This is a genomic window from Streptomyces sp. NPDC048370, assembly GCF_043200825.1.
GTDB lineage: Bacteria > Actinomycetota > Actinomycetes > Streptomycetales > Streptomycetaceae > Streptomyces.
In genome coordinates this window covers 1-114,081 of record NZ_JBICYI010000012.1, presented here as the reverse complement: position 1 = coordinate 114,081, position 114,081 = coordinate 1, and the positions used below count along the sequence as shown (strand labels likewise).

General features: G+C 71.4%; 104 protein-coding genes and 2 riboswitches (1 of these 106 only partly in view). Of the genes, 35 read left to right on the top strand and 69 right to left on the bottom strand.

Features of this window, described 5'->3' with window-relative positions:
- The 6 genes from ACGFYP_RS24825 to ACGFYP_RS24800 all read right to left on the bottom strand — a co-directional run.
- Positions 1–475, bottom strand: partial view of a dienelactone hydrolase family protein gene (locus ACGFYP_RS24825; protein ID WP_393497484.1) — the 5' portion only. Its footprint begins 104 nt before the window's first position; the window shows 475 of its 579 coding nt (coding positions 1–475); it begins with the start codon at positions 473–475; its stop codon lies beyond the left edge, outside the window.
- A 37-nt stretch (positions 476–512) separates the two neighbouring features.
- Positions 513–2,099: a Na+/H+ antiporter gene (locus ACGFYP_RS24820; protein ID WP_393497481.1), complete on the bottom strand. Its 1,587-nt coding sequence runs from the start codon at positions 2,097–2,099 to the stop codon at positions 513–515.
- 121 nt (positions 2,100–2,220) lie between these two features.
- Positions 2,221–2,688, bottom strand: a complete 468-nt coding sequence (locus ACGFYP_RS24815) for a GNAT family N-acetyltransferase (protein WP_393497478.1) — start codon at positions 2,686–2,688, stop codon at positions 2,221–2,223.
- Positions 2,685–3,626 (bottom strand): RluA family pseudouridine synthase, encoded by a 942-nt coding sequence (locus ACGFYP_RS24810; protein WP_361961603.1) that lies wholly within the window; start codon positions 3,624–3,626, stop codon positions 2,685–2,687. The genes ACGFYP_RS24815 and ACGFYP_RS24810 overlap by 4 nt, the downstream gene beginning before the upstream one ends.
- 17 nt (positions 3,627–3,643) lie before the next feature.
- Positions 3,644–4,258 (bottom strand): signal peptidase II, encoded by a 615-nt coding sequence (gene lspA / locus ACGFYP_RS24805; RefSeq protein WP_393497473.1) that lies wholly within the window; start codon positions 4,256–4,258, stop codon positions 3,644–3,646.
- Between the two features lie 62 nt (positions 4,259–4,320).
- The gene (locus tag ACGFYP_RS24800) at positions 4,321–5,217 is read right to left on the bottom strand and encodes a TraR/DksA family transcriptional regulator (protein ID WP_393497470.1); all 897 of its coding nucleotides are present in this window, start codon (positions 5,215–5,217) and stop codon (positions 4,321–4,323) included.
- 556 nt (positions 5,218–5,773) lie between these two features.
- On the opposite strand from ACGFYP_RS24800, the gene ileS reads away from it, so the two are divergent.
- Positions 5,774–8,905, top strand: coding sequence for an isoleucine--tRNA ligase (ileS, locus tag ACGFYP_RS24795; RefSeq protein ID WP_393497467.1), 3,132 nt, complete (start codon positions 5,774–5,776; stop codon positions 8,903–8,905).
- 209 nt (positions 8,906–9,114) lie between these two features.
- Here ileS and ACGFYP_RS24790 read toward each other — a convergent pair whose 3' ends face one another.
- The 16 genes from ACGFYP_RS24790 to rsmH all read right to left on the bottom strand — a co-directional run bounded on the left by ACGFYP_RS24790 (position 9,115) and on the right by rsmH (position 26,894).
- Positions 9,115–10,215, bottom strand: coding sequence for a DivIVA domain-containing protein (locus ACGFYP_RS24790; protein WP_361961610.1), 1,101 nt, complete (start codon positions 10,213–10,215; stop codon positions 9,115–9,117).
- A gap of 55 nt (positions 10,216–10,270) precedes the next feature.
- A complete protein-coding gene (locus ACGFYP_RS24785) occupies positions 10,271–10,561 on the bottom strand; it encodes a YggT family protein (protein WP_361961612.1) in 291 nt (96 codons plus the stop codon).
- A gap of 70 nt (positions 10,562–10,631) precedes the next feature.
- Positions 10,632–11,252: a cell division protein SepF gene (locus ACGFYP_RS24780; protein ID WP_393497462.1), complete on the bottom strand. Its 621-nt coding sequence runs from the start codon at positions 11,250–11,252 to the stop codon at positions 10,632–10,634.
- A 126-nt stretch (positions 11,253–11,378) separates the two neighbouring features.
- Entirely contained in the window at positions 11,379–12,098 is a 720-nt protein-coding gene (locus ACGFYP_RS24775) for a YggS family pyridoxal phosphate-dependent enzyme (protein ID WP_393497459.1), read from the bottom strand.
- The gene (gene pgeF / locus ACGFYP_RS24770) at positions 12,085–12,807 is read right to left on the bottom strand and encodes a peptidoglycan editing factor PgeF (RefSeq protein ID WP_393497455.1); all 723 of its coding nucleotides are present in this window, start codon (positions 12,805–12,807) and stop codon (positions 12,085–12,087) included. Before pgeF ends, ACGFYP_RS24775 begins: the two co-directional genes overlap by 14 nt.
- A gap of 17 nt (positions 12,808–12,824) precedes the next feature.
- On the bottom strand, positions 12,825–14,036 hold the full coding sequence (ftsZ, locus tag ACGFYP_RS24765) for a cell division protein FtsZ (RefSeq protein ID WP_393497453.1): 1,212 nt from the start codon (positions 14,034–14,036) through the stop codon (positions 12,825–12,827).
- Positions 14,037–14,315: 279 nt separating this feature from the next.
- Positions 14,316–15,119, bottom strand: a complete 804-nt coding sequence (locus tag ACGFYP_RS24760; protein ID WP_393497449.1) for a cell division protein FtsQ/DivIB — start codon at positions 15,117–15,119, stop codon at positions 14,316–14,318.
- A 39-nt stretch (positions 15,120–15,158) separates the two neighbouring features.
- Positions 15,159–16,250, bottom strand: coding sequence for an undecaprenyldiphospho-muramoylpentapeptide beta-N-acetylglucosaminyltransferase (murG, locus tag ACGFYP_RS24755; RefSeq protein ID WP_393497446.1), 1,092 nt, complete (start codon positions 16,248–16,250; stop codon positions 15,159–15,161).
- A gap of 6 nt (positions 16,251–16,256) precedes the next feature.
- Entirely contained in the window at positions 16,257–17,597 is a 1,341-nt protein-coding gene (ftsW, locus tag ACGFYP_RS24750) for a putative lipid II flippase FtsW (RefSeq protein WP_393497442.1), read from the bottom strand.
- Between the two features lie 55 nt (positions 17,598–17,652).
- Complete coding sequence (murD, locus tag ACGFYP_RS24745; RefSeq protein ID WP_393497438.1) at positions 17,653–19,080, bottom strand: UDP-N-acetylmuramoyl-L-alanine--D-glutamate ligase; 1,428 nt, start codon at positions 19,078–19,080, stop codon at positions 17,653–17,655.
- Positions 19,062–20,132, bottom strand: coding sequence for a phospho-N-acetylmuramoyl-pentapeptide-transferase (gene mraY / locus ACGFYP_RS24740; protein ID WP_393497435.1), 1,071 nt, complete (start codon positions 20,130–20,132; stop codon positions 19,062–19,064). The genes murD and mraY overlap by 19 nt, the downstream gene beginning before the upstream one ends.
- Positions 20,129–21,553: a UDP-N-acetylmuramoyl-tripeptide--D-alanyl-D-alanine ligase gene (murF, locus tag ACGFYP_RS24735; protein WP_393497432.1), complete on the bottom strand. Its 1,425-nt coding sequence runs from the start codon at positions 21,551–21,553 to the stop codon at positions 20,129–20,131. The genes mraY and murF overlap by 4 nt, the downstream gene beginning before the upstream one ends.
- Positions 21,554–21,556: 3 nt before the next feature.
- Positions 21,557–23,206, bottom strand: a complete 1,650-nt coding sequence (locus ACGFYP_RS24730) for a UDP-N-acetylmuramoyl-L-alanyl-D-glutamate--2,6-diaminopimelate ligase (protein WP_393497429.1) — start codon at positions 23,204–23,206, stop codon at positions 21,557–21,559.
- A gap of 16 nt (positions 23,207–23,222) precedes the next feature.
- Complete coding sequence (locus ACGFYP_RS24725) at positions 23,223–25,208, bottom strand: penicillin-binding protein 2 (protein ID WP_361961634.1); 1,986 nt, start codon at positions 25,206–25,208, stop codon at positions 23,223–23,225.
- Positions 25,209–25,213: 5 nt separating this feature from the next.
- Complete coding sequence (locus tag ACGFYP_RS24720; protein WP_393497425.1) at positions 25,214–25,813, bottom strand: septum formation initiator family protein; 600 nt, start codon at positions 25,811–25,813, stop codon at positions 25,214–25,216.
- Positions 25,814–25,940: 127 nt separating this feature from the next.
- Positions 25,941–26,894 (bottom strand): 16S rRNA (cytosine(1402)-N(4))-methyltransferase RsmH, encoded by a 954-nt coding sequence (gene rsmH / locus ACGFYP_RS24715; RefSeq protein WP_361961640.1) that lies wholly within the window; start codon positions 26,892–26,894, stop codon positions 25,941–25,943.
- Positions 26,895–27,205: 311 nt separating this feature from the next.
- On the opposite strand from rsmH, the gene ACGFYP_RS24710 reads away from it, so the two are divergent.
- From ACGFYP_RS24710 to ACGFYP_RS24695, 4 genes are all read left to right on the top strand, one after another.
- Positions 27,206–27,763 carry a beta-class carbonic anhydrase gene (locus tag ACGFYP_RS24710; RefSeq protein WP_393497421.1) on the top strand — a complete coding sequence of 186 codons (558 nt, stop codon included), beginning with the start codon at positions 27,206–27,208 and terminating at the stop codon, positions 27,761–27,763.
- Positions 27,764–27,965: 202 nt separating this feature from the next.
- Positions 27,966–28,985, top strand: a complete 1,020-nt coding sequence (locus ACGFYP_RS24705) for an AAA family ATPase (protein WP_393497419.1) — start codon at positions 27,966–27,968, stop codon at positions 28,983–28,985.
- Complete coding sequence (locus ACGFYP_RS24700) at positions 28,985–30,361, top strand: DUF58 domain-containing protein (protein ID WP_393497416.1); 1,377 nt, start codon at positions 28,985–28,987, stop codon at positions 30,359–30,361. The genes ACGFYP_RS24705 and ACGFYP_RS24700 overlap by 1 nt, the downstream gene beginning before the upstream one ends.
- On the top strand, positions 30,358–32,781 hold the full coding sequence (locus ACGFYP_RS24695) for a DUF3488 and DUF4129 domain-containing transglutaminase family protein (RefSeq protein WP_393497413.1): 2,424 nt from the start codon (positions 30,358–30,360) through the stop codon (positions 32,779–32,781). The genes ACGFYP_RS24700 and ACGFYP_RS24695 overlap by 4 nt, the downstream gene beginning before the upstream one ends.
- Positions 32,782–32,938: 157 nt before the next feature.
- Here ACGFYP_RS24695 and ACGFYP_RS24690 read toward each other — a convergent pair whose 3' ends face one another.
- The 3 genes from ACGFYP_RS24690 to ACGFYP_RS24680 form a co-directional block, all read right to left on the bottom strand.
- Positions 32,939–33,343, bottom strand: coding sequence for a DUF3040 domain-containing protein (locus ACGFYP_RS24690; RefSeq protein ID WP_361961649.1), 405 nt, complete (start codon positions 33,341–33,343; stop codon positions 32,939–32,941).
- 271 nt (positions 33,344–33,614) lie between these two features.
- Positions 33,615–34,403 (bottom strand): class I SAM-dependent methyltransferase, encoded by a 789-nt coding sequence (locus ACGFYP_RS24685; RefSeq protein ID WP_393497409.1) that lies wholly within the window; start codon positions 34,401–34,403, stop codon positions 33,615–33,617.
- A 68-nt stretch (positions 34,404–34,471) separates the two neighbouring features.
- Complete coding sequence (locus tag ACGFYP_RS24680; protein WP_393497406.1) at positions 34,472–35,020, bottom strand: SAV_6107 family HEPN domain-containing protein; 549 nt, start codon at positions 35,018–35,020, stop codon at positions 34,472–34,474.
- A 166-nt stretch (positions 35,021–35,186) separates the two neighbouring features.
- On the opposite strand from ACGFYP_RS24680, the gene ACGFYP_RS24675 reads away from it, so the two are divergent.
- The 5 genes from ACGFYP_RS24675 (at position 35,187) to ACGFYP_RS24655 (ending at position 41,464) form a co-directional block, all read left to right on the top strand.
- Positions 35,187–36,119 carry an ATP-binding cassette domain-containing protein gene (locus ACGFYP_RS24675; RefSeq protein WP_393497403.1) on the top strand — a complete coding sequence of 311 codons (933 nt, stop codon included), beginning with the start codon at positions 35,187–35,189 and terminating at the stop codon, positions 36,117–36,119.
- Positions 36,091–38,178 carry a YhgE/Pip family protein gene (locus ACGFYP_RS24670; RefSeq protein WP_393497399.1) on the top strand — a complete coding sequence of 696 codons (2,088 nt, stop codon included), beginning with the start codon at positions 36,091–36,093 and terminating at the stop codon, positions 38,176–38,178. Before ACGFYP_RS24675 ends, ACGFYP_RS24670 begins: the two co-directional genes overlap by 29 nt.
- A gap of 29 nt (positions 38,179–38,207) precedes the next feature.
- Positions 38,208–38,816: a helix-turn-helix domain-containing protein gene (locus ACGFYP_RS24665; protein ID WP_361961659.1), complete on the top strand. Its 609-nt coding sequence runs from the start codon at positions 38,208–38,210 to the stop codon at positions 38,814–38,816.
- Positions 38,817–39,291: 475 nt separating this feature from the next.
- Positions 39,292–39,918: a DUF4126 domain-containing protein gene (locus ACGFYP_RS24660; protein ID WP_361961661.1), complete on the top strand. Its 627-nt coding sequence runs from the start codon at positions 39,292–39,294 to the stop codon at positions 39,916–39,918.
- A gap of 82 nt (positions 39,919–40,000) precedes the next feature.
- On the top strand, positions 40,001–41,464 hold the full coding sequence (locus tag ACGFYP_RS24655) for a phytoene desaturase family protein (RefSeq protein WP_393497394.1): 1,464 nt from the start codon (positions 40,001–40,003) through the stop codon (positions 41,462–41,464).
- Positions 41,465–41,491: 27 nt separating this feature from the next.
- Here ACGFYP_RS24655 and ACGFYP_RS24650 read toward each other — a convergent pair whose 3' ends face one another.
- The 6 genes from ACGFYP_RS24650 to ACGFYP_RS24625 form a co-directional block, all read right to left on the bottom strand.
- Entirely contained in the window at positions 41,492–42,316 is an 825-nt protein-coding gene (locus tag ACGFYP_RS24650) for a hypothetical protein (protein WP_393497392.1), read from the bottom strand.
- Positions 42,317–42,367: 51 nt separating this feature from the next.
- Complete coding sequence (metF, locus tag ACGFYP_RS24645; RefSeq protein ID WP_361961667.1) at positions 42,368–43,285, bottom strand: methylenetetrahydrofolate reductase [NAD(P)H]; 918 nt, start codon at positions 43,283–43,285, stop codon at positions 42,368–42,370.
- Between the two features lie 180 nt (positions 43,286–43,465).
- A complete protein-coding gene (gene thiE / locus ACGFYP_RS24640) occupies positions 43,466–44,116 on the bottom strand; it encodes a thiamine phosphate synthase (protein ID WP_393497387.1) in 651 nt (216 codons plus the stop codon).
- Between the two features lie 86 nt (positions 44,117–44,202).
- A complete protein-coding gene (locus tag ACGFYP_RS24635; RefSeq protein WP_361961671.1) occupies positions 44,203–44,568 on the bottom strand; it encodes an Rv2175c family DNA-binding protein in 366 nt (121 codons plus the stop codon).
- 36 nt (positions 44,569–44,604) lie between these two features.
- Positions 44,605–45,774, bottom strand: coding sequence for an NAD(P)/FAD-dependent oxidoreductase (locus ACGFYP_RS24630; RefSeq protein WP_393497866.1), 1,170 nt, complete (start codon positions 45,772–45,774; stop codon positions 44,605–44,607).
- Positions 45,775–45,853: 79 nt separating this feature from the next.
- Positions 45,854–46,195, bottom strand: a complete 342-nt coding sequence (locus ACGFYP_RS24625) for a hypothetical protein (RefSeq protein WP_393497383.1) — start codon at positions 46,193–46,195, stop codon at positions 45,854–45,856.
- Positions 46,196–46,249: 54 nt separating this feature from the next.
- A riboswitch (TPP riboswitch) is annotated at positions 46,250–46,362 on the top strand.
- On the opposite strand from ACGFYP_RS24625, the gene thiO reads away from it, so the two are divergent.
- From thiO to ACGFYP_RS24595, 6 genes are all read left to right on the top strand, one after another.
- Entirely contained in the window at positions 46,360–47,526 is a 1,167-nt protein-coding gene (gene thiO / locus ACGFYP_RS24620) for a glycine oxidase ThiO (RefSeq protein WP_393497379.1), read from the top strand. Its footprint overlaps the riboswitch before it by 3 nt.
- Positions 47,523–47,738 carry a sulfur carrier protein ThiS gene (thiS, locus tag ACGFYP_RS24615; RefSeq protein ID WP_361961678.1) on the top strand — a complete coding sequence of 72 codons (216 nt, stop codon included), beginning with the start codon at positions 47,523–47,525 and terminating at the stop codon, positions 47,736–47,738. The genes thiO and thiS overlap by 4 nt, the downstream gene beginning before the upstream one ends.
- Positions 47,739–47,743: 5 nt before the next feature.
- The gene (locus ACGFYP_RS24610) at positions 47,744–48,538 is read left to right on the top strand and encodes a thiazole synthase (protein ID WP_393497375.1); all 795 of its coding nucleotides are present in this window, start codon (positions 47,744–47,746) and stop codon (positions 48,536–48,538) included.
- A gap of 143 nt (positions 48,539–48,681) precedes the next feature.
- Entirely contained in the window at positions 48,682–50,619 is a 1,938-nt protein-coding gene (gene pknB / locus ACGFYP_RS24605; protein WP_393497372.1) for a Stk1 family PASTA domain-containing Ser/Thr kinase, read from the top strand.
- A 6-nt stretch (positions 50,620–50,625) separates the two neighbouring features.
- Positions 50,626–51,477 carry a deoxyribonuclease IV gene (locus ACGFYP_RS24600; protein WP_393497369.1) on the top strand — a complete coding sequence of 284 codons (852 nt, stop codon included), beginning with the start codon at positions 50,626–50,628 and terminating at the stop codon, positions 51,475–51,477.
- Positions 51,478–51,560: 83 nt separating this feature from the next.
- Positions 51,561–52,133 (top strand): DUF4396 domain-containing protein, encoded by a 573-nt coding sequence (locus ACGFYP_RS24595; protein WP_393497366.1) that lies wholly within the window; start codon positions 51,561–51,563, stop codon positions 52,131–52,133.
- 73 nt (positions 52,134–52,206) lie between these two features.
- Here the strand turns inward: ACGFYP_RS24595 and ACGFYP_RS24590 are convergent, their stop codons facing one another.
- The gene (locus tag ACGFYP_RS24590; RefSeq protein WP_393497363.1) at positions 52,207–52,839 is read right to left on the bottom strand and encodes a sulfite oxidase-like oxidoreductase; all 633 of its coding nucleotides are present in this window, start codon (positions 52,837–52,839) and stop codon (positions 52,207–52,209) included.
- Between the two features lie 176 nt (positions 52,840–53,015).
- Between ACGFYP_RS24590 and bfr the strand changes: the two genes are divergently transcribed.
- The gene (bfr, locus tag ACGFYP_RS24585) at positions 53,016–53,492 is read left to right on the top strand and encodes a bacterioferritin (RefSeq protein ID WP_393497361.1); all 477 of its coding nucleotides are present in this window, start codon (positions 53,016–53,018) and stop codon (positions 53,490–53,492) included.
- A gap of 32 nt (positions 53,493–53,524) precedes the next feature.
- Here the strand turns inward: bfr and ACGFYP_RS24580 are convergent, their stop codons facing one another.
- Both ACGFYP_RS24580 and ACGFYP_RS24575 read right to left on the bottom strand, forming a co-directional pair.
- A complete protein-coding gene (locus ACGFYP_RS24580) occupies positions 53,525–53,770 on the bottom strand; it encodes a (2Fe-2S)-binding protein (RefSeq protein ID WP_361961692.1) in 246 nt (81 codons plus the stop codon).
- 130 nt (positions 53,771–53,900) lie between these two features.
- Entirely contained in the window at positions 53,901–55,253 is a 1,353-nt protein-coding gene (locus tag ACGFYP_RS24575) for a class II 3-deoxy-7-phosphoheptulonate synthase (protein ID WP_361961694.1), read from the bottom strand.
- Between the two features lie 157 nt (positions 55,254–55,410).
- On the opposite strand from ACGFYP_RS24575, the gene ACGFYP_RS24570 reads away from it, so the two are divergent.
- Together ACGFYP_RS24570 and ACGFYP_RS24565 are read left to right on the top strand one after the other, a co-directional pair.
- Positions 55,411–58,191, top strand: coding sequence for an N-acetylmuramoyl-L-alanine amidase (locus ACGFYP_RS24570; RefSeq protein WP_393497356.1), 2,781 nt, complete (start codon positions 55,411–55,413; stop codon positions 58,189–58,191).
- 258 nt (positions 58,192–58,449) lie between these two features.
- The gene (locus ACGFYP_RS24565; protein WP_393497353.1) at positions 58,450–60,318 is read left to right on the top strand and encodes an anthranilate synthase family protein; all 1,869 of its coding nucleotides are present in this window, start codon (positions 58,450–58,452) and stop codon (positions 60,316–60,318) included.
- Positions 60,319–60,333: 15 nt separating this feature from the next.
- Here ACGFYP_RS24565 and ACGFYP_RS24560 read toward each other — a convergent pair whose 3' ends face one another.
- The 5 genes from ACGFYP_RS24560 to ACGFYP_RS24540 form a co-directional block, all read right to left on the bottom strand.
- Positions 60,334–61,332: a 2-hydroxyacid dehydrogenase gene (locus ACGFYP_RS24560; protein ID WP_393497350.1), complete on the bottom strand. Its 999-nt coding sequence runs from the start codon at positions 61,330–61,332 to the stop codon at positions 60,334–60,336.
- A 99-nt stretch (positions 61,333–61,431) separates the two neighbouring features.
- Entirely contained in the window at positions 61,432–62,460 is a 1,029-nt protein-coding gene (locus ACGFYP_RS24555) for a 6-phosphofructokinase (protein ID WP_393497347.1), read from the bottom strand.
- Positions 62,461–62,580: 120 nt separating this feature from the next.
- Positions 62,581–63,288, bottom strand: coding sequence for a response regulator (locus tag ACGFYP_RS24550; RefSeq protein WP_393497344.1), 708 nt, complete (start codon positions 63,286–63,288; stop codon positions 62,581–62,583).
- Positions 63,285–64,496 (bottom strand): MacS family sensor histidine kinase, encoded by a 1,212-nt coding sequence (gene macS, locus ACGFYP_RS24545; protein ID WP_361961705.1) that lies wholly within the window; start codon positions 64,494–64,496, stop codon positions 63,285–63,287. The genes ACGFYP_RS24550 and macS overlap by 4 nt, the downstream gene beginning before the upstream one ends.
- Before the next feature lie 33 nt (positions 64,497–64,529).
- A complete protein-coding gene (locus tag ACGFYP_RS24540) occupies positions 64,530–65,261 on the bottom strand; it encodes a lysophospholipid acyltransferase family protein (RefSeq protein WP_393497863.1) in 732 nt (243 codons plus the stop codon).
- A gap of 226 nt (positions 65,262–65,487) precedes the next feature.
- Here ACGFYP_RS24540 and ACGFYP_RS24535 point away from each other — a divergent pair, with 226 nt between their 5' ends.
- Both ACGFYP_RS24535 and ACGFYP_RS24530 read left to right on the top strand, forming a co-directional pair.
- Complete coding sequence (locus tag ACGFYP_RS24535; protein ID WP_393497340.1) at positions 65,488–66,270, top strand: alpha/beta hydrolase; 783 nt, start codon at positions 65,488–65,490, stop codon at positions 66,268–66,270.
- Positions 66,263–66,943: a hypothetical protein gene (locus ACGFYP_RS24530; protein ID WP_393497337.1), complete on the top strand. Its 681-nt coding sequence runs from the start codon at positions 66,263–66,265 to the stop codon at positions 66,941–66,943. The genes ACGFYP_RS24535 and ACGFYP_RS24530 overlap by 8 nt, the downstream gene beginning before the upstream one ends.
- A gap of 82 nt (positions 66,944–67,025) precedes the next feature.
- Here ACGFYP_RS24530 and ACGFYP_RS24525 read toward each other — a convergent pair whose 3' ends face one another.
- From ACGFYP_RS24525 to ACGFYP_RS24500, 6 genes are all read right to left on the bottom strand, one after another.
- Positions 67,026–67,769, bottom strand: a complete 744-nt coding sequence (locus tag ACGFYP_RS24525; RefSeq protein WP_393497334.1) for an endonuclease/exonuclease/phosphatase family protein — start codon at positions 67,767–67,769, stop codon at positions 67,026–67,028.
- Between the two features lie 73 nt (positions 67,770–67,842).
- Complete coding sequence (locus ACGFYP_RS24520) at positions 67,843–68,784, bottom strand: ROK family glucokinase (protein WP_361961715.1); 942 nt, start codon at positions 68,782–68,784, stop codon at positions 67,843–67,845.
- Positions 68,785–68,850: 66 nt separating this feature from the next.
- Entirely contained in the window at positions 68,851–69,333 is a 483-nt protein-coding gene (locus ACGFYP_RS24515) for a DUF5304 domain-containing protein (RefSeq protein WP_393497331.1), read from the bottom strand.
- A 41-nt stretch (positions 69,334–69,374) separates the two neighbouring features.
- A complete protein-coding gene (locus tag ACGFYP_RS24510) occupies positions 69,375–70,493 on the bottom strand; it encodes an ArsA family ATPase (RefSeq protein ID WP_393497328.1) in 1,119 nt (372 codons plus the stop codon).
- A gap of 67 nt (positions 70,494–70,560) precedes the next feature.
- A complete protein-coding gene (locus tag ACGFYP_RS24505; RefSeq protein ID WP_361961721.1) occupies positions 70,561–71,004 on the bottom strand; it encodes an SRPBCC family protein in 444 nt (147 codons plus the stop codon).
- Positions 71,005–71,094: 90 nt separating this feature from the next.
- Positions 71,095–71,862 (bottom strand): metallophosphoesterase, encoded by a 768-nt coding sequence (locus ACGFYP_RS24500; RefSeq protein WP_393497323.1) that lies wholly within the window; start codon positions 71,860–71,862, stop codon positions 71,095–71,097.
- A 254-nt stretch (positions 71,863–72,116) separates the two neighbouring features.
- Between ACGFYP_RS24500 and ACGFYP_RS24495 the strand changes: the two genes are divergently transcribed.
- Positions 72,117–73,913 carry an AMP-dependent synthetase/ligase gene (locus ACGFYP_RS24495; RefSeq protein ID WP_393497320.1) on the top strand — a complete coding sequence of 599 codons (1,797 nt, stop codon included), beginning with the start codon at positions 72,117–72,119 and terminating at the stop codon, positions 73,911–73,913.
- An 81-nt stretch (positions 73,914–73,994) separates the two neighbouring features.
- On the opposite strand, the gene ACGFYP_RS24490 is transcribed toward ACGFYP_RS24495, so the two are convergent.
- Positions 73,995–75,137: a glycosyltransferase family 4 protein gene (locus ACGFYP_RS24490; RefSeq protein ID WP_393497317.1), complete on the bottom strand. Its 1,143-nt coding sequence runs from the start codon at positions 75,135–75,137 to the stop codon at positions 73,995–73,997.
- Positions 75,138–75,235: 98 nt separating this feature from the next.
- On the opposite strand from ACGFYP_RS24490, the gene ACGFYP_RS24485 reads away from it, so the two are divergent.
- A complete protein-coding gene (locus ACGFYP_RS24485; RefSeq protein ID WP_393497314.1) occupies positions 75,236–76,525 on the top strand; it encodes a glycosyltransferase 87 family protein in 1,290 nt (429 codons plus the stop codon).
- On the opposite strand, the gene ACGFYP_RS24480 is transcribed toward ACGFYP_RS24485, so the two are convergent.
- From ACGFYP_RS24480 to ACGFYP_RS24460, 5 genes are all read right to left on the bottom strand, one after another.
- Entirely contained in the window at positions 76,482–77,696 is a 1,215-nt protein-coding gene (locus ACGFYP_RS24480; RefSeq protein WP_393497311.1) for a hypothetical protein, read from the bottom strand. The two genes, ACGFYP_RS24485 and ACGFYP_RS24480, sit on opposite strands and share 44 nt — an antisense overlap.
- A 40-nt stretch (positions 77,697–77,736) precedes the next feature.
- Positions 77,737–78,756, bottom strand: coding sequence for an NlpC/P60 family protein (locus tag ACGFYP_RS24475; protein ID WP_393497308.1), 1,020 nt, complete (start codon positions 78,754–78,756; stop codon positions 77,737–77,739).
- A 195-nt stretch (positions 78,757–78,951) separates the two neighbouring features.
- A complete protein-coding gene (locus ACGFYP_RS24470; protein WP_361961735.1) occupies positions 78,952–79,980 on the bottom strand; it encodes an NlpC/P60 family protein in 1,029 nt (342 codons plus the stop codon).
- Between the two features lie 256 nt (positions 79,981–80,236).
- The gene (locus ACGFYP_RS24465) at positions 80,237–81,601 is read right to left on the bottom strand and encodes an NYN domain-containing protein (RefSeq protein WP_393497304.1); all 1,365 of its coding nucleotides are present in this window, start codon (positions 81,599–81,601) and stop codon (positions 80,237–80,239) included.
- Between the two features lie 35 nt (positions 81,602–81,636).
- Complete coding sequence (locus ACGFYP_RS24460; RefSeq protein ID WP_361961739.1) at positions 81,637–81,879, bottom strand: hypothetical protein; 243 nt, start codon at positions 81,877–81,879, stop codon at positions 81,637–81,639.
- Between the two features lie 157 nt (positions 81,880–82,036).
- Between ACGFYP_RS24460 and ACGFYP_RS24455 the strand changes: the two genes are divergently transcribed.
- Both ACGFYP_RS24455 and ACGFYP_RS24450 read left to right on the top strand, forming a co-directional pair.
- Positions 82,037–82,789 (top strand): rhomboid family intramembrane serine protease, encoded by a 753-nt coding sequence (locus tag ACGFYP_RS24455; RefSeq protein WP_393497299.1) that lies wholly within the window; start codon positions 82,037–82,039, stop codon positions 82,787–82,789.
- The gene (locus ACGFYP_RS24450; RefSeq protein WP_017238849.1) at positions 82,786–83,067 is read left to right on the top strand and encodes an Lrp/AsnC family transcriptional regulator; all 282 of its coding nucleotides are present in this window, start codon (positions 82,786–82,788) and stop codon (positions 83,065–83,067) included. Before ACGFYP_RS24455 ends, ACGFYP_RS24450 begins: the two co-directional genes overlap by 4 nt.
- Positions 83,068–83,115: 48 nt before the next feature.
- Here the strand turns inward: ACGFYP_RS24450 and ACGFYP_RS24445 are convergent, their stop codons facing one another.
- The 6 genes from ACGFYP_RS24445 to ACGFYP_RS24420 all read right to left on the bottom strand — a co-directional run bounded on the left by ACGFYP_RS24445 (position 83,116) and on the right by ACGFYP_RS24420 (position 90,289).
- A complete protein-coding gene (locus ACGFYP_RS24445) occupies positions 83,116–84,528 on the bottom strand; it encodes an aminotransferase class V-fold PLP-dependent enzyme (protein ID WP_393497294.1) in 1,413 nt (470 codons plus the stop codon).
- A 191-nt stretch (positions 84,529–84,719) separates the two neighbouring features.
- A riboswitch (SAM riboswitch) is annotated at positions 84,720–84,836 on the bottom strand.
- A 78-nt stretch (positions 84,837–84,914) separates the two neighbouring features.
- Complete coding sequence (gene trpD / locus ACGFYP_RS24440) at positions 84,915–85,979, bottom strand: anthranilate phosphoribosyltransferase (RefSeq protein ID WP_393497291.1); 1,065 nt, start codon at positions 85,977–85,979, stop codon at positions 84,915–84,917.
- A gap of 141 nt (positions 85,980–86,120) precedes the next feature.
- On the bottom strand, positions 86,121–87,746 hold the full coding sequence (locus tag ACGFYP_RS24435) for a cytochrome bc complex cytochrome b subunit (RefSeq protein WP_361961756.1): 1,626 nt from the start codon (positions 87,744–87,746) through the stop codon (positions 86,121–86,123).
- On the bottom strand, positions 87,743–88,795 hold the full coding sequence (locus tag ACGFYP_RS24430; RefSeq protein ID WP_361961758.1) for a Rieske 2Fe-2S domain-containing protein: 1,053 nt from the start codon (positions 88,793–88,795) through the stop codon (positions 87,743–87,745). Before ACGFYP_RS24430 ends, ACGFYP_RS24435 begins: the two co-directional genes overlap by 4 nt.
- Positions 88,792–89,601 (bottom strand): c-type cytochrome, encoded by an 810-nt coding sequence (locus tag ACGFYP_RS24425; RefSeq protein ID WP_361961760.1) that lies wholly within the window; start codon positions 89,599–89,601, stop codon positions 88,792–88,794. The genes ACGFYP_RS24430 and ACGFYP_RS24425 overlap by 4 nt, the downstream gene beginning before the upstream one ends.
- A gap of 67 nt (positions 89,602–89,668) precedes the next feature.
- Positions 89,669–90,289 carry a heme-copper oxidase subunit III gene (locus ACGFYP_RS24420; RefSeq protein WP_352189322.1) on the bottom strand — a complete coding sequence of 207 codons (621 nt, stop codon included), beginning with the start codon at positions 90,287–90,289 and terminating at the stop codon, positions 89,669–89,671.
- Positions 90,290–90,466: 177 nt separating this feature from the next.
- Between ACGFYP_RS24420 and ACGFYP_RS24415 the strand changes: the two genes are divergently transcribed.
- Positions 90,467–90,868, top strand: a complete 402-nt coding sequence (locus ACGFYP_RS24415) for a hypothetical protein (RefSeq protein ID WP_393497284.1) — start codon at positions 90,467–90,469, stop codon at positions 90,866–90,868.
- Positions 90,869–90,871: 3 nt separating this feature from the next.
- On the opposite strand, the gene ACGFYP_RS24410 is transcribed toward ACGFYP_RS24415, so the two are convergent.
- The 4 genes from ACGFYP_RS24410 to coxB form a co-directional block, all read right to left on the bottom strand.
- Positions 90,872–92,125: an Ig-like domain-containing protein gene (locus tag ACGFYP_RS24410; RefSeq protein ID WP_361961764.1), complete on the bottom strand. Its 1,254-nt coding sequence runs from the start codon at positions 92,123–92,125 to the stop codon at positions 90,872–90,874.
- 122 nt (positions 92,126–92,247) lie between these two features.
- A complete protein-coding gene (locus ACGFYP_RS24405) occupies positions 92,248–92,646 on the bottom strand; it encodes a cytochrome c oxidase subunit 4 (RefSeq protein ID WP_393497280.1) in 399 nt (132 codons plus the stop codon).
- On the bottom strand, positions 92,643–94,379 hold the full coding sequence (ctaD, locus tag ACGFYP_RS24400) for a cytochrome c oxidase subunit I (RefSeq protein WP_361961768.1): 1,737 nt from the start codon (positions 94,377–94,379) through the stop codon (positions 92,643–92,645). Before ctaD ends, ACGFYP_RS24405 begins: the two co-directional genes overlap by 4 nt.
- Positions 94,376–95,371, bottom strand: coding sequence for a cytochrome c oxidase subunit II (gene coxB / locus ACGFYP_RS24395; protein ID WP_393497277.1), 996 nt, complete (start codon positions 95,369–95,371; stop codon positions 94,376–94,378). The genes ctaD and coxB overlap by 4 nt, the downstream gene beginning before the upstream one ends.
- 289 nt (positions 95,372–95,660) lie before the next feature.
- Here coxB and ACGFYP_RS24390 point away from each other — a divergent pair, with 289 nt between their 5' ends.
- Positions 95,661–97,043, top strand: a complete 1,383-nt coding sequence (locus tag ACGFYP_RS24390; protein WP_393497275.1) for a cysteine desulfurase/sulfurtransferase TusA family protein — start codon at positions 95,661–95,663, stop codon at positions 97,041–97,043.
- A gap of 64 nt (positions 97,044–97,107) precedes the next feature.
- Here ACGFYP_RS24390 and ACGFYP_RS24385 read toward each other — a convergent pair whose 3' ends face one another.
- Positions 97,108–98,082 (bottom strand): carbohydrate kinase family protein, encoded by a 975-nt coding sequence (locus ACGFYP_RS24385; protein WP_393497272.1) that lies wholly within the window; start codon positions 98,080–98,082, stop codon positions 97,108–97,110.
- A gap of 132 nt (positions 98,083–98,214) precedes the next feature.
- Between ACGFYP_RS24385 and ACGFYP_RS24380 the strand changes: the two genes are divergently transcribed.
- Positions 98,215–98,421: a hypothetical protein gene (locus tag ACGFYP_RS24380; protein ID WP_393497269.1), complete on the top strand. Its 207-nt coding sequence runs from the start codon at positions 98,215–98,217 to the stop codon at positions 98,419–98,421.
- An 85-nt stretch (positions 98,422–98,506) separates the two neighbouring features.
- Complete coding sequence (locus tag ACGFYP_RS24375; RefSeq protein ID WP_393497266.1) at positions 98,507–99,970, top strand: hypothetical protein; 1,464 nt, start codon at positions 98,507–98,509, stop codon at positions 99,968–99,970.
- Positions 99,971–100,056: 86 nt separating this feature from the next.
- Here ACGFYP_RS24375 and ACGFYP_RS24370 read toward each other — a convergent pair whose 3' ends face one another.
- Positions 100,057–100,413, bottom strand: coding sequence for an iron-sulfur cluster assembly accessory protein (locus ACGFYP_RS24370; protein WP_018848827.1), 357 nt, complete (start codon positions 100,411–100,413; stop codon positions 100,057–100,059).
- A gap of 304 nt (positions 100,414–100,717) precedes the next feature.
- Between ACGFYP_RS24370 and nadA the strand changes: the two genes are divergently transcribed.
- Complete coding sequence (gene nadA / locus ACGFYP_RS24365; protein WP_393497261.1) at positions 100,718–101,899, top strand: quinolinate synthase NadA; 1,182 nt, start codon at positions 100,718–100,720, stop codon at positions 101,897–101,899.
- A gap of 68 nt (positions 101,900–101,967) precedes the next feature.
- On the opposite strand, the gene ACGFYP_RS24360 is transcribed toward nadA, so the two are convergent.
- The 5 genes from ACGFYP_RS24360 to ACGFYP_RS24340 all read right to left on the bottom strand — a co-directional run bounded on the left by ACGFYP_RS24360 (position 101,968) and on the right by ACGFYP_RS24340 (position 108,413).
- Positions 101,968–105,135: an efflux RND transporter permease subunit gene (locus ACGFYP_RS24360; RefSeq protein ID WP_393497258.1), complete on the bottom strand. Its 3,168-nt coding sequence runs from the start codon at positions 105,133–105,135 to the stop codon at positions 101,968–101,970.
- 148 nt (positions 105,136–105,283) lie between these two features.
- Entirely contained in the window at positions 105,284–105,976 is a 693-nt protein-coding gene (locus ACGFYP_RS24355) for a response regulator (protein WP_393497255.1), read from the bottom strand.
- The gene (locus ACGFYP_RS24350) at positions 105,973–107,199 is read right to left on the bottom strand and encodes a sensor histidine kinase (protein ID WP_393497251.1); all 1,227 of its coding nucleotides are present in this window, start codon (positions 107,197–107,199) and stop codon (positions 105,973–105,975) included. Before ACGFYP_RS24350 ends, ACGFYP_RS24355 begins: the two co-directional genes overlap by 4 nt.
- Positions 107,200–107,288: 89 nt before the next feature.
- Positions 107,289–107,567, bottom strand: coding sequence for a hypothetical protein (locus tag ACGFYP_RS24345; RefSeq protein WP_361961787.1), 279 nt, complete (start codon positions 107,565–107,567; stop codon positions 107,289–107,291).
- A gap of 48 nt (positions 107,568–107,615) precedes the next feature.
- Positions 107,616–108,413 carry a PspA/IM30 family protein gene (locus tag ACGFYP_RS24340; RefSeq protein ID WP_361961789.1) on the bottom strand — a complete coding sequence of 266 codons (798 nt, stop codon included), beginning with the start codon at positions 108,411–108,413 and terminating at the stop codon, positions 107,616–107,618.
- Positions 108,414–108,682: 269 nt separating this feature from the next.
- On the opposite strand from ACGFYP_RS24340, the gene ACGFYP_RS24335 reads away from it, so the two are divergent.
- The 3 genes from ACGFYP_RS24335 (at position 108,683) to ACGFYP_RS24325 (ending at position 111,276) form a co-directional block, all read left to right on the top strand.
- Positions 108,683–109,279 carry a DUF3043 domain-containing protein gene (locus ACGFYP_RS24335; RefSeq protein ID WP_393497247.1) on the top strand — a complete coding sequence of 199 codons (597 nt, stop codon included), beginning with the start codon at positions 108,683–108,685 and terminating at the stop codon, positions 109,277–109,279.
- Positions 109,280–109,359: 80 nt separating this feature from the next.
- Positions 109,360–110,097 carry a class I SAM-dependent methyltransferase gene (locus ACGFYP_RS24330; protein WP_393497860.1) on the top strand — a complete coding sequence of 246 codons (738 nt, stop codon included), beginning with the start codon at positions 109,360–109,362 and terminating at the stop codon, positions 110,095–110,097.
- Positions 110,098–110,217: 120 nt separating this feature from the next.
- Positions 110,218–111,276: a S1C family serine protease gene (locus ACGFYP_RS24325; protein WP_393497243.1), complete on the top strand. Its 1,059-nt coding sequence runs from the start codon at positions 110,218–110,220 to the stop codon at positions 111,274–111,276.
- Positions 111,277–111,354: 78 nt separating this feature from the next.
- Here the strand turns inward: ACGFYP_RS24325 and ACGFYP_RS24320 are convergent, their stop codons facing one another.
- Positions 111,355–111,564, bottom strand: a complete 210-nt coding sequence (locus ACGFYP_RS24320; RefSeq protein WP_361961795.1) for a hypothetical protein — start codon at positions 111,562–111,564, stop codon at positions 111,355–111,357.
- Positions 111,565–111,655: 91 nt separating this feature from the next.
- On the opposite strand from ACGFYP_RS24320, the gene ACGFYP_RS24315 reads away from it, so the two are divergent.
- Positions 111,656–112,858 carry a bifunctional adenosylcobinamide kinase/adenosylcobinamide-phosphate guanylyltransferase gene (locus ACGFYP_RS24315; RefSeq protein WP_393497239.1) on the top strand — a complete coding sequence of 401 codons (1,203 nt, stop codon included), beginning with the start codon at positions 111,656–111,658 and terminating at the stop codon, positions 112,856–112,858.
- A 45-nt stretch (positions 112,859–112,903) separates the two neighbouring features.
- The gene (gene cobT / locus ACGFYP_RS24310) at positions 112,904–113,992 is read left to right on the top strand and encodes a nicotinate-nucleotide--dimethylbenzimidazole phosphoribosyltransferase (RefSeq protein WP_393497235.1); all 1,089 of its coding nucleotides are present in this window, start codon (positions 112,904–112,906) and stop codon (positions 113,990–113,992) included.
- The last annotated feature ends 89 nt before the right edge of the window (positions 113,993–114,081 follow it).

Here is a 114,081-nt window from a genome sequence, read left to right as displayed (position 1 = left end):
CGGCGCCCGGGTAGCGGTAGACCTCGACATCGGCCCCCGCCTTCCCCATCTGCAGGTACCAGGACGTCAGCCAGTCGTGCGACTCGAAGGGGTCCGGGTCGGCGAGGTGCAGCTGTACGGGCAGGTCGTCGGCGGAGGCGCTCTCCGCGATGTCCGAGGTGCCGTGCAGCAGGAGCAGCCCGCGCGCCTTGTCGTCCCCGAGGGCGAGGGTCTGGGCGACCGAGGCGCCGAAGGAGAAGCCCGCGTAGACCAGGCCCCGTTCCGAGTACGGAGCGGCGGCCAGGATCGCCCGCTTCAGGAGCTCGTCCTTGCCGATCTCCTTCTGGAGCGCCATGCCCTCCTCGACGGTGTCGGCGGTCCGGCCCCCGAAGAGGTCGGGCACGTGCACCTGGTGTCCGGCGGCCCGCAGCCGTTCGGCCGCGGCCTCCACCGCCGGACGCAGACCGTAGGTCGAATGGAAGAGCATGATGTCCATGCGGTCCATCCTGCCAGCCGGCCGCGCCGCCCCGCGGTCATCTCAGGCTGCGCACGTCCAGCTGGCGCAGCACCCGGTCCACCACCTCGGGGTCGGCCCCCGGCTCGCTGCGCGCCGCGAGCACCTCGTGCCGGGCGGCGGACATCATCTCGCGCTGGATCCGCTGGACGGCCTTGAGGCGCCCGGCCCGTTCGGCGAAGGCCGCCCGCCGCTCCTCGTCCACCATGTCCGGGCTGATCCGCGCCCCGATGTCGAACGCGCCGCGCTGGAGCCGTTCCTGGACCTCCTCCGGCAGCTCCTCGACCTCCTCGATCTCCTTCAGCCGCCGCTTGGCCGCCTTGGCCGCGCGGCACGCGAGCTCCCGCTCCAGGGCGCGCTCGGCGTCCGTGTCGGCCCGCACACCGAGCCGCTTGACCAGCCAGGGCAGGGTGAGGCCCTGGAGCAGGAGTGTGGTCATGATCACGCAGAACGCGATGAAGACGATCTCGTCCCGGCCTGGGAACGGCGATCCGTCGTCGGTACGCAGCGGGATGGCGAGCGCGAGGGCGACCGAGGCCACCCCGCGCATCCCGGACCACCACATGACGACGGTCTCCCGCCAACTGACGGGGATCTCCTCCTCGTAGTCGCGGCGGGTGTGCAGCCGCTTCGCCAGCCAGGTGGCGGGCAGCAGCCACAGCAGCCGTACGACGATCACGACACCGGACACGGCCGCGCCCCAGCCCAGCATCTCGCCGAACCGGCCGTCGGCGGTGCCGAAGACGTTGTGGAGCTCCAGGCCGATGAGTCCGAAGGCGATGCCGGTGACGAGGGTGTCGACGATCTGCCAGAACGTCTGCCCGGCCAGCCGGCCCATCACGTCGTCGGCGTCGAGGGCGTTCTCGGCCAGGTAGAGGGCTACGACCAGGACGGCGAGGACGCCGGAGCCCTTCAGCTCCTCGGCGAGGACGTAGGCGACGAAGGGGACGAGGAGGGTGAGCCCGGTCTGCAGGGTGGCTTCGCCGAGGAGACCCATGAGCTTGTTGGTGAGCCAGCCCAGGACGAGCCCCACGACGACGGCGACGACGGCGGAGAGGACGAGTTCGAGCCCCGCGCCCTCCCAGCTGAAGCTGCCGCCGACGACCGCGGCGATCGCCACGTGGTAGAGGACGATCGCGGTGACGTCGTTGAAGAGCCCCTCGCCCTCCAGGATGGAGACGAGCCGACGCGGCAGGCCGAGCGAGCCGGCGACGGCCGTCGCGGCGACGGGGTCGGGCGGCGCGACCAGCGCGCCGAGCGCGACGGCCGCGGCCAGCGGGAGCGCAGGGACGAGCGCGTCCACGGTGACGGCGACGGCGGCCGTGGTGACGAAGACCAGGGCGACGGCGAGCAGGAAGATGGGCCGCCGGTTGGCCGCGAACTGACGCCAGGACGTGCGCTGCACGGAGGCGTAGAGCAGCGGCGGGAGGACGAGCGGCAGGATGTAGTCGGGCGGGATGTCGACGTTCGGTACGAAGGGCAGGAAGGCCAGTACGACCCCGATGACGGTCATGAGCACCGGGGCCGGCAGCCCGAGCCGGTCCCCGAGCGGCACGGTCAGCACCGCGCCCAGCAACAGCAGGAACAGCAGGGCCAATTGATCCACGGGGCGCCCTTCCGGCCGCCTGGGGCGGGCACGGTCGATGATCGGGCCTCAACCCTGCCACGCCCGGGGACGAATCCCCTCGAACCACCGTGCGGCGCCGCTCACGCGACGCGCCGGGGCCCTAGAGGGCTCGTCGCATCGCGCGGTGCGGGATGCCCGCGTCCGGGAACTCGGGGCCGTAGACCTCGTAGCCGAGCCGCTCGTAGAAGCCGAGCGCGTGGGTCTGGGCGTGCAGGTCCACGGCGGTCAGGCCGCGCTCGCGGGCCGCGTCCTCGATGACGCGGACGAGCGCCGCGCCGACCCCGAGGCCGCGCGCGGCCTTGGAGACCGCTAGGCGGCCGAGGGAACCGACGGAGGCGTCGCCGCCGGTCTTGCCGACCGCGTCGGCGCCGTGCAGCAGCCGGCCGGTGCCCAGCGGCAGGCCGTCCTCGCGCTGGGCGAGGACGTGCACGGCCGTCGCGTCGTACGCGTCGTACTCCAGCTCCTGCGGCACGTTCTGCTCGACGACGAAGACCTCGCGGCGGACCGCGAAGCAGGCCTCGCGGTCGTCGTCCCCGATCGCCTCGCGCACGACGTACCCGGTGCTCACGCGCTCTCCGACGCGATCCGGTCCAGGGCGTTCTGCAGGTCCGCCGGGTACGTGGACGCGAACTCGACCCAGCGCCCGTCGGAGGGGTGCTCGAAGCCGAGCCGTACGGCGTGCAGCCACTGGCGCGTCAGGCCGAGCCGCTTGGCCATGGTCGGGTCCGCCCCGTAGGTGAGGTCACCGACGCAGGGGTGGCGGTGGGCCGACATGTGCACACGGATCTGGTGCGTACGGCCGGTCTCCAGCTTGATGTCGAGCAGCGAGGCGGCGCGGTAGGCCTCGATCAGGTCGTAGTGCGTCACCGAGGCCTTGCCGTCGGCGGTCACGGCCCACTTGTAGTCGTGGTTCGGGTGGCGCCCGATCGGCGCGTCGATCGTGCCGCTCATGGGGTCCGGGTGGCCCTGGACCAGCGCGTGGTAGCGCTTGTCGACGACCCGCTCCTTGAACTGCGCCTTGAGCAGCGTGTACGCCCGCTCCGACTTGGCGACGACCATCAGCCCCGAGGTGCCGACGTCGAGCCGGTGCACGATCCCCTGGCGCTCGGCGGCGCCGGAGGTGGAGATGCGGTACCCGGCGGCGGCGAGGCCACCGATGACCGTCGTCCCGGTCCAGCCGGGGCTCGGGTGCGCGGCGACGCCTACCGGCTTCATGATCACGACGATGTCGTCGTCGTCGTGGACGATCTCCATGCCCTCGACCGGCTCGGCAACGATCTGCACCGGCGCCGCGGCCCCGGGCATCTCCACCTCCAGCCAGGCGCCGCCGCTGACCCGCTCGGACTTGCCGACGACGGCGCCGTCGACCTGGACCTTGCCGGAGGCGGCCAGCTCCGCCGCCTTCGTACGGGAGAAACCGAACATACGGGCGATGGCGGCGTCGACGCGCTCGCCCTCAAGGCCATCGGGAACGGGCAGCGTGCGGATCTCGGGACTCGTACTCACCCGTCGAGTATGCCTTGTCAGTCCTTGTGGACGGTGCCGTCGGGGTCCAGGCCCCGGAAGGACAGGATCACGATGAGGAAGCCGCCGCAGACGATCGCCGAGTCCGCGAGGTTGAAGACGGCGAAGTTCGCGGGGGCGATGAAGTCGACGACCGCGCCCTCGAAGACGCCCGGGGAGCGGAAGATCCGGTCGGTCAGGTTGCCCAGCGCACCGCCGAGCAGCAGGCCGAGCGCGATCGCCCATGACGTGCTGTAGAGCTTGCGCGCGAGCCGGATGATCACGACGATCACGACGGCCGCGATGCAGGTGAAGATGATCGTGAAGGCCTCGCCCATGCCGAAGGCCGCACCCGGGTTCCGGATCGCCTCGAACCGCAGCAGGTCGCCGATCACCGGGATCGGCTCGTGGCCCTCCAGCTTGGCGACCACGAGCATCTTGCTGCCGAGGTCGAGCAGGTACGCGACGAGCGCGACCACGAGCAGCGCGAGGATCTTCCGCTTGCCCTTCGGCCGCTCGGCCGGCGCCTGTGCGTCGGCCGCGGCCTCTCCGCCCGGGCCGACCGCGCCGTCAACGCCGTCGGCGCCGTCAGCGTCTGAATCCGGCGTACCGATGATGCGCTCCGCCTCTGCCACGTGAGTCCCTCAACCTAGGTGCCTGACTGTGCACGAGGGTACGGCACACCCCTTCGGCCGCGTCAGCCGCGGCGCTCCTGCTTCTGCTTGTCCTCGACGCAGAGCGTGGCCCTCGGGAAGGCCTGCATGCGCGCCTTGCCGATCGGCTTGCCGCACACCTCGCAGAGGCCGTACGTGCCCGCGTCGAGCCGCTCCAGGGCGTGCTCGGACTGCTCCAGCATCTCGCGGGCGTTGGCGGCCAGGGCGAGCTCGTGCTCGCGGGTGATGTTCTTGGTGCCGGTGTCGGCCTGGTCGTCGCCCGCGCCGTCCCCGGAGTCCCGCATGAGGCCGGTCAGCTCCTCCTTGGAGTGCAGCAGCTCGGCCCGCAGCCGGAGGACCTCGCTCTCCAGCTCCGCCCGCGCCTCGGCGACCTCCTCGGGCGTCCAGGGGTCCTCGCCGGGCCGTACGGCCAGCTCACCGGTGCGCGCCTGGGGAACCGCGGCCTCGCTCTCGGCCGTCGTGACGCCACCCGCGGTCTTCTTCGCTGCCACTGTCGCGGCTCCTGTCTGCTCCACCTGCGCCGCGGAAGCGGCCTTCTTCTTGACTGCGGTCTTCTTCGCGGCGGCCTTCTTGGCGGCCGGCGCCTTCTTCGCGGCCGCCTTTTCGGTGGCTGCCTTCTTGGTGGCCGGGGCCTTCTTGCCGGCCGGGGCCTTGGTGGCCGCCTTCCTGGTGGCTGCCTTCTTGGCCGCCGCCGGGGCCTCGGCGGCGGTCTCGGCGGCGGTCTCGGCCGTCTTCTTGGCAGCCGTCTTCCTGGCGACCGCCTTCTTGACGGCTGTCTTCTTGGCAGCCGTCTTCGTGGCCGCCTTCTTCGCGACCGTCGACTTCTTGCCGGTGACGTCCTTGGCCGCCCCGCCCGCGCCTGCGGAACCGGTGGCACCGGCGGTCGAGGTCTTCTTCGCGGCGGTCTTCTTCGCCACCATGTCGCGGCCCCTTCACATTTTGTGATCTTGCTCGCGAATCGTGCTGGGACGATAAATCGGCCCAAGGCCCGCGGCAACGGGGCACGCCGCCGTTCGCACCCGCCCCATGCCGGTGGCAAGGCGAGTCTGCATCCGTTGTGCCCAGCTCCCCGCCCCGTAACCCGCCCCGCGACGACCCGCGAAGTCCGGCCACGCCCGTATGGCCATTCGGGTCACGTCCGACCGCCTCCCGCCCCGCCCGAAATGCGGTCTGCCGAGCGCCCTGCGGGCCCGTACACTGGGCTCAGCGAAAGGCTTGGATGGGGACGAGTAGCGTCGTACGCAGCCATGAGCGACCCGGGGACGGTGAGAGCCCGGGGGCGAGCCCGATGTGAACGATCACCCCGGAGCCGCCGGAAGAAAGCCGTCAGGCGAGTAGAACCGGCTTCGCGACCCCAATGAGGGGGCCATGGGCAGCACACGCCCGGGGCCAAGGAGGGTGGTACCGCGGGAGCCGCGCAGCACGGCGCTCTCGTCCCTCCGGACGGAAACGAAGCAGTCCGCCGGAGGAAGATCGATGACGCAGTACCGCCAGGTGCCCGCCCAGGTCGACCTGCCCGCGCTCGAGCACGCCGTGCTCGATTTCTGGCGCGAGAGCAAGGTCTTCGCCAAGACCCTGGAGCAGTCCGAGGGCCGCCCCGAGTGGGTGTTCTACGAGGGCCCGCCGACCGCCAACGGCATGCCCGGTGCCCACCACATCGAGGCCCGCGTCTTCAAGGACGTCTTCCCCCGCTTCCGGACCATGCGCGGCTACCACGTGGCCCGCAAGGCCGGCTGGGACTGCCACGGCCTGCCGGTCGAGCTCGCCGTCGAGAAGGAGCTCGGCTTCTCCGGCAAGAAGGACATCGAGGAATACGGCATCGCCGCGTTCAACGACAAGTGCCGCGAGTCCGTGACCCGCCACACCGATGCCTTCGCCGAGCTGACGACGCGCATGGGCTACTGGGTCGACCTCGACGACGCGTACCGGACGATGGACCCCGCGTACATCGAGTCGGTCTGGTGGTCGCTGAAGCAGATCTTCGACAAGGACCTCCTCGTCCAGGACCACCGCGTCGCCCCCTGGTGCCCGCGCTGCGGCACCGGCCTCTCCGACCACGAGCTGGCGCAGGGGTACGAGACGGTCGTCGACCCCTCCGTCTTCGTCCGCTTCCCGCTGACCTCCGGCCCGCTGGCCGGCCAGGCCTCGCTGCTCGTCTGGACGACGACCCCGTGGACCCTGGTCTCCAACACGGCCGTCGCCGCGCACCCCGAGGTCACCTACGTCGTCGCGACCGACGGCGAGGAGAAGCTCGTCGTCGCCGCGCCGCTGGTCGAGAAGGCGCTCGGCGAGGGCTGGGTGACCACCGGCGAGTCCTTCACGGGCGCCGAGATGGAGCGCTGGACGTACCAGCGCCCCTTCGAGCTGGTCGAGTTCCCGGCCGAAGCCCACTACGTGGTGAACGCGGAGTACGTGACGACCGAGGACGGTACGGGTCTGGTCCACCAGTCCCCCGCCTTCGGTGAGGACGACCTCAAGGTCTGCCGCGCCTACGGCCTCCCGGTCGTGAACCCGGTCCGCCCCGACGGCACCTTCGAGGAGGACGTGCCGCTGGTCGGCGGCGTCTTCTTCAAGAAGGCCGACGAGCAGCTGACGGCCGACCTGGACGCGCGCGGCCTGCTCTTCCGCCACGTCCCGTACGAGCACAGCTACCCGCACTGCTGGCGCTGCCACACGGCGCTGCTCTACTACGCGCAGCCGTCCTGGTACATCCGTACGACCGCCGTCAAGGACCGTCTCCTCGAGGAGAACGAGAAGACGAACTGGTTCCCGGACTCGGTCAAGCACGGCCGCTTCGGCGACTGGCTCAACAACAACATCGACTGGGCGCTCTCCCGCAGCCGCTACTGGGGCACCCCGCTGCCGCTGTGGCGCTGCGAGGACGGCCACCTGACGTGCGTGGGCTCGCGCGCGGAGCTGTCCGAGCTGACGGGCACGGACCAGTCGGAGCTCGACCCGCACCGCCCGTACATCGACGCGGTGACCTTCCCCTGCCCGAGCTGCTCGAAGACGGCGACGCGCGTGCCGGAGGTCATCGACGCCTGGTACGACTCGGGTTCGATGCCGTTCGCGCAGTGGGGCTACCCGCACAAGAACAAGGAACTCTTCGAGTCCCGGTACCCGGCGCAGTTCATCAGCGAGGCGATCGACCAGACGCGCGGCTGGTTCTACACGCTGATGGCGGTCGGCACGCTGGTCTTCGACAAGTCCTCGTACGAGAACGTGGTCTGCCTGGGCCACATCCTCGCCGAGGACGGCCGCAAGATGTCCAAGCACCTGGGCAACACCCTGGAGCCGATCGCGCTGATGGACCAGCACGGCGCGGACGCCGTCCGCTGGTTCATGGCGGCCGGCGGCTCCCCGTGGGCGGCCCGCCGGGTCGGCCACGGCACGATCCAGGAGGTCGTCCGCAAGACCCTCCTCACCTACTGGAACACGGTGGCCTTCCAGGCGCTGTACGCCCGGACGTCCGGCTGGGCGCCGAGCGCGTCGGACCCGGCGCCGGCGGAGCGCTCGGTCCTGGACAAGTGGCTCCTGTCCGAGCTGAACACGCTGGTGTCCGACGTGACCCAGGCGCTGGAGTCGTACGACACCCAGCGGGCGGGCAAGCTGATCTCCTCCTTCGTGGACGACCTGTCCAACTGGTACGTGCGGCGTTCGCGCCGCCGGTTCTGGCAGGGCGACGCGGCGGCGCTGCGGACGCTCCACGACGTGATCGAGACGGTCACGCGCCTCATGGCGCCCCTGACCCCCTTCATCACGGAGCGGGTGTGGCAGGACCTGGTGGTTCCGGTGACCCCGGAGGCCCCCGAGTCGGTCCACCTGTCCACGTGGCCTGAGCCGGACCTGTCGCTGGTCGACCCGACGCTTTCCACGCAGATGACGCTGGTCCGCCGCCTCGTGGAGCTGGGCCGGGCGACGCGGGCGGAGTCGGGCGTGAAGACCCGTCAGCCGCTGTCCCGCGCGCTCGTCGCGGCGACGGGCTTCGCGGAGCTCTCGCCGGAGCTCCAGGCCCAGATCACGGAAGAGCTGAACGTCACGTCGGTGGCCTCCCTCTCCGAGGTCGGCGGCAGCCTGGTCGACACCACCGCCAAGGCGAACTTCCGGGCTCTGGGCAAGCGCTTCGGCAAGGGCGTCCAGGACGTGGCGAAGGCGGTCGCGGCCGCGGACGCCGCCGCTCTGTCCCTCGCTCTGCGCAGTGGCGAGGCGACGCTGGAGGTCAACGGCGAGACGATCACGGTCGGCCCCGAGGAGATCATCATCACGGAGACTCCTCGGGAGGGCTGGTCGGTCGCGTCGGACGCGGGCGCGACGGTGGCCCTCGACCTGGAGATCACTCCGGAGCTCCGCAAGGCGGGCCTGGCGCGCGACGCGATCCGTCTGATCCAGGAGGCCCGCAAGAACAGCGGCCTGGACGTGGCGGACCGGATCGCCCTGCGCTGGACGTCGGAGTCCCCGGAGACCACGGAGGCCCTGACGGCTCACGCGGCCCTGATCGCGGACGAGGTCCTGGCGACGGACTTCGCCGCGGGCCCCTCGGACGCCACCTACGGCACCCCGTTCACGGACGAGGGCCTCTCCCTGACGTTCCACCTCCGCAAGGCGTAGTCACCCTACGAGGAAGGCCCGGCACCCCTTGGGGGGCGCCGGGCCTTCGTCGTTCCCCGGGGGGGGGGCTGCAGGGCCGGAGCCCTCCGCCCCACCCACGGCACAGAGGCTGCACGCCCCGCCCACGGCAAAGGGCCGGGCCCCGGTTTCCCGGGGCCCGGCCCTTCAGCCTGCCGACGGCTACGCGCTCATCGCGCGAGCTGCCGCCGTCAGTTGTCGTCCTCGTCGATCAGGAAGCCACGCATCGGCGCCGGCGCCTGCTGCATCGGCTGCGGCGCCTGCGGCCGGACCGGAGCCATCGGCTGGGTCATCGCCGGGGACATCTGCTGCTGGCCACCGTAGGACGGGGCACCGCCCATGGACGGCGGGCCGCCCATCGAGCCGTTGCCGCCGTACGACGGGGCGCTCGCGCCCGCCGAAGCCATCGAGGGCGACGGCGGCAGCGAAGCCGTGGCCGGCGTCCGCGGCGGGGCCAGCGAGTCGTCCGCCTGGGTCTCCAGCTGACGCAGCTGCGACTCCAGGTACGACTTCAGACGCGTGCGGTACTCACGCTCGAAGCCCCGCAGGTCCTCGACCTTGCGCTCCAGCGTCGCGCGGGCGGACTCGAGCGAGCCCATCGCCACGCGGTGCTTTTCCTGCGCGTCCCGCTCCAGCGCGTCCGCCTTGGCGCGGGCGTCCCGCTCCAGGCCCTCGGCGCGCGAACGCGCCTCGCCGACGATCTTGTTGGCCTCGGAACGGGCCTCCGCGATCGCCTGGTCGGCCGTCTGCTGGGCCAGCGAGAGAACCCGCGCGGCGCTGTCGCCACCGGGGCCCTGCTGGGGCTGCTGCATCGGCTGCTGCATCTGCTGCTGCGGGTGCCCCATGGGGCCGCCCATCGGCTGGCCCATCGGGCCGCCCTGCATCTGGCCGGGGCCGGGGCCCATCGGACCACCCTGCATCGGACCGGGGCCGTGGCCACCAGGACCGGCGGGAAGCTGCGGCGCACCGGACGGCAGCTGCGGCGGACCCATCTGCGGGGGCTGCTGCTGGACCGGCGGTCCGGATATGGCGGCGGGCACCGGGGCGCCGGGACCGACGGGACGATCCTGCTGCTCCGGGGGCTTGCGCATGCCCTGCTGCTGCTGGTTCTGCGCAGCGGCACGCGTCGCCGCGGCCAGCTTGGCGCGCAGGTCCTCGTTCTCGCGGAGCAGGCGGGTCAGTTCGGCTTCGACCTCGTCGAGGAAGGCATCGACCTCGTCCTCGTCATAGCCTTCTCGAAGGCGGACGGTCGTGAACTGCTTGTTCCGCACGTCCTCGGGGGTCAGCGGCATCTCTTCTTCACCTCTACGTAGTCGTCGGCAGTCGGCAAGACCGTATCGTCCACATTCACCCCGTGAAGCTGCTCACGATGGAGATCAGAATGAAGACGATGATCATAAGAACGAAGAAGGACAGGTCGAGTGCCACGCCCCCGAGACGCAGCGGCGGGATGAACCGCCGCAGAAGCTTGAGCGGTGGATCGGTGACAGTGTAGGTGGCCTCCAGAACGACCACCATCACCTTGCCGGGTTGCCATGAACGCGCGAACTGGAAGACGTAGTCCATGACCAACCGAAAGATCAGCACGATGAGGAAGCACATCAGCGCGATGTAGATCACCTGCAGTGCGACGCCCATCCCGCGCTTCCCTCTCCCCGTGCTCTCGCTTGTCCGGCCTTCCGGCCGGGCCGTTCCGGTCTTCGTTGTCTCAGCTCTGGTTGAAGAATCCGCCCTCTGCGATCCGGGCCTTGTCCTCCGCCGTGACATCGACGTTAGCAGGCGACAACAGGAACACCTTCTGCGTCACGCGCTCAATGCTGCCATGGAGCCCGAAGACGAGTCCGGCGGCAAAGTCGACAAGTCGCTTCGCATCGGTGTCGTCCATCTCCGTGAGGTTCATGATCACCGGGGTGCCCTCGCGGAAGTGTTCCCCGATGGTACGGGCTTCGTTGTAGGTCCGGGGGTGCAGCGTGGTGATGCGGTACGGCTCCCGCTCGGACACGACCTTGGGCATGATCACCGGTGCGTTCTTCTCCAGGCTCGGACGTTCGGGTGTGATGGACGCCACGGGGGCGATTCGTGCCGGACGTCCGCTTTCGGCGGATAGCGGGGCGGCGTGTGCGACCGGCTCACGGGGCGTGGACTGCTGCACCACACGCACCGGCTCCTCCCGCTCCACCTGGCGCGGGGGCTGATGGCGCCGCTCACGCTCGGGTTCCGGTTCCAGCTCGGGTTCGAAGTCGTCGTCGGGGTCGAAACCCCGGCCGTCGTACCCATCGTCCTCCACGAGGCCGAGGTAGACCGCCATCTTGCGCATCGCGCCGGCCATTCTCTGAGTCCTCCGCTCTGTGGTGGATCGGCCTCGTCGCCAAGTGCCCGTGATCCACGCGGTCCGCCCCCGCCGACCGGCGGGAATGACCATATTTTCTGCTGTGGTCCGACTTGCTTCGCGACGTTACCCGAGCCTGGGGCGGACACCCAGTACCGCCGTACCGATGCGCACATGTGTCGCTCCGGCCGCCACGGCGTCCTCAAGGTCCGCACTCATTCCCGCGGACACCATGTTCGCAGCCGGACGGGTCGTGCGCAGGAGAGTCGACAAATCCATCAACCTGTCGAACGCCGCACGTTGGCGCCCCGCATAGGGGCCGGCGAGCGGCGCGACGGTCATCAGTCCGTCCAGCCTGAGTCCGGGCGCCGCGTCCACGGCGGCGGCCAACTCCTCGATGCCGTCCGGCGCCACACCGCCGCGCTCGCCGCGCTCGCCCGACTCGGCGTCGAGCGCGACCTGGACGAGACAGCCCAGCTCGCGTCCGGTCTTCCCGGCCGCGGCCGAGAGAGAGGTGACGAGCTTCAAACGGTCGACAGACTGCACGACATCCGCATAACTCGTCACAGAACGGACCTTGTTGGTCTGCAACTGGCCGACGAAGTGCCAGCGCAGGTCCAGATCCGCGCAGGCGGCCGCCTTGGGGGCGGCGTCCTGGTCGCGGTTCTCCGCCACGTCCCGTACGCCGAGTTCGTGCAGGATGCGCACATCGCTCGCGGGGTAGGTCTTCGTGACCACGATCAGGGTCACTTCCGCCCGCTTGCGACCGGCGGCCGCGCAGGCGGCGGAGATTCGTTCCTCCACCCGCGCCAGGTTCTCGGCGAGCTCCGTCTTACGGTCCGTCATATCCGTCCAACCAGACATATCCCGCGAGTCGCCCTGTGGTGCGATCGCGGCGGTACGAGAAGTGGTCACCCGACTCGCGGGTGCAGACCTCACTGGCCCGCCGGTCCCGGATCCCGAGCCGCTCCAGCTGCGCGTGGACCCCGGCGGTGACGTCGACGGCGGGGGTCCCCCAGCTGGTCTCGGCGAAGGCGGCCGGTTCGACCGCGGCCACCTCGGCCCGCATCGCCTCCGGCACCTCGTAGCAGCGCCCGCAGACGGCGGGTCCTGTACGGGCGGTGATCCGGGCCGGGTCGGCGCCCAGTTCGATCATGGCCCGCACCGCGGCCGGTACGACCCCGGCGACCATCCCCGGCCGCCCCGCGTGGGCCGCGGCGACGACCCCGGCCACGGGGTCCGCCAGAAGCACCGGGGTGCAGTCGGCGGTCAGGACCGCGAGGGCGAGTCCGCGCCGGGTGGTGACGATCGCGTCGACCTCCGGAACCGGTCTGTCGCCCCAGGGTCCCTCGACCACCGTGACATCGGGGCCGTGCACCTGGTTCATCCAGACGACCCGTCCGGGGTCGAGCCCCAGCTCCCCGGCGGCCCGCGCCCGGTTGGCGCGGACTGCCTCGAGGTCGTCCCCCACCGCGCCGCCGAGGTTGAGCTCCTCGTACGGAACGGCGCTCACCCCGCCCCACCTGTCGGTGAAGGCGAAGTGCGCGCCGCTCACGGGTTCGAGCCGGTCTATCACTTCAAGAAGTCCGGGACATCCAGCTCTTCGGCCTGGGTGTCCGCGTACGGGCGGGCCGGCGGGACCACCGGCGGGGTGACCGGCGGCAGCGAGCTCTCGGCCGAGGCGACCGGGGTCGGCTCGACCGGGGCGACCGGCTCGTCGCGCGGGGCGACGGTGCCGAGCCCACCGAGCGGGCGCTCGGTGGCGCGGGGCGACGGGGCCGGCTCCTCGCGCTTGGCCGAGGCCGAGCTGAGGACGTTGTCCCGGCGCGTCGGCGGCTGGCCGCCGTCGAAGCCCGCCGCGATGACCGTGACCCGTACCTCGTCACCGAGGGCGTCGTCGATGACGGCGCCGAAGATGATGTTGGCCTCGGGGTGGGCCGCCTCGCTCACCAGCTGCGCGGCCTCGTTGATCTCGAAGAGACCGAGGTCCGAGCCGCCGGAGATGGAGAGCAGGACACCCCGGGCGCCGTCGATGGAGGCCTCCAGGAGCGGCGAGGAGATCGCCATCTCGGCCGCCGCCACCGCGCGGTCGTCGCCGCGGGCGGAGCCGATGCCCATGAGGGCCGAACCGGCCTCGGACATGACCGACTTGACGTCGGCGAAGTCGAGGTTGATCAGACCGGGGGTGGTGATGAGGTCGGTGATGCCCTGCACACCGCTCAGCAGCACCTGGTCGGCCGACTTGAACGCGTCGAGCACGGAGACCTGACGGTCCGAGATCGAGAGCAGTCGGTCGTTCGGGATGACGATGAGGGTGTCGACCTCTTCGCGGAGCTCGGCGATGCCGTCCTCCGCCTGGTTGGCCCGACGGCGTCCCTCGAAGGTGAACGGCCGGGTGACCACACCGATCGTCAGGGCGCCGAGCGAACGCGCGATGTTGGCCACGACGGGTGCGCCGCCGGTGCCGGTGCCGCCACCTTCGCCGGCGGTGACGAAGACCATGTCGGCCCCCTTGAGGACCTCCTCGATCTCCTCACGGTGGTCCTCTGCCGCCTTGCGACCGACTGCCGGGTTGGCCCCGGCCCCGAGGCCGCGGGTGAGTTCACGGCCGACGTCGAGCTTGACGTCGGCGTCGCTCATCAACAGCGCTTGCGCGTCGGTGTTGATCGCGATGAACTCGACGCCCTTGAGACCGACCTCGATCATTCGGTTGATGGCATTGACACCACCGCCGCCGACACCGATGACCTTGATGACTGCGAGGTAGTTCTGCGGTGCTGCCACGTCGAAGGCCTCTCGCCTCGAGTTACGTGTCGCCGCTTCGCGGTGGTAGTCGCGCTGCGACGACGGATGCCGATGGGACGGTCCGAAACGCCGACCCAAACCCTAACGTTGAAGTTTAGGGTTACCAGTGTCTCTGTTCGCTGGACTCTTCCGAACAGGACACTAAGTCGACAAGTGGCGCACGTTCAACGAACACGCCGAACCTCCCGTTTTTCTTTTCACCCTATGTGATCACCCATGTCGCTGGCCAACCAGGGCGCTGGCCAGCGGGAATGGGCGTCAACTCCCCGACGCGGCGGGGGCGGTGGGGGCGCTTACGTCGAAGTGCCCCGCTTTGGGCATCGCCTTCATCAGAGCGGTGAGGACCCGCGCCTTGACGGCACCGTCCTCGCCGCTGCCCCAGAAGACCGTCCGGCCGCCGCCGAGCTCCAGGGTGATGGAGTCGTACGAGGTGACCTCGACGACACGAGCGTCCCGGGCGATTTTCTCGGGGAGTTCGCCCGTCACGCCCACGGCCTCGCGCAGCAGCCGGTCCTCGTCGAAGCGGTGCAGGCTCGGCGCGGAGTCGGCGCTCAGGAGGAGTTTCGGTACGCCTGCGGGTGCTTTGTCCACGGTGGCGAAACGCGTTCCGACGGAGTCCACTTCAATGAACTTTCCGCCCTTTTCCACCACCAGAACCGGCTTCCGTTCCGTCACTTTCAGACCGATTCCATGCGGCCAGGACCGAACGACCTCGACGGAGTCGATCCGGGGCAGTTTCCGCAGCAGTCGTGCCTCGATGGCGTCGGTGTCGACCGAGACGAGCGGGGACCCGATCGGCACGGCGGCGGCCTTCTCCACCTCACGGGGCGTCAGAACCCGCGTTCCGGTGGCCGACACCTGCTCCACGCGCAGCCAGGTGGAGCCGTAGAGCGCCCAGATTCCGCCGGCGGCGATCAGGACGACGGCGAGCACGATCAGCAGAAGGCGTGGCCCAGGCACCCGGAATCCCTGATTCCGGGTGCCTGGACGGGAGGAGTCCCGCTCCGACGACCCCTTCGGCTCGCGTGTGCCACGCTTCTCCGCTGTCGTCGGTCCCGACACGTCCCCTGCCTCCTGTGCTGTGCGGGCGCGGCCCGCCGCCTACGAGCGCCGCGCGGCGATCGCCTCGTACACCATGCCGACGAGCAGGTCGTCGGCGTCCCGGCGGCCGAACTCGGCGGCGGCGCGGGACATCTCGTACAGGCGGTGCGGGTCGGCCAGTACGGGCAGGACGTTGGCCTGCACCCACTGCGGCGAGAGCTCCGCGTCGTCGACGAGCAGTCCGCCGCCCGCCTTGACCACCGGCTGGGCGTTGAGCCGCTGTTCGCCGTTGCCGATGGGCAGCGGGACGTAGGCGGCGGGCAGCCCGACGGCGGAGAGCTCGGCGACGGTCATCGCGCCCGCGCGGCAGAGCATCATGTCCGCCGCCGCGTACGCGAGGTCCATCCGGTCCACGTACTGTACGGGGATGTACGGCGGCATACCGGGCATGTTGTCGACACGCGGCAGCTCGTTCTTCGGACCGACGATGTGCAGGATCTGGATGCCCGAGCGCTGGAGCACCGGGGCGATCTGCTGGACGACCTCGTTGAGGCGCCGGGCGCCCTGCGAGCCGCCCGTGACGAGCAGCGTCGGCAGGTTCGGGTCGAGACCGAAGGCGGCGCGCGCCTCGGGCCTGACCCGGGCCCGGTCGAGGGTGGCGATCGTGTGCCGCAGCGGGATGCCGATGTAACGGGCGCCCCGGAGCTTGGAGTCCGGGGTGGCGACGCCGACCCCGGCCGCGTACCGCGAGCCGATCTTGTTGGCCAGGCCTGGCCGGGCGTTGGCCTCGTGGACCACGATCGGCACCCCGAGGCGCTTGGCCGCGAGGTAGCCGGGCAGCGCCACGTAGCCGCCGAAGCCGACCACGCAGTCCGCCTTGGTGCGCTCCAGGATCTGCTCGGCCGCCTTGATGGTGCCGCGCAGCCGTCCGGGGACGGTGATCAGCTCAGGGGTGGGCTTGCGCGGCAGCGGCACGGCGGGGATGAGCGCCAGCTCGTAGCCCCGCTCGGGCACGAGCCGGGTCTCCAGACCCTTCTCCGTGCCGAGCGCCGTGATCCCCACGCTCGGGTCCTGCCTGCGCAGGGCGTCCGCGAGGGCGAGCGCGGGCTCGATGTGGCCGGCGGTCCCCCCGCCGGCGAGTACGACATGCACCGAAATTCACCGCTCTCCGGACGGACGCTTCTTGACGCGCCGTCGCATCGACTTCCATCTCACCCCGGCCCGCTTGCCCCAGCCGGGGCGGCGCATGGCCAGGGCCGCTTTCGCGGCGGGATCCTGTCGCGCGAAGGCGATGAGGAGCCCGACGGCGAACATGGTCGGCAGCAGGGCCGACCCCCCGTAGGAGAACAGCGGGAGCGGGACACCGGCGATCGGCAGCAGACCGAGCACCGCACCGATGTTGATCACGGCCTGCGCCGTGATCCAGGTGGTCACGCCTCCCGCGGCGTACCTCACGAAGGGGTCCTCCGTGCGTCCGGCCACGCGGATACCCGCATAGCCTAGAGCCGCGAACAGGGCGAGTACCGACAGCGTCCCCGCAAGACCCAGTTCCTCCCCGGTGACGGCGAAGATGAAGTCGGTGTGCGCTTCGGGTAGTTGGCCCCATTTTTCCACACTGGCGCCAAGACCGGAACCGAACCATCCGCCCGACGCCAGAGCATAGATGCCGTGGGCCGCCTGGAGGCAGGGCGCGCCCTCTCCCCCGGGGTCGGTGGCGCCGATGCAGGCGAAGCGCTTCAGCCGGTTGTCGCTGGTCTTGATCAGCAGGAAGCCGATGGCCCCCGCGACCGTGAGCACCCCGACGAAGAGCCTGGTGGGCGCTCCGGCCGTCCACAGCAGGCCGAAGAGGATCGCGGCGAGCACGATCGCCGTGCCCATGTCCCCGCCGAGCATGATCAGGCCGAGCAGCAGGAACGTTCCGGGCACCAGTGGGACCAGCATGTGCTTCCACTGGGTGAGCAGTTTCATGTCCTGCTTGCGGGCCAACAGATCCGCGCCCCACAGGATGAGCGCCAGTTTGCCGAACTCGCTGGGCTGGAGCATGAACGGCCCGCCCAGCGAGATCCAGTTCTGGTTGCCGCCGACCGCCCGCCCTATCCCCGGGATCTGGACGAGCACCATCAGGAAGACGGCGCCGACCAGGATCGGGTACGCGAGCGCCCGGTGCAGTTTCACCGGCATCCGGGAGGCGACCAGGAGCAGCGCGGCGCCGAGGATCGCGGCGAAGAACTGCTTGCGGAAGAAGTACGAGGGCACCAGGTCGTAGCGGAGCGCCGTGATCATCGAGGCGCTGTAGACCATCACCAGGCCGAGCGTGGTGATGAGCAGCGCGGCGCCGAGGATGACGTAGTACGCGGTGAGGGGCCGGTCCCAGGCCCGCCGCGCCTGCTCGTACATCCGCCGTACGCCGCCGGTGCGGGTGGGCCGCGGCGGCGCGGGAGCGCGGCCTCCGCCGCGGACGGCGGAGGGCCGACGGGTCCCGGCGATTCTGCTCGGCATGGGCGCTGTCCCCTCCAGTCGTGCCCGGCGCGGCCGGACCTCCTTACCGGTCAGGTCAGACGCGCCCGGTGGTGGCGAGGGCGCGGACCGCGTCCGCGAAGGCCTCGCCCCGCTTGTTGTAATTGGCGAACATGTCCATCGAGGCGCAGGCCGGGGCCAGCAGGACCGTGTCGCCCGGCCGGGCGAGCCGCGCAGCCTCCTGGACCGCCTCGGACATCGCCCCAGTGTCGGTCCGGTCGAGGTCCACGACCGGGACCTCCGGGGCGTGTCGCGCCAGGGCTTCGCGGATCAGCTCGCGGTCGGCGCCGATCAGGACGACCCCGCGCAGACGCTTCGCCGACGCGGTGACGAGCTCGTCGAAGGTCGCACCCTTGGCGAGGCCGCCGGCGATCCAGACGATCGGGTCGTAGGCCGCCAACGAGGCTTCCGCGGCGTGGGTGTTGGTGGCCTTGGAGTCGTCGACGTAGACGACGCCCTCGATCTCCTCGACCAGTTCGATGCGGTGCGGGTCGGGCCGGAAGGCCCGCAGTCCGTCCCGTACGGCCCTCGGCTCGACGCCGAAGGCGCGGGCGAGGGCGGCCGCGGCGAGCGCGTTGGCGATGTTGTGCGGGGCCGGCGGCTGGACGTCCGCGACCTCGGCGAGCTCCTGGGCCTGCTTCTGCCGGTTCTCGACGAAGGCCCGGTCGACGAGGATGCCCTCGACGACGCCGAGCTGGGAGGGGCCGGGGGTGCCGAGGGTGAAGCCGATCGCGCGGCAGCCCTCCTCGACGTCGGCCTCGCGGACCAGGTCCTCGGTGGCCTTGTCGGCCACGTTGTAGACGCAGGCGACCGTGTTGCCCTCGTAGATCCGGCCCTTGTCGGCGGCGTACGCCTCCATGGAGCCGTGCCAGTCGAGGTGGTCGGGCGCCAGGTTGAGCACGGCGGCCGAGTGGGCGCGCAGGGAGGGCGCCCAGTGCAGCTGGTAGCTGGAGAGTTCGACGGCGAGGACGTCGTACTTCTCCTCGCCGAGGACGGCGTCGAGAAGCGAGACGCCGATGTTCCCGACGGCGGCGGTCCGCAGCCCGGCGGCCTCAAGGATCGAGGCGAGCATCCGTACGGTCGTGGTCTTGCCGTTGGTGCCGGTCACGGCGAGCCAGGGGGCGGCGTCGGGGCCGCGGAGCCGCCAGGCGAGCTCCACGTCGCCCCAGACCTCCACGCCCGCCTCCGCGGCGGCCGTGAAGAGCGGCTTGTCGGGCCGCCAGCCGGGGGCGGTGACGACCAGTTCGGTGCCGTCGGGCAGGGTGTCGCCGTCGCCGAGGCGGACGGTGATCCCCTCGGCCCGCAGCTCCTCGGCCTGTGCCCGGGAGCGCTCGTCGTCGCCGTCGTTGACGACGGTCACGACGGCGCCGAGGCCGTGCAGGACGCGGGCGGCCGGGATCCCGGAGACCCCGAGACCCGCGACGGTGACCCTCTTGCCGTTCCAGCTCACTTTTCGGATGCCCATCCCGCGTAGAAGAGGCCCAGGCCCACGATCACGCACATGCCCTGGATGATCCAGAACCGGACGACGACCAGGACTTCCGACCACCCCTTGAGTTCGAAGTGGTGCTGGAGCGGGGCCATCCGGAAGACGCGCTTGCCGGTCATCTTGAACGAGCCGACCTGGATGACCACCGACATGGTGATCAGCACGAACAGCCCGCCGAGCAGGGCGAGCAGCAGCTCGGTACGGGAGCAGATGGCGAGACCGGCGAGCGCGCCGCCGAGCGCCAGCGAGCCGGTGTCGCCCATGAAGATCTTGGCCGGCGAGGTGTTCCACCAGAGGAAGCCGAAGCAGGCGCCCATGAGCGCGGAGGCGACGACCGCGAGGTCGAGCGGGTCGCGGACCTCGAAGCAGGCGTTGGGGTTGGTCAGGGTCACCGCGTTGGCGCAGGACTCCTGGAACTGCCACAGGCCGATGAAGGTGTACGCGCCGAAGACCATCACCGACGCGCCGGTGGCCAGGCCGTCCAGACCGTCCGTCAGGTTCACGCCGTTGGACATGGCGAGGATCATGAAGAGCGCCCAGACCACGAAGAGCACCGGGCCGATGGACCAGCCGAAGTCCGTGATGAAGGAGAGCTTCTCGGAGGCGGGGGTCAGCCCGCGCAGGTCCGCGAACTGCAGCGAGAGCACGGCGAAGGCGATGCCGACGATCAGCTGGCCGGCCATCTTCGCCTTGGCCCGCAGGCCCAGCGAACGCTGCTTGACGATCTTGATGTAGTCGTCGAGGAAGCCGACGAGACCCATGCCGGCCATCAGGAAGAGGACGAGCACACCCGAGTACGTCGGGTCCTCACCGGTGATGACCTTGGCGAGCACGTACGCGATGACCGTGGCCAGGATGAAGGAGATGCCGCCCATGGTGGGCGTGCCCTTCTTCCCGGCGTGGCCGCGCGGGCCGTCGTCGCGGATGAACTGCCCGTACCCCTTGCGGGCAAGGAGCTTGATGAGCAGCGGGGTGCCGATCAGGGTCAGGAAGAGCCCGATGGCTCCCGCGAAGAGGATCTGCCTCATCGGCCCGTGACCTCGCTCTCGGAGTCGAGGAGGGCCAGGGCGACCTGCTCCAGACCGACCGACCTGGAAGCCTTCACAAGGACGACATCCCCCGGGCGCAGCTCACTGCGCAACAGGTCGACCGCCGCCTGCGCGTCGGACACGTGCACCGACTCCTCACCCCACGAACCCTCGTTATATGCGCCCAGTTGCAGCCAGGACGCTTCCCTGTCCCCGACCGCGACGAGCTTGCTGACGTTGAGCCGGACGGCGAGCCGTCCGACCGCGTCGTGCTCGGCGAGCGATGCGTCTCCGAGCTCGGCCATCTTGCCGAGCACCGCCCACGTACGGCCCCCCTGGGCCTGTGCGGCCCGGCCCATGGACGCGAGCGCGCGCAGAGCGGCTCGCATGGACTCGGGGTTCGCGTTGTAGGCGTCGTTGACGATCGTCACGCCGTCCGGACGCTCGGTGACCTCCATGCGCCAGCGCGACAGGGTGCCCGCCTCGGAGAGCGCGGTGGCGATCTCCTCCACGGGCATGCCCAGCTCGTGCGCGACGGCGGCCGCGGCGAGCGCGTTCGACACGTGGTGCTCACCGTACAGGCGCAAGGTCACGTCACTGCACCCGGTGGGTGTGTGAAGCCTGAATGACGGCTGTCCTGTTGCTGTGAGGCGGACGTTCTCGGCACGTACGACCGCTTCGTCCGACTCTCCGAACAACGTCACGCGCGCGTGGGTCCGTGTCGCCATGGCGCGCACCAGCGGGTCGTCGGCGTTGAGGACCGCGACGCCGCCCTTGTCGGCCGGTGGCAGCGCCTCGACGAGTTCGCCCTTCGCCTGGGCGATCTGCTCGCGGCCGCCGAACTCGCCGATGTGGGCGGTGCCCACGTTGAGGACGAGTCCGATGCGCGGCGGGGTCAGTCCGGTGAGGTAGCGGATGTGACCGATGCCGCGGGCGCCCATTTCGAGGACCAGGTGCTGGGTGTCGTCGCTCGCGCGCAGCGCCGTCAGCGGCAGCCCGATCTCGTTGTTGAGCGAGCCGGGCGTCCAGACGGTGGGCGCGTGACGCTGCAGGACCTGGGCGATCAGGTCCTTGGTGGAGGTCTTGCCGGCCGAGCCGGTCAGCGCGACGACATCGGTGCCGAGGCGTTCGACGACGGCGCGGGCGAGTGCGCCGAGCGCCGCCTGGACGTCGTCCACGACGATCGCGGGCACTCCGACGGGGCGGGCGGCAAGCACGGCCGCCGCGCCCGCCTCGACGGCGCGGGCCGCGTAGTCGTGGCCGTCGACCTGTTCGCCGGCGAAGGCGGCGAACAGGCTGCCGGTCTTCACCTCACGGGAGTCGATGACGACGGGACCGGTGATCCGGACGGCCGGATCCGGTATGTCGTACGACTGCCCGCCGACGATTTCGGCGATCTCGGCGAGGGAGAGGGCGATCACAACTTATCCCTGACTGTTCTTGAGGCTGCGTTCAATCGCTTCGTGCAGGACCTGGCGGTCGTCGAAGGGGCGGACCACACCGGCGATGTCCTGGCCCTGCTCGTGGCCCTTGCCGGCGACGAGCACGGTGTCGCCGGACCCGGCGCGGGCCACGACCGCCGCGATGGCGGAGGCGCGGTCGGCGTCGACCAGGACGTCGCCGCGCTCGTGGGCGGGCACCTCCGCGGCGCCCGCGAGCATCGCGGCCAGGATCGCGAGGGGGTCCTCGGAACGGGGGTTGTCGGAGGTCAGTACGGCGGTGTCGGCGAGGCGCGCCGCGGCGGCGCCCATCGGGCCGCGCTTGGTGGTGTCCCGGTCGCCTCCGCAGCCCAGGACGATGTGCAGCTTGCCCTCGGTGACCTTGCGCAGCGAGCGCAGGACCGATTCGACGGCGTCCGTCTTGTGCGCGTAGTCGACGACCGCGAGGTACGGCTGGCCCGCGTCGACGCGCTCCAGGCGGCCGGGGACGCCGGGGACGGCGGCGACGCCGTCGGCGGCGGTCTGCGGGTCGAGCCCGGCGACGGCCAGGGTGACGATCGCGGCCAGGGTGTTGGCGACGTTGAACGGGCCGGGCAGCGGGGCGGCGGCGGAGATCCGCTCGCCCTGGGGGCCGACGACCGTGAACGTGGAGCCGTGGGAGCCGATCTCGACGTCCTCGGCGCGCCAGTCGGCGTCCGGGTGGCCCTCGGCGGAGAAGGTGACGACCGGAACGGTCGCCTCCGTGGCGAGCCGGCGGCCGTAGGCGTCGTCGAGGTTCACCACGCCGCGCCTGCTGCGCTCCGGGGTGAAGAGCTGTGCCTTCGCCCCGAAGTAGTCCTCCATGTCGGAGTGGAACTCCATGTGCTCCGGGCTGAGGTTGTTGAAGACGGCGACGTCGAAGACGCAGCCGTCGACCCGGCCGAGCACGAGGGCGTGGCTGGAGACCTCCATGGCGACGGCCTCGACCCCGCGTTCGCGCATGACGGCGAAGAGGGCCTGGAGGTCGGTGGCTTCGGGGGTCGTACGTTCGGACTTGATGCGCTCGTCGCCGATCCGCATCTCGACCGTGCCGATGAGGCCGCTCTTGCGGCCGGCCGCCTTGAGGCCGCCCTCCACCAGGTAGGCGGTGGTGGTCTTGCCGGAGGTTCCGGTGATGCCGATCTGGAGGAGGTCCTCACCCGGCCGGCCGTAGATCTCGGCGGCGAGCTCGCCCATCCGGCCGCGCGGGTTCTCCACCACCAGGACCGGCAGGCCGGTCGCCGCGGCGCGTTCGGCGCCCGCCGGGTCGGTGAGGATCGCGGCGGCGCCGAGACCGGCGGCCTGGTCGGCGAAGTCGGCGCCGTGGACCCGGGCTCCGGGCAGGGCCGCGTAGACGTCGCCGGGGCGTACCGCCCGCGAGTCGTGCGTGATGCCCGAGACGTCGGTGTCGCCGGGCGTCTCGACGCCCAGCCGGGCGGCCAGGTCGCCCAGGGGTGTCGGGCGGGCCTGCTCCGGGCGGGGCGGGGTGGTTCGGTACTGATCAGCGTGTGGCACGGCGGTGAGCGTACCGGGCCCACCCGCCGCGGGGCCAAAAGAGGGCCGGGCGTCGCCGGAGTTCGATTTCCGGTTCCCGGAATCAGGGGTGATCGTGCTCACTGGTGCTCCCGGCGTGTCACTCGCTGTCCTTGAACGTCACCGGCAGTCGGGCGGGCTCGCTGCCGGTCGGGGCCACATGGAGTGTCTTGAGGGCGAACTCCATGACCTTCTTGTAGATGGGGCCGCAGATCTGGCCGCCGAAGTAGCTGCCCTTGGTGGGGTTCTGGATGGCGCAGTAGACCGTGATCTGCGGGTCGTCGGCGGGCGCGAAGCCGGCGAAGGAGGCGGTGTACCCCTTGTAGCCGCCGAGCTCGGGGTCGACGCGGTTGGCGGTACCGGTCTTGCCCGCGACCCGGTAGCCGGGGATCCGGGCCTTGGTGCCGGTGCCCTCCCGGTCGTCGACCACGGACTCCAGCATCCGCGCGAGGGTCTTGGCGGTCTTCTCGCTGACCACCCGGGACTGCTCGGGGGCGGGCGCGGGGGTGAAGCGGCCGTCGGGCCCCTTGGTGCCGCGGACGAGGGTGGGCTCGATCCGTACGCCTCCGTTGGCGATGGTCGAGTAGACCGAGGTGGCCTGCATGGCACTGACCGAGAGGCCCTGGCCGAAGGGGATCGTGTACTGCTGCGAGGTCGACCAGTCCTGCGGCTTGGCGAGGATGCCCGGGGTCTCTCCGGGGTAGCCGAGCCCGGTGGGGCTGCCCATGCCGAACTTCCGCAGGTAGGAGTAGAGGACCTGGTTGGCCTCGGCCTGGGTCTTCCCGAGCTGGCCGGTGGCCAGGATCGTGCCGATGTTGCTCGACTTGGCGAGGACCCCGTTGAGGGTCAGGTACCAGGTCGGGTGGTCGATGTCGTCCTCGAAGAGCCGGTCGCCGCGGTGCAGCCGGTTGGGGACGGTGACGTGCGTGTCGGGGGTGGCCGCGCCCTCCTCCAGGACGGCGGCCATGGACATGACCTTGCTGGTGGAGCCGGGCTCGTAGGCGTCCTGGAGGGCCGCGTTGCCCATCGCGGCGGCGTTGGCCGCGGAGAGGTCGTTGGGGTCGAAGCCGGGGGCGTTGGCCATGGCCAGGACCTCGCCGGTCTTCGTGTTCTGCACTATGACGTAGCCGCGGTCGGCCTTGGACTTCGTCACCTGCTCGGTGATGGCCTGCTGGGCGGCCCACTGGATGTCCCGGTCGATGGTCAGCTCGATGTCGGAGCCGGGCACGGCCGGGGTGCCCTGGGAGCCCGCCGTGGGCACCTGGCGCCCGCCGGACTCGGCGAACCTGATCTTGCCGTCCTGGCCCGCGAGCTCCTTGTCGAGCTGGGACTCCAGGCCACCGGCGCCCCGGCCCTCGGCGTTGACGTAACCCAGTATCCCGGCGGCCAGCGCCCCGTTGGGGTAGACGCGCTTGGTGCTGGGCTCGCTGAGGATGCCGCCGAGCAGGTTGACGCCGTTGCCGCCCTCGGCCGGCTTGGCCTTCTGCCCGTAGACCTTCTTGAGGTCCTTGATCTGGTTCCAGACCTGCGGGGTCTGCTTGCGGGCGAGCAGGGTGTAGCGGGACTTGGGGGTACGGAGCTTCTTCGCGAGGTCCGCGGGCTGCTTGCCCAGGAGCGGCGCGAGGAGCGCGGCGGCCTGCTCGGGGGCGTCCTTGACCTTGCTCTCCTCAGGGGTGAAGAGCTTGGGGTCGGCGGTGATGTCGTACGCGTCGACGCTGGCGGCAAGCGCGATGCCGGAGCGGTCGGTGATCTCGCCCCGGTCGGCGGAGAGCGTGTACTCCTGGAAGCGGTGGGCCTCGGCCTTCGCGGCCAGGGTGCTGGCGTCGACCGCCTGGACCTGGAGCAGCCGGACGACGAACGCCAGCATCACGAGGGTCAGGCCCAGGGAGACGAGCCGCAGCCGTGGCTTGGGGCTGCCGAGCCGGATGGTGCGTGCCTTCGGCCGCGCGGGAGGCCGGGGCGCGGGCCTGCGCGGGCCGCCGGAGCGGGCGGCGGCCGGGCGGGCGGCCGACGGCCTCGGGCGGGCCGGGCGGGCCGGATGCGCGGGGCCGGGCACCCGGCGGCGCGGGGGCTCCTTGGAAGGCACTGAGGTCACCTGCCGGAGGTCGTCGGGACGGGCGCGGTCGTCTTCGCGGGTGGTGCCGTGGTGGGGGTGGGCTTCGTGCTGGGGTTCGCGGGCGGCGAGGCGAGCCCGGAGGGGGTGCCCGTGGGCGTGCCCGTGGGCGTGCCCGTGGGCGTGCCCGTGGGCGTGCCCGTGGGCCGGCCGCCCGGTGTGGTCGTCGCCGTCGAGCTGGGGTCGGGCTTCGGGGTCGGCTCCGGCTTCGGGGCCGTGGCCTTCGAGGGCTGACCTCGGACGGTCCCGTCCGGGTTCAGGAAGGCGGGGCTGCCGCCGGGGACCATGCCGAGCTCCCGGGCCCGCCGCTCCAGCGCGTCGGGCGCGGAGCGGTCGTCCACGTCCCGCTGGAGGGCCTGCTCCTCGTCGGTCAGCTCGGTGGTGCGGTTCTTGAGGTCGCGCAGCTTGAAGGAGCCCTGGTTGAGGGCGGAGTTCAGCAGCAGGAGGGTGATGAGCCCGCCGCCGAGGAGCAGCACGACCAGCAGGACGAAGGGGGTACGGGCGGCGCTGCTGGGTCCCGACGGCATGAGCCGCCCGAGTCGCGCCGCCCGCCCTTTGAGCGGCCCCTTCGTCGTCATGCGTGCCCGTCCTCGCTCTCCCCCTGGGCGACCGCCCGGGAGGTACCCCCAGCTCCGCCCGCGAGGCACGGAGGTGCGGGCATCGTCGTCGGCTGCGGCCCGGTGGCCTCGCGCGCGTCGCTCACGGCTACACGTCCTCCCGAATGCGCTGCGCCCCCCGGAGCCGGGCCGGGGCCGCGCGGCGGTTCTCGGCGATCTCTTCCTCGGTGGGGAGCTCCGCGCCGCGGGTGAGCAGCTTCAGGCGGGGCTGGTACTGCTCCGGGACCACCGGCAGGCCGGGCGGCGCGGTGTTCGCCGCGCCCGCCGCGAAGACCTGCTTGACCAGGCGGTCCTCCAGGGAGTGGTACGACAGGACCGCGATCCGGCCGCCCACCGCGAGCGCCTTCACCGCCGCCGGGATCGCCCGCTCCAGGACCGTCAGTTCGCCGTTGACCTCGATGCGCAGGGCCTGGAAGGTGCGCTTGGCCGGGTTGCCGCCGGTGCGCTTGGCCGCCTGCGGGAGCGCGTCGCGGATCAGCTCGACCAGGCGGGCGCTGTTGGTGAAGGGCTCCTTCTCGCGCTCGCGCACGACCGCGGAGACGATCCGCTTGGCCTGCTTCTCCTCGCCGTACGCCCGCAGGATCCGGACCAGCTCGCCGGCCGGGTAGGTGTTGAGGACCTCCGCCGCGCTGGCCCCGGTCGTCTGGTCCATGCGCATGTCGAGCGGCGCGTCCTGCGCGTACGCGAAGCCGCGGTCGGCCTCGTCGAGCTGCATGGAGGAGACGCCCAGGTCGAAGAGGATGCCCTCGACGCGCGGAATGCCGAGCCGGTCGAGGACCTCGGGCAGCTCGTCGTAGACCGCGTGCACGAGGGTCGCGCGCTCCCCGTAGGGGGCGAGCCGCTCGCCGGAGAGCCGCAGCGCCTCCTTGTCCCGGTCGAGGGCGACCAGGCGCGCCTCGGGGAACCGCTCGAGCAGCGCCTCGCTGTGCCCGCCGAGCCCGAGGGTGCAGTCGACGACGACCGCGCCGGGGCGCTCCAGGGCGGGGGCCAACATGTCCAGGCACCGCTGGAGCATCACCGGGACGTGTCGGTCGTTGCTCAATGCGCCCTCTCAGAATTCGGCTCAGATTCGGCGCGGCCGCTACGCATCCGCCGCACACGCGGGGGAGAAACTGCGGAAATCGCTCAATGTCTCCGTGAACTTCGCGTCACTTTAGTCCACTGATCCCGGCGGTCAATCAACCGGCTGGCGCGTCGCGCGGGCCGTCGAGCGGAGCCGACCATTCCCGCCGACTCACCCGGATGGGCCCGCTCCGCTCATGCGTGTGGGTTAGCTCACAACAAGGCTCATTGACGTTCTTTGTCCACTCTCACAGCGGGCCCCGCACGGGCGTGACCATTACCGTCATAGACATGTCGACCTCTGCGCACCTCTCTGCCGAATCCGCCGACTCCGCCGACGTGATACGCACCAGCGGCACGGTCACCGACCGGCTCGTCGAGGCCAACGAGCGCTACGCCTCCCGGTTCACCGACCCGGGCATGGACGCCCGGCCCGTCCTGAACGTGGCCGTGGTCGCGTGCATGGACGCCCGGCTCGACCTGCACTCCGCGCTCGGCCTCGAGCTCGGCGACTGCCACACCATCCGCAACGCGGGCGGCGTGGTCACCGACGACGTGATCCGCTCCCTCACGATCAGCCAGCGCGCCCTCGGCACCCGCAGCGTGGTCCTCATCCACCACACCGGCTGCGGCCTGGAGTCCCTCACCGAGGACTTCCGGCACGACCTGGAGATGGAGGTCGGCCAGCGGCCGGCCTGGGCCGTGGAGGCCTTCCGCGACGTCGAGCAGGACGTCCGGCAGTCGATGCAGCGCGTGCGGACCTCGCCGTTCCTGCTGCACACCGACGATGTCCGCGGCTTCGTCTTCGACGTCACCACCGGTCTGCTGCGCGAGATCGACCCGGCCTGACCTCGACCTTGTCCCGGCTCGATCCGGGCCTGATCCCGGCCTTTTCCATCGGGCGCAACACAGCAAACCCCGGCATATCGCTCCCACTTGTCCACAGGCAAGTGACACAACCCGCCACGGGCAACAAGAATGCTCGGGTGACACCCCCCGAATCACCGCGGGGGCAGGTGTCGGTGTTTACGGAGGGGCCGAGGAGGGCCGGGTGACGACCTATGACGATCGAGCGAGCCTCACAGATCTGACCACCACAGCGGAGCGTGTCCGCAGGTCGGTGGAGGGTGTGATCGAGGGCAAGCCTGAGGTCGTACGGCTTTCGCTGACCGTGCTGCTCGCCGAGGGACATCTTCTGATCGAGGATGTCCCCGGCGTCGGCAAGACGATGCTGGCCAAGACGCTGGCACGGTCCATCGACTGCTCGGTGCGCCGTATCCAGTTCACGCCCGACCTGCTGCCCTCGGACATCACGGGCGTGTCGATCTTCGACCAGCAGCGGCGGGACTTCGAGTTCAAGCCGGGCGCGATCTTCGCCCAGATCGTGATCGGCGACGAGATCAACCGCGCCTCGCCGAAGACCCAGTCCGCGCTCCTGGAGTCCATGGAGGAGCGGCAGGTCACGGTCGACGGGCAGACCTACGAGCTGCCGAGCCCGTTCATGGTGGTGGCCACGCAGAACCCGGTGGAGATGGAGGGCACGTACCCGCTCCCCGAGGCCCAGCGCGACCGCTTCATGGCCCGGGTCTCGATCGGCTACCCCAGCGCGGAGGCCGAGCTCCAGATGCTCGACATCCACGGGGCGGTCAATCCGCTCGACGACCTGCAGCCGGTCGCGCACGCCCACGACATCGTCAAGCTGATCGACGCGGTGCGGGGCGTCCACGTCGCCGACTCCGTCCGCCGGTACGCCGTGGAGATCGTCGCCGCGACCCGTACCCACCCGGACCTGCGACTCGGCGCATCCCCGCGTGCCACGCTGCACCTGCTGCGCGCCGCCAAGGCGTCCGCCGCGCTGAGCGGCCGCGAGTACGTCCTGCCGGACGACCTCCAGGCCCTCGCCGTGCCCGTCCTCGCGCACCGGCTGCTGCCGACGGCGCAGGCCCAGCTGAACCGGCGCACCTCGGAGCAGGTCGTCCGCGACATCCTGCAGCGCACGCCCGTCCCGGCCGCGGCGCCGCCCGCAGGACCGCACTACGGCCAGCAGCAGCCCGGCGTCCGGCCGCTGTGATGGCCACCTCCGCCGCGCCGGAGGGGCAGCGGGGCGACGAGGACCGGGACGGTCGCCCGGGTGAGGACAAGGCCGGTGTGCGGGCCGCGCTGAGCGGTCTCACCACGCGCGGCCGGTCCTTCCTCGCCGCCGGTGTCGCCGCCGGGATATGCGCCTACGTCCTCGGCCAGGGCGACCTGCTGCGTGTCGGGCTGCTGCTCGCCGCGCTGCCGCTGATCTGCGTCGGCGTGCTCCACCGCACCCGCTACCGGGTCGCGGGCAGCCGGCGGCTCTCCCCGCAGCGGGTGGCGGTCGGCTCCGAGGCCCGGGTCCACCTCCGGATGGACAACGTCTCCAAACTGCCCACCGGCCTGCTCATGCTCCAGGACCACGTCCCGTACATGCTCGGGCCGCGGCCCCGGTTCGTCCTGGACCGGGTCGAGGCGGGCGGGCGGCGCGAGGTGTCGTACCGGGTCCGCTCCGATCTGCGCGGCCGCTTCCCGCTGGGCCCGCTCCAGCTGCGGCTGAACGATCCCTTCGGGATGTGCGAGCTGACCCGCTCCTTCAGCGCGTACGACACCCTGACCGTCGTCCCCAGGACCGAGGCGCTGCCGCCGGTGAAGCTGACCGGCGAGGCGGCGGGGTACGGCGACGGCAGCCTGCGCTCGCTGGCGCTCGCCGGGGACGACGACATCATCCCGCGCGCCTACCGCCACGGCGACGACCTCCGCCGGGTCCACTGGCGGTCCACCGCGCGCTACGGCGAGCTGATGGTGCGCCGTGAGGAGCAGCCGCAGCGGGCCCGTTGCACGGTGCTGCTCGACACCCGCGGGATCGCCTACCAGGGCGCGGGCCCGGACTCGGCCTTCGAATGGGCGGTGTCGGGCGCGGCCTCCGTCCTGGTGCACATGCTGGAGCGGGGCTACGCGGTCCGGCTCCTGACCGACACGGGCACGGCGGTGCCCGGCGAGGGCGCCGAGGGTTTCGCGGGCACCTCGCAGGACTCGGCCGAGGCGGCCGGGCTGATGATGGACGCCCTCGCCGTCGTGGACCACTCCGACGGGGCCGGCCTCTCCCGCGCGCACGACGTGCTGCGCGGAGGGAACGAGGGCCTGCTGGTCGCCTTCGTCGGCGACATCGACGAGGAGCAGGCCGCGCTGGCCGCCCGGCTGCGGCCGCGCGGCGGCGCGGCCGTCGCCTTCGTCCTGGACTCCGGGACGTGGCTGACGGGCGGCGCGGTGGCGGGCCCGATCGACGAGCGGCTCCGGCAGCTGCGCGAGGCCGGGTGGACGGCGCTGGCCGTGCCCCCGGGGGCCCGGCTCGCCGAGCTGTGGCGGCAGGCGGCCGGCGTCCGGGCGGAGAGCGCCTCGGGTGACACGTACGGAGGTTGGACATGAGCGGCCGCGGGCGGCTGACACTGGGCGCCTACGCCGCCACGCTGATGGCGGCGGGGGCGCTCCTTCCGCTGGTGAACCCGTCGACGTGGATCTTCACGGCGGCGATCCTGCTGGCGCTGCAGAGCGGGGTCGGCGCGCTGACCCGGCGCGTGCCGCTGGCGAGGCCGCTGACGATCGCGGCCCAGTTCTTCGTCACCCTTCTCGCGCTGACCCTGGTCTTCGCCCGGGAGCATGCGCTGCTCGGCCTCCTGCCCGGGCCGCAGGCCTTCGGGCGGTTCGCCGCGCTCTTCCAGGCGGGCGCGGAGGACGTCGGCACGTACGCGCCGCCGGCCCCGGACACCGAGGGCATCAGGCTGATGCTGGTCTGCGGTGTGCTCCTGATCGGGCTCCTGGTGGACACCCTCGCGGTGACCTTCCGCAGCGCGGCCCCGGCCGGGCTGCCGCTGCTCGCGCTGTACTCGGTGGCCGCGGGGCTCTCCGAGGGCGGCGCGAGCTGGATGTGGTTCCTGTTCGCTGCCTCCGGCTACCTCCTGCTGCTCCTCGCGGAGAGCCGGGACCGGCTCTCGCAGTGGGGCCGGGTCTTCGGCGGCGCGCCGCGGACGGGGCGACCGGGGACGGACGGGTCCGGGGGCGGCGGGAAGGCGCTGGCCGCCGTGCGGACCGGTCGGCGGATCGGTGTGGTAGCCATGGGCGTCGCCCTTGCGGTGCCCGCGGTGCTGCCCACGCTCTCGGGCGGCCTGTTCGGCAAGCCGGGCGAGGGGGCGGGCGACCGGGGCAAGGGCGGCACGATCTCCGCGGTGAACCCGCTGGTCTCGCTCCAGGACAACCTCCGGCAGCCCGAGGACCGCGAGGTGCTCAGGTACCGGACCAACGCGACCGACACGAGCGGCATGTATCTGCGGCTCGTGGCGCTCGACCAGTTCGACGGCACGTCGTGGAAGTCCTCGGTCCGCCCGATCGAGGACGTGCCCGAGCGGCTGCCCCGGCCGACCGGGCTGAGCGGTCAGGTCCGCACGATCGAGGTGACGAGCAACTTCGTCGCCTCCCCGACGTACGAGCAGAAGTGGCTGCCGATGCCCTTCCCTGCGGACCGGGTGGAGATCGGCGGGCGCTGGCGGTACGAGCCGGCCGGGCGGATGCTCGTCGGTGACGACGGACAGAACACGTCCGGAGCCCGGTACACGGTGACGAGCCTGGACGTACGGCCCACGGCCCAGCAGCTGGCGGCGGCCCCGCCGGCGCCCGAGGCGCTGCGTAGGGAGTACACGAAGGTCCCCGAATCGCTGCCGCTCGACGTGCGGGCGAAGGCGCTGCAGGTCACGAAGGGCGCGCGGAACGACTACGAGCGGGCCGTGAAGCTCCAGGACTGGTTCACGACGGACGGCGGGTTCCGCTACGACGTCGATGTGGAGTCCGGTACGGGAGTCCAGGCGATCTCGCGCTTCCTGGAGCGCCGGGAGGGCTTCTGCGTCCACTTCTCCTTCTCGATGGCGGCGATGGCGCGGTCGATCGGGATCCCGGCGCGGGTGGCGGTCGGCTTCATGCCGGGCGGCCTGCAGTCCGACGGCACGATGTCGGTCGGCATCCGGGACGCCCACGCCTGGCCCGAGCTGTACTTCGAGGGTGCGGGGTGGACCCGGTTCGAGCCGACCCCGTCCCGGGGCTCCACGCCGGAGTACACGCGTGAGCAGTCCCCGACGGGCACGCCGAGCGAGTCGGCGCAGCCGTCGACCAGCACGTCGGCGGCGCCGTCCGCGGCGCCGAGGACCTCGGAGAGCTGCCCGGCGCAGATGCGCCGTCAGGGCGAGTGCGGCCAGGACGAGGCGGCGGGCGCCGCGGCGTCGGACGGCGGCGGCCCGGATCCGCTGACGGTGGTGCTGGTGGTCCTTGGGGTGGCGGTGCTGCTCCTGCTGCCGCTGGCACCGCTGCTGTGGCGGACACGGGTACGGGCCCGGCGGCTCGGCTCCTCGGGCCGTACGGCCGAGGACGGGGTGGCCAGGACGCTGGCGGCGTGGCGGGAGATCAACGACACGGCCTGGGACCACGGGGTGGTCCCCGACGAGTCGATGACGCCTCGGAGGACGGCGGCGCGGATCGTCCGCCTCGGCTCCCTGGAGGGCGAGCCGGCCAACGCGGTGCACCGGGTCGCGCGGGCGGTGGAGCAGGTCCTCTACGCCCCGCAGCCCCGCCCGGGCACGGGTCTCGTGGACGAGGTGTCCCTGGTCCGCTCGGGCTTCGCGGCGGTGTCCTCCCGCAAGGTCAGGCTCCGCGCCCTGCTGGCGCCGCGCTCTGCCGTTCGGGTGGCCTGGAGGGCCTCCTCCTGGTGGTCCGCCACGACGACGTCCTGGCGCACCCGCCGCGAGACCCTGACGGCCCGAGTGACGTCCCGCTTCCACCGCCCGTCCCGCAACGAGGGCTGACACCCCGGGGGGCTGCCTGGCCACAGGCGGCCTCCCGCGGGCGGGCCCTCGGGTGCGGGCCCCCGAAACGCAACGAGCCCCGTGCGCCGGGCACGCTGTCGGCGTGCCGGGCCCACGGGGCTCGGGACTTGTCAGGGGCAGGGCCCTCGGCGCGGCCTCAGTGGCCGCCGCCCTGCTGTTCGTCGCGGCGGCGCTGCCACCGCTCTTCGATCCGGTTCATCATCGAGCGACGCTGCTTGGTCGGACGACCACCGGCCGCCGCCCCGCCACTCGCCTGCTGCTCACCCGGCTTGGGCGCCTTGCGCCAGCCTGTCACGGCCATCACCGCGCAGCCCAGCATGACGAGGAACCCCACCACGCTGATCCACCACTGCTGAGCGACCATTCCAGCCATGAGGAGCGCGATACCCACCAGGAAGCCGGCGACTGCCTGGTAGACCCGTCGCCGGGTGTACGTACGCAGCCCGCTTCCCTCGAGCGCTGTCGCGAACTTGGGATCTTCGGCGTACAGCGCTCGCTCCATCTGCTCGAGCATTCGCTGCTCGTGCTCCGAGAGCGGCACGGAGTCCTCCTAGTCGTCGGTCGCGGGGGCGACCGGGATGCGGCCCTTTCAGGATAGGCAGGGAATCGCCCCCGTGAAACCCGCCCTCAACGCCTATTCGCCAATCCGGGCCGCCATGCGGTTCGGGTTGCTGAAGCGTTGATTCCCCAGCACCTTGCCCGTCATGCCGGACGATGTCCCCCGATCATACGGGGCAAAGCCGCCGACCGGGGGTGCTGTGGCGTACTCCATGTGCGGCTGCGTCGCTGATCAGCGGCGCAGCGCCCCGCCGTCAGGCGCGCTTCTCTCCCAGGAGGTGCAACTGGGTGGCAATGGCATGGAACGAGGGAAGCTCCGCCGCCGCGGCCTCCAGCTTGAGCAGGGCGTCCGCGGCGCCTGGCTCGGTGTCGACCAGGACACCGGGGACGAGGTCGGCGAAGACCCGTACGCCGTGCACCGCGCCGACCTCGAGACCGGCCTCGCCCGCGAGACCGGTGAGCTGGTCGGCGGTGAAGCGCCGGGGCACCGGGTCGCCTTCGCCCCAGCGCCCGTCCGGGTCGCCGAGCGCGTTCCTGGCCTCGGTGAAGTGTCCGGCCAGCGCGCGGGCGAGGACGGCGCCGCCGACGCCCGCCGCGAGCAGGCTGAGCGCGCCGCCGTCCCGCAGCGCGGCGGCCGCGTTCCGTACGCCCTCGGCCGGGTCGTCCACGTACTCCAGGACGCCGTGGCAGAGCACCACGTCGTACCCGTCGCGGCCGACCACGTCGAAGAGGCCGCTGATGTCGCCCTGGACCCCGGTGACCCGCTCGGCGACGCCGGCCTCGGCGGCCCTGCGCTCCAGCGCGAAGAGGGCGTTGGGGCTGGGGTCGACGACCGTGACCCGGTGGCCGAGTCGGGCCACCGGCACGGCGAAGTTGCCTGAGCCGCCGCCCGTGTCGAGGACATCGAGGCTGTCCTTCCCGGTGGCCTTGACCCGGCGGTCGAGGGCGTCCTTGAGGACGTCCCAGACGACGGCCGTACGAAGGGAGGCGCGCGACGGGCGCGACGACGCCTCTCGACCGAAGACAGGGGAAGGGTCCGACACGGCTGTTGACTCCTCGGTGACGGTGTACGAACGCCTCCCACCCTATGGCCTCGCGCGCCGTCCCCGGCTCAACCGCCCCTCGGCCCATGCTGTCCCGCCTCCGCGGCGCCGGGCTGGCGGGGCAGCACGGGCTGGAGGACGAGGAGGCGCTCGACCAGGCGCAGGAACATCGCGGCGTCCCGGACCAGGTCGTCGGCGTCCCGCCTGGTCGCCGCACCCGGTATCCCCGCCTCGGCCCGGGCCCGGCGGGCGGCGCCCGAGGCGAACAGGGCGCTCCACTCGGTGAGCTCGGGCGCTATCTCCGGCAACACCTCCCAGGCGCTGCGGATCCGGGTCCGTTTACGGGGGTTGGTCTCGGGCCTGCCCCGGACGGCGAGCACGGCGGCGGCGGTGCGCAGGGCGGCGAGGTGGGCCGTGGCGTACCGCTCGTTGGGCCGGTCGAGGCCGACCGCCTCGTCGAGGCCGGCGCGGGCCTGGGCGAGCAGGTCGAGGGCGGCGGGCGGCGCTCCGGCGCGGCGCAGCACGGGGTGGACGTCGGCGGGCGGTCCGGCCGGTGTGGCGGCAGGGCGACTGCCCGTGCGGCGCCTGGGCGCGGCGGCTGCGGAGGAGCTGGTCATGACGAGCCTCCTGTCGTCGTGTGACGGCTCTGTGTCCGTATGTGTCCATCGTGCAGGCCACCACTGACAGCCAGGCTGACCTGCGGTTTTGCCGACAACGACCTTCCAGGGGTAGGTTTTTGCACTGACTGGTCAGTGCAAAAGTGGGGAAAGTGGGGGTGGACCGGTGGAAGCGAACCCGGAGGAGCCGCACGGCGCCGCCGTCGTCGCGGACGGATTCGGGCTGAAGGGGCCGCGCGGCTGGGCCTTCCGCGAGGTCGGTTTCCGGGCGGAACCCGGCGCGCTCGTCGCGATCGAGGGCCCGTCCGGATCGGGCCGCACCTGTCTGCTGCTCGCGCTGACCGGCCGGATGAAGCCCCAGGAGGGCCACGCCGAGGTCGCCGGGCTCCCGCTGCCCCGCAAGATGGCCGCCGTGCGCCGGATCAGCGCGCTCGGCCCGGTGCCCGGGGTCAGCGATCTCGACCCCTCGCTCACCGTCGCCGAGCACCTGCGCGAACGCGCCCTGCTCCAGCGCCGCTACGACGGCGCCGTCCGGGCCCTGCTGCGGCCGCCCGCCGAGCGCGCCGCCGCCACCAGGGCGCGGATCGACGCGGCCCTGGAGGCAGCCGGGCTCGACCTGGACACCCTGCCGAAGGCCGAGCGGACCTCCGTACGCGACCTGGAGCGCCTGGAGGCCCTGCGCCTCTCCGTGGCCCTGGCCCTGATCGGCCGGCCCCGGCTGCTCGCGCTCGACGACGCCGACCTGAAGCTCTCGGACGCCGACCGGGCCGAGGCCTGGAAGCTGCTCCGCTCGATCGCCGACGCGGGCACCACCGTCCTCGCCGTGTGCAGCGAGGCCCCCGAGGGCGCCCTGAAGATCACCACCGCACCACGCCCGGCCGAGGACGCGGTCGAGGACGCGACGGACGACACCACGGAAGACACGGCAGACACGGCAGACGCAGAAGCCGCGGAAGCCGCAGACGTCACCACCGTCGCCACCGTCACCACCGTCGCCGAGGAAGACACGGCCGCGGACACCGCCGCAGAAGACGCGACCGACGAAGACACGACCGAGGAGGGGGAAGCCGATGCGATCGCCGAGACTGGCCGCGCTTGAGCTGAAGCGGTTCGGCAGGGGGAAGCTGCCGCGCGCCGCGCTCGTCGCGATCCTGCTGCTGCCGCTGCTGTACGGCGCGCTGTACCTCTGGTCCTTCTGGGACCCGTACAGCAGGCTCGACCGGATACCCGTCGCGCTCGTCAACGACGACAAGGGCGCCACCGCCGACGGCAAGAAGATCAACGCCGGTGACGACATCACCGAGAACCTGCTCGACAGCAAGGTCTTCGACTGGCACCAGGTGAGCGACGCCGAGGCCCGCGAGGGCGTGGAGGACGGGACGTACTACCTCTCGCTGACCATGCCGAGCGACTTCAGCTCCCGGATCGCCTCCAGCTCGGGCGACTCCCCCGAGACCGGTGCGCTGAAGGTCCGTACGAACGACGCCAACAACTACATCGTCGGGCAGATCTCGCGGACGGTCTTCTCCGAGGTGCGCACCGCCGCCTCGACCAAGTCCTCGCGCTCCTTCCTCGACAAGATCTTCATCTCCTTCTCGGACATCCACGACGCCACCGCGGAGGCCGCCAAGGGCGCGGGTGACGTCAAGGACGGCGTGGACAAGGCCAAGAAGGGCTCCAAGGACCTGGCCGACGGCCTGAAGGACGCCAAGAGCGGCAGCGGGAACCTGGCGGGCGGCCTGAAGAAGCTCGACAAGGGCGCGGGCCAGCTGGAGACCGGTTCGCGGCAGGTCGCCGCCGGTACGAAGGAGCTCGCCGACAAGGTCAACGGCACGGCCGACAAGGTCCGCCCGTACCTGAAGAACAACGGCAAGACGATCGGCGACACCGCCCGGCTGGTCGGCGACGCGGCGACGGCCGTCCGCAACGACCTGGCCGACGTGGTCCGGCGCGCCCCGCTCGCCCGGACCGCCGCGCACCTGGCCGACGACAAGCTGGCGGCCCTCCACAAGAAGCAGTGCGTCGACAACCCGCTGCCCGACACCAAGGCCTGCGACGTCCTCAAGGAGGCCAAGGTCTCGGCCGGCGACGTGGCCAAGATCGCCGACGACCTCCACGAGCTGTCCAAGGACAGCGACGGCGACCTGAAGAAGCTCGACGCCAAGCTCGCCAACGTCCAGAACCAGGCCGCCGAGGTGGCCAAGGCCGCCCCGCACCTCGACACCGACCTCGAGGACGCCGTCAAGAAGATCAACAAGCTGAACGAGGGCGCCCAGAAGGTCGCCAAGGGCGCCGACGAACTCCACACCGGCCTCACCAGCGCGAAGACCGGCTCGGTCAGCCTCGACACCGGCGTCGGCAAGCTCAAGAAGGGCGCCGGCGACCTCGACGGCGGTCTGTTCAAGCTGGCCGACGGCTCGGGTGAGCTCGCCACCGGCCTCAAGGACGGGGTCGCCAAGATCCCCGACTACGACAAGGACGACCGCGACCGGCGTACGGAGGTCATGGCGGACCCGGTCGAACTCGCCTCCCAGTCGCTCCACAAGGCGCCCAACTACGGCACCGGCTTCGCCCCGTACTTCATCCCGCTCTCCCTCTGGGTCGGCGCGATGGTGGCGTACATGCTGATCCAGCCGCTCAACAAGCGCGCGCTCGCCGCCGGCGCCTCCGCCTGGCGGATCGCCCTGGCCGGCTGGCTGCCCGTCGCGGCCATCGGGCTGCTCCAGGTCGCGGCCCTGATGTCGGTCCTGCACTGGGGTCTCGGCCTGCAGATGGCCAGGGCCGCCGGAACGGTCGGCTTCCTGGCCCTGGTGACCTGCTGCTTCGCCGCGATCATCCAGTGGCTCAACGCCCGCTTCGGCGCGGCGGGCCGGATCCTGGTGCTCGCCGTCCTGATGCTCCAGCTGACCTCGGCCGGCGGCACGTACCCCGTGCAGACCAGCCCCGGCTTCTTCAACGCGATCCACCCCTTCCTGCCGATGAGCTACGTCGTCGAGTCACTGCGCCGGCTGATCTCGGGCGGCGGGATCGGACCCGTGTGGCAGGCGGTCGCGGTGCTGGCCGCGTTCACGCTCGGGGCGCTCGCGCTCACGGCCGTGTCGGCCCGGCGCAAGCAGGTCTGGACGCTCGACCGGCTGCACCCCGACCTGAGCCTGTGAGACCTCCGGAACCTGTGAGAATCGAGCCCATGGACAGCAGCAGCACCAGACGCCAGGCCACGCGCGCGAAGCTCTACGAGGCCGCCGTCACGCTCATCGCCGAGCAGGGCTTCTCGGCGACCACGGTGGACGAGATCGCGGAGCGCGCGGGGGTCGCCAAGGGCACGGTCTACTACAACTTCAAGAGCAAGACCGAGCTCTTCGAGGAGCTGCTGCGGCACGGCGTCGGGCTGCTCACCGCCTCCCTGCGGACGGCGGCCGAGGAGACGGCGGAGCGGGGCGGGAGCCGGATCGACGCGCTGGACGCGATGATCCGGGCCGGCCTGGTCTTCATCGACCGCTATCCGGCCTTCACCCAGCTGTACGTGGCCGAGCTCTGGCGCACCAACCGGGCCTGGAACTCGACCCTCCTGGTGGTCCGCCAGCAGGCGGTCGCCGTGGTGGAGGGCGTCCTGCGCGAGGGCGTCGAGGAGGGCGAGCTGAGCACGGAGATCGACATTCCGCTCACGGCCGCGGCGCTGGTCGGGATGGTCCTGGTGGCCGCCCTGGACTGGCAGGCCTTCCAGCGGGAACGCTCGCTCGACGACGTCCACAGCGCCCTGTCCCGGCTGCTGCACGGGCGCGTGGGCGGGCGCTAGGGTCTTTCGTTTGGATCAGGCCGGATCAGGGAGCGGGGTCTGGTGCCGTGGATCGCAAGGCGGAGGAGGGAGTCAACGCGGAGCGTTGGCGACCGACGACAACGCGGCGAGGCGCGGTGCCAGGGCCCGCGAGCCCGGCATGATCCAAACGAAAGACCCTAGCCCCAAGCGGAGGGCCGGGCGGACCCCCGCTCCGGACCCCCCGCACCCCCGGAAACACGACGAACGGCGAGGCTCGATCCCCCCGAGCCTCGCCGTTCGCCCTTTCCTGCACCCCCGTGCACCCCCGTGCCCCCGTGTGCACCCCCGTGCCGGTAGGCGCGCGGCCCCGTTCCGCCACCCCGTGTCGGCGGTCCCGGAGCCGCGCCCCTTCCGTGGACTCCACTCTCTCGTCCCCGCAGGTCGGAGCCCATCCGCGTACCTACTCATCTCGCCCCCTAGGTACGGATACTCAGACCTGGTTACGATCGCGGGCGTGTCCGTACTCCCCCTGGTCTTCACCAGCGGCTGGGCGAGCGGGATCAACGCGTACGCGGTGGTCCTCCTGCTCGGCGTCTTCGGCGCGACCGGTCTCACCGACGAGGTGCCCGAGTCGCTGCAGCGCACCGATGTCCTGATCGCCGCCGGAGTGCTGTTCCTCTGCGAGGCGGTGGCGGACAAGATCCCCTACGTCGACTCCGTCTGGGACTCCGTCCACACGGTGATCCGGCCGGTGGCCGGCGCCGTGGTCGGCGCCCTGCTCGCCGGGCAGTCCGGTTCGCTCTCCGACCTGGCGGCGGGCGCGGTCGGCGGCTCGACCGCCCTGATGAGCCACTTCGTCAAGGCCGGGACGCGGATGGCGATCAACACCTCGCCCGAACCGTTCTCCAACATCGCCATGAGCACGGCCGAGGACCTCGGGGTCGCCGGGATCATCACCTTCGCGATGTTCAACCCGCAGGCGGCGGCGATCATCGCGGCCGTCCTGCTCGTGCTCGGCCTGGTGATACTGATCTTCCTCGCCCACAGCATCCGCCGCTTCCTGCGCCGCCGGGCGCAACGCCGGGAGGAGCGTCGCCTGGCCGCCGCCGCGGAGGCCAGGAGCTCGTCCCCACCCGACTGACCGGGGCACTCGACTGCTCGGGCCACTCGGCTGATCGGGGCACTCGACCGGGCTGTCGGTGGTGGCCGATAGGGTCACTGGCATGGCACGGATTGTGGTGATCGGCGCCGGGATGGGCGCCATGGCGGCGGCCGCCCGGCTGGCCGTGGCGGGCCACCGGGTGACGGTGTACGAACGCGGCGGGACGTACGGCGGTGCGGTGCGCCGCTTCGAGCGGGACGGGTTCGGCTTCGACACCGGCCCCGGTCTGCTGCACCTGCCCGCGGTCTACCGCGATCTGTTCGTCAAGACCGGCAAGAAGCCCCTGGAGGACCTCGTCGAGCTGACGCAGGTCGACCCGGCGAGCCGTCATGTCTTCGCCGACGGCACCCGCGTGGACCTGCCGAACGCCTCGCGGGCGGGCACCGTCTCCGCCCTGGACGCGGCGCTCGGCGCGGGCGCGGGCGAGCGCTGGGGCGACTTCCTGGGCCGGGCCCGCGAGGCCTGGGACCGCACGCGCCGCCCCCTCCTGGAGGAGCCGCAGGCCGCGGACACCTCACCGCTCGCCCGGGAGCCGTACCCGGCGCTCAAGGCGGGCCTGTTGCGGCGCCCCACGACCACGCTCGCGCAGGTCGGCGCGCGGGAGCTGCGCGACCCCCGGCTCGTCGCGCTCCTCGACGCGTACGCCTGGGCGTACGGCTTCGATCCGGCCACCGCCCCCGCCTCGGCCGCCGTTCTGCCGTACATGGAGCAGACCTTCGGGACCTGGTACGTGAGCGGGGGCATCCGGGCGCTCGCGGACGCGGTGTACGAGCGGTGCCTCGAGCGGCGGGTGGAGTTCGTCTTCGACACCGCCGTCACGGAGGTCGTCGAGAAGGACGGCCGGGCGGTCGGGGTCGAGCTGGCGGGGGGCGCTTCCCGGGCCGAAGGCTCCGGGGGAGGCGAGATCGTGCCGGCCGACCACGTGGTCGCCGGGGCGCCCGTGCCCACGCTCCACCGTGAGCAGGTCGTCACCTGGGAGCGCCAGGACGACCGGCCCTCGTACCAGACGGACACGACGGGCCGGCTGACGGTGTGTCTGGCCCTGCGCGGGGCGCGCGAGGCCGGGGCGACGCACCGCACGGTGGTGCACGCGGCCGGGGACCGGCCCACGGTGACCGTGCTGCGGCCCGACGACCCGGCGCTGCGCCCCGACGCCGACCACGAGTCGGTGACGCTCTCGACGACGGCGAACCTGTACCCCGAGTACGACTGGGCGGAGATCGCCGGGCAGATGGTCACGGCGGCGGAGTCCGCCGTGCCGGGGCTCCGCGAGCGGCTGCTGTGGCAGGAGGTCCGCACCCCCGAGGACACCCTGCGGGAGACGGGCGCCGCCGAGGTCCCCGGGCCGGCGCTCGCGGGCGGCCGGGGCCGGTACCTGCCGGCGGCCAACCGCTCGACCCTGCCGGGCCTGTACTTCGCGGGCGGCTGGTCCCACCCGGGCGGCGGGCTCGCCCACGCGGGCATGTCAGGTGCGCTGGTCGCCGGGCTGATCGTGGAGGGCGACGACTTCCGCGGCTCCCGGTAGAGGCGAGCCGGGGAGCCGGCGTACCTCTCAGTACCGGTACTGCTGGTCGTTGTCGTAGCCGTAGAACTCCTGGCCCTGCTGCGGCGGCTGGGCGGGCTGCTCGCCGTCCCGCTGCTGCGGCACCCACACCCCGCCGGGCGGAGTGTCGTAGGCGTACGAGGGCGCGTACGGGTCCGCGTACTGCTGCTGGCCGCCGGTGCCGTAGTCGTACGCGGCGTACTGCTGGCCGTCCGTGCTCGGGCCGATGTACGGGTCGGAGTAGGCGGCGTACTGCTGCCGGCCGCTGTCGTAGTCGTAGCCCGGCTGCTCGTAGCCGGGCTGCTGCCCGTACCCCGGGTGCTGCTCGTAGCCGCCGTAGCCGCCGTCGTATCCCCCGTAGGAGTGCTGCGGGGTCTCCTGCTGGGCCTGGGACTGGTCGTACGCGGGGGTGTAGACGCCGTACTGGCCGGTGTCGTCGGGCATCGGCAGCGGCTCGTAGACGGACGTGGTCTCGGCGGGCGCGGGGTCGACCGGTTCGTAGGAGAGGTCGGTGACCTCCAGCGTGGGGCCGGCCTCGGCGGCCGGGGCGGACGACTTGCGGCGGCGGCTCGCGCCGGGGTTGCCGCCGATCGCCCAGCCCGTGGAGAAGCCACGGCGGAAGGAGAGCGTCACATAGGTCTGGCCGACGGCGAACGCCACCGCGCCCGCGATGATCACCGCGACGGACGGCATCAGCACGCCGAGGACGACGCCGAGGAAGCCGCAGAAGGCCAGCACGCGCCAGCGCAGCCTCGCCTTGTACTGCAGGAGCACTTCACCCAGCAGCCACAACGCGACGACACCGAACGCGATGTAGAGGACCGTCCACCCCATGCCCGCCCCTCTCCTACGGCCACCGCCGCGGGTCTGGGGCGGGTACGCCGGTCACGACTGCACGTGCAGTCCGAGATTCTCGTAGATCTCCAGCGTCGCGATGGAGTTGTTCAGCGTGATGAAGTGCAGTCCGGGGACACCCTCGGAGAGCAGCCGCGCGCAGAACTCCGTTGCGAACTCGATGCCAATGGAGCGTACAGCGGCCGGATCGTCCTTGACGGCGAGGATGCGGTCTTTCACATCCGCCGGGAAGAGAGCGTTGCTCAGCTGGGGCAGCCGGTCGAGTGTCTTCACGTTCACAACAGGCATGACTTCGGGGATGATCGGCGTCTCGCAGCCGGCCTTCACCACGCTGTCGCGCATCCGCAGATAGTTCTCGGGATCGAAGAACATCTGGGTGATCGCGTAGTCCGCGCCGGCCCGGCACTTGTCCACGAAGTGACGGATGTCCGTGTCCCAGTCGGTGGACCGCGGGTGCATCTCCGGGAAGGCGGCGACGCCCACGCAGAAGTCGCCGGACTCCTTGATCAGCCGGACGAGGTCGGCGGCGTACCGGACTCCCTCGGGGTGCTCGATCCACTCCCCCAGCGGGTCGCCCGGCGGGTCGCCGCGCAGCGCCAGCATGTTGCGGATGCCGGCGTCGGCGTACTGCCCGAGGACGTTGCGCAGCTCGGCGACCGAGTGGTCGACGGCGGTGAGGTGGGCGACGGGGGTGAGGGTGGTGTCGCCGGCGATCTTCTGGGTGGCCTTGACGGTGCCGCCGCGCGTGGAGCCGCCGGCCCCGTACGTCACGGAGACGAAGCTCGGACCGACCGCCTCGACCCTGCGCATGGCGTTCCAGAGGCTCCGCTCGCCCTTCTCGGTGCGGGGCGCGAAGAACTCGAACGAGTACGACGGCTTGCCGGACGCGAGGATCTCGCGGACCGTGCGTGCGCGGTCCGAGCGGGTGGAAGCGGTTCCGAGGGCCATACCGGCAGGTTAGACGGGGTGCTGCGACCGGCGAAGCGGTGTCCGAGTGATGGACACCGTTTTGGACAGCCGCCGGATCGCGGGGCCGACACCTCCACGGGCCTCGCCGAGTCCTCGCCGGACCCTGCCTGGCCGCCCTCGCCGGACCTCGCTCGCCTGGCCCTTGCCCGACCTCAGGCGTTACGAGGAGCGCTCGCGGACGCGCTTGGCCAGGCGGGCCGTCGCGGCGGCCGGGTCGTCGGCCTCGGCGATCGCGCGGACGACGACGATCCGGCGGGCGCCCGCGTCCAGGACCTCGTCGAGGGTGGTCTCGTCGATGCCGCCGATGGCGAACCAGGGCCGGTCCTGCTCCAGGGCGGCCGTGTACCGCACGAGACCGAGGCCGGGGGCGTACCGGCCGGGCTTGGTGGGGGTGGGCCAGCAGGGGCCGGTGCAGAAGTAGTCCACGCCCGGCTCGGCGGCGGCCGCGTCGACCTCGGACTCGGCGTGGCAGGACCGGCCGATGAGCACGTCCTCGCCGAGGATGGCCCGGGCGGCGGGCACGGGCAGGTCGCCCTGGCCCAGGTGCAGCACGTCGGAGCCGATGGCGTGGGCGACGTCGGCCCGGTCGTTCACGGCGAGGAGCTTGCCGTGCCGGCGGCAGGCCTCGGCGAGGACGGCGAGGTGCTCCAGCTCCTCGCCGGCCTCCATGCCCTTGTCGCGCAGCTGCACGATGTCCACGCCGGAGGAGAGCACGGCGTCGAGGAAGGCGGGCAGGTCCCCCTGGCGCCTGCGGGCGTCCGTGCAGAGGTAGAGGCGGGCGTCGGCGAGCTGCTCGCGAGGCGTGGACATGGGTGCTTCCCCCCGTTGGGTGCGGGCGGTCCGAGGGGGCCGGGCGGACCCGGCCCCCCAGGGCCTCCTGTGGTGACTTCGGTGCGTCAGACGGCGAGCGCCTGGGCGCGGCGCTTCACCTCCGTGCCGCGATTCTCGCTGAGGGCCTGCGCGGGCGTGCCCGGCAGGGTCGGGTCGGGAGTGAAGAGCCACTCCAGCATCTCTTCGTCGCTGAAGCCGTCGTCCTTCAGGAGGGTCAGGGTCCCGGAGAGGCCCTTGACCACCTTGTCGCCGTCGATGAAGGCGGCGGGCACCTGGAGCGCCTTGTTCTCGCCGCGTCGTACGGCGATGAGCTGGCCCTCCTTGACCAGCTGCCGCACGCGCGTCACCTCGACATCGAGCATTTCCGCGATGTCGGGGAGGTAGAGCCAGGCGGGGACGAGAGCATCGGTTCTTGCGTCAATCTCGGTCACGGGACAAGCCTGCCATCCCGGACCGACAGTCGGTAGTCAGGGCTGGACGACTGCCGCCTTCAGGGGGACGGCGGGGTCGGCGGCGCGCTCGGGGTCGAGTCGCGCGCCGGACTCGATGAGCTTGCGGCCCTGGGCCAGGTCGCGGGGGCGGCCGACGGCGAGCAGGGCGACGAGGGCGCCGTCGGACAGCCAGAGGACGGACCAGGACGGGTCGGCCGGGTCGCCCCGTCGGACCAGCTCGGTGGCTCCGGCGTGGTGGCCTGCATACTGCACGAACCGGCCGAACTGCTCGGACCAGAAGTACGGCACCGGGTCGTAGACCTGCGGGGTCTCGCCGATGATGTCGGCCGCGACGGTCCGCGGGCCCTGGAGCGCGTTGTCCCAGTGGTGGACGAGGAGCCGGGCGCCGTAGCGGGCGGAGGGGAAGGAGGCGCAGTCGCCGACGGCGTACACGTCGGGCAGGGAGGTGCGCAGCCGGTCGTCGGCGGTGACGGAGCCGTCCTTCTCCAGGGCGATGCCGGAGCCGATGAGCCAGCGGGTGGCGGGCCGGGCGCCGATGCCGACGACGACCGCGTCGGCGGGCAGCCGTCGGCCGTCCGCCAGGTGGACCGTGCCGGGCTCGATCCGCTCCACGCGCGCGTGGGTCAGGAGTTCGGCGCCGCTCTCCTCGTACCAGCGCGCCATCGGGGCGGCGACCTCGGCGGGCAGCGCGCCGGCGAGCGGGCGGTCGGCGGCCTCCACGACGGTGACCGCGCACCCCGCCTCGCGCGCGGCGGTGGCGAACTCGGCGCCGATCCAGCCGGCGCCGACCACGACGATGTCGTGGCGGCGCTCCAGGACGGGCTTGAGGCGGGCGGCGTCGTCCAGGGTGCGCAGCAGATGGACGCCGGGGACACCCTCGGTGCCGGGCAGGGTGACGGGTTCGGCGCCGGTGGCGACGACGAGGACGTCGTACGGGACGGGTCCGGCCTCGGTGTCGATCTCGTGGGCGTCGGCGCGCAGGCCCGTCACGTCGAGGCCGAGGCGGAGCTCGATGGAGAGCGCCTCGAAGTCGACGTCGAAGGCGGAGTCCTCGGCCTTGCCGAGGAGGACCGCCTTGGAGAGGGGCGGCCGGTCGTAGGGCTGGTGGGGCTCGGCCCCGATGAGGGTGACCGCTCCGGCGAAGCCCTGCTCGCGCAGGGCGACGGCGGTCTGCACCCCCGCCATCCCCGCGCCCACGACGACGACCCGCTGCTGTGCCTGCTTCTGCTCGCTCACCCGATCACCTTACGTATCTGACACACCGTCAGGAAGACAGCTGCTCCACGACACTGGTGCCGGAGCCCTCCTGGGACTCCCATGCCCAGCTCTCCTCCAGCCGAACGCGACCGTCCGGCAGCTCCACCACGGTGGAGACGCAATGCCCGGAAGAGGTCGTTCCGTCCACCTTCAGCTGCACGTACCGGAAGTCGAGCCGGTCCCCCGCGCGCGTGCCGACGAGAAACCCCCGGACCACGTCACCGCCCGCGTACTCGGCCCAGATCCGGCCGTCCTCCTCGTGGTACGTGAACCGGGTCCGCGTGCCCACCTGACCGGGGGCCTGGTCGGCGACCGGGGCGAGGACGAGACCGTCGAGAGAACGCGGCACGGTGGAGGCTCCCTTACTGGGTGTCGGAGGCGGGGGTTAGGCTGACGGTCAACGTAGAGCACTCGCGGGAGCCCGGACGCACCGGGCTGAGAGGGAGGCTGACCGGCCTCCGACCGTACGAACCTGATCCGGGTCATGCCGGCGAAGGGAGGGGCTGGACGCCCATGTCGCGTACACGCAGTACCTCTGACGTTCTCGTCATCGGGGGCGGGATCATCGGTCTGGTCACGGCCTGGCGGTCCGCGCAGCGCGGGCTGAGCACCGCGGTCGTGGACCCCGAGCCGGGCGGCGGGGCCGCCCGGGTGGCGGCCGGGATGCTGGCCGCCGTCACCGAACTCCACTACGGCGAGGAGACGCTGCTCTCCCTCAACCTCGCCTCCGCGCGCCGCTACCCCGCGTTCGTCGCCGAACTCCAGGACGCCACGGGACACGACGTCGGCTACCGCGCCTGCGGCACGCTCGCCGTCGCGCTCGACGCCGACGACCGCGCCCATCTGCGCGATCTGCACGCCCTGCAGGTCCGCTGCGGCCTGGAGTCGGAGTGGCTCAGCGGCCGCGACTGCCGCCGCCTGGAGCCGATGCTGGCGCCGGGCGTGCGCGGCGGGCTGAGGGTCGACGGGGACCACCAGGTCGATCCGCGCCGCCTCGCCGCCGCGCTCGTCACCGCCTGCGAGCGGGCCGGGGTGGTCTTCCACCGGAGCCTCGCCGAACGCCTTACGGTGGTACGGGACCGGGCCACGGGCGTGACCCTCGCCGACGACTCGGCACTGGAGGCGGACCAGGTCGTCCTGGCCGCCGGCAGCCTCAGCGGCCGGCTCGCGGGCGTACCGCAGGAGGTGCTGCCTCCCGTACGTCCCGTCAAGGGACAGGTGCTGCGGCTCACCGTGCCGCCCGCGTTCGCGCCGTTCCTGTCCCGGACCGTCCGGGCGGTCGTGCGCGGCAGCCACGTCTATCTGGTGCCGCGCGAGAACGGCGAGCTGGTGGTCGGCGCGACCAGCGAGGAGCTGGGCTGGGACACCACCGTCACGGCGGGCGGGGTCTACGAACTGCTCCGCGACGCCCACGAGCTCGTCCCCGGCCTCACCGAGCTGCCGCTCACCGAGACGCTGGCGGGCCTGCGCCCCGGCTCGCCCGACAACGCCCCGCTGCTCGGCCCGACCACCCTTGACGGCCTCCGGCTCGCCACCGGGCACTACCGCAACGGTGTGCTGCTCACGCCGGTCACCGGCGATGTCATGGCCGAGTTCCTCACCACCGGCGTGCTTCCCGACGAGGCCCGCCCCTTCACTCCCCGCCGCTTCTCCCCCGTACGTCAGGAGCAGCCCGTATGACCGCCACGAGCACGACCGTCTCCGTCAACGGCGAGGCCCGCGTCCTCGCCGCGCCCACGACCCTCGACGCCCTGGTCACGACGTTGACGGCCGCGCCGTCCGGTGTGGCCGCGGCCGTCAACGAGACCGTCGTGCCGCGCAGCCAGTGGTCCGCGACCGTCCTCGGCGAGGGCGACCGGGTCGAGGTCCTCACCGCCGTGCAGGGAGGCTGAGCACGATGTCCGACGACACCTTCCTCCTCGGCGGTACGGAGTTCTCCTCCCGGCTGATCCTCGGCACGGGCGGGGCCCCGAGCCTGGACATCCTCGAACGCTCGCTGGCCGTCAGCGGCACCGAGCTGACGACCGTCGCCATGCGGCGCCTCGACCCGACCGTCCGGGGCTCGGTCCTCTCCGTCCTGGAGCGGCTCTCGATCCGCGTCCTGCCGAACACGGCGGGCTGTTTCACGGCGGGCGAGGCGATCCTGACCGCGCGCCTGGCCCGCGAGGCGCTCGGCACCGACTGGATCAAGCTGGAGGTCATCGCCGACGAGCGGACCCTGCTGCCTGACCCGATCGAGACCCTCGACGCGGCCGAGACGCTGGTCGACGACGGTTTCATCGTCCTGCCGTACACCAACGACGACCCGGTCCTCGCGCGGAAGCTGGAGGACGTGGGGTGCGCGGCGATCATGCCGCTGGGCTCCCCGATCGGCTCCGGGCTCGGGATCCGCAACCCGCACAACTTCCAGCTGATCGCGGAGCGCGCCGGTGTGCCGGTGATCCTGGACGCGGGGGCCGGGACGGCCTCGGACGTCGCGCTGGCGATGGAGCTGGGCTGCTCGGCGGTCATGCTCGCCTCCGCGGTGACCCGGGCGCAGGATCCGGTGCTGATGGCGGAGGGGATGCGGCACGCGGTGGAGGCGGGCCGCCTCGCCCACCGGGCGGGCCGGATCCCGCGTCGGCACTTCGCCGAGGCCTCCTCGCCGACGGACGGCCGCGCGGCCCTGGACCCGGAACGCCCGGCGTTCTGAACCCGCGGGGGCGGCTTCGGGGCATGGGGGCGGCTCTTCGGACCCGTGGGGGGCGGCTTCGGGGTCGTGCCGCGCGTCACAGGTGTGCTGCGGTCGGGGCCGGTGGGGGCGGGGGGTCCCCACCGGCTCGTAAACTCGGGGCCGTGGACACGACCCTTCAGGACCCCCTCGTCGGGCAGCTGCTCGACGGCCGCTACCGCGTCGACGCGCGCATCGCCGTCGGCGGGATGGCCACGGTCTACCGGGCCGTCGACACCCGTCTCGACCGGGTGCTCGCGCTCAAGGTGATGCACCCGGCCCTCGCCACCGACGCCACGTTCGTCGAGCGGTTCATCCGCGAGGCCAAGTCCGTCGCCCGGCTCTCCCACCCGAACGTGGTGGGGGTCTTCGACCAGGGCGCGGACGGCGCGTACGTCTACCTGGCCATGGAGTACGTCGCCGGGTGCACCCTGCGCGACGTGCTGCGCGAGCGCGGGGCGCTCCGGCCGCGGGCCGCGCTCGACATCCTGGAGCCGGTGCTCGCCGCGCTCGGGGCCGCGCACCGGGCAGGCTTCGTGCACCGGGACATGAAGCCCGAGAACGTCCTGATAGGGGACGACGGCCGGGTGAAGGTCGCCGACTTCGGTCTCGTACGGGCGGTCGGCTCGGCCACCAACACCACGGGGTCCGTCCTGGGCACCGTCTCGTACCTGGCGCCGGAGCAGATCGAGCACGGCACCGCGGACACCCGCGCCGACGTGTACGCCTGCGGTGTCGTCCTGTACGAGATGCTCACCGGCGGCAAGCCGCACACCGGCGACACCCCCGCCCAGGTCCTCTACCAGCACCTGAACACCGACGTTCCGGCCCCCTCCGCGGCCGTGCCCGGCCTCGCCCTCGAACTGGACGAGCTGGTGGCGAGCGCCACGGCCCGCAACCCCGAGATCCGCCCGCACGACGCCGTCGCGCTCCTCGCGCAGACCCGGGAGGCCCGCGCGGCCCTCGGCGACGCCCAGCTGGACGCCGTACCGCCGCAGGCGCACGCCGAGGACCGTACGGGCGCGGAGGACCGGACCAGCGTGATCCCGCGGGTCGTGTCCCAGGAGGACCGGCGGGAGACGGAGCACGCCGTCCAGCACACCAGCCGGCTGACCATGCCCCCGCCCGAGCTCGGGTCGGAGGGCCGGCCGGAGCGCCGCGGGGACCGTGGGCGCCGGCCGCGCGGGCCGCTGCTCGTCGTCGCCGCCGTGCTGCTCGCCCTGGGGATCGGCGGGGGCGTCTGGTACATCAATTCCGGCCAGTTCACACGCGTCCCCGCCGTCCTCGGCCAGACCGAGGCGAAGGCGACCGAGCGGCTCACGGACGCGGGGCTCGACGTCGGCACGACGAAGCGGGCGTTCAGCGACGTGTACGAGCGCGGCACGGTCATGGCCACCGACCCCGCCTCCGGCGAGCGGATACGGGGCAACGGCACGGTCACGCTCACCATCTCCCGGGGCCCGGAGATCGTGAAGGTCCCCCGGCTCAAGGGGAAGCCGCTCGCGGAGGCCAAGCGGCTGCTCGCCGACGAGGGCCTGGCCGCCGGGCTGATCACGACCGCTTTCAGCCAGGACATCGCGCAGGGCGCCGTGATCAGCTCCGACCCGGAGGCCGGCACCGAGCGCAGCCCGGACTCGGCCGTGGCGCTCGTCGTCAGCAAGGGCCGCCCGATCGACGTACCCGACGTGGCCGGGGACGCGGTGGCCGAGGCCACCCGCACGCTCCGCGACGCCGGGCTCAAGGTGGAGATCGCGAGCGAGCAGATCCACTCCGCCGAGCCGGCCGGCACGGTCGCCGCCCAGTCGCTCGCGGAGGGCAGCCGGGCCGCCCGGGGCGACCGGATCGTCCTCACCGTCTCCAAGGGCCCGCGGATGATCGAGGTCCCCGACGTGACGGGCGAGTCGACCGACTCGGCGCGCGCGAAACTGGAGGGGGCGGGCTTCGAGGTGAAGGTCCAGAAGACCTTCCCCTTCCTCGGCGACACGGTCTCCGGCCAGTCCGTCGACGGCGGCACCACGGCCCCCGAGGGCTCCACCGTCACCATCACGATCAAGGGACTGTAAGAACTCATGCGCAACCCCGTCGGCGGCCATGTCCCCGTGGCCGGCGGTCTCGCCACCGTCGGTCTCGGCTACGCCCGCGAGCTGGGCGCGGAGACGGTCCAGGTCTTCGTCGCCAACCCGCGCGGCTGGGCCACGCCCGTCGGCAACCCGGCGCAGGACGAGCTGTTCCGCGCCGGGTGCGAGGCCGAGTCCCTGTCGGCCTGGGTGCACGCCCCGTACCTGATCAACTTCGGCTCCCACACCGAGGCCACCGTCGAGAAGTCGGTGGACTCGCTGCGGCACTCGCTGCGCCGGGGCCGCGAGATCGGGGCGAAGGGCGTGGTGGTGCACACCGGTTCGGCGACCGCCGGCCGTCCGCGCGCGGAGGCGCTGGCGCAGGTACGGGAGCGGATGCGGCCGCTGCTCGACGAGCTGACACACCCGGACGACCCGTTCCTGCTCCTGGAGTCGACGGCCGGGCAGGGCTTCTCGCTCTGCTCGCGCGCCGAGGACTTCGGCCCGTACTTCGACGCCCTCGACCACCACCCGAAGCTCGGGATCTGCCTGGACACCTGCCACATCTTCGCGGCCGGGCACGATCTGACCGGGCCGCACGGCATGAGGCAGACGCTCGACGAGCTGGTGGCGACCGTGGGCGAGGGCAGGCTGAAGCTGATCCACGCCAACGACTCGAAGGACGTCGTCGGCGCGCACAAGGACCGGCACGCGAACATCGGGGCCGGTCACATCGGCGAGGAGCCGTTCCGCGAGCTCATGAGGCACCACGCGGCGGAAGGCGTGCCGCTGATCATCGAGACGCCGGGCGGGAAGGAAGGCCACGTGGCGGACGTGGAGCGGCTGAAGAAGCTCCGGGGCTGAGTTTTCCCGTTGAGGAATACCCCTAGGGGGTATACGGTTCCTGGAGAGGCAGCAGGAACCGCCACCGGTCATTGGGGGAACCCATGCAGCACGAAGCCCACGCCCACCGCGAGAGCGACCACACCGAGCACCACGACCACACGGGCCACGGCAGCCACGAGGGCCACCACGGTCACGACGGCCACCACGGTCACGAGGACCACGGCGACGCCGGCGGCAAGGCCAGCTGGTCCATGGCGATGAAGGCCACCCTGCACTGCCTGACGGGATGCGCCATCGGCGAGGTCCTCGGCATGATCATCGGCACCGCGCTCGGCTGGGGCAACGCCCCGACGATGATCCTGGCCATCACCCTGGCCTTCTTCTTCGGCTACTCACTCACCCTGTGGGCGGTCGTCCGCGCGGGGCTGAGCCTGAAGGCCGCCGTCGGCGTCGCGCTCGCCGCCGACACCCTCTCCATCGCCGTCATGGAGATCGTCGACAACGGGGTCCTGCTCCTGGTCCCCGGCGCGATGGACGCCCATCTCACGGACGCACTCTTCTGGGGCGCCCTGGCCTTCGCCTTCCTCGTCGCCTTCCTGATCACCACACCCGTCAACAAGTGGATGATCGGCCGCGGCAAGGGCCACGCGGTGGTCCACCAGTACCACCACTGAACCCCGGGAGTACGGGAAACGGGATACGGGATACGGGTACGAGGTACGGGTTACGGGGGTACGGGCCCAGGAGTCAGAGCTCCGGCCCGTCCCCCGGCTCCTCCTGGTACGAGTACCGCTGTTCCTTCCAGGGGTCGCCGAGGTTGTGATAGCCCCGCTCCTCCCAGAAGCCGCGGCGATCGGCGGTCATGTACTCCACGCCCCGGACCCACTTGGGACCCTTCCAGGCGTACAGGTGCGGCACCACGAGCCGCAGCGGGAAGCCGTGTTCGGCGGTGAGCAGCTCACCGTCCTTGTGGGTGGCGAAGATCGTCTGGTCGGAGGCGAAGTCCGAGAGCCGGAGGTTCGCGCTGAAGCCGTACTCGGCCCAGACCATCACATGCGTGACCTGCTCGGCCGGCGGGGCCAGATCCAGGATCGTCCGGGCGGGCACCCCACCCCATTCGGCCCCGAGCATGCTGAATTTCGTGACGCAGTGCAGATCGGCCACGACCGTCGCGAAGGGCAGCGCCGAGAACTCCTCATGGCTCCAGCACCGCTTGTCGCCGTCCGCCGTCGCCCCGAAGACCCGGAACTCCCAGCGGTCGGGCTTGAACTTGGGGACGGGGCCGTAGTGGGTGACCGGCCAGCCGCGCTGCAGCCGCTGCCCCGGCGGAAGATCCGTCTGCCCTGCTTCCCGGTGTACCCCGCTCTCCGGCTGACCCATGTCATCCATGGTGACAGACCGCGAGGGGTGGTCATGACCAGTCAACCTCCCCAGCAGGGCCGGTTCGGGGCAAGTCCCACTAAGCCTGCACTTACTGGACGCCCCCCAACCGTGGTGCAAGGATGCGGCCATCCTGCCCAGTCACGACTTAGACATGCGTGGAAGGAGCCTCTGCGATGCAGGGCGACCCCGAGGTCCTCGAGTTCCTCAACGAGCAGCTGACCGGCGAGCTGACGGCCATCAACCAGTACTGGCTGCACTACCGCATCCAGGACAACAAGGGCTGGACCAAGCTCGCCAAGTACACCCGCGAAGAGTCCATCGATGAGATGAAGCACGCGGACAAGATCACCGAGCGCATCCTGATGCTCGACGGTCTGCCCAACTACCAGCGGCTCTTCCACGTACGGGTCGGCCAGACGGTCAAGGAGATGTTCGAGGCGGACCGCCAGGTGGAGGTCGAGGCGATCGACCGCCTCAAGCGCGGTATCGAGGTCATGCGGGCCAAGGGCGACATCACCTCGGCCAACCTCTTCGAGGAGATCCTGGCCGACGAGGAACACCACATCGACTACCTCGACACGCAGCTGGAGCTGATCGAGAGCCTCGGCGATGCGCTGTACATCTCGACGCTCATCGAGCAGCCGAGCTGATCACACCGTCCAGCCGAGCCGGCTGGACAGACTCAGGCGGCTTCGGACAGCTCGTCCGGCTCGCCGAGCTCCGCCGTCAGGGCGGGCATGCCCTGGTCGAGCAGCTCCCGGCGCGGGCAGTTGCCGCGCCCGAGTATGGCCTGGATGCGTCGTACGCAGGATCCGCAGTCGGTACCGGCCTTGCATGCCGAGGCGATCTGGCGGGGCGTGCAGGCGCCCGCGTCCGCGTGCTCCTTGACCTGCTTCTCGGTGACACCGAAACACGAGCAGACGTACACGCGGATTCACCTCCCGCCGGGATCGATAAGGCTAACCTAACCTTACCCGGGACCTACGAGGTGTAAAGCTCTGCATATGACATGGGGCGCGGATCACAGCAATCCGCGCCCCATCGTCGTACGAAGCTACTTACTGATCGCGGTACATCTCCGCCACCAGGAACGCCAGGTCCAGGGACTGGCTGCGGTTGAGCCGCGGGTCGCAGGCCGTCTCGTAGCGCTGGTGCAGGTCGTCGACGAAGATCTCGTCGCCGCCGCCCACGCACTCGGTGACATCGTCACCGGTGAGCTCGACGTGGATGCCGCCCGGGTGGGTGCCGAGGCTCTTGTGGACCTCGAAGAAGCCCTTGACCTCGTCGAGCACGTCGTCGAAGCGCCGGGTCTTGTGGCCGGAGGCCGCCTCGAAGGTGTTGCCGTGCATCGGGTCGGTGACCCAGGCGACGGTCGCGCCGGAGGCGGTGACCTTCTCGACGAGCTCCGGGAGCTTGTCCCGGACCTTGTCCGCGCCCATGCGGACGATGAAGGTCAGCCGGCCGGGCTCGCGGTCGGGGTCGAGCCGGTCGATGTACGTCAGCGCGTCGTCGACCGAGGTCGTCGGGCCCAGCTTGATGCCGATCGGGTTCGCGATCTGCGAGGCGAACTCGATGTGGGCGTGGTCGAGCTGGCGGGTGCGCTCACCGATCCAGACCATGTGGCCGGAGGTGTCGTACAGCTTGCCGGTGCGCGAGTCCGTACGCGTGAGGGCGCCCTCGTAGTCGAGCAGCAGCGCCTCGTGGGAGGCGTAGAACTCGACGGCCTTGAACTCGGCCGGGTCGGTGCCACAGGCCTTCATGAAGTTCAGGGCGTTGTCGATCTCGCGCGCCAGCTGCTCGTAGCGCTGACCCGACGGGGACGACTTCACGAAGTCCTGGTTCCAGGCGTGCACCTGGCGCAGGTCGGCGTAGCCGCCGGTGGTGAAGGCGCGCACCAGGTTGAGCGTGGAGGCGGAGGCGTTGTACATCCGCTTCAGCCGCTCGGGGTCCGGGATGCGGGCCTTCTCGTTGAAGTCGAAGCCGTTGACGGAGTCGCCGCGGTACGTCGGCAGGGTCACGCCGTCGCGGGTCTCGGTGCCCTTGGAGCGGGGCTTGGAGTACTGCCCCGCGATGCGGCCGACCTTCACGACGGGCACGGAGGCCGCGTATGTGAGGACGGCGCTCATCTGGAGCAGCGTCTTGAGCTTCGCGCGGATGTGGTCGGCGGACACGGCGTCGAAGGCCTCGGCGCAGTCGCCGCCCTGGAGCAGGAACGCCTCGCCACGGGCGACGGCTCCCATGCGGGCGCGCAGCTGATCGCACTCGCCCGCGAAGACGAGCGGCGGATACGACTCGAGGTCCGCGATCACATCGCGCAGAGCCTCGGCATCGGGGTACTCAGGCTGCTGCGCCGCGGGAAGGTCTCGCCAGGTGTTGCCACCGGTTGCGGTGGTCTTAGCGTTCACGGTCACAACCACCACATTACGGTGTCCGACGCCCTGTCCATCGCGCCGCCCAATGGCTGAGACGCGCGTCCGTAATGTCCGCCCACGATCGTCACGCCTTCGGGTGGTGTTACTCTCACGCGCGTTTAAACATCTGAGGCCTAAATACTTCACAGGGGTGGGCGTGAGCCAAGGGCACCGCAGGGACCGCAAGAAGAGACGGCTGCTGTACGGCGCGGCGGCGGCCGTCGTCGCGACGGCGACGATCGGCACGATCGCCGTGGCGTCGCCGGGCATGCTGGGCTCCTCGGACGGCAAGGCGGGCGGGGAATCGTCACTGCAGGCGCAGTTCGCCTCGGCCGCCGATGAGTTCGACGTTCCGCAGAGCGTGCTGATGGCCGTGTCGTACCGACAGACGCGGTGGGAGTCGCACAACGGCGAGCCGAGCACCAGCGGCGCGTACAACGTCATGGGTCTGACGGACGTCGACCCGGAGGACGTCGCGGTGCACGACGACGACGAGCGCCTCGCGCACCTCAACGCCAGCGGCAAGGAGGAGATCGAGAAGACCTTCGACAAGGCCAAGGCGCTGCGCAGCCTGCCGAAGGAGACCGTCGACACCGACGATCCGCGGCTGCACACGCTGGACAAGGCCGCCGGGCTGATCGACGGCTCCGCCGAGACCCTGAAGAACGACACCGAGGAGAGCATCCGCGCCGGTGCGGCGCTGCTCGCGGAGTACCAGAAGCAGGCGACCGGTGACCTGCCGGACGACCCGGGTCAGTGGTACGCCGCCGTGGCGCGTTACAGCGAGTCGCCGGACAAGAAGGGCGCCGACCTCTTCGCGAAGCGCGTCTTCGAATCGATCAAGACGGGTGAGCGGGAGCTCACCACGGACGGCGAGCAGGTCGTCCTGCCGGCCGACCCGTCGGTCGAGCCGGTCAAGCCGTCGGACGTGCCGCTGGCCGCGAGCTTCGCGGCGACGACCGCGACGCCGACGCCCGAGTGCCCGTCCGGCCTGCAGTGCAACTACATCCCGGCCGAGGTCCCGAGCACCGGACAGCGCAACTACACGCTCGCCCCTCGCCCGGCCGGCGGTGTCGACATCCGGCAGATCGTCGTCCACGACACCGAGGGCAGCTACGCCGGCACCATCGCCACGTTCCAGAGCGCGACGGCCAAGGGCAGCGCGCACTACCTGATCCGTGCCTCGGACGGCCTGGTCACCCAGATGGTCGAGAACAAGAACATCGCGTGGCACGCGGGCAACTGGACCACCAACTCGCACGCCATCGGCGTGGAGCACGAGGGCTACGCCATCAAGGCGGGCAGCTGGTACACGGAGCCGCAGTACGAGTCCTCCGCCGCACTGGTGAAGTTCCTCGCGGCCAAGTACGGCATCCCCCTCGACCGCGAGCACATCATCGGCCACGACGAGGTGGCGGGATACAACGACGCCAAGATCGCCGGCATGCACTGGGACGCGGGCCCGTTCTGGGACTGGAACCACTACATGTCGCTGATGGGTGCCCCGACGGGCGCCGGCGGCGCCGGCGGCCTGCTCAAGGCCGGTCAGCTGGTCCGTGTCGTACCGCCGTTCACCACGGCGAACCAGCCCAAGATCACGTACGGCGGCAGCACCGTCGCCGCCCGGCCCGCGAACTTCGGCTACCTGTACACCACCGCGTCGACCGCGACGCCCATCAAGGACCCGTACATCCCCAACGTGGTGTGGAGTGACGGACCGAACTGGGGGAACAAGGTCCGCGCGGGCGGCACGTACGTCGTCGCCGAAGCCCGCAACGACTGGACCGCGATCTGGTACGGCGGGCAGAAGGCCTGGTTCTACAACCCCGGCGGCCAGTACACGGCCCCGGTCACCGGCTCCCCGGCCGTGATCAAGGCCAAGGCCGGCGTCACGGCCCGGATCTACGGGCGCTCCTTCCCCGAGACCGCCGCCTACACCGCGGCCGGCGAGGCCCCGCCGTCGGACCCGGGCGCCTACTTCACGAGGTACTCGCTCCCCGCGGGCCAGGCGTACGTGAAGGCCGGCCCCGCGATGAAGGGTGACGACTGGTTCGGCAGCTCCCAGAAGAACGTCGTGGGCACCGACGAGTACATCCCGATCAGGTACAACCACCGCATGGCGTGGGTGAAGGCGACCGATGTCACCGAGGCCCCCGCGGCCGCGCCCGTCTCCGCCGCAGGCCGCTACAACCTCCTCGCCCGTGACGCCTCCGGTGTCCTCTGGCAGTACCAGGGCACCGGCAGCGCCACCGCGCCGTTCCTCACCCGGTACCGCGTCGGCAGTGGCTGGAACATGTTCAACACCGTCACCCCGATGACCGCGCTGCACGCGGACGGCACCGGTGACATGGTCGCCCGGGACCCGGCCGGCGTCCTCTGGTACTACAAGGGCACCGGCAACCCGTCCGCGCCGTTCAAGGCCCGGCTCAAGACCGGTGGCGGCTGGCAGATCTACGACAAGATCATCGGCGCGCGTGACCTGAACGGGGACGCGATACCCGACCTGATAGCCCGCGAGAAGTCCGGCCTGCTCTGGTTCTACAAGGGCACGGGCAACCCGGCCACCCCGTTCGCCGCGCGCGTCAAGGTCGGCGGTGGCTGGCAGATGTACAACCAGCTCGTCTCCACCGGCGACGTGAACGCCGACGGCAAGGCCGACCTCATCGCCCGCGACCCCGCCGGCGACCTGTGGTTCTACAAGGGCACCGGCAGCTCCACCACGCCGTTCGCCGCGCGGGTCAAGGTCGGCGGTGGCTGGCAGACCTACAACTCGCTCGTCGGACCGAGCGACCTGAACGGTGACGGCAAGGTCGACCTCATCGGCCGCGACACCACCGGAGCGCTCTGGTACTACAAGGGCACCGGCAGCGCCACCGCCCCGTACGCGCCCCGCGTCAAGGTCGGCAGCGGCTGGCAGATCTACAACCTGATCTTCTGATCCACAGGTAGATCGGCGAGGCCATGAAAGGGGCTCGGCTCGCACCGTCCACGGTGTGAACCGGGCCCCTTCCGCATGCCCCGCTGGGATAAGGTGCTCGCATGTTCGCGCAGACGACCCTGAACTGGTGGTGGCCCGCTCCTCCGGCGGCCCGCTGACTGCGCGTACCCCACACCACACGCGAAGGCCGCCCGAGAGGGCGGCCTTCTGCGTTCCCAGGGCCGTTCCTCTCCCACCCGGAAGGAACGACGCACGCCCATGGACCTCTCCCGACTCCTCGACGACTCCTGCCCGCCCTTCGCCCTGCTCCGCAGGCGCACCCCCGGCCGTGACCACGACACCGTCGAGGTGCTGATCGGCGCGGTCCACGAGGCCGAGCGCCTCGCCGAGCTGCCCGTCGGCGCCCTGCCGACGCTCGCCCTCGTGCCGTTCCGGCAGATCCGCGAGCGCGGTTTCGAGGTCCGCGACGACGGCACCCCGCTCTCCTTCCTCGTCGCCGAGGAGACGTACGAACTGCCGCTCGCCGACGCGCTCGACCAGCTGCCGACGCACTCCGTACGGGTCGAGGGCGGCGGGTTCGACGTGTCGGACGGGGCGTACGCCGAGACCGTGCGGCGGGTGATCGACGAGGAGATCGGCGCCGGTGAGGGCGCCAACTTCGTCATCCGGCGGACGTTCACCGGGGAGATCCCGGGCTTCGGACGGGCCGACGCGCTCGCGCTGTTCAGGCGGCTCCTGGCGGGTGAGCGGGGCGCGTACTGGACGTTCGTCGTCCACACCGGCGACCGGACCCTCGTCGGGGCGAGCCCGGAGGTGCACGTCCGGATGTCGGGGGGAACGGTCGTCATGAACCCGATCAGCGGGACGTACCGCTACCCGGCCGGGGCCGCCCCCACCCCCGAGGAGCTGCTGACGTTCCTGGCGGACCGCAAGGAGACCGAGGAGCTCTCCATGGTGGTCGACGAGGAGCTGAAGATGATGTGCACGGTCGGCGACATGGGCGGCGTGGTGATCGGGCCGCGGCTCAAGGAGATGGCGCACCTCGCGCACACCGAGTACGAGCTTCGGGGCCGCTCCTCCCTCGACGTACGGGAGGTGCTGCGGGAGACGATGTTCGCGGCGACGGTCACCGGCTCGCCGGTGCAGAACGCCTGCCGGGTCATCGAGCGGCACGAGGCCGGCGGCCGGGGCTACTACGCGGGCGCGCTCGCCCTGCTCGGCACCGACGAGAGCGGGGCGCAGACCCTGGACTCGCCCATCCTCATCCGGACCGCCGACATCTCTCCCGACGGGGCCCTGCGCGTGCCGGTCGGCGCCACGCTCGTACGGCACTCCGACCCTGCCGGCGAGGTCGCCGAGACGCACGCGAAGGCGGCGGGGGTGCTCGCGGCGCTCGGTGTACGGGAGGGGCGGCCGCGCGACGAGGCGCCCATGGCGGCGCGGCTCGCGGACGATCCGCGGGTGCGGGCGGCGCTCGACGCCCGACGGGCCGATCTGGCGCCGTTCTGGCTGCGGATGCAGGTGAGGTCGGCCGAGCTGACCGGTCACGCGCTGGTGATCGACGCCGAGGACACCTTCACCGCGATGCTCGCGCACCTGCTGCGCTCCTCGGGCCTGGAGGTCTCGGTGGTCCGCTACGACGAGCCGGGGCTGCGGGAGCTCGCGTTCGCCCACGACGGGCCGGTGGTGCTGGGCCCGGGGCCGGGGGATCCGTCGGACGCGGCCGATCCGAAGATGCGCTTCCTGCGCGGCCTCACGGCCGATCTCGTACGGGACCACCGGCACGGCCTTCTCGGCGTCTGCCTCGGTCATGAGCTGATCGCGGCCGAACTGGGCCTGGAGATCGTCCGCAAGCGCACCCCGTTCCAGGGGGCGCAGGTGCGGATCGACCTCTTCGGGCAGGAGCAGACGGTCGGCTTCTACAACAGCTTCACGGCCCGCTGCGACGAGCGGACCGCCACCGAGCTGGCCCTGCACCGGATCGAGGTGAGCCGGGACGAGGAGACGGGCGAGGTCCACGCGCTGCGCGGGCCGGGCTTCGCGGGCGTGCAGTTCCACCCGGAGTCGGTGCTGACGATGGAGGGGGCGGCACTGACGGCCTCGCTGCTCGCGGGCGTGCTGGTCTAGGAGGGCCAGGGGCCCCTAGGGCACCGCCGGTACCAGGACGTTCTCGCTGCGCCTGCCCTCGGTGTAGTCGAGGACGTTCTGGACGGTCGTGTCGATGATCTGGCCGACCGCGTCGGCGGTGTAGTACGCCTGGTGGGAGGTGACCACGACGTTCGGGAAGGTCACCAGGCGGGCCAGGGTGTCGTCCTCGACGACCTCCAGGGACTTGTCGAGGAAGAAGAGCCCCGCCTCCGCCTCGTACACGTCGAGGCCCACGCCGGCGAACCGGCCCGCGCGGAGTTCGGAGACCAGGGCCTCGGTGTCGACGAGGCCGCCCCGGCTGGAGTTCACCAGGATGGCGTCGTCCTTCATCGTCCGCAGGGCGGCCGCGTCGAGGAGGTGCCGGGTCGCCGGGAGCAGCGGCACGTGCAGGCTGACGAGGTCGGACTCGGCGAGGAGCTGCTCCTTCTCGACGTACTTCATGCCGAGTTCGACGCAGGCGGGGTTCTCGGCGACGTCCCAGCCGAGGAGGTTCATGCCGAAGCCGTGGGCGATCCGGGTGAAGCCCTCGCCGATCTTCCCGGTGCCGACGACGCCGACCGTACGGCCGCGCAGGTCGCGGCCCATCAGCCCGTCGAGCCGGAAGTCGAAGTCGCGGGTCCTGTTGGAGGCGCGGACGATCCGCCGGTTGACGGCCATCGCCAGGGTCCAGGCGAACTCGGCGACGGAGTACGGGGAGTAGTACGAGACCCGGGCGACGGTGAGGCCGAGCCGCGCGGCCACGTCGAGGTCGATGTTGTTGAAGCCGGTGGAGCGCTGGGCGATGAGCTTCGTCCCGCCGGCCGCGAGGGTCCGCAGGACCCGGCTGCCGAGGTCGGCGTTGACGCTGGTGGAGACGGCCTCGTAGCCGGAGGCGATGGCGGCCGTGTCCTCGGTGAGGAAGACGTCCAGGCAGCGGACGTCGTGGCGTCCCGCGAAGGCCTTCTCGATCAGCGGCTTCTCGTCGGCCTGCACGCCGAATGCCAGGATGTCCACGGATCCCCTCCCGGGGTTTCGCCGGAATTGTCACGTAAGGGCGAATATACGATCCCCGGGAGCGGTCCGCGTGACCTGCTGAACGATGGCGGGAGGCGCTCAGCCGAAGAAGACGCCCACCTCCGCGTACAGCGCCGGATCGACGGTCTTCAGCCGTGCCGTGGCCTCGGCGATGGGGACGCGGACGATGTCGGTGCCGCGCAGGGCGACCATCTGTCCCCAGTCGCCGTCGCGGACGGCGTCGATGGCGTGCAGGCCGAAGCGGGTCGCGAGCCAGCGGTCGAAGGCGCTGGGCGTGCCCCCGCGCTGCACATGGCCGAGGACCGTGGTCCTGGCCTCCTTGCCGGTCCTGCGTTCGATCTCCTTGGCGAGCCACTCACCCACACCCGAGAGCCGGACGTGTCCGTACGAGTCGAGGGTGCCGTCCTTGAGGACCATGTCCCCGTCCTTGGGCATCGCGCCCTCGGCGACCACCACTATCGGGGCGTAGGTGGCCTTGAAGCGCGAGTGGACCCAGGCGCAGACCTGGTCGACGTCGAAGCGCTGCTCGGGGATGAGGATGACGTTGGCGCCGCCGGCGAGGCCGGAGTGCAGCGCGATCCACCCCGCGTGGCGGCCCATCACCTCCACGACCAGGACCCGCATGTGGGACTCGGCGGTGGTGTGCAGCCGGTCGATGGCCTCGGTGGCGATGCCGACGGCCGTGTCGAAGCCGAAGGTGTAGTCGGTGGCGGAGAGGTCGTTGTCGATGGTCTTCGGGACGCCCACGCAGCGGACGCCGTGCTCGTCGACCAGTCGGGCGGCGACGCCGAGGGTGTCCTCGCCGCCGATCGCGATCAGGGCGTCGATCTCGTACTTGGCGAGGTTCTCCTTGATCCGGCGGACGCCGTTCTCGGCGGTGAACGGGTTGGTCCGGGAGGAGCCGAGGATCGTGCCGCCGCGCGGCAGGATGCCCCGGACGGCCGGGATGTCGAGCGGTACGGCGACGCCCTCCAGGGGTCCGCGCCAGCCGTCGCGGAACCCGGTGAACTCGTAGCCGTACTCCTGGACGCCCTTGCGGACGATGCCTCGGATGACCGCGTTGAGACCGGGGCAGTCGCCGCCTCCGGTCAGTACGCCGACGCGCATGGAGCCTCTCCTTCGCCGTGGCGGACGGGGTGTACGGCCCACGCTAGTAGTGACGTGGGTCACTCCGACACGGCACGGAGAGTGAATTGTCCGCGGCGGCCCCACCGGGCCGGCGGCGGGTCAGGCGTCGTCGAGGCCGCGCTCTATGGCGTACCGGACGAGCTCCACCCGGTTGTGCAGTTGGAGCTTGCCCAGGGTGTTCTGCACGTGGTTCTGGACGGTCCGGTGCGAGATGACCAGGCGCTCGGCGATCTGCTTGTAGCTCAGCCCCTTGGCCACGAGCCGCAGCACCTCGGTCTCGCGCTCGGTCAGCTGGGGCGCCCCGGGCTCGTCGGCGCCCACGGCCGGGAGCGGCTCGGAGGCGAGCCGGCGATACTCGCCGAGGACCAGGCCCGCGAGGCCGGGCGTGAACACGGGGTCGCCGACGGCCGTGCGGCGCACGGCGTCGATGAGCTCGGCCGTGCTGGCCGACTTCAGCAGATAGCCGGTGGCCCCGGACTTGACCGCCTCCAGGACGTCGGCGTGCTCACCGCTCGCGGAGAGCACCAGGACCCGCAGCGCGGGGTTGGCGCCGACCAGCTCCTTGCAGACCTGGACGCCCGGCTTGGCGGGCAGATTGAGGTCGAGGACGAGGACGTCCGGGCCGACCGCACCGGCGCGGCGCACGGCCTGCTCGCCGTCGCCCGCCGTGGCCACCACGTCGAAGCCGGCCTCGGCGAGGTCGCGGGCGACCGCGTCCCGCCACATCGGATGGTCGTCCACGACCATCACTCTGATCTGCCGCTCGGCCTGCTGTTCCGCCTGCTGTTCCGTCTGCTGCGCGCTCATCGCGTTCCCGCCTTCCCCCGTGTGTCCCTCGGGACCTTCAGTTCCACTTCCGTGCCCTGGCCCGGTACCGAGATCAACTCGGCCGTGCCGCCCAGATCCCGGAGTCTGCCGCGGATGGAGAGGGCGACTCCCATCCGCCCCTCGCCCTCGGCCTGCGCGAGCCGCCCCTCCGGGATGCCCGGGCCGTCGTCCCGTACCGTCACGATCACCTCGTCCGGCCAGTCCTCGACCAGGATCCACGCCTGAGCCTCCTCGCCCGCGTGCACCCGGACATTGTCCAGGGCCGCGCCGACGGCGGAGGCCAGCTCACGGGCGGCGGCCTGCGACAGCAGGACCGGGGCGCCCGGGTCCGAGAGCGTGATCCGCGCCCCGGCGCGCGGCGCGAGCAGGGCGCGCAGATCGACCGGGGAGTCCTCGTCCGGCTCCTCGACGATCCGGACCACCGCCCCCTCCGACTCGTCCTCGGAGACCAGCGAAGGCCGGGTCAGTCCGCCGGCGACCAGGGTGCGCAGCGCGACCTCCTGCTCCCCCGCCATCCGGCCCAGCTCGGCGGCCTCGCCGCCCAGGGCGGTGCCGCGTCGCTGCACCATGGCGAGGACCTGTAGGACGCTGTCGTGGATGTCCCGCGCGAGCCGCTCCCGCTCCCGGGTCGCGGCCTCGATCTCCAGGGCGCGGGCGAGGGTGCGCTCGGAGGCCCGGGCGACCTCGACGACGTACCCGATGGCGATCGACGCCACCCAGACCAGGAGCACGTTGTGGAGGGTGTCCCGGGTCGGGTGGGCGCGCTCGATGATGTTGGCGACGGCGACCAGCGAGGAGGCGAAGCCGGCCCAGCGCCAGCCGCCCTTGATCGCGTACGCGAGGACGGCGCCCGCGGTCCATATGGACGGCAGGGTGGGACTGTCGACCGTGCGCGCCTGCTCGTCGGCGAGCGGAGTCAGCAGGATGCCGGTGAGGGCGATGGTGAGGTCGGCGACGAGGAAGCGCTTGGTGCAGCCGGCCGCGTTCGCCACCTTCGGGAGGGTCGCCAGGGTCCAGACGCACAGGAAGGCGAGGAAGGCGACGGCGACCCAGGGGCGCTCGTAGCGGTCCCGACCGAAGACGAAGATCAGGACGGCGTAGATCATCGTCAGGACGCGGTACGCCGTGAGCGCGCGCCACAGCGGCTGCTCGACCGACATCCGCACGACACGCTCGCGCTTGGCCATCTCCCCCACCCCCCGGGCGCCTCCCCGAAGGGGTCAGGCGCCGGACTCTTCCCGTGCCGCGATCTCGGCCTTCACGGCCTCCTTGGCGGCCTTCTCGGCGTCCGCGATCTGACGCTTGGCGGCCGTCGCGTAGATGTCGACGTACTCCTGGCCGGACAGCTTCATGATCTCGTACATGACCTCGTCGGTCACCGAGCGCAGGATGAAGCGGTCCCCCTCCATGCCCTGGTAGCGGGTGAAGTCCAGCGGCTCGCCGATCCGGATGCCCGGGCGCATCAGCTTGGGGACGACCTTGCCGGGCGGCTGGATCTTCTCGGTGTCGATCATGGCGACGGGGATCACGGGCGCGCCGGTGGCCAGGGCCACGCGCGCGAGGCCGCCGGGCTTGCCCCGGTAGAGCCGGCCGTCGGGCGAGCGGGTGCCCTCGGGGTAGATGCCGAAGAGCCCGCCCTTCTCGATGACCTCGATACCGGCCTTGATCGCCGCCTCGCCCGCGCCCCGGGCGCCGGAGCGGTCCACGGGGACCTGGCCGACGCCCTTGAAGAAGGCGGCGGTGAGCTTGCCCTTCACTCCGGGCGAGGTGAAGTACTCGGCCTTGGCGATGAAGGTGACCTTGCGGTCGAGGACGGCGGGAAGGAAGAAGGAGTCCGAGAAGGAGAGGTGATTGCTCGCGAGGATCGCCGGCCCCTCGGCGGGAATGTTCTCCAGGCCCTCCACCCACGGCCTGAAGGCGAGCTTCAGTGAGCCGCCGATCGAGAACTTCATTGCGCCGTAGATCAACTCGAGTACCTTCCGTGTGCCGTCGGACAGACCTTATCCCGCCTTTTCGCGCCCGCCCGCGCCGGTGCGGCCGTAGCCGCGGCACCTTCGTGCGAACGGCCCTGGTCGGGTGTCGGTCCGGTCGCGTACCGTGAAGGCCTTCCCCTTTTTCGCCCGCGCTTCGTCGAAGACCCGCACTCCTCGAAGCCGAACCCCCGAACAGGAGACCCCGGTGCCGGTCCTTCCTGGAGCTGAGCCGTACCGCCACGAGGGCGGCAAGGTAGGCGTCCTTCTCTGTCACGGATTCACCGGTTCCCCGCAGTCGATGCGCCCCTGGGCCGAGTACCTGGCCGAGCGCGGGCTGACGGTGTCGGTGCCACTGCTGCCCGGGCACGGCACGCGGTGGGAGGACATGCAGCTCACCAGCTGGCACGACTGGTACGCGGAGGTGGACCGGGAGCTCCGCGACCTGCTGGCCCGCTGCGAGCAGGTCTTCGTCTTCGGCCTCTCCATGGGCGGGGCGCTGGCGCTGCGCCTCGCGGCCAAGCACGGGGACGCGGTGCGGGGTCTCGTCCTGGTGAACCCGGGGAACAAGGTGCACGGCCTGGCGGCGCACGCGCTGCCGGTCGTCCGCCACTTCGTCCGCTCGACGAACGGCATCGCGAGCGACATCGCCAAGGAGGGCGTGGCCGAGATCGGCTACGACCGGGTGCCGCTGCACGCGGCGCACTCCCTGCGCCAGTTCTTCCGGACGGTGGACGCGGAGCTGCCGCAGGTCACGCAGCCGGTGGTGGTGCTGCACAGCCCGCAGGACCACGTGGTCCCGCCGGCCGACTCGGCGCGGGTGCTCAGCCGGATCTCCTCCACGGACGTGAAGGAGCTCCTGCTGGAACAGAGCTACCACGTGGCGACGTTGGACCACGACGCGGAGCGGATCTTCGAGGAGAGCTGGGCGTTCGTCGGCCGGCTCGCTCCGGATGTCGTCGGGGAGAAGGGGAGCACGAGCGGTGGCTGAGCAGCAGGACGGGGAGCGCGACCCGCAGCCCATCGACGAGGAGGCGGCCTGGGCCGCGATCGTCGCCGGGTACGGCGAGGAGCCGGCGGACCCGCCGGGGGCGAGGCCGTTCCGGTCCGTGGAGGACCTGGCGCTCCCGGAGCCGGTGGACGGCGAGGACGAAGGCGAAGCCGACGATGACGGTGACGGTGACGGCGATGACGGTGAAGCCGAGGACGAGGAGGACGAGGACGGGCCCGCGAAGCCCGCGCTCGGCAGCTCGATCGTCTTCGCGCCCGGCGTCGGCGTAGGTGTGGGCGGCGGCCCCCGGGACTACTCCCTGGCCGACCCGGACGCCGAGCCCGGCGAGGGCGACGGCGGGGGCGAGGGCGACGGCAAGAAGTCGGGCAAGGCGGCGAAGAAGGGCGACGACGACGGCGAGGGCCACTTCGTCCCGCCGGAGCCGCCGCCGCTGCCGGAGGCGGACGCGGCGACGAAGTTCGCGTGGCTCGGCGTGGTGGGCGGCCCGGTGCTGCTCCTCCTCGCCGTCCTGCTCCAGTGGGACATGACGTGGTGGCTCACCACCCTGGGCGTGGGCGGCTTCCTGGGCGGCTTCGCGACGCTGGTCGGCCGGATGAAGCACGACGACGATGACGACGGCTACGACGACCCGGGACGCGGCGCGGTGGTGTAGCCCGCGCCGACCTCACGTACGGCCCCCGCGCACTGCCGAGCGGGGGCCGTCGCGCGTGGCGTGGCCCGCGAGGACCCTCGGGTCAGGACGCCGGGATCCGTACGGCGGCCAGGACCGGCAGGTGGTCCGTCGCCGCCCGCAGGTCCACCGGGTCGAGGTCCTGGGGAACGCCGCAGCCGAGGAACTCGACGCCCTGGGTCGCCAGGATCGCGTCGATGCGCTGGTGCGGTTCCGAGGGCGTCGAGGTGTACTCGCCGCCCCAGGGGCTGACCGCCCAGCCGTCCTGGAGCTCCTTGGTCAGGCGGGTGAAACTCCGGCCGCCGGGGCGCTCGTTGAGGTCTCCGGCCACGATCGTGTGCGGGGCGTCGAGGCCGGCCACCCGGTCGAGGAGCATGCCGGCCTGGGCGTACCGTTCCTCGCTCCGCAGGCTCAGATGACAGCTGATCAGTCCGACCCGGGCGCCCGCGAACCGTACGACGGCGGTGGCGAGACCGCGCCGGTGGAGCCCGGGGGTGAGCGGCAGCAGCACGTCCTCCGTGTGTTCCACGGTGGCCCGGAGCGAGCACATCAGGAGCGGTCCCGCGGCCGTCGCGCCGCCGCTGAGCAGGACGAGTTCGCTCTTCGCGGCGAGCCTGGCCGCGTGTTTGCGCCAGCGGAAGAATCGGGGCGCCTCCTGGACGAAGACGAGGTCGGGCGCGCAGGCGCGGATGACCCGGGCCAGGGCGTCCTCGTCGTCCCGCATCGAGCGGATGTTGTAGGTGAGGACCCGGACGACGGCCGAACCGTCCGCCTCGGTACGGGAGTTGGGCAGCGGGGTGATCGCCATGCCCTGCAACATACGACACCCGCCCGCCGCTCCCCGGAGGACGCGACGGGCGGGTGGAGGCCGTACGGAAAAGCTAACCCTGGCGGGCCAGGTCGGCGGCGCCGACCAGGCCGGCCTTGCCGCCGAGCTGGGCGGCGAGGACCTGGGCGTGCGGACGCCACTGGCCACCGATCAGCCAGCGGCGGAAGGACTTCCGGATCGGGTCGAGCACCAGCTCGCCCTCGTCCGAGACCCCGCCGCCGACGATGAACGCCGACGGGTCGAAGAGCGACGCGAGGTCGGCGAGACCGGCGCCCGCCCAACGGGCCAGCTCACGGAAGGAGTCCATGGCCACCGCGTCGCCGGCGCGGGCGGCCTCGCTGATGTGCTTGCCCTCGATGCCCGCGACGGTGCCGTCACCGAGACCGAGGAGGATCTCGGCCCGCTCGGGCGTGGCGTTGGCACGCTGCTTGGCGTACCGGACGAGGGCGCGCCCGGAGGCGTACTGCTCCCAGCAGCCCTGGCTGCCGCAGCCGCACAGCAGGCCGTCAGGGACGACCCGGATGTGGCCGAACTCGGCCGCGACGCCGAAGCGGCCGCGGCGGAGCTTGTTGCCGATGATGATGCCGCCGCCGAGACCGGTGCCGAGGGTGATGCAGATGACGTCCTCGTGGCCCTTGCCCGCACCGAACTTGTACTCGCCCCAGGCCGCCGCGTTCGCGTCGTTCTCGACGACGACGGGCAGGCCGACCCGCTGCTCGACCTTGTCCTTCAGCGGCTCGTGCCGCCAGTCGATGTTCGGCGCGAAGAGGACGGTGGCGCGCTTGTCGTCGACGTAGCCCGCGGCACCGATGCCGACAGCCTCGATCTGATGGCCCTTGCCGGCCTCGGAGACCGCGGCGCAGATCGCGTCGACGATGCCTTCGGGGGTCGGCGGGGTGGGCACCTTGTGCGTGTCGAGGATGTTGCCCTCCTCGTCGACCACGCCGGCCGCGATCTTCGTGCCGCCGATGTCGACGCCGATGGTGAGTCCCATGTGTCCCTCAGTTTTCGGTCGAGCCCCGCTAGGGCCAACCGTACCCGAGGGGGCCGACCGTACTGATCAGTCCAGGTCGATGGGGCGCCCGGGTCCTGGCCCGTCGTCCTCGGGCCTGGGGCCCTGCGGGGTGTCCTTCGAGGCGTCCTTCGAGGCGTCCTGGGACGGGTCCTGCGGGGTCCGGTCGCGGCGCGGGTCGTTCGGCTCGTCGCGCGTCCAGCGGGTCTCGTGGTTCTCGACCGCCGAGCGGTAGGCGGCGAGCAGCTCGTTCCCTGCGGCCGCGAGGTGGTCGAAGACCTGCGGGTTCCGGTCGATGATCGGCTCGACGGCGGCCTTCGCCTGGTTGACGAACTGCTGCACGGTGCCTTGTGCGGCCATGCCCGCCAGGGGGCCGCGCAGGGTGGAGACCTTGTCGGCGACGGCGTCGAAGAGCTTGCGGAACTCCTCGGCCGCCGACCCGGGCTCCGCGCCCGCGGCGGCGCGACGGCGGGCCTTCTCGGCCTGCAGGTCCTCGGCGCAGGCCTTGGCCCAGGCGTCCGAATCGCTCATGGCGTACTCCTTACGGCTTATACCGTCGACGGTACACGCCCTCAGGGGGCCTTCGGCCAGAGTCCGGCGTCCGGGGTGAACCTGATCCTCAGATCGCCGTCGACGAGCCCCGCCCCGGCGACCGTGCAGCGGCGCAGGGCGGGCGGGAGCGGGACGTTGCGGCGGAACGGGCCGACGGCGAGGAGGAGTTCGTCGCCGCGCCGGACGAGGGAGAGCTCGTCCTTGACGGCGCCGGGCAGGGGGATGTGCCAGACGAGGATGCCGTCCTCGGCGCGGCGGTCCTCGACGGTCCACGCGGGGGCGGGCACGGGGTTCGTGTCGACCGCGAGCAGGGCGAGGTCCTCGGCGCCGCGCGGGTCCCGGCCGAGGTGCGGGAGGGCGTGGACGGCTCCGTCGTGTCCGGTACGGAGCCGGGCCAGGTGCTCGTGCTGCTGGGCGGTCAGCGCGGCAAACCAGGGGTCCTGGGACTCGTCGGGGAGCAGCTTGTTGGCGACGACGGTGTCGAGGGCGAGGCCGTGGAGCGCGAGCCCGAGGCGGGCGGTGCGCAGGGTCTCGGCAGCGGCGGGTCCTGGCTCGACGACGAGCCGGACGGTGGTGGTGGGGGCGTCGACGACGGCCTGGACGGCGGCGAGCTCGGCCTCCCAGCGGGCGGTCGTCTCGTAGAGCCACTGCGCGGGCATGGGGACGCCGGCGAGCTGGGCGAGCATGGGGCGCAGGGCGCGGGCGGCCTGCCGTTCGGGGGGCAGGAGGCGACGGAGGTAGCGGCGCAGCTGCTCGGGCAGGGCGAGGAGGGCGAGCGCGTCGCGCAGCGGGGGCAGGTCGACGACGACGAGGTCCCGGTCCGGCCGCGCGGCGGCGTCGCGCAGGGTGCGGAGCAGGGCGAAGGGGGCGCTGCCGGGGAGTTCGGTGAGCTCGGCGTCCTCGAAGGGGGTGGCGCCGAGGAGGTCGAGGGCGGTGGCGGAGCGTTCCTGCAGGGCGAGGAACTCGCGCCGGAAGTCGGCGGCGGGGCTGGGACGGAGGACGTCCACCCCGAGCCCCTCGTCGGCGTCGCCCGACACGAGCAGGACGCGACGGCCGGCGTGCGCCTCGGCGAGCGCGGCAGCGGCGGCGACGGTGGTCCGCCCGGCGCCCCCGGCCCCGGTGACAAGCATGATCCCCATGCGGGGAACGTTACCGGTCCCCGCTGCGGGGCCAGGGGCCTGTCGGCAGCCGCCCGCCCCCGTGGTCCTACGCGCCGGACTCCACGCGCTGCTTCAGGCCCGCCAGCGCGCGGTCGATGATGACCTTCTCCGCCTTGCGCTTGATCATGCCGAGCATCGGGATCTTGACGTCCACCGTCAGCTGGTACGTCACCTCGGTGCGCTTGCCGTCGCCCGCGGGGGCCAGTCGGTAGGAGCCGTCGAGGGCGCGGAGCATCTGGGACTTCACCAGCGTCCAGGCGACCTCGTTGTCGCCGGTCCAGGTGTACGCCAGCGTGTGGTCGTCCTTGATCGCGCCCGCGTCGAGCAGCAGCCGGACCTTCTCCGCGCGGCCGGCCGCGTCCTTCTCCAGGACCTCGGCCTCCTTCACCTCGCCCGTCCACTCGGGGTAGCGCGCGAAGTCGGCGATGACGCTCATGACGTCGGCCGGCGCCGCCTCGATGGTGATGCTCGAGCTGGTGTGTTCGGCCATCGTGGTGGTTCCTCCACTGTGCGGTCCGGCGGAAGTCGTGACGGCACGAACGTGCCGACCGAAGGCTATCGCGCCGTCACCGGGGGCCCGTCACCACTCCAGCGTCCACGGCCGCCCGGTCGCCGCGAAGTGGCCGACGTTCACACACTCCGTGCCGGCGACCCGCATGCGGCGGGCCAGCGGCTGGTGGACGTGGCCGAAGAGCGCGTACCGCGGCCGGGTGCGCCGGATCGCGTCGAGCAGGGCCCGGCTGCCGCGCTCGAAGCGCCGGGCGACCGTGTCGTACGTCAGTTCCGGGACGTCCGGCGGGATGTGGCTGCACAGGACGTCCACCGAACCCAGCGCCTCGACCTTCGCCGCGTACTCCTCGTCGGAGATCTCGTACGGCGTGCGCATCGGCGTCCGCAGTCCGCCGCCCACGAAGCCGAAGACCAGGCCGCCTATCTCGACCCGCTCGCCGTCCAGGACCGTGGTCCCGGGGTGGGCGTACTCCCGCCAAAGACCCGGGATGTCGACGTTCCCGTAGGTCGCGTACGTCGGGGTGGGGAAGGCCGCGAAGAGCTCTTCGTACTGGCGGCGCACCGCGCCCTCGATGGCGGCCTCGCGGTCGACGGCGAGCTCCGCCCAGAGGCGGCGCCCCAGGTCACGGGCCTCGTCGAAGCGGCGGGCGGTGCGCAGTTCGACGATCAGATCCGCGTTCTCGACGCCGAAGAGGTCGGGGAAGATGCCCCGGCTGTGGTCGGCGTAGTCGAGGAAGAGCACCAGGTCACCGAGGCAGACCAGGGCGTCCGCCCCCTGACCCGCCTTCGCGAGGGCCCCGCTGTTCCCGTGCACGTCGCTGACCACGTTGATCCTCATGCCGTCAGCGTAGGGCGTCGGACCTGCGGTTACTTCCGAGTCTTCAAAGCTGTGGACTACTGTGCGCGAAGCAACGCCACAGCTGTGTGACGCACGGAACATCTGGCCAGGACCCCCTATCGGGAACCCAGTACTGATGGGTAACGTCCGGGCAGTCCAGTTGTGCTCACCCCACTGAGCACCTGCCCGATCTTGGACCGCACCGGTGCATTACACAGAGCCGTGGCGCCGGCGCCCGATGAGGAGCAGCAGTCTTGCGCGAGTTCAGCCTTCCGGCCCTGTACGAGGTCCCCACGGACGGCAATCTGACGGATCTCATCCGCCGCAACGCCACTCAGCACCCAGACACCGCCGTGATGGGACGCAAGGTGGCCGGCGTCTGGACGGACGTCACCGCCAAGCAGTTCCTCGCCGAGGTCCGCGGGGCCGCGAAGGGGCTGATCGCGGCGGGCGTGGAGCCGGGCGACAGGGTGGCCCTGCTGTCCAGGACGCGGTACGAGTGGGTACTCCTCGACTTCGCGATCTGGAGCGCGGGCGCGGTCACCGTGCCGGTGTACGAGACCAGCTCGCCGGAGCAGATCCAGTGGATCCTCGGTGACTCGGGCGCCTCGCTGGCCCTGGTCGAGTCCGCGGCCCACGCGGAGTCGGTGGAGTCGGTACGGGCGAACCTGCCGGCCCTGAAGGGCGTCCGGCAGATCGAGGCCGACGCCGTCGCGCAGCTCACCGCCACCGGCGCGGAGGTCTCCGACGAGCTCCTCGACGAGCGGATGTCGACCGCGCACGCCGACGACCCGGCGACGATCGTCTACACCTCGGGCACCACCGGCCGCCCCAAGGGCTGTGTGCTGACGCACCGCGCCTTCTTCGCGGAGTGCGGCAACGTGGTGGAGCGCCTGAAGCCGCTCTTCCGGACCGGCGAGTGCTCGGTCCTGCTTTTCCTCCCGGCCGCGCACGTCTTCGGGCGCCTGGTCGAGGTCGCGTCCGTGATGGCGCCGATCAAGCTGGGCTGCGTACCGGACATCAAGAACCTCACGGACGAGCTGGCGGCCTTCCGGCCGACGCTGATCCTGGGTGTGCCGCGCGTCTTCGAGAAGGTCTACAACTCGGCGCGGGCGAAGGCCCAGGCGGACGGCAAGGGCAAGATCTTCGACAAGGCCGCGCACACGGCGATCGCGTACAGCCGGGCGATCGGCACGCCGCAGGGGCCGTCGCTCGGCCTGAAGCTCAAGCACAAGATCTTCGACAAGCTGGTCTTCTCCAAGCTGCGGGCGGTGCTCGGCGGGCGCGGCGAGTACGCGATCTCGGGCGGCGCGCCGCTGGGCGAGCGTCTCGGCCACTTCTTCCGCGGGATCGGCTTCACGGTCCTGGAGGGCTACGGCCTGACGGAGTCGTGCGCGGCGACCGCGTTCAACCCGTGGGACCGGCAGAAGATCGGCACGGTCGGTCAGCCGCTGCCGGGCTCGGTGGTGCGGATCGCCGACGACGGCGAGGTGCTGCTGCACGGCGAGCACATCTTCTCCGGCTACTGGCAGAACGAGGCGGCGACGGCCGAGGCCCTTGCGGACGGCTGGTTCCACACCGGCGACATCGGCACCCTCGACGAGGACGGCTACCTCGCGATCACCGGCCGGAAGAAGGAGATCCTGGTGACGGCGGGCGGCAAGAACGTCGCCCCCGCGGTCATCGAGGACCGGATCCGGGCGCACGCGCTGGTCGCGGAGTGCATGGTGGTCGGCGACGGGCGGCCGTTCGTGGGCGCCCTTGTCACCCTGGACGAGGAGTTCCTCGGCCGCTGGGCGAGCGAGCACGGCAAGTCGGCGGACTCGACCGCGGCGACGCTGCGCGACGACGCGGAGCTGCTCGCGGAGGTCCAGCGTGCGGTGGACGACGGCAACGCGGCGGTGTCGAAGGCCGAGTCGGTCCGTAAGTTCCGCATCCTGCCCTCGCAGTTCACGGAGGAGGCGGGCCACATCACGCCCTCGCTGAAGCTGAAGCGGAACGTGGTGGCGAAGGACTTCGCGGACGAGATCGAGGCGATCTACCGCGCCTGACGCGGACGACCCCACGAACGTGGAGGAGGGCCCCTCGGTGCACCCGCACCGAGGGGCCCTCCTCACGTCTTCCAGGGCTGTCTAGAGCAGTTCCTTCAGGCGCTCCGCGAGCAGGTCCCACCGCCAGCGGTCCTCGACCCACTCCCGGCCCCGGGCGCCCATGCGCCGGCGCAGGTCCGGGTCCAGGAGGAGGGTCGCGATACGGTCCGCGGACTCCTCCGGGGCGTCGCCGCGCACCACCCAGCCGGTCTCGCCGTCCAGGACCGCGTCCGGCGCGCCGCCCGAGTCGCCCGCGACGACCGGGAGGCCGGTGGCCGAGGCCTCCAGGTAGACGATGCCGAGGCCCTCGACGTCCAGGCCGCCCCTGCGCGTGCGGCAGGGCATCGCGAAGACGTCGCCGGCGCCGTAGTGGGCCGGCAGCTCCGCCCACGGCACCGCTCCCGTGAACCGTACGGAATCGGCCACCCCGGTCGTCGCGGCGAGGCCGCGCAGCTCCTTCTCGTACGGGCCGCCCCCGACGACGAGCAGCACCGTGCCCGGCACCCGGCGGAGGATCTCCGGCAGCGCCCTGATCAGGGTGTCCTGGCCCTTGCGCGGGACGAGCCGCGAGACGCACACGACCACGGGGCGGTCGCTGAGCCCGAGCCGTTCCCGTACCGCGTCGCCGCCCGAACCGGGGTGGAAGGTCTTCTCGTCCACGCCCGGCGGGAGCTGCGTCATCCGCCCGGCGGCCGCCGGGGTCAGCGCACCGGCGATCCGCGAGCGCGTGTACTCACCGAGGTACGTGAGCGTGTCCGTGCCCTCGCCGATCCGGCGAAGGAGCTGCCGCGAGCCGGGCAGCTGCGCCCAGCCCGCCTCGTGCCCGTGCGTCGTCGCGACGAGTCGCCGCGCTCCCGCCCTGCGCAGCGCGGGGCCCATCAGTCCGAGGGGCGCCGCCGCCCCGAACCAGACCGATTCGCAGCCGTGCTCGCGCAGCAGCGCGGTGGCCCGCGCGGTGACCCGGGGCGTGGGCAGCAGCATGGTGGTGCGGTCCCGCACGACCGTGAAAGGCTGCTCCGCGTCGAACGCGGCGGTCGCCTCGATCCCCTCGCGGCTCCGCTTCCACGTGGAGGCGTAGACCACGACCCGCTCGGGATCGAGGCGCAGCGCCATGTTGTGCAGGAAGGCCTGGATTCCACCGGGTCGGGGCGGGAAGTCGTTGGTTACGATCAGGGTCTTGTGCATCGTCGCCGAATGTACGTGACGGCACCCCCCGCCCGGCAACACCACCCCTCCGCCCGCGCGGACCGAAGAGACCGACCGACGGATTGGACGAGGCAGGAATGACGGGCGTACTGGGTGCGGCTGCCGAGCGCGCGAGAAGGAACCCCGATCTTGTCTGGGTGGTCACCCGGATCGTGCTGCTCCTGTGCGTCTTCAAGGTCGTCACGGTTCCTGGTCCTGACGTCACCAGTGACATCGAGCAGATCTACCAGGGCTGGTTCGAGGTCCTGAAGACCGGCACGTACCCGCTGGACGACGTGACCTGGCAGTACCCGCCGCTCGCCGCCGTCGCGATCCTCTCCCCCGCGCTGCTGCCGTTCCTGGAGTACGCCGCCGCCTTCTTCGTCCTCGCCTTCCTGTGCGACGCGCTCGTCCACGGACTGCTGAGGTACACGGGACGGCGGCGCGGCCGCAGCCCGCGCGGCGCGTGGATCTGGATCGTGGGCGTGCCGCTGCTCGGCCCGACCGCGTACGCCCGGTACGACCTGATGGTCACGGCCGTCGCGGTGGCCGCGCTGCTCGCCGGGGTGGGACGGCCCCGCCTGCTGGGCGCCCTTGCGGCCTTCGGGGCGATGCTGAAGGTCTGGCCCGCGCTGCTGCTCGCGGGCACGCCGCGCGGCCGTGCGACGTTCCGCTCGTGGCCGACGGCGGCGGGCGCGGCGGCGGGTCTGCTCCTGCTGTGCGTCCTCGTGGCACCCGGGGCGCTGGCGTTCCTGAACTTCCAGCGCGACCGTGGCACGGAGGTCGAGTCGCTGGGCGCCCTGGTCTTCCATGTGGCCCGGCACTTCGGCTGGGACGGCGAGGTGCGGATGAACTACGGCTCGATCGAGTTCCTCGGCCCGTACGTCTCCACCGTCTCCACGGCGGCCATGGCCCTGACCTTCGCCGCGTTCGGCTGGCTGCTCGTGTGGCGGATCCGGGCCCGGTCGTTCGCGACGTCGACGCCCGCGGACGCGGCGTTCGTGGCGGTGCTGCTCTTCACCACGACGAGCCGGGTGATAAGCCCGCAGTACATGATCTGGCTGGTGGGCCTCGCCGCCGTGTGCATGGCGTACCGGGCGAGCCGGATGCGCCGGCCCGCGCACCTGGTGCTGTGGGCGACGGCGGTGACGCAGCTGGAGTTCCCGGTCTGGTTCTCGCACGTGACGGACAGCGATCCGCTGGGCGTCTCGCTGCTGCTCGTCCGGAACGGTCTGCTGGTCGTCGCGTCGGTCTCGGCCTGCCGCGCCCTGTGGCGCCAGACGGTGACCGAGCCGCGTCTCGGCCCGGCGACGATCCCGGCCCAGCGGGAGCCTCTGCGGGCCGCTACCCCAGCCGCTGCCGCAGATACCGCCGCCAGTCCTCGGTGAACTCCTCCGGCGTGGTGTCGAGGACATCGGCGAGCGCCTTCTCCACCGCGCCCTCGCGCTGCGGGTGGGCGCCCACCGCGCGGTAGAAGGCCCTCAGTTCCGGCTCGCCCCAGCGCTCCGCGATCAGCGCGCACGCCAGCCAGCCGCCCTCGTACGCCCGGGCCAGGGCGTCCGCGTCGCCGCCGAAGGCGAAGGCCTTGTCGTCGGGGAGGGCCGCAGGGAGCTCGCCCGCGCGGACCGCGCGGCGCAGTTCCGGGGCCGCCTGGGCGGCCGTGCGGCCCGTGTCGCGGTACGCCACCCAGTCGGCGAGGCCCTCGGACAGCCAGACCGGGGTGGCAGCGGAGGTGGCGGCGCGGGTGGCCACGTGGGTGGTCTCGTGGGTGAGGACGACCTGCTGCCCGAAGTCCCCGAGCACGCCGTACGCCTCGGGGTTGACGATCACCCGGTCCGCGGGCGCGTCCGGGCCGCCGCCGACCTCGCCGGTCGTGACGGCCGCCATCCCCCGGTACGAGGGCCCCGGCGCCCCGAGGAGGCCGCCCATGGCGTCCAGCGTGGCCGGGACGAGGACCACGACCCGGCCCGCCCAGTCCTCGGGCCAGGCCGCCGAGACCGCGGGCACCGCCCGGTCCGCCTGCGCCGCGATCGCCTTCAGCCGCTCCTGCGGCTGCCCGACGCCGAGGACGAGGCTGCGCGCTCCCCGTACGGCCTCCACGTCGCCCTGCTGCCACAGCTGCTGGGTGGCGCCCTCGGCGGGCCGGTCGGCGGTCACGTACCAGCGGCCGTCCCGCTCGGTCAGGTCCAGGACGCGTTCGGTGGTGACGGCGCCCGAGTCGTAGCCGTCGATCCGGTAGCTCAGGTCGGCGCGGACCCGCGCCCGGTCCTGCCCGTCCCGGTCGACGTCCTTGAGGCGGTAGGCCCAGGAGGCGAGCGGTACCTCGGCGAGCCGGTCGAACTCCTCGATCGCGGTGGGCGCGTGCGCGGGGTCGAGCGCCACCGCGTAGGCCGCCTCGTCGCGGGCGAGCAGCGCCCGCGCGTGCCGGTCGAGGAGCGTCCGGATCTCCTGCGGCGCGGGGTCGGCCGGCTCCGGGGCGGAGCACCCGGCGAGGGCGAGCAGCGCCGTCAGCAGACAGGCCGCCGCCCTTCGCACCGCTCCACGCCCCTGACCTGCCACGCACCCGATCGTACGGGCACTCGGGCGGAGGGAGGTCCGGTCAGACCCGCGTCACCGTGACGTGGGACATCATCCCCACGGGGTCGTAGCGCACCCGGGCCCCGGGGTAGGGGGCGTGGATGACCTGGCCGTTGCCCGCGTAGATGCCGACGTGGCTGGCGTCGCTGCGGTACGTCACGAGGTCGCCGGGCTGCGCCTGCGAGAGCGGCACCTGCCGGCCCGCGGCCCGCTGCGCGGCCGAGGTCCGGGGCAGGCTGATCCCGGCCTGCCGGTACGACCAGACCATCAGGCCCGAGCAGTCGAAGGCGGACGGCCCGGTCGCGCCCCACACGTAGGGGCTGCCGATGGCACTACGGGCGGCCATCACGGCGGCGGCCGCCCGCGAGGAGGCCGGGCCGAGGTCGGCGAGCGGCGGCAGCTCCTCGGCGAGGCCGTCGCGGCCCGAGCGGGAGGCCCGGCCCTCGAAGTCCGCGCGCTCCTCGGCCGTCAGCGACTGCAGCAGCCTGCGGGCCTCGGCGAGCTTCCGCTCGACGGTGCGCTTGTGCTGGGCGACCTGGGTGCGGCTGCGCTCCAGTTCGGCGAGGAGGTGGCTCGCCTCGGTCCGTTCCTGGTTCAGTCGGCGCTGCTCGTGCTGGAGCCGGCCGAGCGCCACGCCCTGCCGGGCGGCCACCCGGTCGAGGACGGAGGCCCGTTCGAGGTACGAGTCGGGGTCGGCGGAGAGCAGCAGCGCGAGGGCCGGGTCGATCCCGCCGGAGCGGTACTGGGCCCCCGCGACCGAACCGAGCGCGCCCCGCATGCGGTTGATGCGTTCCTGGCCGCGCGCCACGCTGTCCCGCGCCTGGGCGACCGTCCTGCGGAGCACGTCCGCCCGCTCGTCGGCCTTGTTGTAGCCCTCGGTGGCCTTTTCGGCCTCCTCGAAGAGCCGGTCGACCGTGGCGCGCGTCGACTCCGGGGTGCCGACCGGGTCGGCGCTCGCGGGGACGGCACCGAAGGCCGTGGCGGCGGTTGCCGCGGCGGCGGTCAGGACGGTGACCCTGGCGGGTCGTCGGTGGGACGCCACGTATCGCGCTCCGTTCGGCTGTTACCCAGACTGGCGCGGCAGACAGTAGCCGGTGATCACTCCCCGCCCAACGAACCTCTCGGGCACACAAAGTGACGCCCCGCCGGAGACCACAAGGTCACCGGCGGGGCGTCACGTCAGCCAAGGATGCGACAAACCACCCGATTGGGCGTCAGGCCGCGGGCGTCGGGCGCGTCAGATTCGCACGCCGAACTGGAAGGTGCCCATGTAGCTCATGGACTCGTAGCGGACCGAGGCGCCCGGCTTCGGGGCGTGCAGGATCGTGCCGTTGCCCGCGTACAGACCCACGTGCGAAAGGCCGTTGAAGAAGACCAGGTCGCCCGGCTTGAGCTGGCTGCGGCCGATCTTCACACCGTCGTTCTGCTGGGTGTAGGTGGTGCGGGTGAGCTGCACGCCGGCCTGGCGGTAGGCCCACTGGGTCAGGCCCGAGCAGTCGTACGAGTTGGGGCCCTCGGCGCCGGAGACGTACGGCTTGCCGATCTGGGTGGCGGCGGCGCTGAGCGCGGCCTGGCCGCGGGCCGAGGCCGGGACCTCGTTGCCGAGGTCGACGCGGTCGCCCGCGGCGCGGCTGGCGCGCTGCTCCTCCTGCTGGATCTTGGCGCGCTCGGCGGCGGTGAGGGTGTTGAGCAGCTTGCGGGCCTCGGCCAGCTTGCCCTGGTAGCTCTTCTTCTTCTCACCGAGGGTCTTGGTGACGTCCTCGAGGTCGGCGAGCTTCGTCGTGGCCTCGGCGCGCTGCTGGGCGAGGGTCCGCTGCTTGGCCTGGATCGACTGGAGCACGTCGGCCTGCTTGGCGCCGAGCTGGTCGATCGCGGACGCCTTGTCGAGGTAGGTGTCCGGGTCGGCGGAGAGGAAGAGCTGCAGGGCCGGGTCGATGCCGCCGGAGCGGTACTGCGCGCTGGCGACCGAACCGATGCTGTTCCGCAGGGTGTTGAGCTCCTGCTGGCCGCGCGCCACCTTGTCCTGGAGGGTGCCGATCTCCTCCTGCAGCTTGCCCCGGCGCTCGTCGGCCAGGTTGTACTGCTCGGTGGCCTCTTCGGCCTCGTGGTTGAGCTTGTCGACCTTCGACTTGACATCGTCGATCTTCGGCTTGGGGGCCGCCTGGGCGCCGGTCTGGGCGGTGAGCGCAACGGCAGCGGCGGCGGTGACGCCGAGCACGGTCACGCGGGTGCGGCTCGGCTGCTTGGGTCGACGGTGGGACGCCACGAAGGCGAGCTCCTTCTTCCTCGAGCCGCCCAACCAGGCTGCGGCAGGCGGTTCCTCCGCTGCCATCCCGGATGGATGATCAACCGTGCGAAGGTTCGAGGCCTGACCCTAGTGACCATCTTGTGATCAGTTCAAATCCTCATGGGCAAAATCTCGCTCACGGGGCACATTATTTACACGCACCCCACGGGCAGTAATGGCCACTTGACCCTACGCCCTCCAGAATTCGGGCATTACGCCCAGGACTTACGATCCATCACGACATGCGCGAAAGCCGCTTGAGCAACAAGGCGGACGCGACGGGCCGCGCACCGGCCTTGGCGACCCCGTCGGCGACCTCGCGGTCCGTCGAGACGACCACGACGGGACGGCCCGGCGGCTCTGCGCGCACCAGCTGGCGGATCAACTCGTCGGCGGTGACGCCCGGCTTGGAGAACAGCACCCGCACCCCGCGGGGCGGCGCGAGAAGCACAGGGGCGGCCAGCTCGGCCCCGTCGAAGACACAGGTGACCTCGGCGCCCGAGCGGGCCGCGAGCGCGGAGAGCCCGCCGAGCAGCCGCAGCCGCTGCTTCTCCAGCGGCATGGTCGGGTAGCCGGTCTTGGTGACGTTGTAGCCGTCCACGACCAGATGGGCCTGTGGCAGCGCGAGGAGTTGGTCCAGGAGCGCCGGGTCGGTCTCGGAGAGCGCGCGGGCCGCGATGTCCTTCGGCGACATCCGGCCGGGCTCCACCGCGTCGACGGTGTCGGCGGGGTGGACGGAGACGGGCGGCAGGGCCAGTTCGCGACGGAGCCCCTGGGCGGCGTCGAGCACCGTGTCGAGCAGCAGTCGCAGCCGCATGTCCTCCACCGAGCGCCCCTCGCGGGCGGCCCGGCGGCTGGCCTCAAGGGCGGCCTCGACCTCGGCGAGCCGGGCCTTGAGGCGACGGGTCTCGCTCTCGGCGGTGGAGACCTGCGCCGCCGCCTCCGCCCTGATCGTGTCGATCTCGGCGTGGTTCCTGCGAAGGGCCGCCTCGCCGCGCTTCACATCGCTCTGGGCACTGCGCAGCTTGCGGTGAAGCGATTCGGCTTCCCTGCGGGCCGTCTCCAGATCGTGGCGCAGCTGCTCGGTCTCCGCGCGGCCGCGGTCCTTGGCGGAGGCGACCTCCTCGCGCAGCCGCTCCAGCTCGCGACGACCGGCCTCGTCGGCCCGCTCGGCGTCCGCCCGCTGGGCCTCCTCGCCGGCGGCGGCGACCAGCTTGACCCAGCCGGTGGGGCGCAGCACGTAGGCGGCCGCGGCGACGTCGACGGGGTCGGCGGCGGCGGGCGGCGCACCGGTCTCGACGGCCCCGGCCAGCTCGGGCTGCGCCTCCTTGAAGCGCTCGCCGATCCGCTGCCGGAACAGCGGGTCGCTCTCCAGGGCGGCGGCCATGGCGTTGCCGGCGAACTTGGCCCGCCGGCTCGCGGTGAAGCGGGCGTACTGCCGCAGGGGTGCCGGAAGTTCGGCGACGGTCAGCCCGCCGAAGGCGTCCGAGACCAGCGCGACGACCCTCCGCCGTACGCCGTCAGGCAGCGGGCGGTCGAGCGCCTCGGCAGCGTCACCTGCCGCGCCGGCCGGTTCTCCACCGCGCGCGGGCTGCTCCACGTTGCGTCACCCCATCGTCATGGGCGCCGCCTCCGTCAGGAAGCGGGGCCGGGCCTGTCCACCAGTTCGATCTGGTCCACCGCGTTGCACCAGCGGCAGCGGACCGACTCGATGGTCTCACTGACGACCTCGCGCTCCTCGACCTTCGGCTCACCCGCGAGATCCAGATGGACGTACTCGACGACCTTGGAGGAGCGGGTCACATCGAACCGGGTCAGATTGCCGCAGAGCGTGCAGCGCCAACGGGTCTCGGCGGTCGGCAGGGGAACCGTCGTCATCGGGTGCCGTCCTCTTTCATTGCGTGATGCGGATGCGGGTGCCGCGGTGCGCCGTCGAACTGCGGAGGTACAACGCGTAACCCTACGGCCTTGCGGGTACCCCGTGTCGCGGCGAGGCACTCTGTCCAGTTCGACCCCGTTACGCCATGATCTGTCCATGATCGATTGGCGGCGGATCGACTGGCGGCGGACGGCCCTCGGCACATGGCGGGGCGCCCGGACCGGACCCACGGTGACGTACGCCCTGATCGGCGCCTGCTGCCTGGTCTTCGTGATCAGCCCGGTGTCGGGCCTCAATCCCGTACACGGGACAGGCGACACGCTCCTCGCGGCGCAGAGCGCGTACTTCCACCGCTGGGGGGTCGTCCCCGCGGAGCTGATGGGCGGCGGCCCGCCGCGCACCCTGCTCACCCCGCTGACCGCCCTCTTCGTCCACGGCAGCTGGCTGCACCTGCTGGGGAACATGCTCTTCCTCTACGTCTTCGGCGCGATGACCGAGGAACGGATGGGCCCGCTCGCGTTCGGCCTCTTCTATCTGGCCTGCGGCTATCTGGCGCTGCTCGGCTACGCGGCGGCGCACGCGGGCAGCGAGCAGACGCTCGTGGGGGCCTCGGGGGCGATCTCGGGGGTCCTCGGCGCGTTCCTGTATCTCTTCCCGAAGGCACGGGTGACCAGCCTGTTCCCCTTCCTGCTCTTCCTGCCGCTGCGCTTCCCCGCCTGGATCGTGCTGGTCTTCTGGTTCGTGCTGCAGTGGCTCGCGGCCCGCGCGGCGGGCGCCGGGCCCGGCGTGGCGTATCTGGCCCATGTGGTGGGCTTCGCCGTCGGCTTCCTCTACGCCTGGGGCCGCTACCGGGGTGGGGATACAGTGAAGTCCCCAGCCGCGGCGACCGAGGGAGAAAGCCAGCCGTGATCACCGCGATCGTGCTCATCAAGACCAGCGTGGACCGCATCCCCGAGATCGCGGAGTCGATCGCCGCGCTCGACAGCGTCAGCGAGGTCTTCTCGGTGACCGGTACGTACGACCTGATCGCCATGGTCCGCGTGCCCCGGCACGACGACCTGGCGGACGTCATCCCCGGCCGGATCAGCAAGATCCCGGGCGTCGAGGCGACGGACACGCACGTGGCGTTCCGTACGTACTCCCAGCACGACCTGGAAGCGGCCTTCGCCATCGGCCTGGAGTCCTGACGAAGGGGGCCCCGACAGGAGGCCCCCTTCACCCGTACGAGTGGGTGCTCAGCCGCGGTCCGGGACGCAACGGCCGTCCTCGGTGCGGTACTTCCACTGCGCGCCGTCCCGGACGAGCTCCTTCACGGCCCGTACGAAACGCTCCACGTGCTCGTCCGGCGTACCGGCGCCGAAGCTGACCCGGATGGCGTTGAGCGACTTCTCGCCGGGCGCGGCCTCGGGCGCGCCGCACTCGCCCTGGGTCTGCGGGTCGCTGCCGAGCAGGGTGCGGACCAGCGGGTGGGCGCAGAAGAGGCCGTCGCGGACGCCGATGCCGTACTCGGCGGAGAGCGCGGCGGCGAAGTGCGAGCTGTTCCAGCCCTCGACGACGAAGGAGATGACGCCGACCCGGGGAGCGTCGTCGCCGAAGAGCGAGAGCACCTTGACCTCGGGCACCTCGGCGAGGCCCTCGCGGACGGTGGCGACGAGGTGCTGCTCGCGGGCGACGAGCTGGTCGAAACCGGCCTCGGTGAGCGCCTTGCAGGCGGAGGCGATGGAGTAGACGCCGATGACGTTCGGCGAGCCGGCCTCGTGGCGGGCGGCGGTGGTGTGCCACTCGACGTCCACGCCGCCGTCGGCGCGGCGGGCGACCTTCTTCGACGCACCGCCACCGGCGAGGTACGGCTCGGCGTCCTGGAGCCAGTCGGCACGGCCCGCGAGGACACCCGAACCGAACGGGGCGTACAGCTTGTGACCGGAGAACGCGACCCAGTCCACGTCCAACTCCCGTACGGAGACGGGGTGGTGGGGTGCGAGCTGGGCGGCGTCGAGGACGATCCGGGCGCCGTGGGCGTGCGCGGCGGCGGCCAGCTCCTTGACCGGCCACAGCTCACCGGTGACGTTCGACGCGCCGGTCACGCAGACGAGGGCGGGGCCGTAGGGATCGCGGTCGGCGAGGGCGCGCTCCAGGGTCTCGACGGCCTGGGCGGGCGTGCGGGGCGCGTTGAGGTAGGTGACCCGGGCGTCCTTCCACGGCAGGAGCGAGGCGTGGTGCTCGGTCTCGAAGACGAAGACCTCGCAGCCGGCGGGGATCACGGCGGCGAGCAGGTTGAGCGAGTCGGTGGTGGAGCGGGTGAAGACGACCTGGTCGCCGGGGCGGCAGTCGAGGAACTCGGCGACGGTGACGCGGCTGTTCTCGAACAGGTCGGTGGAGAGCTGCGAGAGGTACCCGGCGCCGCGGTGGACGCTGCCGTAGTACGGGGCGTACGCGGCGACGTCGTCCCACACCCGCTGCAGGGCCGGCGCGCTGGCGGCGTAGTCGAGCGCGGCGTAGGTGACCTCGCCCCCGGTCACGAGCGGCACGGTGACGTCCCGCCCGAGGACCGGGAGCGGGGCGGCGCAGCAGGGGTCGCCGGCCTCGGAGTCGGCGGTGGCGGTGGCGGTGGCGGTGACAGTGGCGGCGGCGTTCGGGTACGCGGACATGGCGGTATCTCCCGGCAGGAATGGGCAGCGAAGGGCCCGCAGGGCAGCGCGAAGTGGGGTGCCTCGTACGGGTGTTGCCTCGACACACGGTGGTCGTGCGGAGGGTGGGGAAACGGGGCCGAAGGGCCCTATCGCATTCGCTTGCTCACGAGACTGCTCCCTTGAGGACCAGGACCCCAGGGTGTCGCAGGGGTCCGCGCTTGCCGTAGACCTTGCTGCCTACGGCCTGGTCTTCACCCGGGGCACCCCGCCACGGACGGAGGGTTGCCGGACAGCCAGCCGGGGCCTAATGGCTGTCACTCATGACCTGGCACAGAACGTATGCCACGTGATCGCCGCCGCGCAACCCCGTCCCGGATTCCGGAACGGGGTCGCGCCGCGAGCTGCTACCTGTTGCTTGCCGCGACCCAGCGCTCCAGGGCCTGCCTGGCGGCCCCCGAGTCGATCGACTCGGCCGCCTTCGCGATGCCCTCGCGCAGCTGCTCCACCAGGGTGCCCTCCCCCGGGTGCAGCGCCACGAGCGCCGCCGCCGAGTTCAGCAGGACCGCGTCCCGTACGGGACCGGTCTCGCCCGCGAGCAGCCGGCGCGCCACGTCCGCGTTGTACGAGGCGTCGGCGCCGCGCAGCGCCTCCACGGGGACGAGCTCGATGCCGACGTCCCGCGGGTCGAAGGCCTCCTCGCGCACCTTCCCGTCCCGTACCACCCAGACCCGCGAGGTGGCCGTGGTCGTCAGCTCGTCCAGGCCGTCGTCGCCGCGGAAGACCAGCGCGGAGGAGCCGCGCTCGGCGAGCACGCCGGCCATGATCGGGGCCATCCGGGCGTCGGCGACACCGGTCGCCTGGGCCTTGACCCGGGCCGGGTTGGTGAGCGGACCGAGGAAGTTGAAGGTGGTCCTGATGCCGAGCTCCTTGCGGGCCGCGGCCACGTGGCGCAGCGCCGGGTGGAACTTCACCGCGAAGCAGAAGGTGATCCCGGCCTCCTCCGCGACCTCGACGACGCGCTGCGGGGTCAGCTGCAGATTGACGCCGAGCTTCTCCAGGACGTCGGAGGCGCCGCTCGCGCTGGACGCGGCACGGTTGCCGTGCTTGACGACCTTGGCGCCCGTGCCGGCCACGACGATCGCCGACATCGTGGAGATGTTGACGGTCTTGGCGCCGTCACCACCGGTGCCGACGATGTCCACGGACGGTCCGGGGACTTCGATCACGTTGGCGTGCTCGTACATCGTCCGGACAAGGCCGGAGATCTCCTCGACGGTCTCGCCCTTGGCGCGCAGCGCGACCGCGAAGCCGGCGATCTGGGCGTCGGTGGCCTCGCCGCGCAGGATGCGGTCCATCGCCCAGGCGGTGTCCTCGGCGCTCTGGTCACGGCCGGTGAGCAGCCCGTCCAGGACGGTGGGCCAGGAGCGGCCCGCCGACGTAGGTCCTCCAGCGGGGGTCGCAGCGCTCATGGCAGCTCCTGGTCATCACGTAACGGATACAGCACCCACCCTATCGATCCACGGGGACGGCAAAGAGCCCCGTCCATCGAATGGACGGGGCTCCCGCTGTGGCGACCTTGCGACGACCGTCAGGTCGTGTGGATCAGGTGATCAGTGGTGGCCGTGGCCGCTGGTGATCTCCTTGTACTCCTCGGCGGTCGGCTTGGCGATCTGGTGGTCCTCGCCGTAGTAGCCCTTGCTGAGCTTGACGCGGAGCTTCTCCATGCGACCGACCTTGCGCTCGACGCCGTTCTCGTCGACCAGCGGGCCGAGCTCGGCCGGCTTGTTCTGCTCGTGCGCCGTGAGCTTGTACAGCTCGCCCTGGCTGAGCGGCTGGTGGACCTCGACGAACTCACCGTGCGGCAGGCGCTTGATGATGCCGGACTCGCGTCCGTGCAGCACCTTGTCCTTGTCCCGGCGCTGGAGGCCGAGGCAGATCCGCTTGGTGACGACGAACGCGATGACCGGTCCGACGAAGAAGAAGATCCGGACGAACCAGGTGATCGAGTTGATCGACAGGTGGAAGTGGGTGGCCCAGAGGTCGTTTCCACCACCGACGAGCATGATCATGTACGCGGTGATCCAGGCGACACCGAAGGCGGTGCGCGTCGGAGCGTTGCGCGGGCGCTGCGCGATGTGGTGCTCGCGCTTGTCGCCCGTGATCCAGGACTCGATGAACGGGTAGACCGCGATGGCCGCGAGGACCAGCGGGAAGATCGCCAGCGGGATCATCACGCCCAGGACGAGCGTGTGGCCCCAGAGGTTGATCTCCCAGCCCGGCATGACACGGATCAGACCCTCGGCGAAGCCCATGTACCAGTCGGGCTGGGCGCCGGTGGACACCTGGTCCGGGCGGTACGGGCCGAGCGCCCAGATCGGGTTGATCGAGGCGATCGCCGCGATGACCGCGATGACACCGAAGACCAGGAAGAAGAAGCCTCCGGCCTTGGCCATGTACACCGGCAGCAGCGGCATGCCCACGACGTTCTTGTTCGTACGGCCGGGGCCCTCGAACTGCGTGTGCTTGTGGTAGAAGACCAGGATCAGGTGGGCGACCACCAGGCCGAGCATGATGCCGGGCAGCAGCAGGACGTGTGCCGAGTAGAACCGGGCCACGAAGTCGCCGCCGGGGAACTCCCCGCCGAACAGGAACATCGACAGGTACGTGCCGATGACCGGCACGGACAGGATCGCGCCCTGCATGAAGCGGACACCGGTGCCGGAGAGCAGGTCGTCCGGGAGCGAGTAACCGGTGAAGCCGGTGAACATGCCCAGGAAGAACAGCAGGAAGCCGAACAGCCAGTTGATCTCACGCGGCTTGCGGAACGCACCCGTGAAGAACACGCGCATCATGTGCACGAACATGCCCGCGAGGAAGATCAGCGCCGCCCAGTGGTGGATCTGCCGGATGAGCAGACCACCGCGCACATCGAAGGAGATGTGCATGGTCGAGTTGAACGCCTCGGACATCAGCTGACCCTGGAGCGGGATGTAGCTGCCGTGGTACTCCACCTCGTTCATCGACGGGTGGAAGAACAGCGTCAGGTACACACCCGTCAGGATGATGATGAGGAAGCTGTAGAGGCAGATCTCGCCCAGCATGAAGGACCAGTGGTCCGGGAAGATCTTCCGCATGTTGGCCTTGGCCAGGGAGTAGATCCCGAGACGGCCGTCGGCCCAGTCGGCGACCCGCTCACCGGCGGGTGCCTTCTTCTTCGAATCGGTCACAGTGCTCATCCGCGCTCCCAGAAGGCAGGGCCGACGGGCTCGTCGAAGTCGCCGAGCGCCTCCAGGTTGCCCTTGTCGTTCACACCGATCCGCAGCTGCGGAAGGGCGTGGCCGGCCGGGCCGAAGATGACGCGGGCGCCGTCGGCGAGGTCGAAGGTGGACTGGTGGCACGGGCAGAGCACGTGGTGGGTCTGCTGCTCGTACAGCGAGATCGGGCAGCCCACGTGGGTGCAGATCTTCGAGAAGGCGACGATGCCCTCGTGCGACCACTCGAGCTCGCGCTTGTCCTTGATGTCCTCCGGCTGGATCCGGACGATCATCAGGGCGGCCTTGGCGATCTCGACCTGGAAGTTGTGGTCGTGCTCCGAGAGGCCCTCGGGCATCGCGAAGGTCAGCGAACCGACGGCGACGTCCTCGGGACGCAGCGGCTCGTGCGTGTTCATGTTGATGAGCTGCTTGCCGTTGGCCCACAGGGTGGTCCGGAGCTTCTTCTCGGGCAGCGGGCCCATGTCACGCAGCAGCACGATGCCGGAGAGCGGTACGAGCGACAGCGCACCGAACATCGTGTTGCGGATGAGCTTGCGGCGGCCCATGCCGGACTCGGCGGCACCGGCCGCGAAGTCCGCCATGACCTTCGCCTTGGTCTCCGGCGACGCCTGGATCGGGTGACGCTCGTCGGCGATCTCCACGTCGGACATCAGGGTGCGGGCCCAGTGGACCGCGCCCGCGCCGATGAAGAAGAGCGCCGCGCCGAGGGTCAGACCCAGGGCGAAGTTGAGCGCGCTCACCCGGCCGAACGGCCAGATGTAGACGATCTTGTCGACCGGGAAGATCACGTACGAGGCGATGAAGCCGACAGTGGCCAGCATCGACAGCGTGAACATGAAGGCGACCGCACGCTCGGACCGCCTGGCGGCCCGCTCGTCGATGTCCTGGATGCGCGGCTTGTGGGGCGGGAGGCCCGGGTCCGCGAACGGGTCGTCGAGGACCTTCACCGCGCCGTGCGCGGTGTCCTGCTCAGCGGGCAGGTTCTCTTCTGGAATCTCTTGGCTACTCATGACTTCTTGGCCTTAGCGGTGTGGGCCGCGACCCAGACGGCAACTGCGATCAGCGCACCCAGACCGAAGATCCACGCGAACAGACCTTCGCTGACGGGGCCGAGGCCACCGAGCGAGAGCCCGCCGGGGCTGTCGGCCTTTTCGCCGTTGACGGCCTGGACGTACGCGATGATGTCCTGCTTCTCCTGCTCCGGCATGGTCGTGTCCGGGAAGGAGGGCATGTTCTGCGGGCCGGTCTGCATGGCCTCGTACAGGTGCTTCGGGCTCACGCCTTCGAGGCTGGGGGCGTACTTGCCGTGCGTCAGCGCGCCGCCCTCACCGGTGAAGTTGTGGCACTGGGCGCAGTTGGAGCGGAACAGGTCGCCACCACGGGCGATGTCGGCGCCGTCGGGGCTGTACTGGCCCTCGGTCGGCGTGATCGGGCCGGCGCCGAGGGAGGCGATGTACGCCGCGAGCTGATCGATCTCAGCCTGCGAGTAGATGACCTTCTTCTTCGGCACCTGGGCGCCCGGCTGCTGGGCCGGCATACGGCCCGTGCCGACCTGGAAGTCCACGGCCGCCGAACCGACGCCGACCAGGGACGGGCCGTCAGTGGTGCCCTGACCGCCGGTTCCGTGGCAGCTGGCGCAGCCGACGGCGTAGAGCTTCTTGCCCTCCTCGATGGCGAGGGACTGGGCTGTTTCATCGGCCTTCGCCGTGCCCGCAGGCGCGAACGCGGCGTACAGCCCCCCGGTGGCCGCCAGCGCGAGGAGTAGGACGACGACCGCCGCCAGCGGATGGCGTCGTCGTGCGGAGAGCTTTTTCACGGATTACCCCGGTGTCAGGATCTTCTGCGTCGATGCTTGCTGGATGTGCTCGGGTCCCGGGACCCGATTACTTGATCATGTAGATCGTGGCGAAGAGGCCGATCCAGACGACATCGACGAAGTGCCAGTAGTAGGACACGACGATGGCGGCGGTTGCCTGCTCGTGAGTGAACCTCTTGGCGGCGTACGTCCGGCCCAGGACCAGCAGGAAGGCGATGAGACCGCCCGTCACGTGCAGGCCGTGGAAGCCGGTGGTCAGGTAGAACACCGAGCCGTACGGGTCCGACGAGAGCGAGAGCCCCTCGTGCTTGACCAGCTCGGTGTACTCGAAGACCTGGCCGCCGATGAAGATCGCACCCATCACGAACGTGATGATGAACCACGTCCGGAGCTTCTTCACATCGCCCCGCTCGGCGGCGAAGACGCCGAGCTGGCAGGTGAGGGAGGAGAGCACCAGGATCGTGGTGTTGGTCGCCGAGAACGGGAAGTTCAAGGCGTCGGCCTTTTCCGTCCAGAACTCTGGACCGGTCACCGATCGCAGGGTGAAGTACATCGCGAAGAGGGCCGCGAAGAACATCAGCTCGGAACTCAACCAGATGATGGTTCCGACGCTGGTGAGGTTCGGTCGATTGACCGACGGGTGCGCGTGCCCGGTTTCTACTGTCGTTACTGTCGCCACGACCGACATTATGTCGGTCGCTTATCCCGCCCTCACTCCGGGGGGTGCCGTTCGGAGTGTCAGGGGCGTGTGTCCAGCCCGAACGGCCCATCGCGGCAGCCTCCCGACCGGTGTCGTACCGGTGTTGACGGGGTGTGGGACGGAGTAGCATCCCGCGCATCGGTTGATGACCTTCACGGAGGAACGATGCAGTCGAGCGCCACGGTCCTGGTCTACAGCGACGACGCGAACACGCGGGAACAGGTGCGGCTCGCAGCGGGTCGCAGGCCCGCTGCCGACGTTCCGCCGGTCGAGTTCATCGAGTGCGCGACACTCCCGGCCGTGCTCGCGCGCCTTGAGGAGGGCGGGATCGACGCCTGTGTCCTGGACGGCGAGGCCGTGCCCGCGGGCGGTATGGGCGTCTGCCGGCAGATCAAGGACGAGGTCTTCCACTGCCCGCCGGTGCTGCTCCTGATCGGCCGGCCGCAGGACGCCTGGCTGGCGACCTGGAGCCGCGCGGACGCCGCCGTCACCCTTCCGGTGGAACCGGTCGAGTTCGCGGCGTCCCTGGCGGGCCTGCTGCGCACGCGCCTGTCCATCGACGCGTAGGCGCTAGACCGAGGGCCGCAGGCGGGTGGGGTCCGACTGGTGGACGGCGCTCTTGGCGTCGGCCACCAGGGCGCTGCCCTGGCGCCACTTGTCCCAGGTCAGGTTCCAGTCGCCGAAGCCGTTCCCGAACGGGTCCATCGTGTCGCCGTAGCTGTTGACGGTCCTCACGATGTCGCCCGGGCGGACGGTCTCGTAGAACCAGGCCGCGTTCCCCGTCGACATGCCGACACAGCCGTGGCTGACGTTCGCCACGCCCTGCGAGCCGACGGACCAGGGCGCGGCATGGACGTACTCGCCGCTCCATGTGACCCGTGTGGCGTAGTAGACGGGCAGGTCGTACGACTCGGAGCTGCCCTCCGCGATGCCGATGCTGGTACCGCGCATCCGTACGAAGTACTCCTTGCCGAGCACGACCTTGATTCCGTTTCGGGTGGAGAAGCCCGGTTTGCCGGTGGTCACCGGAATGGTATTGATCACTTCTCCGTTGCGCCGCACGGTCATGTAGTGCGAGCCGGCGTCCGCGACCGCCTCGATCCGGTCGCCGATGGTCAGCTTCAGCGGCTTCGACTCGCCGCCGTAGAGCTTGTCGCCGACCTTGACGCCCGCGAGGTTGCCGGTGACGTTGATCGTCGCGCCCGTGGGCCAGTACTCCTTCGGGCGGAAGTGCAGCTTCTTGTCGTCCACCCAGTGCCAGGAGCCCTCGACGGTCGGCGTGGAGCGCACCTTCAGGGCCCGTTCGACCACCGCGCGGGCCTTGCGGTCCTTCACCGGGAGGCTGAGGTCGGCCGTGATGGGCTGCCCGACGCCGTACTTGCCCGCCTCCGGGCCGAACTCGACCGTCAGGGCCCGCTTGGCCGGGGCGGTCTCGAACGTGAACGTACGGGTGCCGGGGGCGCCGTCCTCGTCCTCCACGGACACCTTGACGGTGTACCGGGCGCCGGCGACCAGGGAGCCCGTGGAGCGCCAGAGGCGGCCGTCCGCGGTCAGTTCGCCGGCCAGGTGGTGCCCGGTCGCGTCGACGGCCGTCACGTCCGTGATGCGGCCGTCGGAGCCCTTGGCGGTGATCTCCAGCGCCTTGTCCGGGTCGGCCTTCCTGCCGTCCGCCGGAGTACTGAAGGAGACCTGCTCCGCCGCGTCGTACGGCTTCGCCGAGAGCGGGTGGCCGTCGGTGCCCGCGCAGGCGCCGGCGCCCACGCTGACGAGGAGGGCCAGAAGAGTGCAGCTCAGAACAGTCCGAATGCGCGGCGTGTCGTTCATGACATCACCGTAAGAACATTCCACCCGACCAGCGCGTCGAGTGCTGCAAACGAGGGGCCCGGACACTTCGGGTGACGAAGTGTCCGGGCCCCTCGGGGTGTTACGGGGTGAAGCGGGTGGTGCTACTGGTTCTGGTTCTCACCGCGGTAGAACTCGAACACCCAGCCGAACAGGCCGACCAGGATGAGCGGCGCGGAGAAGTACAGCAGCCACCAGCCCATCGCGACGGCGAGGAAGGCGAGCGCACCACCGATGGCCAGCGAGAGCGGCTGCCAGCTGTGGGGGGCGAAGAAGCCCACCTCGCCGGCCTCGTCCGCGACGTCGGCCTCCTTGTTGTCCTGCGCCATCGCGTCGACCCGCCGGGCCGTGAAGGCCAGGTAGTAGCCGATCATGATGGCCAGGCCGAAGGCCAGGAAGAGCGCCGTGGTGCCGACCGGCTCCTTCGACCACACGCCATAGAGGATCGCCATGGCGAGGATGAAGACGCTCAGCCAGATGAACATCTTGCCCTGGATCTTCACTTGCCGGCCTCCTTGCTGCCGGCGAGGGCCGCGGCCTCGTGCGGCTTGTTCTCAAGCTGGTCGACCGCCGCGATCTCAGGGTGGTGCAGGTCGAACGCCGGGGATTCGGAACGGATCCGCGGCAGGGTGAGGAAGTTGTGCCGCGGGGGCGGGCAGGAGGTGGCCCACTCCAGCGAACGGCCGTAACCCCACGGGTCGTCGACCTCGATCTTCTTGCCGTACTTGGCGGTCTTCCAGACGTTGTACATGAACGGAAGGATCGACAGGCCGAGCAGGAAGGAGGAGATCGTCGAGATCGTGTTCAGCGCGGTGAAGCCGTCGGCGTCGAGGTAGTCCGCGTAACGACGCGGCATGCCCTCGGCACCGAGCCAGTGCTGCACCAGGAACGTGCCGTGGAAGCCGATGAACAGCGTCCAGAAGGTCATCTTCCCGAGCCGCTCGTCCAGCATCTTGCCGGTGAACTTCGGCCACCAGAAGTGGAAGCCGGCGAACATCGCGAACACCACGGTGCCGAAGACGACGTAGTGGAAGTGGGCGACGACGAAGTACGAGTCGGAGACGTGGAAGTCCATCGGTGGCGAGGCCAGGATGACGCCGGTCAGACCACCGAAGGTGAAGGTGACCAGGAAGCCGATCGTCCAGAGCATCGGTGTCTCGAAGGACAACGAGCCCTTCCACATCGTTCCGATCCAGTTGAAGAACTTCACGCCGGTCGGTACGGCGATGAGGAACGTCATGAAGGAGAAGAACGGTAGGAGCACGCCACCGGTGACGTACATGTGGTGGGCCCACACGGTCACGGAGAGACCGGCGATCGCGATGGTCGCGGCGATCAGACCGATGTAGCCGAACATCGGCTTGCGGCTGAAGACCGGGATCACTTCGGAGACGATGCCGAAGAACGGCAGGGCGATGATGTACACCTCTGGGTGTCCGAAGAACCAGAAGAGGTGCTGCCAGAGCAGGGCACCGCCGTTGGCCGCGTCGAAGACGTGGGCACCGAACTTGCGGTCCGCCTCCAGGGCGAACAGCGCGGCCGCCAGGACCGGGAAGGCGAGCAGGACCAGGACACCGGTCAGCAGCACGTTCCAGGTGAAGATCGGCATGCGGAACATCGTCATGCCAGGAGCGCGCATGCAGATGATCGTGGTGATGAAGTTGACCGAGCCGAGGATCGTGCCGAAGCCGGAGAAGGCCAGACCCATGATCCACATGTCGGCGCCGACACCCGGCGAGCGGACGGCGTCCGACAGCGGGGAGTAGGCGAACCAGCCGAAGTCGGCCGCACCCTGCGGGGTGAGGAAGCCGGCCACCGCGATGATCGAGCCGAAGAGGTACAGCCAGTACGCGAACATGTTCAGCCGCGGGAACGCCACGTCGGGCGCGCCGATCTGCAGCGGCATGATCCAGTTCGCGAAACCGGCGAACAGCGGCGTCGCGAACATCAGCAGCATGATCGTGCCGTGCATCGTGAACGCCTGGTTGAACTGCTCGTTCGACATGATCTGCGTACCCGGACGGGCCAGCTCGGCGCGCATGAAGAGCGCCATGAGTCCGCCGATGCAGAAGAAGACGAACGACGTGACCAGGTAGAGCGTGCCGATCGTCTTGTGGTCGGTGGTGGTCAGCCACTTCACCACGACATTGCCGGGCTGCTTGCGGCGTACCGGAAGCTCGTTCTCGTACGAGTCCTCAGCCGCGGCCGCACCCTGGGGTTCGTTGAGGATGCTCACAGTTGGTTCTTCTCCGCATTCCTGGCCGGGTCCGTCTGCTCAATGCCCGACGGGATGTAGCCGGTCTGCCCCTTCTCCGCCAGCTCCTTCAGGTGCTGCTGGTAGCGCTCCGGGGAGACCACCTTGACGTTGAAGAGCATCCGGGAGTGGTCGACGCCGCAGAGCTCGGCGCACTTGCCCATGAAGGTGCCCTCCTGGGTCGGAGTCACCTCGAAGACGTTGGTGTGACCCGGGATGACGTCCTGCTTGAACAGGAAGGGGACCACCCAGAAGGAGTGGATGACGTCACGGGAGGTCAGGACGAACCGGACCTTCTCGCCCTTCGGCAGCCACAGGGTCGGACCCGGGTTGCCGTTCTGCGGGTTCCGGTCGCCCGGGATGCCGGCGTCGTAGACACCGCCGGCGTTCGCCGGGAAGGCATCCTGGTACTTGTCCGGAATGGCGTCGAGGTTCGGGGCCGTCTTGGCGTCGCCCTTCACTCCGGGCACGTTCTCGACGTAGTTGAAGCCCCAGCTCCACTGGTAGCCGACCACGTTGATGGTGTGGGCGGGCTTGTCGGCGAGCGACAGGAGCTTGGACTCGTCACGTGCCGTGAAGTAGAAGAGCACGGAGACGATGATGAGCGGGGTGACGGTGTACAGCGCCTCGATCGGCATGTTGTACCGCGTCTGCGGAGGAACCTCGACCTTGGTGCGGCTGCGCCGGTGGAAGATGACGGACCACAGGATCAGCCCCCAGACCAGCACGCCCGTGACGAGCGCAGCCGCCCACGAGCCCTGCCAGAGGGAGAGGATCCGAGGCGCCTCTTCCGTGACCGGGGTGGGCATTCCAAGGCGGGGGAAGTCTTCCCAGTTGTACGAGCAGCCGGTGGCTGTCGCCAGGATCAGGCCCGCAGTCAGCACCTGCGGCAGCTTCCGCCGCATCGGGCGCCGAGACGTGGGGGTACCACCCGCGCCTTGGCTGCGGGGGAGGTCGGAGCCGTTGGGACTCACGTAGCGCCTTCCCGAGAGTCTCGGCCCGCGCTGGTCGGCCACGGCCGTCCGTCTCTCTGGTCGGTCGCCGCCCCGGCCGCGGGCAGGGGTTTGGATGTTTATGCGGACCAAACCCTACTGGACGCTATTTGGGGTCGCGCGGGGAGGGTGCCCAACGCGCCGTCCGACTCCCCGAAGGGGTGGACGCCGGGCCTCCGCGAACGCCTCCCGACCCCCCGGACGTGGGGCGATCGGCCGCGCGGGCGGGGCATCTGACGGGGGATTACGGAGCGGGGGCTAGCGTGGTCGGGTGCCCTACTTCGACGCCGCCTCCTCCGCCCCGCTCCACCCCGTCGCCCGCCAGGCGCTGCTTGCCTCCCTTGACGAGGGCTGGGCCGACCCCGCCCGGCTCTACCGCGAGGGGCGGCGCGCCAGGATGCTGCTCGACGCGGCGCGGGAGGCCGCGGCGGAGGCGGTGGGCTGCCGCCCCGACGAGTTGGTCTTCACTCCTTCGGGGACGCGCGCGGTGCATTCCGGAATTTCCGGCGCGCTCGCGGGGCGTCGGCGTGTCGGGACCCGTCTGGTGGTCTCGGCGGTCGAGCACTCCTCCGTCCTGCACGCGGGCGACGCGCACGCGGCGGCCGGCGGGTCGATGACGGAGGTGCCGGTGGGCCGGTCGGGCGCGGTGGAGTCCGCGGCCTTCGCGGCGGCCCTGGAGCCGGGGACGGCCCTTGCCTGTCTGCAGTCCGCCAACCACGAGGTGGGGACGGCGCAGCCGGTGGCGGAGGTCGCCGAGGCGTGTGCGGCGGCGGGCGTGCCGCTGCTCGTGGACGCGGCGCAGTCGCTGGGCTGGGGCCCGGTGGAGGGGCCCTGGTCGCTCCTTGCGGCGAGCGCGCACAAGTGGGGCGGTCCGGCGGGCGTGGGGCTGCTCGCGGTCCGCAAGGGTGTCCGTTTCGCCCCTCAAGGTCCGGCGGACGAGCGGGAGTCGGGGCGGGCGGCCGGCTTCGAGAACCTGCCGGCGATCGTGGCCGCGGCGGCGTCGCTGCGGGCGGTGCGGGCGGAGGCGGAGGCCGAAGGGGCCCGGCTGCGGGCGCTGGTGGACCGGATCCGGGCACGGGTGCCGGAGCTGGTGCCGGATGTGGAGGTGGTGGGCGATCCGACGCGCCGACTCCCCCATCTCGTCACCTTCTCCTGTCTCTATGTCGACGGAGAGACCCTGCTGCACGAGCTGGACCGGGAGGGTTTCTCCGTTTCGTCCGGTTCGTCGTGTACGAGTTCGACGCTGACGCCCAGCCATGTGCTGCGCGCGATGGGGGTGCTGAGCGAGGGGAACGTCCGGGTGTCGCTGCCGACGGGCACGACGGAGGAGGACGTCGACCGCTTCCTGACCGTGCTCCCGGGGGTGGTCGCGGGGGTACGGGAGCGGCTCGGCGCCCCCGAGGTGCCGACGGGCCCGGGCGGCTCGGGATCCCTCGTGGTGGACGCCCTGGGCCGGCGGTGCCCGATCCCGGTGATCGAGCTGGCGAAGGTGATCGGCGACGTGCCCGTGGGCGGCACGGTCACGGTCCTCTCCGACGACGAGGCGGCCCGCCTGGACATCCCGGCCTGGTGCGAGATGCGCGGCCAGGAGTACGTGGGCGAGGAGCCGTCCCCGAAGGGCGGGGTGGCGTACGTGGTGCGCCGGGTGGCGTAGGGGCTGCCCCGCGGATCAGGCCGGACAGCCAGGGGCTCCGCCGCACGGGCGGAGCCCCTGTGGCTCAGCCCAGGTGCGACTGGACCTCGGCGGCGGCCACGTCGCCGTACGCCTTGGTGAAGCGCTCCATGAAGTTGGCGCGGCGCAGGGTGTACTCCTGGGTGCCCAGGGTCTCGATCACCAGCGTGGCGAGCATGCAGCCGACCTGGGCCGCGCGCTCCAGGCTGACGCCCCACGACAGGCCGGTGAGGAAGCCGGCCCGGAAGGCGTCGCCGACGCCGGTCGGGTCGACCTTGGCGTCCTCCTCCGCGCAGCCGACCTCGATGCCTTCCTCGCCCGCCCGCTCGATGCGGACACCGCGCGAGCCGAGGGTGGTGACCCGGTGCCCGACCCGCCCGAGGATCTCCTCGTCGCTCCAGCCGGTCTTGGACTCGATGAGCCCCTTCTCGTACTCGTTGGAGAAGAGGTACGTGGCCCCGTCCAGGAGCGTGCGGATCTCGTCGCCGTCCATGCGCGCGATCTGCTGGGAGAAGTCCGCCGCGAAGGGGATGCCCCGCGTCTTGCACTCCTCGGTGTGGCGCAGCATCGCCTCGGGGTCGTCGGCGCCGATGAGGACGAGGTCGAGGCCGCCCACGCGGTCGGCGACGGCCTTCAGCTCGATCTGCCGGGCCTCGCTCATCGCGCCCGTGTAGAAGGAGCCGATCTGGTTGTGGTCCTTGTCCGTGGTGCAGACGAAGCGGGCGGTGTGCAGGACCTCGGAGATCCGCACGGAGCCGGTGTCGACGCCGTGCCGGTCGAGCCAGGCGCGGTACTCGTCGAAGTCGTAGCCGGCCGCACCCACGAGGATCGGGTTGCCGCCGAGCTGCCCCATGCCGAAGCAGATGTTCGGGCCCACGCCTCCCCGCCGGATGTCGAGGTTGTCGACGAGGAAGGAGAGGGAGACCGTGTGCAGCTGGTCCGCTACGAGCTGGTCTGCGAACCGGCCGGGGAAGGTCATGAGGTGGTCGGTGGCGATGGAGCCGGTGACTGCGATACGCACGGCTGGGCGCTCCTGCGGGACGGAAAGCGGTTGACAGTTCACGCTACCGGCTGGGGGGGACCCTGCCGAACAGTGGAAACTACCCCAGAGTAGGCCTTTTCCCCGGAGCGGTGGCGTGCGTACGGTGCGCACATGTCCACGCAACCCGCTCCTCGTGAGCCTCAGGAGTCCGAGTTCAGCCTCGCCCAGCTGCGCGGCGCCAGCGCGCGGATGGCTCCGCACTGGGTGGTCCCGGCGGACGCCGAGCCCGCTCCGGTCTCCCCCGCGTCGATCCACGGTGTCGTCGTCCCGCCCGCCTCGGCGCGGCTGATCGACGCCACCCCCGAGTACGGCGCCTGACGGACGGAACCACTCGCTCACCCGTTCCGTCCCACTGATGTCTTCCGGGGAGCTGTCCCCGGGCCAGGGACGAAGGAGCGATGCGGTGAGCGGTACGGAGAACCGGCGGATGCGGCACCGGCCGTTGCTCGTGGCCTCGGTCGCGGCGGGCGTGCTGCTGGCCGGGGGCGGCGGGGTGTACCTCGCCACCACCTCGGACGGCACCGCCGCGCCGGGCGGCGCGGCCGCGGCGCCCCCGCCGCTGAGCCTGGGCGCCACGGGCGACGGCGCGCATCGGGACGGCGGTCCCGGTATCGCGCCGGGCGAGCCCGACCCGAACGGCGGAGGAGCCGTCTACAAGGCCAAGGGCCCACTCCCCGAGGGGCCCTCCTCGGCCGCGGTCCACCGGCCCGAGGGCCGGGTCACCTCGGCGGAGGTGACCCGGCTGGCGTCGGCTCTCGGCATCCCGGGCACGCCGAGGCTGGAGGGCGAGGTCTGGAAGATCGCGCCGGAGAAGGACGGCTCGGGACTGCGGCTCGACGTGTCCGCCGCGGCGCCGGGCAGCTGGACGTTGACGCGGTACGACGGGGGTCCGGTCGGCGACACCTGCCTCAAGGGCAAGGCCTGCCCGCCCCCGGGCGAGGCGAAGCCGCCGAGCGGCGGGCCGGTGAGCGAGGCGGCGGCGCGGGCGGCGGCGGCGCCGGTCCTGAAGGCGACCGGCCAGGACGACGCGAAGATCGACGCGAGCCAGCTGATGGGGTCGGTACGGGTGGTCAACGCCGACCCGGTCGTCGGCGGGCTGCCGACGTACGGCTGGTCGACCGGGATCCACGTCGGGCCCGGCGGTGAACTGGTCGCGGGCAGCGGGCAGTTGAAGGAGCCGGCGAAGGGGGCCGACTATCCGGTGGTCGGCGCCGCGAAGGCCCTCGAGGAGCTGAACAGGTCGGCCGTCCCCGGCTCGATCGGCATCGGAGGCTGCGCGACGGCCCCGCCGGCCGCGGACACGGCCGGGAGCACCGCGGGGAACGCGGCAGGGGACACCGCGACGGCGCCCTGCGAGCCGGACGCCGCACCGAGGGAGCTGGCCGTCACGGGCGCGGTCTTCGGGCTCGCGGCGCAGTTCGTGGACGGCGAGCGGGCGCTCGTACCGTCGTGGCTGTTCCAGGTGGAGGCGGAGGCCGGGGCGAAGCCCCACACGGTCGCCAGGACGGCGGTGGCGCCGGAGCACCTGGTACCCCCTGCGAAGCCGACGCCCACCCCGACGCCGACGCCGACGCCGGATCCGGGTGAGGGCACGGCGCCGGCCCGGCAGATCGAGTCGTACCGCGTGGACGGCGCCGGCACGAAGCTGTCGGTGACCTTCTGGGGCGGCGTGTGCAGCACGTACACGGCGACGGCCGAGGAGAGCGCCGACAAGGTCTCCGTGCGGGTGACGGAGAAGCCGATCGACCCGGACAGGGCGTGCATCGCCATCGCCGTGGAGGTGACCCGGACGGTGAGCCTGGAGCAGCCGCTCGGCGGCCGGGCGGTCGTGGACGCGGCGAGCGGGGAGCCCGTACCGAGGAAGTGATCCCGCTCCCCTGCGCGCACGGGAGCGCACACGAAGGCGGCCGCCCGGAGATCCGGGCGGCCGCCTTCGTACGTACGACTGACGGTTTAGCTGAACGAGTCGCCGCAGGCGCAGGAGCCCGTGGCGTTCGGGTTGTCGATCGTGAAGCCCTGCTTCTCGATGGTGTCGACGAAGTCGATGGAGGCGCCGCCCAGGTACGGGGCGCTCATGCGGTCGGTGACGACCTTGACGCCGTCGAAGTCCTTGACGACGTCGCCGTCGAGCGAACGCTCGTCGAAGAAGAGCTGGTAGCGCAGGCCGGAGCAGCCGCCGGGCTGTACGGCGACGCGCAGCGCCAGGTCGTCGCGGCCTTCCTGGTCGAGCAGGGCCTTGACCTTGGCCGCGGCGGCGTCAGACAGGAGGATGCCGTCGCTGACAGTGGTCTTCTCGTCCGATACGGACATCTGCTTCTCTCCCGGGTTGTACGGAGACGGAGACTGCTTGCCGACGGTTGCAACCGGCGGGGCCCCGGATTCATTCCGAGCGAGCCCTAGTCTTTCCCCTTCATGCTCGCACACCCGCTCGCGAACCCCGAACGAGCGCCGAGAGACCCCGCAGGGGCCTGCGCGGACCCGGAACGGGCAAGTACCGATCCGTGGACCCCGAATTCGTCACATCGACACTATGGCCATCGTCAAACTGACGTGAAGCGGTTATGATAGATAGCGTCATTTAGACGAAAAGCTAGCTCTTCCGCAGATAGAAAGGGTGCGTGACGTGACCACCGCCCAGCCCCTGGACGTCCAGCCGACGCCGCTCGCCCTGCTGCTGCTCGGCCGCGAGGCCGACCCGAAGAGCGAGCGCGGAGTGGAGTGTCCCGGCGACCTTCCGTCGCCCTCCGACCCGGACCTCGTCGAGCGCGCCCGCGCCGCCAAGGAGAAGCTCGGGGACAAGGTCTTCGTCCTCGGCCACCACTACCAGCGCGACGAGGTCATCCAGTTCGCCGACGTCACCGGCGACTCCTTCAAGCTGGCGAAGGACGCGGCCGCGAAGCCGGAGGCCGAGTACATCGTCTTCTGCGGTGTGCACTTCATGGCCGAGTCGGCCGACATCCTCACCACGGACGACCAGAAGGTCGTGCTGCCCGACCTCGCGGCCGGCTGCTCGATGGCCGACATGGCCACCGCCGAGCAGGTCGCCGAGTGCTGGGACGTGCTGACCGAGGCCGGCATAGCCGAGCAGGTCGTGCCCGTCTCGTACATGAACTCCTCGGCCGACATCAAGGCCTTCACCGGCAAGCACGGGGGCACGATCTGCACCTCGTCCAACGCCAAGCGCGCCCTCGACTGGGCCTTCGAGCAGGGCGAGAAGGTCCTCTTCCTGCCCGACCAGCACCTGGGCCGGAACACCGCGGTGCGCGAGATGGGCATGACGCTGGACGACTGCGTCCTGTACAACCCGCACAAGCCGAACGGCGGCCTGACCGTCGAGGAGCTGCGGAACGCCAAGATGATCCTGTGGCGCGGCCACTGCTCGGTGCACGGCCGGTTCTCGCTGGACTCGGTCGAGGACGTCCGCGCCCGGATCCCCGGCGTGAACGTGCTGGTCCACCCGGAGTGCAAGCACGAGGTCGTGGCGGCGGCGGACTACGTCGGTTCGACGGAGTACATCATCAAGACCCTCGAGGCGGCCCCGGCCGGCTCGAAGTGGGCGATCGGCACGGAGCTGAACCTGGTCCGCCGCGTGGCCAACGCGCACCCGGACAAGGAGGTCGTCTTCCTCGACAAGACGGTCTGCTTCTGCTCGACGATGAACCGGATCGACCTGCCGCACCTGGTGTGGGCGCTGGAGTCGCTGGCCGAGGGCAAGCTGGTCAACCGGATCCAGGTCGACAAGGAGACCGAGAGCTTCGCGAAGCTGGCGCTCGAGCGGATGCTCGCGCTGCCGTAACGGTTCTCCCCCGGACGCGCCGAAGGGCGCCCCGCACGGTTGCGGGGCGCCCTTCGGCGTTCGGCGCGTCAGATGTCCAGCGCGTCCAGCTTGTCCAGCAGCGTCGCGTCCGCGGGGGTCACGTCCGGCTGATCGGGGTTGTCGAGCGTGCCGTCCCGCTTCTTCTGCTTCTTCGCCTTCTTCTCCGCCCTCTTCTTCGCGCGGCGCTCCTTGCGGAGCTCCACCATCGCGTAGAGCGTCGGGACGAGCAGCAGCGTCAGCAGCGTCGACGTGATCAGACCGCCGATCACCACGACCGCCAGCGGCTGTGCGATGAAGCCGCCCTCGCCGGTGATGCCGAGCGCCATCGGGAGGAGCGCGAAGATCGTCGCCAGGGCCGTCATCAGGATCGGGCGCAGTCGGTGCCGGCCGCCCTCGACGACCGCCTCGACGATGCCCAGGCCCTGCGAGCGGTACTGGTTGATCAGGTCGATCAGGACGATCGCGTTGGTGACGACGATGCCGATCAGCATCAGCATGCCGATCATCGCCGGCACGCCCATCGCCGTACCGGTGATCACGAGCAGACCGATCGCGCCGGTCGCCGCGAACGGGATCGACACCAGCAGGATCAGCGGCTGGATCAGCGACTTGAAGGTCGCGACCAGGAGCATGAAGACGATCGCGATCGCCGCGAGCATCGCCAGGCCCAGGTTGACGAAGGCCTCGGTCTGGTCCTCGGAGACACCGCCGATGGACGCGGTCGCGCCCTCCGGCAGGTCGAGCGCGGAGATCTTCGACTGGAGCTCCGTGCTCACCGCGCCGGTGTTGTCACCGGTCGGCTTGGCCGTGATCGTCGCGGCCCGCGAGCCGTCGATCCGGGTCATCGAGACGGGGCCGGGGACGAGCTTCACCTCGGCGATGTCACCGAGCTTGACCGGGCCGAGCGGCAGCGCCTTCAGGCTCGCCATCGTGGTGGCGGGCTTCGCCGAGGTCAGGACGATGTCCCGCTCGGTGTCGTTCAGGATCGCCTTGCCCGCCGGGGTGCCCCGGACGGCCTGGGCGACGGCCATGCCGAGCGTCGTGTCGTCGAAGCCGAGCTCCGCCGCCTTCGCGTTGGCCTTGACGGAGATGCGCGGCACCGACTGGGAGAGGTCGCTCTGGACGTCGGTGACGTCGTCGAGCTTGGAGACCTCGGCCTTGACCGCCTCGGACGCCTTCTTCAGGGTGTCCGCGTCGGAGGCCTTGACGACCACGCTGAGGTCCTGGCTGCCGAAGCCGTCGCCGGCCGCGATCGTCGTGTCGCCGATGCCGTCGAGCTTGCCGAGCGCCGCGTCGATCGCGTCGCGGGTCTTCTCGTACGAGGCCGAGTCCTCGAGGGTCAGCTGGTACGAGGCCTGGTTGGCGCCCGTGCCACCGCCGAAGGCGGCCATGAAGCCCGAGGAGCCGACGGTGACCTGGTAGTCCTTCACCCCGTCGGTGGAGGCGATGACCTGCTCGACCTTCTTCGCGGCCTCGTCGGCCGCGGCGAGGCTGGTGCCGGGAGCCAGCTCCTGCTTGATGCTCATGACCTCCTGCTCGCCCTGGTCGAAGAAGTTCGTCTTCAGGAGCGGGGCCATGCCGAAGGTGCCGACCAGGACGACGATCGCGATCGCCACGCTGGTGAGGCGGCGCCGGGTCGCGAACCGCAGGACCGGGACGTACAGGCGCTGCAGCCGGCTCTTGTTCTCCTTCTCCTCCGCGCGGCGCCGGGCCTCGTCCGGGTCCTCCGACGTGCCCTTGGGGGCGCGCAGGAACCAGTAGGAGAGGACCGGGACGACGGTGAGCGAGACGAGGAGCGAGGCGAGCAGGGCGGCGGTGACCGTCAGGCTGAACGAGCCGAAGAGCTCGCCGACCATGCCGCCGACCAGACCGATCGGCAGGAAGACCGCGACCGTGGTGAGCGTGGAGGAGGTCACGGCGCCCGCGACCTCGCGGACGGCGGTGAGGATCGCCGACTCGCGCTCCTCGCCGTAGCCGAGGTGCCGCTTGATGTTCTCCAGGACCACGATCGAGTCGTCGACGACCCGGCCGATGGCGATGGTGAGGGCGCCCAGCGTCAGCATGTTGAGCGAGAGGTCACGGGTCCACAGCACGATCAGGGCCAGGACGACCGAGAGCGGGATGGAGACCGCGGTGACCAGGGTGGAGCGGATCGAGGCGAGGAAGACCAGGATCACCAGGACGGCCATGACGAGGCCGAGCGCACCCTCCGTGGTCAGACCGGAGATCGACTTGGAGACGGCCGGGCCCTGGTCGGAGACGACGGTCAGCTCGGCGCCCGCGCCGAGGTCCTTGCGGAGCTCGGGCAGCTTCTCCTTGACCGCGTCGGAGATGGCGACGGCGCTGCCGTCGTTGTCCATGGTGGCCATCACGGCGAGGCTCGGCTTGCCGTCGGTACGGGTGATGGAGACCCGGGAGGCCTCCTCCTGCTTCACCGCCGCCACGTCGGCGAGGCGGACCGCCTTGCCGTTCTCGGGCTTGATCCGCAGGTCCTGGAGCTGCTGCAGCGAGGTGAAGCCGCCGCCGACCTGGACCGTACGGCTCTTGCCGTCCTCGGAGAACGAGCCGGCCGGCACCGTGCCGCCGCCGGAGCGGATGGCCTCGGCGAGCTTGCCCACGTTCAGGCCGGCCGCCGCGAGCTTGGCGTCGTCGGGGGTGACGGAGATCTGCAGGTCCTGGACGCCGTCGATGGAGACCTGGCCGACGCCGTCGATGTCCTCCAGGGCGGGGACGACGGTGCGCTCCAGCTGGTCGGCGAGCGCCTGCTGGTCCTTGTCCGACGTGACGGCGAGGACGACGGTCGGGATGTCGTCGGTGGAACCGGCGACGACCTGCGGGTCGACCCCGTCGGGCAGCGCGACGCGCGCCCGGTTCACGGCCTGCTGGACGTCGGCGACGAGCTGCTTGGTGCCCTCGTCGCCGTAGTCGAAGGTGGCCATGATGACGGCGTTGCCCTCGGAGGCGGTGGACGTGACGCCCTTGATGCCGTCGACGGCCTTGATCGTGCTCTCGAGCGGTTCGACGACCTGCTTCTCGACCACGTCGGGGGACGCGCCCTGGTAGGGGGCGAGGACCGAGACCATCGGGAGCTCGATCGAGGGCAGCAGTTGCTGCTTCAGCTGCGGGATGGCTATCGCCCCGAAGACGATGGCGACGATGGACATCAGCCCGATCAGGGCCCGTTGCGCGAGGCTGAATCTGGACAGCCAGGACATGGGGTCTCTCTTCTGTGGCGTGCTCGGCAGGCGGGCGGTGATGGCTGCCCGAATACACGATCAGCCATGGGAAGCAGCGGATCCTCGGCCCCGGGGCTCAATTCCTTATGCCGCGCATACCGCGTCTGGAGTACGCCGGAGTACTCCCTCACTCCACCCTTGGACGTACCAGCCCCGACTCGTACGCCGTGACCACCAGCTGGGCCCGGTCCCGCGCGCCGAGTTTCGCCATGGTCCGGTTCACATGCGTCTTCACCGTGAGGGGGCTGACCTCCAGGCGTTCGGCGATCTCGTCGTTGGAGTGACCGCCGGCGACGAGGACGAGGACCTCGCGTTCCCGGGTGGTGAGGGCGGCGAGGCGCTGCGAGTACGCCGGGGCGTCCTGGTCGCCGTCGGGGTCCGCGCTCCCGCCCTGCGCGAGGAACTTGGCGATCAGCCCTTTGGTCGCCACGGGCGACAGCAGGGCCTCTCCCGCGGCGGCGATCCGGATGGCGTTGAGCAGTTCGTCCGGTTCCGCGCCCTTCCCGAGGAAGCCGGAGGCCCCGGCGCGGAGCGACTGCACGACGTACTCGTCCACCTCGAAGGTCGTCAACATGACGATCCGTACGTCGGACAGCTCCGGGTCCGCGGTGATGAGGCGGGTCGCGGCCAGCCCGTCCGTACCCGGCATCCGGATGTCCATCAGGACGACGTCGGCCCGGGTGGACCGGGCGAGCGCGACGGCCTCGGCCCCGTCGGCGGCCTCGGCGACGACCTCCATGTCCGGTTCGGAGTTCACGAGCACCTTGAAGGCGCTGCGGAGCAGGGCCTGGTCGTCGGCGAGCAGCACCCGGATGGTCATGTGTCCTCCCCCGTACGGGCCGTTGCGGGCAGTATCGCCTGAACGCGGAAGCCGCCGCCGTAGCGGGGTGCGGCGGTGAGCGTGCCGCCGAGGGCGGAGACCCGCTCGCGCATTCCGAGCAGCCCGTGTCCGCCGGTGTCGTCGGACGGCGTCTGCTGCGGTACGCCGTTGTCGAGGACGGTGATCTCGACCGTACGGCCGACCCGGATGACGCTCACCTCGGCCTTGGCGGCCGGGCCGGCGTGCTTGCGCACATTGGTCAGGGCCTCCTGGATGATCCGGTACGCGGCGAGGTCGACGGCCGCCGGCAGGTCGGTGTCGTCGGTGGCGCAGGCCAGCTCGACGGGGAGGCCGGCGTTGCGGAAGGTGGCGAGGAGCTCGTCGAGGACGGTGAGGCCGGGTGCGGGTTCGGTGGGGGCCTCGGGGTCGCCGGACTGGCGGAGCAGACCGACGGTGGCCCGCAGCTCGTCGAGGGCGGAGCGGCTGGCGGCCCTGACGTGCCCCAGGGCCTCCTTTGCCTGGTCGGGCCGCTTGTCCATGACGTGGGCGGCGACCCCGGCCTGGACGTTGACGAGCGCGATGTGGTGGGCGACGACGTCGTGCAGGTCGCGGGCGATCCGCAGCCGCTCCTCTGCGACCCGGCGGCGGGCCTCCTCCTCGCGGGTCCGCTCCGCGCGCTCGGCCCGTTCCCGTATGGCGTCGACGAAGGCGCGACGGCTGCGTACGGCGTCGCCCGCGGCCGCGGCCATGCCGGTCCAGGCGAAGACGCCCAGGTTCTCCTGCGCGTACCAGGGGGTGGGACCGAAGAGCATCGCGGCGCCGGTCAGGACGGCCATGGTGATGAGGCCGACCCGCCAGGTCGTGGGCCGGTCGGTGCGGGCCGCGACGGTGTAGACGGCGATCACGACGCTCATCACGACGGGCGCGGGCCGGTCGTCGACGATGAATTCGACGAGGGTGACGGCGCCGGTGAAGGCCAGGACGGCGAGGGGGTCGCGGCGCCGCAGGACGAGGGCGGCGGCGCCGAGCACCATGAGGGCCACGCTGTCCGCGTCGGGGGTGCGGTCGCCGAAGGTGGGGCCGTTCCTGCTGCCGTGCGGGTCGGCGAAGGAGGCGGTGATCATGCAGACGAGCACGCCGAGCGCGAGGGCCCCGTCGAAGGCGAGGGGGTGCGCCCGCAGCCACTGGCGGAGCCGCGGGAAGCCGCTGTCGAGGGTGGTCACGACAGGCAACGGTACGGGGTGGGACGCGCCGGTGCCCCGCTCCCTCGGGTGAGGAGGGGCGGGGCACCGGTCGAGTTGGAGAGTGCGGCTCAGCCCGGGATCAGTCCGTCGTCGGAGAGCATCTCGCGGACCTCTTCGAGGGTCGCGTCCGGCGCCGGCAGGATCAGCTCGGAGGGTTCCAGGGCGTCGTCGGGGAGGGGTTCGCCGATCCGGCGGACCTCGTCGAGCAACCCGGACAGCGTCCGGCGGAAGCCCTCGTCGTCCCCCGACTCCATCTCCGCGAGCAGCTCGTCGTCGAGCTTGTTCAGCTCGACGAGGTGACTGTCGGCCAGCTTCCACTGGCCCTCCCCCATGATCCGTACGATCATGACGCGTCCTTCGGGCTCGTTACCGCTCGTCACCGCTTGCCGGTGCCGTCACTGCTTGTCGAAGCGGGTCTGGGACTGCTGCTGGTCCTGCGGCGTGGCCGTGCCGTTGCCGCCCTCGATGGCCTGCTTCGAGGCCGAGGGGCCGCCGGCCAGCTCCGCCTTCATCCGCTGGAGCTCCAGCTCGACGTCCGTACCGCCGGACAGCCGGTCGAGCTCCGCCTGGATGTCGTCCTTGGCCAGGCCCGACTGGTCGTCGAGAGCGCCCGAGGCGAGCAGCTCGTCGATCGCGCCGGCTCGCGCCTGGAGCTGGGCGGTCTTGTCCTCGGCGCGCTGGATGGCCACGCCGACGTCGCTCATCTCCTCGGAGATGCCGGAGAAGGACTCGGCGATCCGGGTCTGCGCCTGGGCGGCCGTGTAGGTCGCCTTGATCGTCTCCTTCTTCGTACGGAAGGCGTCGACCTTGGCCTGCAGCCGCTGGGCCGCCAGCGTGAGCTTCTCCTCCTCGCCCTGCAGCGTCTGGTGCTGGACCTCGAGGTCGCTCACCTGCTGCTGGAGGGCCGCGCGCCGGGAGAGCGCCTCACGGGCGAGGTCCTCGCGGCCGAGCGCCAGCGCCTTGCGGCCCTGGTCCTCCAGCTTCGCGGACTGGCCCTGGAGCTGGTTCAGCTGCAGTTCGAGTCGCTTGCGCGAGGTCGCCACGTCGGCGACGCCCCGCCGGACCTTCTGCAGGAGCTCCAGCTGCTTCTGGTAGGAGTAATCAAGGGTCTCGCGCGGATCCTCGGCCCGGTCAAGGGCCTTGTTTGCCTTCGCGCGGAAGATCATCCCCATACGCTTCATGACACCGCTCATGGGCTTCGCGCGCCCCCTTCTGACGGACTCGGCTCAAGCTCTCCAACAGGATCCACAGTACGGTCCCTGTCTCCATTACCGCACTGTTCGGGGGCGGATGTGCTCCTCCCCAAGGACGAGTACGGACGGGCTCTCTCCGGCCCAGGGAGTAGATGGACCTCGGGGAAACCGTGCGTGTCGTCCGTGCGTACCCCCACAGACGCGGTCCGATACCAGATCGTTCCCGCCCGCACTGGGGTCCACACCCCCCACCACGTACTCTGGGCATTGTGTTCCGTAGCCGTTCCAAGGAAGAGAAGCCCGCCACCGACAAGGTGAGCGTGGACTTCTCCAAGCAGCCCCGCGACCCCGAGGCCCCCAAGGGCCGCCCGACACCGAAGCGGAGTGAGGCGCAGACCCAGCGCCGTCGCGCCGCGACGGTGCCGACCGACCGCAAGGAGGCCGCCAAGCGCCAGCGCGAGGCGCGCCGCTCCGACCTGGCCCGTCAGCGCGAGGCGCTGGCGAGCGGTGACGAGCGTTACCTGCCGGCCCGCGACAAGGGTCCGGTCCGCCGCTTCGTGCGCGACTTCGTCGACTCGCGCTTCGCCATCGCGGAGTTCTTCCTGCCGATGGCCGTGGTGATCCTCGTGCTGTCGATGGTCCGCGTCCCGGTGCTGCAGAACGTCTCTCTGCTGCTCTGGCTCGGTGTGATCGTGATGATCGTCATCGACTCGATCGGCATCTGGCTCCGTCTGAAGAAGCAGCTCGCCGAGCGCTTCCCGAACGAGCCGAAGCGCGGTGCCGTGGCCTACGGCCTGATGCGTACGCTCCAGATGCGCCGACTGCGACTGCCGAAGCCGCAGGTCAAGCGCGGAGAGCGGCCCTGAGCACGGACAGCGCCGAGTCCGGCACGGTCGGCGGTCCGCTGGCCGCCGCCACCTCCCCGTGGCCGAGCGGGTACGGCGGGCTGCGCGAGACCGTCCGCCAGGAGCTCGTCGCGCGCCAGCTCGACGAGCAGATAGCCGGCCGCTACCCCGTGGGGCAGCGGCTGCGGATCCTGGACGCGGGCATGGGGCAGGGCACCCAGGCGCTGCGGCTCGCCAGGGCCGGTCATACGGTGACCGGCCTCGAATCCGATCCGGAGCTGCTGAAGGCCGCCCGTGAGGCGCTGGCCACCGAGCCGGCCGGGATCCGTGAGCGGGTCAGGCTGATCGAGGGCGACGGCCGCGAGACGGGCGTGCACTTCCTGCCGGGCAGCTTCGACGTCGTGCTCTGCCACGGCGTGCTGATGTACGCGGACGAGCCGGACGCGCTGCTCGCCGGGCTCGCCCGGATGCTGGCACCCGGCGGTCTGCTCTCCCTGGTCGTACGGAACGCCGACGCGTTGGCCATGCGGCCGGGGCTCGCCGGGGCCTGGTCGGACGCGCTGACCGGCTTCGAGTCGGACACGTACACCGACGGCAACGGGGTGAAGGTGCGGGCCGACCGGCTCGACGCGCTGACGTCGACGCTGGCGGGGATCGCGGCGCCGCTGCACAGCTGGTACGGCGTACGGGTCTTCACCGACGGCGTGCCGGGCGAGGTGGGCCTGCCGGCCGCCGAGGAACTGGAACGTCTGCTCGCCGCCGAGGACCGCGCGGGCCGGACGGAGCCGTACCGCAGGGTGGCGGCGCTGCTGCACCTGTGCGGGGTACGGGGCGGCTGAGGCGCTGCTGAAGGCTGAAGGCGGGACGGCCCGGGGCGGGCGTGTCCTGGGCCCGGTGCGGCCCCCTGATCGGACCTTCTCGCCGAGCCGGACGGATCCGGCGAACGTGATACTCCGGACATGGACGTATCCCGTGCGCGACGCCTGCTCCTCCCGCTGACCGCCGGCGCCTGCGTCGCCGCCCTCGTCGGCGGCTGCTCCTCCGAGCCCGCGTCCCAGGCCGAACGCTCCACCCAGGCGGCCGCGCCGGTGGTCGCCAACGAGCTCCAGGACGACTACCAGGCCGTGATCAAGGACGTCCTGCCGTCGGTCGTGCAGATCGACGCCACCGACAGTCTCGGCTCGGGCATCGTCTACGACGGCAAGGGTCACATCGTCACCAACGCGCACGTGGTCGGCCAGGAGAAGAGCTTCCGGGTCACGGCGGCCACGGGCAAGGAGCCGATGGCGGCGCGCCTCGTCGCCACCTACCCCGAGCAGGACCTCGCGGTCATCAGGCTGGACTCGGTGCCGGAGGGGCTGAAGCCGGCGAGGTTCGGCGACTCGGCCAAGGTCGACATGGGCCAGATCGTGCTGGCGATGGGCTCACCGCTCGGTCTTTCCGGCAGCGTGACCCAGGGCATCGTCTCGGCGACCGGCCGCACCGTCAGCGAGGGCCACGTCGGCGGCGGTACGGGGGCGACCCTCGGGAACATGGTCCAGACGTCGGCCGCGATCAACCCGGGCAACAGCGGGGGCGCGCTGGTCAACCTGGACGGCCAGGTCATCGGCATCCCGACGCTCGCGGCAAGCGATCCGGAGCTGGGCGGGGGTTCGGCGCCGGGGATCGGCTTCGCCATCCCGGCCTCGATGGTCCGTACCGTCGCCGACCAGATCATCAAGGACGGCAAGGTCACCGACTCGGGCCGGGCGGCCCTGAACATCACCGGCCGGACCGTCCTCGACGACACCTACGAGCCGGCCGGGGTCGCGGTGGTCGACGCACCGGCGGACGGCGCGGCGGGCAGGGCGGGTATCAAGCCGGGTGACGTGATCACACGGCTCGGGGACGCGCCGGTCACGACGATCACCTCGCTGCAGGAGGCGCTGGCCGCGCTGAAGCCGGGGGCGAAGGTGACGGTGGTGTACGAACGGGGCGGCACCGAGGAGAAGGCGGACGTCACGCTCGGGGAGATCTAGGGCCTTTACCGGCGCCGCCGCGAGGCCCTCGTACACAAGGGCCCCGCGACGGCACCGGGGCCGTGGGCACAGAGGGTGCTAGCTCTCCGCCGCCGCGCGCAGCGACATCGCGTAGATCTTGGTGTCGTCCTCGAAGAGCGTGACCTGTTCCGCGCCGCCGTCCAGGAGGTCCTTCCAGACCTCACCGATCCAGGATTCGGCGTCGCCCTGGGTCGTGAACTCCTCCGGTTCCACCGAGGGAGCGGTCTCCGTGCCGTCGGCCGTCTCGAACCGCCACGTCCATGCCATGTCCGCCTCCTGAGGCTCACCGGATGATCGGTTTCCTGCCCGCAGCGTAGCCGGGCGCGCACCCTTCGCGGTGGCGCGGGAGGATCATTGGGTGGAACTGACTCTGCTCGGCACCGGCGCCCCCCTCGGGCTCCCTCGCCCCGAATGCCCCTGCGCCGTGTGCGCGACCGCTCGTGGCGCCCAGGCGCGCGCCGCCACCGCGCTGCTCGTGGACGAGTCGCTGCTGCTCGACCTGACGCCGGGGGCCGCGCTGGCCGCCGCCCGGGCCGGGCGCTCGCTGGTCGGCGTACGGCAGGTGCTGCTCACCCATCCGCACGACGGGCCCGCGGTGGAGGTGCCGGCCGGGCTGCCGGCCGCGGGGAGGGTGCCGGACGGCCGGGAGTTGACGCTCATCAGCGGGCACCGGGTGCGGGCGGTGCCGATGGACTCCCCCGGTACGGGGTACGAGGTGACCGCGCCGGAGGGCGAGCGGATGCTCTACCTGCCGCCCGGGGGCTCCCCCGCCGGGCTGCCGGACGATCACCGGCCGCCGTACGACATGGTCGTCATGGACGTCACGGGCCGGCCGGACGCGCTGGCGCGACTGCGGGCGACCGGGGCGGTCGGGGCGAGCACCGACGTGATCGCCGTCCACCTGGACCACGACGTGCCGGGCGGCCGCGAGTTGGACCGGCGGCTCGCGGCGGCCGGGGCGCGGGCGGTGGCGGACGGCACGACGCTGTACGTCGGCGAGTACCACGCCGTGCCCGACGTCCCGCGCCGCACGCTGGTGACCGGCGGGGCCCGGTCGGGCAAGTCGGTGGAGGCCGAGCGGCGCCTGGAGACGTTCCCCGAGGTGCTGTACGTGGCGACGGGCGGGGCCGGGGAGGGCGACCCGGAGTGGGCGCATCGGATCGCGCTGCACCGGGACAGACGGCCGGGCTCCTGGCGTACGGCCGAGACCTGCGATCTTGAACCGCTCCTGGAGGGCGAGGGTCCCGCGCTGCTGATCGACTGCCTGTCGCTGTGGCTGACGGACGCGATGGACCGGGTGGGAGCCTGGGAGGACGAGCGGTGGGAGAGCGGTGGCCGGGAGGCGCTGCGGGAGCGGGTCGTGGCGCTGGTGGCGGCGGTGCGTGCCACGCCCCGTACGGTCGTCGCCGTGACCAACGAGGTGGGGTCGGGGGTCGTGCCCGCCACCGCGGCGGGGCGACGGTTCCGGGACGAGCTGGGGCGGCTGAACGCGGCCTTCGGGGACGAGTGCGAGCAGGTGCTCCTGGTGGTCTCGGGACAGGCTCTGGTGCTGCGCGGGTAGGGTTCGATCACCCATTGGCCACAGTCGACGTCACGAGGACGAGCCTTGAACCTGGACGACTTCTCCGATCTGATCGAGCGCCCCGACGGCGGGGTGCGACGTGATGCCGAGGAACGCCGGGAGCGGCTGATCGTTCCGCCCGGCGCGCTCGGCCGGCTCGACGAGCTCGGTGAGTGGCTCTCGGCGGCGCAGGGTTCGGTCAAGGTGCGGGCGATCGAGCAGCCGAAGGTGGTGCTCTTCGCGGGCGACCACGGGGTGGCCTCGCTCGGGGTGTCGGGCCGCGAGGCCGGCACGGCGTACGAGCTGGTCCGCTCGGTCCTCGACGGTGCGAGCCCGCTCGCGGTCCTCGCGCGGAGCGCGCGGGTGCCGGTACGGGTGGTGGACGCCGGTCTGGACTGCGAGCCGGAGCTGCTGCCCGCCGAGGTGGTACGGCACCGGGTGCGGCGCGGCAGCGGCCGGATCGACATCGAGGACGCCATGAGCGCCGAGGAGACCGAGGCGGCGATCCGGCTCGGGATGGCGATCGCCGACGAGGAGGCCGACTCGGGCACGGATCTGGTCGTGCTCGGCGATCTGAGCGTGGGCGGCACGACGCCCGCCTCGACGCTGATCGCGGCCCTGTGCGGGACGGACGCCTCGGTGGTCACCGGCCGGGGCGGCGCGGGCATCGACGACCTTGCCTGGATGCGTAAGTGCGCGGCGGTCCGGGACTCGCTGCGGCGCGCCCGGCCGGTCCTGGGCGACCAGTTGGCGCTGCTCGGGGCGGTCGGCGGGGCGGACCTGGCGGCGATGACGGGCTTCCTGCTGCAGAGCGCGGTGCGCCGGATGCCTGTGGTCCTGGACGGTGTGGTGGGCGCGGCCTGCGCGCTGGTGGCGCAGCGGGCGGCGTTCCGGGCGCCGGACTGGTGGCTCGCGGGTCAGGTCAGCGGTGAGCCCGCGCAGGCGAAGGCGCTGGACCGGATGGCGCTCAACCCTCTGCTCGACCACGGCGTCACTGTGGGCGAGGGAACCGGGGCTCTGCTCGCTCTTCCCCTCGTCCAGGCCGCCGCCGCACTGGCGGCGGAGCTGCCCGAGCGACCGGAACCGACCATTCCGGACGACGCCTCGGCGGACTCGCCGGACGAGGGGAACTAGGGCCTTTCGTTTGGATCAGGCCGGATCAGGGAGCGGGGTCTGGTGCCGTGGATCGCAAGGCGGAGGAGGGAGTCAACGCGGAGCGTTGG

Excerpts from the sequence above, each read along its gene's own strand:
- ACGFYP_RS24800 (WP_393497470.1), bottom strand. The coding sequence starts at position 5,217 with ATGGTGGCGAAGAAGACCGCCGCGAAGAAGACCTCGACCGCCGGTGCC.
- ileS (WP_393497467.1), top strand. The coding sequence starts at position 5,774 with ATGACGCAGTACCGCCAGGTGCCCGCCCAGGTCGACCTGCCCGCGCTC.
- ACGFYP_RS24790 (WP_361961610.1), bottom strand. The coding sequence starts at position 10,215 with ATGCCGCTGACCCCCGAGGACGTGCGGAACAAGCAGTTCACGACCGTC.
- ACGFYP_RS24785 (WP_361961612.1), bottom strand. The coding sequence starts at position 10,561 with ATGGGCGTCGCACTGCAGGTGATCTACATCGCGCTGATGTGCTTCCTC.
- ACGFYP_RS24780 (WP_393497462.1), bottom strand. The coding sequence starts at position 11,252 with ATGGCCGGCGCGATGCGCAAGATGGCGGTCTACCTCGGCCTCGTGGAG.
- ACGFYP_RS24775 (WP_393497459.1), bottom strand. The coding sequence starts at position 12,098 with ATGACGGACCGTAAGACGGAGCTCGCCGAGAACCTGGCGCGGGTGGAG.
- ftsW (WP_393497442.1), bottom strand. The coding sequence starts at position 17,597 with ATGCCGAGCAGAATCGCCGGGACCCGTCGGCCCTCCGCCGTCCGCGGC.
- murD (WP_393497438.1), bottom strand. The coding sequence starts at position 19,080 with ATGGGCATCCGAAAAGTGAGCTGGAACGGCAAGAGGGTCACCGTCGCG.
- mraY (WP_393497435.1), bottom strand. The coding sequence starts at position 20,132 with ATGAGGCAGATCCTCTTCGCGGGAGCCATCGGGCTCTTCCTGACCCTG.
- ACGFYP_RS24720 (WP_393497425.1), bottom strand. The coding sequence starts at position 25,813 with ATGACGACGAAGGGGCCGCTCAAAGGGCGGGCGGCGCGACTCGGGCGG.
- ACGFYP_RS24710 (WP_393497421.1), top strand. The coding sequence starts at position 27,206 with ATGTCGACCTCTGCGCACCTCTCTGCCGAATCCGCCGACTCCGCCGAC.
- ACGFYP_RS24700 (WP_393497416.1), top strand. The coding sequence starts at position 28,985 with ATGGCCACCTCCGCCGCGCCGGAGGGGCAGCGGGGCGACGAGGACCGG.
- ACGFYP_RS24695 (WP_393497413.1), top strand. The coding sequence starts at position 30,358 with ATGAGCGGCCGCGGGCGGCTGACACTGGGCGCCTACGCCGCCACGCTG.
- ACGFYP_RS24680 (WP_393497406.1), bottom strand. The coding sequence starts at position 35,020 with ATGACCAGCTCCTCCGCAGCCGCCGCGCCCAGGCGCCGCACGGGCAGT.
- ACGFYP_RS24670 (WP_393497399.1), top strand. The coding sequence starts at position 36,091 with ATGCGATCGCCGAGACTGGCCGCGCTTGAGCTGAAGCGGTTCGGCAGG.
- ACGFYP_RS24665 (WP_361961659.1), top strand. The coding sequence starts at position 38,208 with ATGGACAGCAGCAGCACCAGACGCCAGGCCACGCGCGCGAAGCTCTAC.
- ACGFYP_RS24655 (WP_393497394.1), top strand. The coding sequence starts at position 40,001 with ATGGCACGGATTGTGGTGATCGGCGCCGGGATGGGCGCCATGGCGGCG.
- ACGFYP_RS24650 (WP_393497392.1), bottom strand. The coding sequence starts at position 42,316 with ATGGGGTGGACGGTCCTCTACATCGCGTTCGGTGTCGTCGCGTTGTGG.
- metF (WP_361961667.1), bottom strand. The coding sequence starts at position 43,285 with ATGGCCCTCGGAACCGCTTCCACCCGCTCGGACCGCGCACGCACGGTC.
- thiE (WP_393497387.1), bottom strand. The coding sequence starts at position 44,116 with ATGTCCACGCCTCGCGAGCAGCTCGCCGACGCCCGCCTCTACCTCTGC.
- ACGFYP_RS24630 (WP_393497866.1), bottom strand. The coding sequence starts at position 45,774 with ATGGCGGGGGTGCAGACCGCCGTCGCCCTGCGCGAGCAGGGCTTCGCC.
- thiO (WP_393497379.1), top strand. The coding sequence starts at position 46,360 with ATGTCGCGTACACGCAGTACCTCTGACGTTCTCGTCATCGGGGGCGGG.
- thiS (WP_361961678.1), top strand. The coding sequence starts at position 47,523 with ATGACCGCCACGAGCACGACCGTCTCCGTCAACGGCGAGGCCCGCGTC.
- ACGFYP_RS24610 (WP_393497375.1), top strand. The coding sequence starts at position 47,744 with ATGTCCGACGACACCTTCCTCCTCGGCGGTACGGAGTTCTCCTCCCGG.
- ACGFYP_RS24600 (WP_393497369.1), top strand. The coding sequence starts at position 50,626 with ATGCGCAACCCCGTCGGCGGCCATGTCCCCGTGGCCGGCGGTCTCGCC.
- ACGFYP_RS24595 (WP_393497366.1), top strand. The coding sequence starts at position 51,561 with ATGCAGCACGAAGCCCACGCCCACCGCGAGAGCGACCACACCGAGCAC.
- ACGFYP_RS24590 (WP_393497363.1), bottom strand. The coding sequence starts at position 52,839 with ATGGGTCAGCCGGAGAGCGGGGTACACCGGGAAGCAGGGCAGACGGAT.
- bfr (WP_393497361.1), top strand. The coding sequence starts at position 53,016 with ATGCAGGGCGACCCCGAGGTCCTCGAGTTCCTCAACGAGCAGCTGACC.
- ACGFYP_RS24565 (WP_393497353.1), top strand. The coding sequence starts at position 58,450 with ATGGACCTCTCCCGACTCCTCGACGACTCCTGCCCGCCCTTCGCCCTG.
- ACGFYP_RS24555 (WP_393497347.1), bottom strand. The coding sequence starts at position 62,460 with ATGCGCGTCGGCGTACTGACCGGAGGCGGCGACTGCCCCGGTCTCAAC.
- ACGFYP_RS24550 (WP_393497344.1), bottom strand. The coding sequence starts at position 63,288 with ATGAGCGCGCAGCAGACGGAACAGCAGGCGGAACAGCAGGCCGAGCGG.
- macS (WP_361961705.1), bottom strand. The coding sequence starts at position 64,496 with ATGGCCAAGCGCGAGCGTGTCGTGCGGATGTCGGTCGAGCAGCCGCTG.
- ACGFYP_RS24540 (WP_393497863.1), bottom strand. The coding sequence starts at position 65,261 with ATGAAGTTCTCGATCGGCGGCTCACTGAAGCTCGCCTTCAGGCCGTGG.
- ACGFYP_RS24525 (WP_393497334.1), bottom strand. The coding sequence starts at position 67,769 with ATGGCGATCACCCCGCTGCCCAACTCCCGTACCGAGGCGGACGGTTCG.
- ACGFYP_RS24520 (WP_361961715.1), bottom strand. The coding sequence starts at position 68,784 with ATGGGACTCACCATCGGCGTCGACATCGGCGGCACGAAGATCGCGGCC.
- ACGFYP_RS24515 (WP_393497331.1), bottom strand. The coding sequence starts at position 69,333 with ATGAGCGATTCGGACGCCTGGGCCAAGGCCTGCGCCGAGGACCTGCAG.
- ACGFYP_RS24510 (WP_393497328.1), bottom strand. The coding sequence starts at position 70,493 with ATGGGGATCATGCTTGTCACCGGGGCCGGGGGCGCCGGGCGGACCACC.
- ACGFYP_RS24505 (WP_361961721.1), bottom strand. The coding sequence starts at position 71,004 with ATGGCCGAACACACCAGCTCGAGCATCACCATCGAGGCGGCGCCGGCC.
- ACGFYP_RS24500 (WP_393497323.1), bottom strand. The coding sequence starts at position 71,862 with ATGAGGATCAACGTGGTCAGCGACGTGCACGGGAACAGCGGGGCCCTC.
- ACGFYP_RS24490 (WP_393497317.1), bottom strand. The coding sequence starts at position 75,137 with ATGCACAAGACCCTGATCGTAACCAACGACTTCCCGCCCCGACCCGGT.
- ACGFYP_RS24485 (WP_393497314.1), top strand. The coding sequence starts at position 75,236 with ATGACGGGCGTACTGGGTGCGGCTGCCGAGCGCGCGAGAAGGAACCCC.
- ACGFYP_RS24460 (WP_361961739.1), bottom strand. The coding sequence starts at position 81,879 with ATGACGACGGTTCCCCTGCCGACCGCCGAGACCCGTTGGCGCTGCACG.
- ACGFYP_RS24455 (WP_393497299.1), top strand. The coding sequence starts at position 82,037 with ATGATCGATTGGCGGCGGATCGACTGGCGGCGGACGGCCCTCGGCACA.
- ACGFYP_RS24445 (WP_393497294.1), bottom strand. The coding sequence starts at position 84,528 with ATGTCCGCGTACCCGAACGCCGCCGCCACTGTCACCGCCACCGCCACC.
- trpD (WP_393497291.1), bottom strand. The coding sequence starts at position 85,979 with ATGAGCGCTGCGACCCCCGCTGGAGGACCTACGTCGGCGGGCCGCTCC.
- ACGFYP_RS24435 (WP_361961756.1), bottom strand. The coding sequence starts at position 87,746 with ATGAGCACTGTGACCGATTCGAAGAAGAAGGCACCCGCCGGTGAGCGG.
- ACGFYP_RS24430 (WP_361961758.1), bottom strand. The coding sequence starts at position 88,795 with ATGAGTAGCCAAGAGATTCCAGAAGAGAACCTGCCCGCTGAGCAGGAC.
- ACGFYP_RS24420 (WP_352189322.1), bottom strand. The coding sequence starts at position 90,289 with ATGTCGGTCGTGGCGACAGTAACGACAGTAGAAACCGGGCACGCGCAC.
- ACGFYP_RS24415 (WP_393497284.1), top strand. The coding sequence starts at position 90,467 with ATGCAGTCGAGCGCCACGGTCCTGGTCTACAGCGACGACGCGAACACG.
- ACGFYP_RS24410 (WP_361961764.1), bottom strand. The coding sequence starts at position 92,125 with ATGAACGACACGCCGCGCATTCGGACTGTTCTGAGCTGCACTCTTCTG.
- ACGFYP_RS24380 (WP_393497269.1), top strand. The coding sequence starts at position 98,215 with ATGTCCACGCAACCCGCTCCTCGTGAGCCTCAGGAGTCCGAGTTCAGC.
- ACGFYP_RS24370 (WP_018848827.1), bottom strand. The coding sequence starts at position 100,413 with ATGTCCGTATCGGACGAGAAGACCACTGTCAGCGACGGCATCCTCCTG.
- ACGFYP_RS24360 (WP_393497258.1), bottom strand. The coding sequence starts at position 105,135 with ATGTCCTGGCTGTCCAGATTCAGCCTCGCGCAACGGGCCCTGATCGGG.
- ACGFYP_RS24355 (WP_393497255.1), bottom strand. The coding sequence starts at position 105,976 with ATGACCATCCGGGTGCTGCTCGCCGACGACCAGGCCCTGCTCCGCAGC.
- ACGFYP_RS24345 (WP_361961787.1), bottom strand. The coding sequence starts at position 107,567 with ATGATCGTACGGATCATGGGGGAGGGCCAGTGGAAGCTGGCCGACAGT.
- ACGFYP_RS24340 (WP_361961789.1), bottom strand. The coding sequence starts at position 108,413 with ATGAGCGGTGTCATGAAGCGTATGGGGATGATCTTCCGCGCGAAGGCA.
- ACGFYP_RS24325 (WP_393497243.1), top strand. The coding sequence starts at position 110,218 with ATGGACGTATCCCGTGCGCGACGCCTGCTCCTCCCGCTGACCGCCGGC.
- ACGFYP_RS24320 (WP_361961795.1), bottom strand. The coding sequence starts at position 111,564 with ATGGCATGGACGTGGCGGTTCGAGACGGCCGACGGCACGGAGACCGCT.